99 protein-coding genes and 4 pseudogenes (1 of these 103 only partly in view) are annotated in these 111,381 nt (G+C 74.0%); 56 read left to right on the forward strand and 47 right to left on the reverse strand.

Features of this window, described 5'->3' with window-relative positions; translation table 11 throughout:
* Positions 1-100: 100 nt before the first annotated feature.
* The 5 genes and pseudogenes from ACZ63H_RS03755 to ACZ63H_RS03775 form a co-directional block, all read right to left on the reverse strand.
* Positions 101-1,399 (reverse strand): DUF6986 family protein, encoded by a 1,299-nt coding sequence (locus ACZ63H_RS03755; RefSeq protein ID WP_469861818.1) that lies wholly within the window; start codon positions 1,397-1,399, stop codon positions 101-103.
* 216 nt (positions 1,400-1,615) lie between these two features.
* Positions 1,616-2,578: an electron transfer flavoprotein subunit alpha/FixB family protein gene (locus ACZ63H_RS03760; protein ID WP_469861820.1), complete on the reverse strand. Its 963-nt coding sequence runs from the start codon at positions 2,576-2,578 to the stop codon at positions 1,616-1,618.
* Between the two features lie 52 nt (positions 2,579-2,630).
* Complete coding sequence (locus tag ACZ63H_RS03765) at positions 2,631-3,416, reverse strand: electron transfer flavoprotein subunit beta/FixA family protein (protein WP_469861822.1); 786 nt, start codon at positions 3,414-3,416, stop codon at positions 2,631-2,633.
* A 216-nt stretch (positions 3,417-3,632) separates the two neighbouring features.
* The gene (locus ACZ63H_RS03770; protein ID WP_469861824.1) at positions 3,633-4,142 is read right to left on the reverse strand and encodes a flavin reductase family protein; all 510 of its coding nucleotides are present in this window, start codon (positions 4,140-4,142) and stop codon (positions 3,633-3,635) included.
* Between the two features lie 208 nt (positions 4,143-4,350).
* Positions 4,351-4,757 (reverse strand): annotated as a pseudogene (locus ACZ63H_RS03775) (thioredoxin family protein).
* Positions 4,758-5,001: 244 nt separating this feature from the next.
* On the opposite strand from ACZ63H_RS03775, the gene ACZ63H_RS03780 reads away from it, so the two are divergent.
* The gene (locus ACZ63H_RS03780; protein ID WP_469861826.1) at positions 5,002-5,727 is read left to right on the forward strand and encodes a lysophospholipid acyltransferase family protein; all 726 of its coding nucleotides are present in this window, start codon (positions 5,002-5,004) and stop codon (positions 5,725-5,727) included.
* A gap of 52 nt (positions 5,728-5,779) precedes the next feature.
* On the opposite strand, the gene ACZ63H_RS03785 is transcribed toward ACZ63H_RS03780, so the two are convergent.
* The 4 genes from ACZ63H_RS03785 to ACZ63H_RS03800 all read right to left on the reverse strand — a co-directional run bounded on the left by ACZ63H_RS03785 (position 5,780) and on the right by ACZ63H_RS03800 (position 9,710).
* Complete coding sequence (locus ACZ63H_RS03785) at positions 5,780-6,370, reverse strand: transglutaminase-like domain-containing protein (RefSeq protein WP_469861828.1); 591 nt, start codon at positions 6,368-6,370, stop codon at positions 5,780-5,782.
* Positions 6,371-6,448: 78 nt separating this feature from the next.
* Entirely contained in the window at positions 6,449-7,519 is a 1,071-nt protein-coding gene (locus ACZ63H_RS03790) for a threonine aldolase family protein (RefSeq protein WP_469861830.1), read from the reverse strand.
* Positions 7,516-8,316 (reverse strand): SDR family NAD(P)-dependent oxidoreductase, encoded by an 801-nt coding sequence (locus ACZ63H_RS03795; protein WP_469861831.1) that lies wholly within the window; start codon positions 8,314-8,316, stop codon positions 7,516-7,518. Before ACZ63H_RS03795 ends, ACZ63H_RS03790 begins: the two co-directional genes overlap by 4 nt.
* Entirely contained in the window at positions 8,313-9,710 is a 1,398-nt protein-coding gene (locus ACZ63H_RS03800) for a DUF6421 family protein (protein WP_469861833.1), read from the reverse strand. The genes ACZ63H_RS03795 and ACZ63H_RS03800 overlap by 4 nt, the downstream gene beginning before the upstream one ends.
* A 403-nt stretch (positions 9,711-10,113) precedes the next feature.
* On the opposite strand from ACZ63H_RS03800, the gene ACZ63H_RS03805 reads away from it, so the two are divergent.
* Complete coding sequence (locus tag ACZ63H_RS03805; RefSeq protein WP_469861834.1) at positions 10,114-10,797, forward strand: glycerophosphodiester phosphodiesterase; 684 nt, start codon at positions 10,114-10,116, stop codon at positions 10,795-10,797.
* A gap of 18 nt (positions 10,798-10,815) precedes the next feature.
* Here the strand turns inward: ACZ63H_RS03805 and ACZ63H_RS03810 are convergent, their stop codons facing one another.
* A complete protein-coding gene (locus ACZ63H_RS03810) occupies positions 10,816-11,355 on the reverse strand; it encodes a GNAT family N-acetyltransferase (protein ID WP_469861836.1) in 540 nt (179 codons plus the stop codon).
* Between the two features lie 57 nt (positions 11,356-11,412).
* Between ACZ63H_RS03810 and ACZ63H_RS03815 the strand changes: the two genes are divergently transcribed.
* Together ACZ63H_RS03815 and ACZ63H_RS03820 are read left to right on the forward strand one after the other, a co-directional pair.
* Positions 11,413-11,805, forward strand: a complete 393-nt coding sequence (locus ACZ63H_RS03815; RefSeq protein WP_469861838.1) for a VOC family protein — start codon at positions 11,413-11,415, stop codon at positions 11,803-11,805.
* Positions 11,806-12,285: 480 nt separating this feature from the next.
* Positions 12,286-13,338, forward strand: coding sequence for an aldo/keto reductase (locus ACZ63H_RS03820; protein ID WP_469861840.1), 1,053 nt, complete (start codon positions 12,286-12,288; stop codon positions 13,336-13,338).
* Positions 13,339-13,389: 51 nt separating this feature from the next.
* Here ACZ63H_RS03820 and ACZ63H_RS03825 read toward each other — a convergent pair whose 3' ends face one another.
* On the reverse strand, positions 13,390-13,953 hold the full coding sequence (locus ACZ63H_RS03825; RefSeq protein ID WP_469861842.1) for a MarR family winged helix-turn-helix transcriptional regulator: 564 nt from the start codon (positions 13,951-13,953) through the stop codon (positions 13,390-13,392).
* Complete coding sequence (locus ACZ63H_RS03830) at positions 13,950-15,650, reverse strand: FUSC family protein (protein WP_469861844.1); 1,701 nt, start codon at positions 15,648-15,650, stop codon at positions 13,950-13,952. Before ACZ63H_RS03830 ends, ACZ63H_RS03825 begins: the two co-directional genes overlap by 4 nt.
* A 187-nt stretch (positions 15,651-15,837) precedes the next feature.
* On the opposite strand from ACZ63H_RS03830, the gene ACZ63H_RS03835 reads away from it, so the two are divergent.
* From ACZ63H_RS03835 to ACZ63H_RS03865, 7 genes are all read left to right on the forward strand, one after another.
* Positions 15,838-16,389 (forward strand): DUF5134 domain-containing protein, encoded by a 552-nt coding sequence (locus ACZ63H_RS03835; protein WP_469862230.1) that lies wholly within the window; start codon positions 15,838-15,840, stop codon positions 16,387-16,389.
* Positions 16,390-16,557: 168 nt separating this feature from the next.
* Positions 16,558-17,493, forward strand: coding sequence for a M56 family metallopeptidase (locus ACZ63H_RS03840; protein ID WP_469861846.1), 936 nt, complete (start codon positions 16,558-16,560; stop codon positions 17,491-17,493).
* Positions 17,494-17,584: 91 nt separating this feature from the next.
* Entirely contained in the window at positions 17,585-18,313 is a 729-nt protein-coding gene (locus tag ACZ63H_RS03845; RefSeq protein WP_469861848.1) for a phosphatase PAP2 family protein, read from the forward strand.
* Positions 18,314-18,323: 10 nt separating this feature from the next.
* Positions 18,324-19,013, forward strand: a complete 690-nt coding sequence (locus tag ACZ63H_RS03850; RefSeq protein WP_469861849.1) for an HAD family hydrolase — start codon at positions 18,324-18,326, stop codon at positions 19,011-19,013.
* Between the two features lie 146 nt (positions 19,014-19,159).
* On the forward strand, positions 19,160-19,828 hold the full coding sequence (locus ACZ63H_RS03855) for a TetR/AcrR family transcriptional regulator (protein WP_469861851.1): 669 nt from the start codon (positions 19,160-19,162) through the stop codon (positions 19,826-19,828).
* A gap of 228 nt (positions 19,829-20,056) precedes the next feature.
* Positions 20,057-21,394, forward strand: coding sequence for an FAD-dependent oxidoreductase (locus tag ACZ63H_RS03860; protein ID WP_469861852.1), 1,338 nt, complete (start codon positions 20,057-20,059; stop codon positions 21,392-21,394).
* Positions 21,395-21,585: 191 nt separating this feature from the next.
* Positions 21,586-22,995: a nucleobase:cation symporter-2 family protein gene (locus tag ACZ63H_RS03865; RefSeq protein WP_469861854.1), complete on the forward strand. Its 1,410-nt coding sequence runs from the start codon at positions 21,586-21,588 to the stop codon at positions 22,993-22,995.
* Here the strand turns inward: ACZ63H_RS03865 and ACZ63H_RS03870 are convergent.
* Positions 22,894-23,310: an ArsR/SmtB family transcription factor gene (locus tag ACZ63H_RS03870; protein ID WP_469862232.1), complete on the reverse strand. Its 417-nt coding sequence runs from the start codon at positions 23,308-23,310 to the stop codon at positions 22,894-22,896. The two genes, ACZ63H_RS03865 and ACZ63H_RS03870, sit on opposite strands and share 102 nt — an antisense overlap.
* Positions 23,311-23,418: 108 nt before the next feature.
* On the opposite strand from ACZ63H_RS03870, the gene ACZ63H_RS03875 reads away from it, so the two are divergent.
* Positions 23,419-24,498, forward strand: coding sequence for an NADH:flavin oxidoreductase/NADH oxidase (locus tag ACZ63H_RS03875; RefSeq protein ID WP_469861856.1), 1,080 nt, complete (start codon positions 23,419-23,421; stop codon positions 24,496-24,498).
* A 358-nt stretch (positions 24,499-24,856) separates the two neighbouring features.
* Here the strand turns inward: ACZ63H_RS03875 and ACZ63H_RS03880 are convergent, their stop codons facing one another.
* Together ACZ63H_RS03880 and ACZ63H_RS03885 are read right to left on the reverse strand one after the other, a co-directional pair.
* Entirely contained in the window at positions 24,857-29,164 is a 4,308-nt protein-coding gene (locus ACZ63H_RS03880) for an HAD-IC family P-type ATPase (RefSeq protein ID WP_469861858.1), read from the reverse strand.
* 6 nt (positions 29,165-29,170) lie between these two features.
* Positions 29,171-29,710: a hypothetical protein gene (locus ACZ63H_RS03885; protein ID WP_469861860.1), complete on the reverse strand. Its 540-nt coding sequence runs from the start codon at positions 29,708-29,710 to the stop codon at positions 29,171-29,173.
* Positions 29,711-30,212: 502 nt separating this feature from the next.
* Here ACZ63H_RS03885 and ACZ63H_RS03890 point away from each other — a divergent pair.
* Positions 30,213-31,001: a pectate lyase gene (locus ACZ63H_RS03890; RefSeq protein ID WP_469861862.1), complete on the forward strand. Its 789-nt coding sequence runs from the start codon at positions 30,213-30,215 to the stop codon at positions 30,999-31,001.
* 40 nt (positions 31,002-31,041) lie between these two features.
* Here the strand turns inward: ACZ63H_RS03890 and ACZ63H_RS03895 are convergent, their stop codons facing one another.
* Positions 31,042-32,331 carry a benzoate/H(+) symporter BenE family transporter gene (locus ACZ63H_RS03895; RefSeq protein WP_469861864.1) on the reverse strand — a complete coding sequence of 430 codons (1,290 nt, stop codon included), beginning with the start codon at positions 32,329-32,331 and terminating at the stop codon, positions 31,042-31,044.
* A gap of 231 nt (positions 32,332-32,562) precedes the next feature.
* On the reverse strand, positions 32,563-33,318 hold the full coding sequence (locus ACZ63H_RS03900; protein ID WP_469861865.1) for a PaaX family transcriptional regulator C-terminal domain-containing protein: 756 nt from the start codon (positions 33,316-33,318) through the stop codon (positions 32,563-32,565).
* A gap of 71 nt (positions 33,319-33,389) precedes the next feature.
* Here ACZ63H_RS03900 and ACZ63H_RS03905 point away from each other — a divergent pair, with 71 nt between their 5' ends.
* Entirely contained in the window at positions 33,390-35,057 is a 1,668-nt protein-coding gene (locus ACZ63H_RS03905; protein ID WP_469861867.1) for a DNA alkylation response protein, read from the forward strand.
* Positions 35,058-35,292: 235 nt separating this feature from the next.
* Here the strand turns inward: ACZ63H_RS03905 and ACZ63H_RS03910 are convergent, their stop codons facing one another.
* Positions 35,293-35,886 (reverse strand): Rv1733c family protein, encoded by a 594-nt coding sequence (locus ACZ63H_RS03910; protein WP_469861869.1) that lies wholly within the window; start codon positions 35,884-35,886, stop codon positions 35,293-35,295.
* Between the two features lie 238 nt (positions 35,887-36,124).
* Between ACZ63H_RS03910 and ACZ63H_RS03915 the strand changes: the two genes are divergently transcribed.
* From ACZ63H_RS03915 to ACZ63H_RS03930, 4 genes are all read left to right on the forward strand, one after another.
* The gene (locus tag ACZ63H_RS03915; protein ID WP_469861871.1) at positions 36,125-36,418 is read left to right on the forward strand and encodes a hypothetical protein; all 294 of its coding nucleotides are present in this window, start codon (positions 36,125-36,127) and stop codon (positions 36,416-36,418) included.
* 34 nt (positions 36,419-36,452) lie between these two features.
* A complete protein-coding gene (locus tag ACZ63H_RS03920; RefSeq protein WP_469861873.1) occupies positions 36,453-37,130 on the forward strand; it encodes a uracil-DNA glycosylase in 678 nt (225 codons plus the stop codon).
* A complete protein-coding gene (locus tag ACZ63H_RS03925; protein ID WP_469861875.1) occupies positions 37,127-38,101 on the forward strand; it encodes an N-acetylglucosamine kinase in 975 nt (324 codons plus the stop codon). The genes ACZ63H_RS03920 and ACZ63H_RS03925 overlap by 4 nt, the downstream gene beginning before the upstream one ends.
* A gap of 162 nt (positions 38,102-38,263) precedes the next feature.
* Positions 38,264-39,190 (forward strand): sirohydrochlorin chelatase, encoded by a 927-nt coding sequence (locus tag ACZ63H_RS03930; protein WP_469861877.1) that lies wholly within the window; start codon positions 38,264-38,266, stop codon positions 39,188-39,190.
* A 145-nt stretch (positions 39,191-39,335) separates the two neighbouring features.
* Here the strand turns inward: ACZ63H_RS03930 and ACZ63H_RS03935 are convergent, their stop codons facing one another.
* Together ACZ63H_RS03935 and ACZ63H_RS03940 are read right to left on the reverse strand one after the other, a co-directional pair.
* A complete protein-coding gene (locus tag ACZ63H_RS03935) occupies positions 39,336-40,373 on the reverse strand; it encodes a lactonase family protein (protein WP_469861879.1) in 1,038 nt (345 codons plus the stop codon).
* Positions 40,374-40,492: 119 nt separating this feature from the next.
* On the reverse strand, positions 40,493-41,986 hold the full coding sequence (locus ACZ63H_RS03940) for an FUSC family protein (protein ID WP_469861881.1): 1,494 nt from the start codon (positions 41,984-41,986) through the stop codon (positions 40,493-40,495).
* A gap of 231 nt (positions 41,987-42,217) precedes the next feature.
* Here ACZ63H_RS03940 and ACZ63H_RS03945 point away from each other — a divergent pair, with 231 nt between their 5' ends.
* Together ACZ63H_RS03945 and ACZ63H_RS03950 are read left to right on the forward strand one after the other, a co-directional pair.
* Positions 42,218-42,697 (forward strand): Lrp/AsnC family transcriptional regulator, encoded by a 480-nt coding sequence (locus tag ACZ63H_RS03945; protein ID WP_469861883.1) that lies wholly within the window; start codon positions 42,218-42,220, stop codon positions 42,695-42,697.
* Positions 42,698-43,118: 421 nt separating this feature from the next.
* Positions 43,119-44,618, forward strand: a complete 1,500-nt coding sequence (locus ACZ63H_RS03950; RefSeq protein ID WP_469861885.1) for an MFS transporter — start codon at positions 43,119-43,121, stop codon at positions 44,616-44,618.
* Between the two features lie 390 nt (positions 44,619-45,008).
* Here ACZ63H_RS03950 and ACZ63H_RS03955 read toward each other — a convergent pair whose 3' ends face one another.
* Entirely contained in the window at positions 45,009-45,809 is an 801-nt protein-coding gene (locus ACZ63H_RS03955) for a LysR family transcriptional regulator substrate-binding protein (RefSeq protein ID WP_469861887.1), read from the reverse strand.
* Positions 45,810-45,891: 82 nt separating this feature from the next.
* Between ACZ63H_RS03955 and ACZ63H_RS03960 the strand changes: the two genes are divergently transcribed.
* Positions 45,892-46,299: a DUF5997 family protein gene (locus ACZ63H_RS03960; protein WP_469861888.1), complete on the forward strand. Its 408-nt coding sequence runs from the start codon at positions 45,892-45,894 to the stop codon at positions 46,297-46,299.
* Positions 46,300-46,373: 74 nt separating this feature from the next.
* On the opposite strand, the gene ACZ63H_RS03965 is transcribed toward ACZ63H_RS03960, so the two are convergent.
* Entirely contained in the window at positions 46,374-46,796 is a 423-nt protein-coding gene (locus tag ACZ63H_RS03965; protein WP_467940020.1) for a secondary thiamine-phosphate synthase enzyme YjbQ, read from the reverse strand.
* Positions 46,797-46,918: 122 nt separating this feature from the next.
* Here ACZ63H_RS03965 and ACZ63H_RS03970 point away from each other — a divergent pair, with 122 nt between their 5' ends.
* From ACZ63H_RS03970 to ACZ63H_RS03990, 5 genes are all read left to right on the forward strand, one after another.
* A complete protein-coding gene (locus tag ACZ63H_RS03970) occupies positions 46,919-47,002 on the forward strand; it encodes a putative leader peptide (protein ID WP_318206137.1) in 84 nt (27 codons plus the stop codon).
* A gap of 132 nt (positions 47,003-47,134) precedes the next feature.
* On the forward strand, positions 47,135-48,025 hold the full coding sequence (locus ACZ63H_RS03975; RefSeq protein ID WP_469861890.1) for an ABC transporter permease: 891 nt from the start codon (positions 47,135-47,137) through the stop codon (positions 48,023-48,025).
* On the forward strand, positions 47,998-48,741 hold the full coding sequence (locus ACZ63H_RS03980) for an ABC transporter ATP-binding protein (protein WP_469861892.1): 744 nt from the start codon (positions 47,998-48,000) through the stop codon (positions 48,739-48,741). The genes ACZ63H_RS03975 and ACZ63H_RS03980 overlap by 28 nt, the downstream gene beginning before the upstream one ends.
* A 76-nt stretch (positions 48,742-48,817) precedes the next feature.
* Complete coding sequence (locus ACZ63H_RS03985; protein WP_469861894.1) at positions 48,818-49,825, forward strand: ABC transporter substrate-binding protein; 1,008 nt, start codon at positions 48,818-48,820, stop codon at positions 49,823-49,825.
* 103 nt (positions 49,826-49,928) lie between these two features.
* Positions 49,929-51,011, forward strand: a complete 1,083-nt coding sequence (locus tag ACZ63H_RS03990) for an NAD(P)-binding domain-containing protein (protein WP_469861896.1) — start codon at positions 49,929-49,931, stop codon at positions 51,009-51,011.
* An 11-nt stretch (positions 51,012-51,022) separates the two neighbouring features.
* Here ACZ63H_RS03990 and mltG read toward each other — a convergent pair whose 3' ends face one another.
* Both mltG and ACZ63H_RS04000 read right to left on the reverse strand, forming a co-directional pair.
* On the reverse strand, positions 51,023-51,922 hold the full coding sequence (mltG, locus tag ACZ63H_RS03995; protein WP_469861898.1) for an endolytic transglycosylase MltG: 900 nt from the start codon (positions 51,920-51,922) through the stop codon (positions 51,023-51,025).
* Positions 51,923-51,965: 43 nt separating this feature from the next.
* Entirely contained in the window at positions 51,966-53,768 is a 1,803-nt protein-coding gene (locus ACZ63H_RS04000; RefSeq protein ID WP_469861900.1) for an ABC transporter ATP-binding protein, read from the reverse strand.
* A 114-nt stretch (positions 53,769-53,882) separates the two neighbouring features.
* Here ACZ63H_RS04000 and ACZ63H_RS04005 point away from each other — a divergent pair, with 114 nt between their 5' ends.
* A complete protein-coding gene (locus tag ACZ63H_RS04005) occupies positions 53,883-54,332 on the forward strand; it encodes a MarR family winged helix-turn-helix transcriptional regulator (RefSeq protein ID WP_469861902.1) in 450 nt (149 codons plus the stop codon).
* Positions 54,333-54,421: 89 nt separating this feature from the next.
* Here ACZ63H_RS04005 and ACZ63H_RS04010 read toward each other — a convergent pair.
* A pseudogene (locus ACZ63H_RS04010) lies at positions 54,422-56,029 on the reverse strand (peptide-N4-asparagine amidase); the annotation flags it as partial.
* 249 nt (positions 56,030-56,278) lie between these two features.
* Here ACZ63H_RS04010 and ACZ63H_RS04015 point away from each other — a divergent pair.
* From ACZ63H_RS04015 to ACZ63H_RS04040, 6 genes are all read left to right on the forward strand, one after another.
* Positions 56,279-57,820, forward strand: a complete 1,542-nt coding sequence (locus ACZ63H_RS04015; RefSeq protein ID WP_469861904.1) for a M1 family metallopeptidase — start codon at positions 56,279-56,281, stop codon at positions 57,818-57,820.
* Between the two features lie 253 nt (positions 57,821-58,073).
* Positions 58,074-60,116, forward strand: coding sequence for an N-acetylmuramoyl-L-alanine amidase (locus tag ACZ63H_RS04020; RefSeq protein WP_469861906.1), 2,043 nt, complete (start codon positions 58,074-58,076; stop codon positions 60,114-60,116).
* Between the two features lie 190 nt (positions 60,117-60,306).
* Entirely contained in the window at positions 60,307-62,109 is a 1,803-nt protein-coding gene (locus tag ACZ63H_RS04025) for an ABC transporter transmembrane domain-containing protein (RefSeq protein ID WP_469861908.1), read from the forward strand.
* On the forward strand, positions 62,106-63,887 hold the full coding sequence (locus ACZ63H_RS04030) for an ABC transporter ATP-binding protein (RefSeq protein ID WP_469861911.1): 1,782 nt from the start codon (positions 62,106-62,108) through the stop codon (positions 63,885-63,887). Before ACZ63H_RS04025 ends, ACZ63H_RS04030 begins: the two co-directional genes overlap by 4 nt.
* 492 nt (positions 63,888-64,379) lie before the next feature.
* Positions 64,380-64,850 carry a DUF5709 domain-containing protein gene (locus ACZ63H_RS04035; RefSeq protein ID WP_469861913.1) on the forward strand — a complete coding sequence of 157 codons (471 nt, stop codon included), beginning with the start codon at positions 64,380-64,382 and terminating at the stop codon, positions 64,848-64,850.
* Between the two features lie 51 nt (positions 64,851-64,901).
* Positions 64,902-65,165, forward strand: a complete 264-nt coding sequence (locus ACZ63H_RS04040) for a type B 50S ribosomal protein L31 (RefSeq protein ID WP_469861915.1) — start codon at positions 64,902-64,904, stop codon at positions 65,163-65,165.
* Between the two features lie 71 nt (positions 65,166-65,236).
* On the opposite strand, the gene ACZ63H_RS04045 is transcribed toward ACZ63H_RS04040, so the two are convergent.
* A complete protein-coding gene (locus tag ACZ63H_RS04045; RefSeq protein WP_469861917.1) occupies positions 65,237-66,031 on the reverse strand; it encodes a metal-dependent hydrolase in 795 nt (264 codons plus the stop codon).
* A gap of 145 nt (positions 66,032-66,176) precedes the next feature.
* Here ACZ63H_RS04045 and ACZ63H_RS04050 point away from each other — a divergent pair, with 145 nt between their 5' ends.
* Complete coding sequence (locus ACZ63H_RS04050) at positions 66,177-68,690, forward strand: DEAD/DEAH box helicase (RefSeq protein ID WP_469861919.1); 2,514 nt, start codon at positions 66,177-66,179, stop codon at positions 68,688-68,690.
* 40 nt (positions 68,691-68,730) lie between these two features.
* A complete protein-coding gene (locus ACZ63H_RS04055; protein ID WP_469861921.1) occupies positions 68,731-69,597 on the forward strand; it encodes an acyl-CoA thioesterase in 867 nt (288 codons plus the stop codon).
* Between the two features lie 258 nt (positions 69,598-69,855).
* On the opposite strand, the pseudogene ACZ63H_RS04060 reads toward ACZ63H_RS04055, so the two are convergent.
* A pseudogene (locus ACZ63H_RS04060) lies at positions 69,856-70,839 on the reverse strand (DUF6397 family protein); the annotation flags it as partial.
* A 126-nt stretch (positions 70,840-70,965) separates the two neighbouring features.
* Positions 70,966-71,379: a roadblock/LC7 domain-containing protein gene (locus ACZ63H_RS04065; RefSeq protein WP_318204821.1), complete on the reverse strand. Its 414-nt coding sequence runs from the start codon at positions 71,377-71,379 to the stop codon at positions 70,966-70,968.
* Between the two features lie 91 nt (positions 71,380-71,470).
* On the opposite strand from ACZ63H_RS04065, the gene ACZ63H_RS04070 reads away from it, so the two are divergent.
* Positions 71,471-71,899 (forward strand): PPOX class F420-dependent oxidoreductase, encoded by a 429-nt coding sequence (locus ACZ63H_RS04070; RefSeq protein WP_469861923.1) that lies wholly within the window; start codon positions 71,471-71,473, stop codon positions 71,897-71,899.
* A gap of 79 nt (positions 71,900-71,978) precedes the next feature.
* Positions 71,979-72,578 (forward strand): class I SAM-dependent methyltransferase, encoded by a 600-nt coding sequence (locus ACZ63H_RS04075; protein ID WP_469861925.1) that lies wholly within the window; start codon positions 71,979-71,981, stop codon positions 72,576-72,578.
* 16 nt (positions 72,579-72,594) lie between these two features.
* Here ACZ63H_RS04075 and ACZ63H_RS04080 read toward each other — a convergent pair whose 3' ends face one another.
* Complete coding sequence (locus tag ACZ63H_RS04080; protein WP_469861927.1) at positions 72,595-73,350, reverse strand: alpha/beta fold hydrolase; 756 nt, start codon at positions 73,348-73,350, stop codon at positions 72,595-72,597.
* A 104-nt stretch (positions 73,351-73,454) separates the two neighbouring features.
* Between ACZ63H_RS04080 and ACZ63H_RS04085 the strand changes: the two genes are divergently transcribed.
* Positions 73,455-73,988: a PadR family transcriptional regulator gene (locus ACZ63H_RS04085; RefSeq protein ID WP_469861929.1), complete on the forward strand. Its 534-nt coding sequence runs from the start codon at positions 73,455-73,457 to the stop codon at positions 73,986-73,988.
* Here ACZ63H_RS04085 and ACZ63H_RS04090 read toward each other — a convergent pair.
* Positions 73,965-74,870 (reverse strand): oxygenase MpaB family protein, encoded by a 906-nt coding sequence (locus ACZ63H_RS04090; RefSeq protein WP_469861931.1) that lies wholly within the window; start codon positions 74,868-74,870, stop codon positions 73,965-73,967. The two genes, ACZ63H_RS04085 and ACZ63H_RS04090, sit on opposite strands and share 24 nt — an antisense overlap.
* Positions 74,871-74,966: 96 nt before the next feature.
* On the opposite strand from ACZ63H_RS04090, the gene ACZ63H_RS04095 reads away from it, so the two are divergent.
* Complete coding sequence (locus ACZ63H_RS04095; protein ID WP_469861933.1) at positions 74,967-75,263, forward strand: hypothetical protein; 297 nt, start codon at positions 74,967-74,969, stop codon at positions 75,261-75,263.
* 143 nt (positions 75,264-75,406) lie between these two features.
* Entirely contained in the window at positions 75,407-76,249 is an 843-nt protein-coding gene (locus ACZ63H_RS04100; protein ID WP_469861935.1) for a hypothetical protein, read from the forward strand.
* 117 nt (positions 76,250-76,366) lie between these two features.
* Here the strand turns inward: ACZ63H_RS04100 and ACZ63H_RS04105 are convergent, their stop codons facing one another.
* Entirely contained in the window at positions 76,367-76,516 is a 150-nt protein-coding gene (locus tag ACZ63H_RS04105) for a hypothetical protein (RefSeq protein ID WP_469861937.1), read from the reverse strand.
* Between the two features lie 136 nt (positions 76,517-76,652).
* On the opposite strand from ACZ63H_RS04105, the gene ACZ63H_RS04110 reads away from it, so the two are divergent.
* The gene (locus tag ACZ63H_RS04110) at positions 76,653-77,993 is read left to right on the forward strand and encodes an esterase-like activity of phytase family protein (protein ID WP_469861939.1); all 1,341 of its coding nucleotides are present in this window, start codon (positions 76,653-76,655) and stop codon (positions 77,991-77,993) included.
* Positions 77,994-78,082: 89 nt separating this feature from the next.
* Here ACZ63H_RS04110 and xylA read toward each other — a convergent pair whose 3' ends face one another.
* Complete coding sequence (gene xylA, locus ACZ63H_RS04115) at positions 78,083-79,249, reverse strand: xylose isomerase (protein ID WP_469861941.1); 1,167 nt, start codon at positions 79,247-79,249, stop codon at positions 78,083-78,085.
* A gap of 155 nt (positions 79,250-79,404) precedes the next feature.
* Between xylA and xylB the strand changes: the two genes are divergently transcribed.
* From xylB to ACZ63H_RS04150, 7 genes and pseudogenes are all read left to right on the forward strand, one after another.
* A complete protein-coding gene (xylB, locus tag ACZ63H_RS04120; RefSeq protein WP_469861943.1) occupies positions 79,405-80,850 on the forward strand; it encodes a xylulokinase in 1,446 nt (481 codons plus the stop codon).
* Positions 80,851-80,902: 52 nt separating this feature from the next.
* A complete protein-coding gene (locus tag ACZ63H_RS04125; RefSeq protein ID WP_469861945.1) occupies positions 80,903-82,111 on the forward strand; it encodes an ROK family protein in 1,209 nt (402 codons plus the stop codon).
* A gap of 922 nt (positions 82,112-83,033) precedes the next feature.
* Positions 83,034-84,048 (forward strand): annotated as a pseudogene (locus tag ACZ63H_RS04130) (acetamidase/formamidase family protein).
* A gap of 200 nt (positions 84,049-84,248) precedes the next feature.
* Entirely contained in the window at positions 84,249-84,854 is a 606-nt protein-coding gene (locus tag ACZ63H_RS04135; RefSeq protein WP_469861947.1) for an N-acetylmuramoyl-L-alanine amidase, read from the forward strand.
* A gap of 70 nt (positions 84,855-84,924) precedes the next feature.
* Complete coding sequence (locus tag ACZ63H_RS04140; protein WP_469861949.1) at positions 84,925-86,229, forward strand: GAF domain-containing protein; 1,305 nt, start codon at positions 84,925-84,927, stop codon at positions 86,227-86,229.
* 56 nt (positions 86,230-86,285) lie between these two features.
* On the forward strand, positions 86,286-87,809 hold the full coding sequence (adh, locus tag ACZ63H_RS04145) for an aldehyde dehydrogenase (RefSeq protein WP_469861951.1): 1,524 nt from the start codon (positions 86,286-86,288) through the stop codon (positions 87,807-87,809).
* Positions 87,810-87,947: 138 nt separating this feature from the next.
* On the forward strand, positions 87,948-90,176 hold the full coding sequence (locus tag ACZ63H_RS04150) for an endonuclease (protein WP_469861953.1): 2,229 nt from the start codon (positions 87,948-87,950) through the stop codon (positions 90,174-90,176).
* A gap of 106 nt (positions 90,177-90,282) precedes the next feature.
* Here ACZ63H_RS04150 and ACZ63H_RS04155 read toward each other — a convergent pair whose 3' ends face one another.
* The 4 genes from ACZ63H_RS04155 to ACZ63H_RS04170 form a co-directional block, all read right to left on the reverse strand.
* Positions 90,283-90,522 carry a hypothetical protein gene (locus ACZ63H_RS04155; RefSeq protein ID WP_469861955.1) on the reverse strand — a complete coding sequence of 80 codons (240 nt, stop codon included), beginning with the start codon at positions 90,520-90,522 and terminating at the stop codon, positions 90,283-90,285.
* Entirely contained in the window at positions 90,519-91,838 is a 1,320-nt protein-coding gene (locus ACZ63H_RS04160; protein ID WP_469861957.1) for a S8 family serine peptidase, read from the reverse strand. Before ACZ63H_RS04160 ends, ACZ63H_RS04155 begins: the two co-directional genes overlap by 4 nt.
* A 682-nt stretch (positions 91,839-92,520) precedes the next feature.
* Entirely contained in the window at positions 92,521-93,087 is a 567-nt protein-coding gene (locus tag ACZ63H_RS04165) for a GNAT family N-acetyltransferase (RefSeq protein WP_469861959.1), read from the reverse strand.
* A 61-nt stretch (positions 93,088-93,148) separates the two neighbouring features.
* Positions 93,149-93,568: a DUF2267 domain-containing protein gene (locus tag ACZ63H_RS04170; RefSeq protein ID WP_469861961.1), complete on the reverse strand. Its 420-nt coding sequence runs from the start codon at positions 93,566-93,568 to the stop codon at positions 93,149-93,151.
* A gap of 324 nt (positions 93,569-93,892) precedes the next feature.
* Between ACZ63H_RS04170 and ACZ63H_RS04175 the strand changes: the two genes are divergently transcribed.
* Complete coding sequence (locus tag ACZ63H_RS04175; protein WP_469861963.1) at positions 93,893-94,093, forward strand: cold-shock protein; 201 nt, start codon at positions 93,893-93,895, stop codon at positions 94,091-94,093.
* A gap of 124 nt (positions 94,094-94,217) precedes the next feature.
* On the opposite strand, the gene ACZ63H_RS04180 is transcribed toward ACZ63H_RS04175, so the two are convergent.
* Positions 94,218-94,415: a hypothetical protein gene (locus ACZ63H_RS04180; RefSeq protein WP_469861965.1), complete on the reverse strand. Its 198-nt coding sequence runs from the start codon at positions 94,413-94,415 to the stop codon at positions 94,218-94,220.
* Positions 94,416-94,614: 199 nt separating this feature from the next.
* Here ACZ63H_RS04180 and ACZ63H_RS04185 point away from each other — a divergent pair, with 199 nt between their 5' ends.
* Entirely contained in the window at positions 94,615-94,836 is a 222-nt protein-coding gene (locus tag ACZ63H_RS04185; RefSeq protein ID WP_469861967.1) for a hypothetical protein, read from the forward strand.
* Between the two features lie 55 nt (positions 94,837-94,891).
* On the opposite strand, the gene ACZ63H_RS04190 is transcribed toward ACZ63H_RS04185, so the two are convergent.
* Together ACZ63H_RS04190 and ACZ63H_RS04195 are read right to left on the reverse strand one after the other, a co-directional pair.
* Entirely contained in the window at positions 94,892-96,034 is a 1,143-nt protein-coding gene (locus tag ACZ63H_RS04190; protein WP_469861969.1) for a GNAT family N-acetyltransferase, read from the reverse strand.
* Positions 96,031-97,344: an aminotransferase class I/II-fold pyridoxal phosphate-dependent enzyme gene (locus ACZ63H_RS04195; RefSeq protein WP_469862234.1), complete on the reverse strand. Its 1,314-nt coding sequence runs from the start codon at positions 97,342-97,344 to the stop codon at positions 96,031-96,033. The genes ACZ63H_RS04190 and ACZ63H_RS04195 overlap by 4 nt, the downstream gene beginning before the upstream one ends.
* Positions 97,345-97,643: 299 nt before the next feature.
* Here ACZ63H_RS04195 and ACZ63H_RS04200 point away from each other — a divergent pair, with 299 nt between their 5' ends.
* Positions 97,644-98,291, forward strand: a complete 648-nt coding sequence (locus ACZ63H_RS04200; RefSeq protein WP_469861971.1) for a DedA family protein — start codon at positions 97,644-97,646, stop codon at positions 98,289-98,291.
* 83 nt (positions 98,292-98,374) lie between these two features.
* Here the strand turns inward: ACZ63H_RS04200 and ACZ63H_RS04205 are convergent, their stop codons facing one another.
* Complete coding sequence (locus ACZ63H_RS04205) at positions 98,375-100,018, reverse strand: amidohydrolase (RefSeq protein WP_469861973.1); 1,644 nt, start codon at positions 100,016-100,018, stop codon at positions 98,375-98,377.
* Positions 100,019-100,071: 53 nt separating this feature from the next.
* Positions 100,072-100,707: a TetR/AcrR family transcriptional regulator gene (locus tag ACZ63H_RS04210; RefSeq protein ID WP_469861975.1), complete on the reverse strand. Its 636-nt coding sequence runs from the start codon at positions 100,705-100,707 to the stop codon at positions 100,072-100,074.
* Between the two features lie 90 nt (positions 100,708-100,797).
* On the opposite strand from ACZ63H_RS04210, the gene ACZ63H_RS04215 reads away from it, so the two are divergent.
* The 3 genes from ACZ63H_RS04215 to ACZ63H_RS04225 all read left to right on the forward strand — a co-directional run bounded on the left by ACZ63H_RS04215 (position 100,798) and on the right by ACZ63H_RS04225 (position 104,009).
* Positions 100,798-102,243 carry a purine-cytosine permease family protein gene (locus ACZ63H_RS04215; protein ID WP_469861977.1) on the forward strand — a complete coding sequence of 482 codons (1,446 nt, stop codon included), beginning with the start codon at positions 100,798-100,800 and terminating at the stop codon, positions 102,241-102,243.
* 91 nt (positions 102,244-102,334) lie between these two features.
* Complete coding sequence (locus ACZ63H_RS04220; RefSeq protein WP_318204785.1) at positions 102,335-102,694, forward strand: DUF779 domain-containing protein; 360 nt, start codon at positions 102,335-102,337, stop codon at positions 102,692-102,694.
* A 76-nt stretch (positions 102,695-102,770) separates the two neighbouring features.
* On the forward strand, positions 102,771-104,009 hold the full coding sequence (locus tag ACZ63H_RS04225) for a phosphodiester glycosidase family protein (protein WP_469861979.1): 1,239 nt from the start codon (positions 102,771-102,773) through the stop codon (positions 104,007-104,009).
* 12 nt (positions 104,010-104,021) lie between these two features.
* On the opposite strand, the gene ACZ63H_RS04230 is transcribed toward ACZ63H_RS04225, so the two are convergent.
* The 6 genes from ACZ63H_RS04230 to ACZ63H_RS04255 all read right to left on the reverse strand — a co-directional run bounded on the left by ACZ63H_RS04230 (position 104,022) and on the right by ACZ63H_RS04255 (position 109,233).
* Positions 104,022-104,216 (reverse strand): hypothetical protein, encoded by a 195-nt coding sequence (locus tag ACZ63H_RS04230; protein ID WP_318204784.1) that lies wholly within the window; start codon positions 104,214-104,216, stop codon positions 104,022-104,024.
* Between the two features lie 102 nt (positions 104,217-104,318).
* Positions 104,319-105,185 (reverse strand): phosphatidylinositol-specific phospholipase C/glycerophosphodiester phosphodiesterase family protein, encoded by an 867-nt coding sequence (locus ACZ63H_RS04235; RefSeq protein ID WP_469861981.1) that lies wholly within the window; start codon positions 105,183-105,185, stop codon positions 104,319-104,321.
* A 149-nt stretch (positions 105,186-105,334) separates the two neighbouring features.
* The gene (locus tag ACZ63H_RS04240) at positions 105,335-106,408 is read right to left on the reverse strand and encodes an acyl-CoA dehydrogenase family protein (RefSeq protein ID WP_469861983.1); all 1,074 of its coding nucleotides are present in this window, start codon (positions 106,406-106,408) and stop codon (positions 105,335-105,337) included.
* The gene (locus ACZ63H_RS04245; RefSeq protein ID WP_469861985.1) at positions 106,405-107,586 is read right to left on the reverse strand and encodes an acyl-CoA dehydrogenase family protein; all 1,182 of its coding nucleotides are present in this window, start codon (positions 107,584-107,586) and stop codon (positions 106,405-106,407) included. The genes ACZ63H_RS04240 and ACZ63H_RS04245 overlap by 4 nt, the downstream gene beginning before the upstream one ends.
* On the reverse strand, positions 107,583-108,554 hold the full coding sequence (locus ACZ63H_RS04250) for an NADPH:quinone oxidoreductase family protein (RefSeq protein WP_469861987.1): 972 nt from the start codon (positions 108,552-108,554) through the stop codon (positions 107,583-107,585). Before ACZ63H_RS04250 ends, ACZ63H_RS04245 begins: the two co-directional genes overlap by 4 nt.
* Positions 108,555-108,660: 106 nt before the next feature.
* Positions 108,661-109,233: a helix-turn-helix domain-containing protein gene (locus ACZ63H_RS04255; RefSeq protein WP_469861989.1), complete on the reverse strand. Its 573-nt coding sequence runs from the start codon at positions 109,231-109,233 to the stop codon at positions 108,661-108,663.
* Positions 109,234-109,310: 77 nt separating this feature from the next.
* Here ACZ63H_RS04255 and ACZ63H_RS04260 point away from each other — a divergent pair, with 77 nt between their 5' ends.
* Complete coding sequence (locus ACZ63H_RS04260; protein ID WP_469861991.1) at positions 109,311-110,255, forward strand: NAD(P)/FAD-dependent oxidoreductase; 945 nt, start codon at positions 109,311-109,313, stop codon at positions 110,253-110,255.
* 29 nt (positions 110,256-110,284) lie between these two features.
* A protein-coding gene (locus ACZ63H_RS04265; RefSeq protein ID WP_469861993.1) for an ATP-dependent DNA ligase crosses the window boundary here: on the forward strand, positions 110,285-111,381 show its 5' portion. It continues 442 nt past the right edge of the window; the window shows 1,097 of its 1,539 coding nt (coding positions 1-1,097); it begins with the start codon at positions 110,285-110,287; its stop codon lies off the right edge, out of view.

Genomic DNA, 111,381 nt, shown 5'->3' on the forward strand with positions numbered 1-111,381 from the left:
CCCCCCCCCCCCCCCCCCCCCCCCCCCCCCCCCCCCCCCCCCCCCCCCCCCCCCCCCCCCCCCCCCCCCCCCCCCCCCCCCCCCCCCCCCCCCCGGTCCGCTACTGCGCGGACGCCGTCAGGTCGCCGCGGCGGGGGGACGCGAAGGATTCCAGGTCGGCCCGGGTCAGGCCGGTGAGGCGGGCCACCTCGGCGATGTCCAGGGCGCCGCAGTCGAGGCCGCGCAGCAGGTAGCCGCTGAGGGCCTTGGCGGTGGCGGGCTCGTCCATGACGTCGCCGCCGGCGCGGTTGGCGTACCGGGCGAGGCGGGCCGCGGCCTGCTCGAAGCCCTCGCGGTAGAAGGCGAAGACGGCGGCGTAGCGGGTGGGGATGTGGCCGGGGTGCATGTCCCAGCCCTGGTAGTAGGCGCGGGCCAGCGCCCGCCGGGTCAGGCCGTAGTGGAGGCGCCAGGCGTCGTGGACCTTCGCCGTCGGGCCGACGGGCAGGACGTTCGTGGAGCCGTCCGAGACGCGCACGCCGGTGCCGGCCGCCGCGACCTGCATGACCGCCTTGGCGTGGTCGGCGGCCGGGTGGTCGCTGGCCTGGTAGGCGGCGGAGACGCCGAGGCAGGCGCTGTAGTCGAAGGTGCCGTAGTGCAGGCCGGTGGCGCGGCCCCCGGCGGCCTGGATCATCCGGGCGACCGTGGCGGTGCCGTCGGTGGCCAGGATGGACTGGCTGGTCTCGATCTGGATCTCGAAGCCCAGCCGGCCGGCGTCCAGTCCGTGCGCCTTCTCGAATGCCTCCAGCAGCCGGGCGAAGGCACCGACCTGCTCGGGGTAGGTCACCTTGGGCAGGGTCAGGACCAGGCCCTCGGGCAGCCCGCCGGCCTCCATCAGCCCGGTGAGGAAGACGTCGAGGGTGCGGATGCCCCGGTCCCGTACGGCGGCCTCCATGCACTTCATGCGGATGCCCATGTACGGCGCCGCCGTGCCGTCCCGGTACGCCTCGGCGATCAGCCGGGCGGCGCGGGCGGCCGTCGCGTCCTCCTCGGCGTCGGGGCGGGGGCCGTAGCCGTCCTCGAAGTCGACGCGCAGGTCCTCGACGGGCTCGCGCTCCAGCTTGGCCCGGACGCGGGAGTAGACCGGTTCGGCCAGTTCGTCCGACAGGCCGAGGACGGCCGCGAAGGAGGCGGCGTCCGGGGCGTGTTCGTCCAGCGCCGCGAGCGCCCGGTCGCCCCAGGAGCGGATGGTGTCCGCGGCGAAGGCGTCGCCGGGCACGTACACGGTGTGGACGGGCTGCCGGGTGCCCGGGTCCCCGGGGTAGCGGCGCTCCAGCTCCGCGTCGACCGATGCGAGGGAGGCGCTGATCTCCTCGCTGACGGCACCCGCGAGGCTGGTCGCCACCTTCTCCTGCTGACCCATCCCACACCCTCCAGTTTTCCGCTCTATGGAATCAACAATCCGTATAGCGAAGCTATCTGGCAACCTTCCCGCCGGTCAACACCACACCGGCTCCCACGGCCCGGGCGGGCACCCGGTCCCGGTCACCACGGCACCACGGCAGCGGCCGTCGGACAAGGCGAGGCCCCCGTGACCGGCGGCGCGGTCACGGGGGCCTCGTGCGGCGGGTTCCGGGGATCAGCCCTTGCGGGTCTTGATCTCCTCGGTCAGCTGCGGCACGACGTCGAACAGGTCGCCGACGACGCCGTAGTCGACCAGCTCGAAGATCGGGGCCTCCGCGTCCTTGTTGACGGCCACGATCGTCTTGGAGGTCTGCATGCCGGCGCGGTGCTGGATGGCGCCGGAGATGCCGTTGGCGATGTACAGCTGCGGCGAGACCGACTTGCCGGTCTGGCCGACCTGGTTGGTGTGCGGGTACCAGCCGGCGTCGACGGCGGCACGCGAGGCGCCCACGGCCGCGCCCAGCTCGTCGGCCAGCGCCTCGATGATCGCGAAGTTCTCGGCGCCGTTCACACCGCGGCCACCGGAGACCACGATCGCGGCCTCGGTCAGCTCCGGACGGCCCGTCGACTCACGCGGCGTACGGCCGGTGACCTTGGTGCCGGTCGCCTTGTCGGAGAAGGTGACGGACAGGGCCTCGACGGCGCCCGCGGCCGGGGCGGCCTCGACGGCGGCCGAGTTCGGCTTGACCGTGATGACCGGGGTGCCCTTGACGGCCCGGGACTTGGTGGTGAAGGACGCGGCGAACACCGACTGGGTGGCCACCGGGCCCTCGTCGCCGGCCTCCAGGTCGACGGCGTCGGTGATGATGCCCGAGCCGATGCGCAGCGCCAGGCGGGCGGCGATCTCCTTGCCCTCGGCGGAGGACGGGACCAGCACGGCGGCCGGGGACACCTGCTCGTAGGCGGCCTGCAGCGCGTCCACCTTCGGCACGACCAGGTACTCGGCGTACTCGGAGGCGTCGTGGGTGAGCACCTTGACCGCGCCGTGCTCGGCGAGCGTGGCGGCGGTGTCGGCGGCGCCGTTGCCCAGCGCGACGGCGACGGGCTCGCCCAGGCGGCGGGCCAGGGTCAGCAGCTCCAGGGTGGGCTTGCGGACGGCACCGTCCACGTGGTCGACGTAGACGAGGACTTCAGCCATGGGATTGCTCTCCTGCGTAACGAAGTTGAGGGGCGGTCAGCGGGGGCGGGCCTCAGATGAACTTCTGGGCCGCGAGGAACTCAGCGAGCTGCTTGCCGCCCTCGCCCTCGTCCTTGACGATGGTGCCGGCCGTGCGCGCCGGACGCTCGGTCGCGGACTCGACCTTGGTGAAGGCGCCCTCCAGGCCGACCTCCTCGGCCTCGATGCCGAGGTCGGACAGGTCCCAGGACTCCACCGGCTTCTTCTTGGCCGCCATGATGCCCTTGAAGGAGGGGTAGCGGGCCTCACCGGACTGGTCGGTCACGGAGACGACCGCCGGCAGCTGCGCCTGGAGCTGCTCGCTGGCGGCGTCGCCGTCGCGGCGGCCCTTGACCACGCCGTCCTCGACGGAGACCTCGGAGAGCAGGGTGACCTGCGGGACGCCCAGGCGCTCGGCGACCAGCGCCGGGACGACGCCCATGGTGCCGTCGGTGGAGGCCATGCCGGAGACGACCAGGTCGTAGCCCGCCTTCTCGATGGCCTTGGCCAGCACCAGGGAGGTGCCGATGGCGTCGGTGCCGTGCAGGTCGTCGTCCTCGACGTGGATGGCCTTGTGCGCGCCCATGGACAGGGCCTTGCGCAGCGCGTCCTTGGCGTCCTCGGGGCCGATCGTCAGCACGGTGACCTCGGCGTCGTCCGCCTCCTCCGCGATCTGGAGGGCCTGCTCGACCGCGTACTCGTCCAGCTCGGAGAGCAGACCGTCCACGTCGTCGCGGTCGACGGTCAGGTCATCGGCGAAGTGCCGGTCGCCAGTGGCGTCGGGCACGTACTTCACAGTGACAACGATCCTCAAGCTCACGCCGGCTCTCCTACTGCATCGTCATTTCGGGCTGCCTCTTGCAGGCAGCATAGGCGCCTCTAGCGGCCGATCCCGGTCGGGGCGTCCGCGCGCTCCGAACGAGATATTACTCGTCAGTACACCCAGTTCCTGCCCGCTAAGCAAGCGCTTTGAACTGTGACCTTCGCAACGCAGCGTAACCGGAACCCGACGCGCGCGCCGGGGTGCCGGGCGTGATCAATCCCGCAGTCCGTTGAAGCGGCCCTGGTGGTAGAGGAGGGGGCGTCCGGTGCCCGAGGGGTCGCCGAGGAGGACCTCGGCCAGCACGATCCGGTGGTCGCCGGCCGGGACCCGTCCGACGATCCGGCACACCAGCCAGGCCAGCACGCCCTCCAGCACCGGAACCCCTTCCGGGCCCTCCCGCCAGGCGGTGGGCTCACCGAAGCGGTCGGCGCCGCTGCGCGCGAAGGTGGCGGCCAGCTCGCTCTGGTGCTCGCCGAGTATGTGCACGCCGACGTGGTCGGTCCCGGCGATCGCCGGCCAGCTGGAGGCGCCCGTGCCGATGCCGAAGGAGACGAGCGGCGGTTCGGCGGAGACGGAGGCGAGGGAGGTGGCGGTGAAGCCGACCGGGCCGGAGGCGCCGCGCGCGGTGATCACCGCCACGCCGGCGGCGTGCCGGCGGAAGGTGGAGCGCAGCAGGTCCGGGGAGGCGAGCCGGGGGGTGCCGAGTTCGGGCGTGGCCGTCATGGGGTTGTCCTTCTGCCGGGGGTGACGAGCGGGTCCGCGGGTGCTCAACGGCCCGGACACCCCGCGCTCGCGGTCCGGGCCAGGTCGATGTGGGCCCGTCCGTGGAGAAGGAGTTCTGTCGGCATGCGGTCAGGTTGGCGACAGGTGCGGCGCGGCGTCAAGCCGCTTCCGCGCCGCCGGGGGCGGCACGCGGCGTGCCGGGCCCCGCTCATACGGCGTGCCCCAGAGCCGCTATGACGTCGGCCTTCCGGGGCTGTCCGGCGGCGCGCCGCACCACCCGGCCGCCGGCGTCCAGTACCAGGACGGTGGGCGTCTCGCGGATCTCCAGTGCGCGCACGAGGCCGAGGTGGGCCTCCGCGTCGATCTCGACGTGGGTCACGCCCGGGACCATCCCGGCGACCTCGCCGAGGACCCGCCGGGTGGCCCGGCAGGGCGCGCAGAAGGCGCTGGAGAACTGCACCAGTGTGGCGCGCTCGCCCAGCGCGGTGCCCAGTTCGGCCGCCTCGATGCGCCTGCCGTCGTCGCGCCCGCCCACCCAGCCCTCCCGTTCCGCCGCCGGCGCGGCTCGTCGCGGCGGGCACGCGTGAGGGGGCGCGCCGCCGGTTCGGTCGTCATCGGCACAACCGGTCGCGGGCCCCGGGGATTCCCCGCCCGCGCCCCGGGCGGCGTAAAGGGGATTTAAAGATCCGAGGTGGGATGTAGGCCGACGTGACGAGGATCTCGCCGCCGTGCGGCACCAGAACTGGCTACCCGTTCGTTTCTCGGGCACGATCTGCGAGACGCCGTAAACCTACGGCTGCGTAACCTTCCCGCCGGGAGCCCCCTTTCCCGAGCAGAGCAGAAAGGGCCCACCCCGCCCATGGCAGAGCTGGTCTACCGTCCCGTCATCGGTATCGCCAAGACGGCGTTCAAGGTCTGGGATCTGAAGATCGACTGCCGGGGGTCGGAGAACATCCCGCGCTCGGGCGGCGCCGTGCTGGTGAGCAATCACATCAGCTACCTGGACTTCGTCTTCAACGGCCTGGCCGCCCTGCCGCAGAAGCGGCTGGTGCGCTTCATGGCGAAGGAGTCCGTCTTCCGGCACCGGATCTCCGGTCCGCTCATGCGCGGCATGAAGCACATCCCGGTGGACCGCGGGCAGGGCGAGGCGGCGTACTCGCACGCGCTGGACGCGCTGCGCTCCGGCGAGGTCATCGGGGTGTTCCCGGAGGCGACGATCTCGCAGTCCTTCACGCTGAAGAGCTTCAAGTCGGGCGCGGCCCGGCTGGCCCAGGAGGCGGGCGTCCCGCTGATCCCGATGGCGGTGTGGGGCACGCAGCGGCTGTGGACCAAGGGGCAGCCGCGCAACTTCCGGCGCAGCCACCTGCCCGTCACCGTCCGGGTGGGCGAGGCGGTGGAGGCGCCCCGCGACCAGTACGCCGGCGCCATCACCCGCCGGCTGCGCGAACGCGTCCAGGAACTGCTGGAGGCCGCCCAGCGCGCCTACCCGGGCCGCCCCAAGGGCCCGGAGGACTCCTGGTGGCTGCCCGCCCACCTGGGCGGTACGGCGCCCACGACGGAGGAGCTGCGGGCGGTCCAGGCCTGACGCCCCCCGACGCCCGGGTGCGTTGCCGGGCGGCGCGCCGGAGCACGGGACCTCAGAGACTCGAAGGAAGCGTCCTCCACAGGTGCGGGCGGTCGGGGGCCGTGCGCAGCGCGGTGAGGACCGCCGGGTGCGGGGCGGCGTACAGGCCCGGGTAGTCCGTCTCGCCGGCCGCGGGGTCGGGGATCCACGCCAGCCGCTCGCCGTCCAGGGAGAAGCGCGCGTCCACCCCCGGCTTGTTGCCCCGGGGGTCCTGCCGGTGCCAGGCGCCGTGGAAGCGTACGGCGACCAGGCCGTGGAGCAGATGCCCGCCCGCGTCGTCGGTGAGCCGCTGGTAGCACAGGGCCGTCGGGATGTCCTCGGCCCGCAACAGCGCGGCCAGCGCGTGGGACTTGGCGTGGCAGATGCCGGTGCCCAGGGCCAGCACGTCGGAGGCGCGCCAAGTGACGCGAAGGTCGCCGGAGTCCTGGGAGTGCGGAATGGCGTCTCGTACGAACTCATAGGCGGCCCGCGCATATTCATACGAGTCGGCGGCCCCGGCGGCGAGGCGGGCCGCGGTCTCCCGGACCATCGGGTGGTGGTGGTCGACGACCTCGTCGGCGGCCAGGTAGGCGGACAGGTCGGCGGTGTTCTGGATCGGCTCCATGCCCGCAGAGCATAGAAACGCGATCACCCGGGCGTCAATGAATTTTCGGATGATCGCATATCTATGCAGGAAGGCGGGTCAGCGGGCCATCTCCTCCTTCAGGGCCGCCAGGAACGCGTCCACGTCGTCCTCCGTGGTGTCGAAGGAGCACATCCAGCGCACCACCCCGGCGGCCTCGTCCCAGAAGTAGAACCGGAACCGCTTCCGCAGCCGCTCGCCCACGTCGTGCGGGAGCCGGGCGAAGACGCCGTTGGCCTGCACCGGGTGGAGGATCTCCACGCCGTCCACCGCGCGGACGCCCTCGGCGAGCCGCTGGGCCATCCCGTTGGCGTGCCGGGCGTTGCGCAGCCACAGGTCCTTGGCGAGCAGCGCCTCCAACTGGACCGAGACGAAGCGCATCTTGGACGCCAGCTGCATCGACATCTTCCGCAGGTGCTTCAGCTTCCGCACCGCGTCCTGGTTGATGACGACGACGGCCTCGCCGAACAGCGCGCCGTTCTTCGTCCCGCCCAGCGAGAGGATGTCCACACCCACCGCGTTGGTGAACGTCCGCATGGGCACGTCCAGGGAGGCGGCGGCGTTGGCGATCCGGGAGCCGTCCAGGTGCACCTTCATGCCGTGCCCGTGCGCGTGATCGCAGATCGCGCGGATCTCCTCGGGCGTGTAGAGGGTGCCCAGCTCGGTGGACTGGGTGATCGACACGACCTGCGGCATGGCGCGGTGCTCGTCCTCCCAGCCCCAGGCCTGCCGGTCGATCAGCTCCGGGGTGAGCTTGCCGTCGGGCGTGGGCACGGTGAGCAGCTTCAGCCCGCCCATGCGCTCGGGGGCGCCGCCCTCGTCGACGTTGATGTGCGCGCTCTCGGCGCATATCACCGCGCCCCAGCGGTCGGTGACCGCCTGGAGCGCGACCACGTTGGCGCCGGTGCCGTTGAAGACCGGGAAGGCCTCGGCGGTGGCCCCGAAATGGCCGCGGACGATCCGCTGGAGGTTCTCGGTGTAGTCGTCCTCGCCGTACGCCACCTGGTGTCCCCCGTTGGCGAGGGCCAGGGCGGCCAGTACCTCGGGGTGGACTCCGGCGTAGTTGTCACTGGCGAAACCGCGGACCTGCGGGTCGTGATGGCGACGCGCGTCGGTCTTGGGAGGGTTCACGGCTTCTCGGTCAGCCACAGACGGTTTCCGTTCACTTCTGCGGCGGGCTTGCTCCAGACGCCCTCGACGGCCTCGGCCAGGTCCTTGACGTCCGTGAAGCCCGCGAACTTCGCGTTGGGGCGTTCGGCGCGCATCGCGTCGTGCACCAGCGCCTTCACCACCAGGATGGCAGCCGCCGCACGCGGGCCCTGCTCGCCCCCGGCCTTGCGGAAGCCGTCGGCCATCGCGAGCGTCCAGGCCTCGGCGGCGGCCTTGGCCGCGGAGTACGCCGCGTTGCCGGCCGTGGGCCTGGAAGCGCCGGCGGCGCTGATGAGCAGGTACCGGCCGCGGTCGCCGCGCTGGAGGGCGTCGAAGAAGGCGAGCGAGGTGTGCTGGACCGTGCGGACGAGCAGCTTCTCCAGCAGGTCCCAGTCGGCGAGGTCGGTCTCGGCGAAGGTGGCGCTGCCGCGCCAGCCGCCCACCAGGTGGACCAGGCCGTCGACGCGGCCGTGGTCCTCCTCGATGCGCGCGGCCCAGGCCCGGGTGTCCGCCGGGTCGAGCAGGTCGACGGTCTCGCCGGTGACCGTGGCGCCGCCGCGGGCGTAGCGCGCCGCGTCGACGGCCTCGGCCAGGCGCTCGGGGTTGTTGTCGGCGCCGACGACGACCGCGCCCGCCTCGGCGAGCCGGACCAGCGTCGCGTGCCCGGCGGGGCCGCCCGCGCCGGCCACCGCGATCACCGCACCGCTGAGAGACCCGTTGTTCCCCACGTTCCCCACGTTCTTCCCCTCTTGAACAGTGTGCCGGCCGCGGTCGCTCACGCGGCGATCCGCTCGGTGCCGTCCGCCGTGATGCCCTTGGTGGAGGCGATGACGTTCTTCAGCTTCTTGGACAGCGCCTCATAGAACATGCTCAGCGGAAACTCGTCCGGAAGCACGTCGTCCACCAGTTTGCGCGGCGGCTGGGTCAGGTCCAGGGCGTCGGGGCCCTTGGCCCACGTGGAGCCGGGGTGCGGGGCGAGGTAGGTGCGGACCAGTTCGTAGCCGGCGAACCAGTGCACCAGCTTGGGCCGGTCGATGCCGTCCCGGTAGAGCTGCTCGATCTCGGCGCACAGCTGGTTGGTGACCTGCGGGGCGCGCTCCCAGTCGATGGAGAGCTTGTTGTCGGTCCAGCGGACGACGTCGTGCCGGTGCAGGTAGGCGAAGAGCAGCTGGCCGCCGAGACCGTCGTAGTTGCGGTTGCGGTCGCCGGTGACGGGGAAGCGGAACATGCGGTCGAAGAGCACCGCGTACTGCACGTCACGGCCCTGCGGGACGCCGTCCGCCTGGAGCTTCACGGCCTCCTTGAAGGCGGTGAGGTCACAGCGCAGCTCCTCCAGGCCGTACATCCAGAACGGCTGGCGCTGCTTGATCATGAACGGGTCGAACGGCAGGTCGCCGTGGCTGTGGGTGCGGTCGTGGACCATGTCCCACAGGACGAAGGCCTCTTCGCAGCGCTTCTGGTCGTGCACCATCGCGGCGATGTCCTCGGGCAGCTCCAGGCCCAGGACGTCCACGGCGGCTCCGGTGACGCGGCGGAACCGGGCGGCCTCGCGGTCGCAGAAGATGCCACCCCAGGAGAAACGTTCCGGCGCCTCCCGGACGGCGATGGTCTCGGGGAAGAGGACGGCCGAGTTGGTGTCGTAGCCCGAGGTGAAGTCCTCGAAGGTGATACCGCAGAAGAGCGGGTTGTCGTACCGGGTGCGCTCCAGCTCGGCCAGCCAGTCCGGCCAGACCATGCGCAGCACGACCGCCTCGAGGTTGCGGTCCGGGTTGCCGTTCTGCGTGTACATGGGGAAGACGACCAGGTGCTGGAGGCCGTCCACGCGGTGCGCGGCGGGCTGGAAGGCCAGCAGCGAGTCCAGGAAGTCCGGGACCTCGAAGCCGCCCTCGGCCCAGCGGCGCAGGTCCTTCACGAGGGCGTGGTGGTAGCCGGCGTCGTGCGGGACCAGCGGGGAGAGCCGCTCGACCGCGTCGGTGACGCGCTCGACGGCCGCCACGGCGTCGGCCCGCCGCGGGGCACCCTCGGCGTCGAAGTCGATCGAGCCGTCCTTCGACTGCCATGGCCGGATCTGCTCCACGGCATCCTTGAGCACGCTCCAGGCGGGGTGCTCGACCACCCTGGTCAGCGAAGGAACCCGCTCCTCCGCACCTGCCTGCACAAGAATTTCCGTCATGTCCCATCCTCCACGGGAGAACCTCGCGTGCTGTCACCGTATGCCCACCCTGTTTCCCCCAGCAAGAGCAAGGGCCGGAAATTCTTCTGCCCACCTCCTTGGTCACCGATGTTTTTCCTGTCATAAACCGTGACCACGCTCACTTTCGCCGACGGCGCGCGCTCCCCGGCGCGACGGCGCACCGGGCGGTCAAGGAGAGGGGGACGCGCCCACGGGCGGGTGACGGCCGGGGCGGATACCGGCCAACGGGCGTCTGCCCCGGCTCCCGAATGCCCGGCGCCGCCACGGGTCCATCGCACGCACCGGCCGTTAGGCTGCGGCCTGCCGCGTGGACGACGACGTCCGGCACGGGTCCGTCGGTCCGCGCGTCGCCGAGCCGCCGTCGACGGAAGCGAGTTGAACCTTGAACTTCCTTACCATCGGTCATCGCGGGGTCATGGGCGTCGAGCCCGAGAACACCCTCCGTTCCTTCGTCGCCGCGCAGCGGGCCGGCCTGGACCTGATCGAACTCGATCTGCACCTGAGCAAGGACGGCGCCCTGGTCGTCATGCACGACGCGGAGGTGGACCGGACCACCGACGGCTCCGGGTCGATCGCCGACAAGACCCTCGGGGAGCTGCGCGCCCTGGACGCGGGCCGCGGGGAGCGGGTGCCGGTGTTCGAAGAGGTGCTGGAGGCGGTGCGCACGCCGTTGCAGGCCGAGATCAAGGACGTGGCGGCGGCCCGGGCGCTCGCGGAGGTGATGCGGGCGCGGGACCTGACCGCGCGGGTGGAGGTGTCCTCGTTCCACGACGAGGCGATCGCCGAGATCGCCCGGCTGGTGCCGGGGGTGCGCACCGCGCTGATCGCCAGCCGGTACGGCACCGAGGTGGTGGACCGCGCGGTCGCGGCGGGTGCCGCGACCGTGTGCCTGAACATCCGCCGGCTGACCCTGGAGATCGTCGGGCACGCGCGCGCGTCCGGGCTGCGGATCATCGGCTGGGTGGTCAACACCCAGGACCACCTGCGGCTCGTCCGTGCCCTGGAACTGGACGGGGCGACGACCGACTACCCGGAGATCAAGCGCACGGGCCGGTTCACGGCGTAGGCCCCGGCAGGGGAACGATCAGGTGAGTTCCTTGACCAGCAGCTCGAACTCCAGGTCGTCGCGCTGCGGGATGCCGAAGCGCTCGTCGCCGTACGGGAACGGGGACATCCGGCCCGTACGGCGGTAGCCGCGGCGTTCGTACCAGGCGATCAGTTCTTCGCGCACGGAGATCACCGTCATGTGCATCTCGCGGACGCCCCAGGTCTCGCGGCAGCGGCGCTCCGCCTCTGCCATGACCACCTTGCCGAGGCCCGCGCCCTGCAGGTCGGGGCTCACCGCGAACATGCCGAAGTAGGCGTGGTCACCGCGGTGCTCCAGCTGGCAGCAGGCGACGATCCGGCCGTCCCGCTCCACGGTGAGCAGCCGGCTGTCCGGCGACTTGATCACCTCCAGCACGCCGTCGGGGTCGGTCCGCTGCCCCTGGAGGATGTCCGCCTCCGTGGTCCACCCGGCCCGGCTGCCGTCCCCCCGGTACGCCGACTCGACCAGTGCGACGAGGGCGTCCACGTCGGCGTCGGTGGCGTCACGGAAGGTGAGTCCGGTGGCGGCGGTGTCCATGGCGGTGATCTCCGATCTCGGGCGTGGCCGGGGCACGGAAGAGGGTAACCCTGCTGCATGGTGCATGTACTCAGCAGCCGGACCCTGCTCCGGCCCTCCGATCCCGAACGCTCCCGCGCCTTCTACGGCGGGCAGCTCGGCCTGGCCGTCCACCGCGAGTTCGGTACCGGCCCCGAGCGCGGCACGGTGTACTTCCTGGGCGGCGGCTTCCTGGAGCTGTCCGGCCGGTCCGACGCCCCGCCCTCGCCCGCGATACGGCTGTGGCTGCAGGTCGAGGACGCGACGGCGGCGTGCGAGGAGCTGCGGGCGCGGGGCGTGGAGATCGTGCGGCCCCCGGTGAAGGAGCCCTGGGGGCTGGTCGAGATGTGGATCGCCGACCCCGACGGCACGCCGATCGTCCTGGTCGAGATCCCGGCGGACCATCCCCTGCGGTACCGGCCCGGGATCTAGTCCCGGCCTCCCGGGTGGCCGTCGCCCGGCGGCGGGCGGGCGCCGGCCGCCGGACCCGTCCCCGGCCGGCCGGGCGGGGAGGCGGGCCCGTCGTTCGGCGACGGTCGGGGCGAGCCCCGGCCGGCCCGGCCGGGACCCGTGCTCGGCGGCCGGCGGCCGGCGGCGACCGCCGGACCCCGCTCCGGACAGCCCGGCGGGGCGGGCGGCCGGGTGTGATCAGGCCGGTCGGTGTCGCCGGCTCCGGTGCGTGCGGGGCGGTTCGTAAGGGCCCGTGCCGAGCGGACGCTCACGGCGGCGGTGCCGTGGGCCTGTTCCCGGGCCGGCACCGGTCCGTCGCGCCCGGCCGCGGCCACCGCCGCCACACGGGCGCCGGCCGGAAGGCCCGCGGGGCCGGGACACGCGGGGCGGGGTGCGGTTTTGCCTTCGAGGGCGCTCCAGCTCCTAGCGTCGCACCGCACCACTGCGACAAGGGAGGCACACGTGCGGTACACGCTGTTCGGACGGACCGGGTTGCGCGTCAGCGAGCTGGCGCTGGGCACCATGACCTTCGGGGAGGACTGGGGGTGGGGCGCCGACAAGGACACCAGCGCCCGGATCCTCGACGTCTACGCCGAGGCGGGCGGCAACTTCCTCGACACGGCGAACAACTACACCTCGGGCAGCGCCGAGCGGATCCTCGGCGAACTGCTCGCCGGGCGCCGCGACCGGTTCGTGCTGGCGAGCAAGTACACCTGCGGCACCGTCGACGGCGACCCGAACGCGGCGGGCAACCACCGCGGGAACCTCGTGCGGTCGGTCGAGGACAGCCTGCGCCGGCTGCGCACCGACCGGCTGGACGTGCTGTGGGTGCACGCCCGGGACAACTTCACCCCGGTTCAGGAGGTGATGCGCGCCCTGGACGACGTCGTCCGCGCCGGCAAGGTGCTGTACGTGGGTGTGTCGGACTGGCCGGCGTGGGAGATCGCGCAGGCCAACACGCTGGCCGAGCTGCGCGGCTGGACCTGCTTCGCGGGTTCGCAGCTGCGCTACAGCCTGCTGGAGCGCACCCCGGAGCGCGAACTGCTGCCGCAGGCCCGGGCGTTCGACCTCGCCGTGTTCGCCTGGTCGCCGCTGGCGGAGGGCCGGCTCACCGGGAAGTACCGGCGCGGGGAGTCCGGACGGCTGGAGGCACGGGAGGAGCCGCCCGGGGCGCGGGAGGAGGAGGTCGTCGGCGCGGTGCTGGAGGTCGCCGAGGCGGGCGGCTGGAGCCCGGCGCAGGTGGCCCTGGCCTGGCTGCTGGGCCGGCCGGGGAACGTGGTGCCGATCGTGTCGGCCACCCGGCCGGAGCAGCTCGCGGACAACCTGGGGTGCGCCGGGGTGCGGCTCGACGCGGACGCGCGGGCCCGCCTGGACGAGGTGAGCGCCGTCCCGCTGGGCTTCCCGCACGACTTCCTGCGGGAGGCCCCCATCACCCGCAACGTGTACGGCGACCGCTGGCCGGACATCGTCGACCGCCGCTCCACCTACCGCCGCACCGTGCACGACGTCCTGTGACGCCCGCCGGCCGGGGCCCCGCGCGGATCCGGCACGATCCGGACGGGGACCCTAGGCCCGCAGCGCGCCCATCCGGCCCTCCAGGCGGCCCAGCAGCTCGGTGAGGAGGCCGGCCAGTTCGCCCTGGTCGTCGGGGGGCAGGACGGACAGGACGGCCGTCTCGTAGGCGAGTTGCTCGGGCAGGATGCCGTCGACCAGGTCGCGCCCGGCGTCGGTGAGCCGGACGTGGGCCACGCGCCGGTCGCGGGTGTCGCCGCGCCGTTCGACCAGGCCGCGCTCGGTCAGCTGCTTGAGCCGCTTGGTGACGGCGGCCCCGGAGGAGAACGTCTCCCGGGCCAGCTCCCCCGGGGTCAGCTCGTGGCCGGTGCGGCGCAGCGCGCCGAGCAGGTCGAACTCCGCGCGGCTCAGGCCGGCCCGGCGCAGCGGGGCGTCCTCGGCCTGCTGGAGCAGGGCGGCGCACCGGTTGATCCGGCCGATGATCTCCATCGGCCCGGTGTCCAGCCGGGGGTGGACGGCCTGCCACTGACGGACGACGGCGGAGACGGTGTCGCCGCGCGCGGGGTCGGGGCCGGTCGCGTCGCTCACGGGCGTCGCCTGGCCGTTCGTCGCCGTCATGGCCGCATGTCCTCCGTCGCCTTGTCCGGGTCCCGGTCGCCGCCCGGCGCCCGGCCCGGGTCCTCGTTCCGGTCCGGCGGTACGAGCCCCTGGCGCCGTACCGTCGCCGCGAGCGTACGGTGTCCGGCCTGCTCGGTGAGCACGACCCGCTCCTCGGGCAGGGCGCGCTGCCACCATTCACCGGCGGCGGCGTCGGCCGTGGCGCGCAGGTCGACCAGGGCGGCGGCCAGGGTGCGGCGGGCCGATTCCAGGGCGCCGGGCCGCGGGTGCGGCTCCGCGAGCAGGCGGGCGGCGTGCTCGCGGGCGCGTTCGGCGGCGGTCAGCGCGTGTTCCAGGCGGGCGCCGGCGCGACGGTTGGTGACGGCGACGGCGGCGGCGAAGCCGACCAGCGCGCCGATCAGGGTGTCCACGACCCGGTCGGTGATCAGCTCGGCCGCGTCCTGGCTGCGGGCGAACTCGGTGATCAGCAGGGCCATCGGTGTGACGCAGACGCTGCCCAGCCAGTAGTTGCGGCCGATCAGCGCCTCGGCGCCGAAGTTGAGGGCGAGCGAGACCAGCACCAGGGCGACGGGGTGCAGATGGGTGAGCGGGGCGAGCGCGGCGAAGACGAGGACGCCGACGAGGTTGCCGACGACCCGCTGGACGCCCCGGCTCCAGGTGAGGGTGACGTTGGCCTGGTACAGGGAGGCCGCGGTGACCAGCGCCCAGTAGGGGCGGCCGACGCCCAGGGCGAGGGCGGCGTATCCGGCGAGGGCGCAGCCGAGCGCGGTGCGTACGGCGAGCGGGGCGAGGGGGGCGAGGCGGTGCCGGAGGGAACGGGGCGGCACGGCCTGTTCGACGGCGACGCCGAGGAGTTCGTCGGCCGACGCGCCCGTCGGTTCGACCCGCGGGACCCGGCCGGTGCCGCGCAGGGCACGGGCCCAGTCGCGCAGCCGTGCGGGGTCGGCGTCGGCGGGCGCGGCGAGGGCGACCTCGGCGCGGACCAGGAGTTGTTCGAGGGCGCGCCGGGTGCCGTCGGGGCGGGCGCCGGCGGCGAGCAGCGACTGCCAGGCGGCGTGGATCGCGGCGGCGCAGGCGGTGCCGGCCCGGGCGTGGCCGTCGGCGGTGCCCCGGGTGGCGGCGTACGCGGCGGCGGCGTTCAGGGCCTGGGCGGTGGCGCGGCGCTCGGGGCCGTGCGGGCGCAGCAGTCCGGGGGCCATGCCGATCAGCCAGGCCCAGGCACCGGCGGCCAGGGCCAGCCCGAGGTGTCCCGGGAGCCGGCCGAGGGTCTGGGGGGCGAAGAGCGAGGCGGAGCTGATGAAGGTGAGGACCACGTTGCCGGGCGGACCGACGCGGGTGGCGTCGCACACCGTCTTCTGGACCGCCGCGAGAACGGCGCCGACGGTGACGAGGACGACGGCGTTCGTGGTCAGCGCCGAGGCGAGCAGGGCCACGGCGAGGCCGCCGACCATGCCGAGCACCACCCAGGCCAGGGTGCGGGCGCGGGCGGCGTAGGGCCGGTTGTGGCCGTAGAGCGCGCACAGCGATCCGGCCATGGTGTACATGGCGAGATCGAGCCGGCCGAGGGCCAGCAGCAGGAGGTTGGGCGGGGCGACCGCGGCGACCACGCTGAGCGCGGGCTTGAACCAGATGTCGGAGGGACGGCCGAGGCGGAGCACTCCGGCGAGGGGAAGACGGTGGGGGGTCGCACTGCTCATATCACTAATTTAGCACGTGTTTTACTCGTAAAATAATCTGGCTACCCCGAGGTCACGGTCCGTGCTCCCCCGAATGCTCCCCGCGTACCCCCTTGCGCTCGCGTGCGCTCCGCCGGGCCAGGGCATGGCGTCCCTGGGGCGCGCGGGTCGGCTGCCGTCCCGGACCGACGTCGAGCGGGAGGTGCGCGTGCACGGACCGGTGTCGACAGCCTGGCTGCTGGTGGCGCTGAGCGCGGCGACCGGGGCCTACTGCCTGGTGCGGATGCGCAGCGGTGTGGCGGAGCAGCGCCGGGCCGCGGGCGACGACGCGCTGATGGGCTTCGGGATGGCCGCCATGGCCGTGCCCGCGGCGGCGTTCACGCCGCCCGGCTGGGCGTGGCCGGTGTACGCGGCCGTGTTCGGCGCGGCGGCGCTGCGCGCGCTGTGGGCGGCGCGCGACGGCCTGGGCCATCTGCACCACCTGGTGGGCTGCGCGGCGATGGTCTACATGGCGGTGGCGATGGCGGGCGCCCCGCCCGCCGCCCACCACGGGCACGGCGGCACGGGCGTCCCCGTGCTGACCGGCGTCCTGCTGCTGTACTTCACCGGCTATGTGCTGCTCTCCGGCGCGCGGCTGGTGCCCGCCGCCGTGCCCGTGGGCCGGACGGGGCCGGACGGCTGGGGCGACCGCCCGGAACTGGCCCGGGCGTGCCGGCTGTCGATGGGGATCGGCATGGTGGCGATGCTGCTGGCGATGTGAGGAGGGCGTGCGGGATGACGGGCCGCCCACCCCGCGCGCCCGGCCGGCCGGCGCGCGCCCCAGGCCGCCCGGACCGTCCGCCGGGCCGCCCAACCCCCGCGTTGCGTACGTCACTTCGGACCCGGCGGCCGTACCGCCGGCCGGTCCGCCACTCATAGGGTGCTGCCCATGATGGTCCCCGTCGCCCTGCTGCTGCTCGGCGCCCTGACCGCCGTCGTCGCCCCGAGGCTGCTGGCCCGGGCCGACTGGCCGGACCGTGAGCCGGTCGTCGCCCTCTGGGTGTGGCAGTGCGTCGTGGCGGCCGTCCTGCTGTGCTGCGCCCTGTCGATGACGCTCAGCGCCGCGGCGGCCTGGCAGGCGGTGCGCGGGCGGGTGTTCGCGACCGCGCCGCGGGCAGTCGTGGACGCGTACGCCCCCGGTACGGCGGACCCCTGGGCGGCGCCCACCGCCGTGCTGCTCGCCTGCGGCGGCCTGTGGAGCCTGGCCATGCTGGTCCGGGAGGTCCGCCGGGCCCGGGCGCGGCGGCGCGGACGGCGAGCCGAACTGCTCGTGCGGGCACCGCTGTTGCCGGGCGAGGAGCCGACGAGCGGGCGGCTGGTGGTGCTGGAGGGCGACCGCCCCGACGCCTGGTGGCTGCCCGGCCCGGCACCCCGGCTGGTCGTCACCACCGCCGCGCTGCGCCGGCTGAAGGGGCGTCAGCTGGACGCGCTGCTCGCGCACGAGCAGGGGCACGCGCAGGCCCGGCACGACTGGCTGCTGCACTGCTCGGCCGCGCTGGCGGGCGGGTTCCCGCAGGTGCCGGTGTTCGCCGCGTTCCGCGACGAGATGCACCGGCTGGTCGAACTGGCCGCCGACGACACCGCGTCCCGGCGCTTCGGCCGGCTGACGACCGCGCTCGCCCTGGTCGAACTCAACGAGGAGCGCGGCGTGTTCGGCCCCGCCCCGGCCCCGCAGGCCCACGTGCCGCACCGCGTGGACCGCCTCCTGACCGCCCCGGACCGCCTGCCCGCCCGGCACCGCCTGCGCCTGACGGCGACGGCCGCGCTGGTACCGGTGCTCCCGGTCCTGGTGACCCTGGTCCCGGGGCTGCGGGCGCTGGGCTGAGGCCCGTACCGCGCGCCCCGCCCGGAAGTTCCCGCTCCGCGACGGCCATGGCGGGCTTGGCCGCGGCGTCCGCATCCACAAAGATCGCGGCATGCGCGATCGCCCCACGGTTCCCCCTCCCCCTCCGCCGCCACCGCCCTCCCCCGGCCCCCCGCCACCGCACCGCACGGCAGCCCGGGCCGCCCTGGTGCTCGGCGTCTGCTCGGTGGCGCTGCTCGTCCTCGTCGCGGTGCGCTGGCAGCCGCTGCTGACGCTGGACGGTGACGTCGCCCGTGCCACCCACCGCTGGGCCGTCCGCGAGCACGCGGTGACCGGGGTGTTCCGGGTGCTGACGGACTGGGTGTGGGACCCGCTGACCATGCGCCTGGTGTGCGCGGCGGCGGCCGTGTGGCTGGTGTGGCGCCGCGCGGCCTGGTGGACGGCGCTGTGGCTGGCGGGCACCGTCGCCCTGGCCGCGCTCGTGCAGCAGTCGGTGAAGGCCGCCGTCGACCGCCCCCGCCCGGTCTGGCCGGATCCCGTCGACTCCGCCCACTACGCGGCCTTCCCGTCCGGTCACGCGCTGACCGCGACCGTGGTCTGCGGCCTGTTGCTGTGGCTGCTGCGCCGCGGCGGCGCGGGCCGTGCCGTGTGGCGCACGGCGGTGGCGGTGGCGGTCGTCTCGGTGGCCGGCGTGGGCGTCACCCGGGTCTGGCTCGGTGTCCACTGGGCCTCGGACGTGCTCGGCGGCTGGCTGTTCGGCGCGCTGCTGGTGGCGCTGGCCGTGCTGGTGCACGAGTGGCCCCGGGACCGGTCGGGGCCGTCGGCGCGCCGGCGCGGGTAGAGTCGCACGCATGACCGCCGTGTTGTTCGATTTCTCCGGGACGCTGTTCCGCGTCGAGCCCGCCGACTCCTGGCTGCGCGCGGTACTGGAGGAGACCGGACACACCGTCTCCGAAGACGAACTCGCCCGCCTCGCCGAGGCGTTGGAGGAGGCCGGCGCGCTGCCGGGCGGCGCGGCGCCGGCACGGGTCCCGGCGGAGCTGGCTGCCCTCTGGGCGGTCCGGGACGAGAGCGCCGAGCTGCACCGGGCCGCGTACACGGGCCTGTCCCGCCGGGTGCCGCTGCCCGATCCCGCGCTCCACGACGCCCTGTACGAGCGGCATCGCACACCGGCCGCCTGGGCCCCCTACCCCGACGCGTCCGAGGTGCTGCGCACCCTGCGCGAGCGCGGGATCGGCGTCGGGGTGGTCAGCAACATCGGCTGGGATCCGCGTCCGGTGTTCCGCGCGCACGGGCTGGACGGTTACGTGGACACCTACGCGCTGTCGTACGAACACGGCGTGCAGAAGCCGGATCCGCGGTTGTTCCAGGTCGCCTGCGAGGCGCTCGGCGCGGATCCGCGGCGGGTGCTGATGGTCGGGAACAGCAGGGCGGCGGACGGCGGCGCCGCCGCGCTCGGCTGCCGGACGCACTTCGTGGACCACCTGCCCGTGTCCCGGCGTCCGGACGGGCTGTTGCCGGTCTTGGCGCTGGTGGACTGAAACGTGCGCGCGCCCCGTGCCGTCCGTCTGAGACGATCCCCCGCGTCGCCCCAGACGGACGGCTGCTCCGGGCGACCGCAAGCACACGGGTGCCCCGATGCGTTGAGTATAGTTGGCTGGCAGCCAGTCAACGCAGGAGTTACAGGATGTCCCCGCGCAGCGCTTCGGTCAATGAAGAATTGCGGCGGCGTTCCAGGGAACGGCTGTTGCAGGCCGCCGTCGAACTGGTGGGCGAGCGGGGCTTCGAGGCCACGACGCTGGGCGATATCGCCGACCGGGCCGGTTCGGCACGTGGACTGGTGTCGTACTACTTCCCCGGCAAGCGCCAGTTGGTGCAGTCCGCCGTCCACCGGCTGATGCACCGCACGCTGGAGGAGGCCCTGGAGCGGGAGCCGCACACCGAGGACGGCCGGGAGCGGCTGGCCCGGGCCATCGACGCGATCCTGGGCCTGGCCCGGGACCGGCCGGTGCTGATGCGCCAGCACATGGCGGGCCTGCTGCACGCCGAGGGCTTCGTGCAGTGCCCGGAGCAGCGCCGGCTGGCGGAGCTGCTCGGCGAGACCGTCACCCGCTACGGCTCGCAGGCGGTCTCGGCCGACTACCCGATGCTGCGGGCCCTGCTGATGGGCGCGGTGTACGCGGCGCTGGTGCCGGGCGTGCCGATGCCGGTACCGGTGCTGCGGGCCGAGCTGTTCCAGCGCTACGGACTGGACTGGGAGATGGGCGTGCCCCCGGACAGCGAGCCGGACGCGGGGGCGGACAACGGGGACCTGTCCCGGTTCTTCGCCACGGAGGAGCGGCGGGAACGGTCCTGACGGACCCCTCCTCGGGTGGCGGAAGCGGCCCCGGGAGGCACCCTCGCCGAGTGGCGGGAGCACCTCCCCTTTCGGGCTCCCTCTTCGGCGGTGTCCCGTAGTCGTACGCGTACGCGCCCGGCGGGTGGCGGCGCGTCCGGATCACTCCTCCGGCCCTGCCCGCCGGGCCCCCGCGGTGCCATGCTGGAGGCGTCCGCACGCCCCTCCTTCGGGCCAAGGAGTACCGCTGTGCTGCGTGTCGCCGTCGTCGGATCCGGGCCGAGCGGGTGTTACACCGCCCAGAGCCTGGTGCAGCGTGATCCGGGAGTCCTGGTGGACGTCCTGGACCGGCTGCCGTGCCCCTACGGCCTGGTGCGCTACGGCGTCGCGCCCGACCACGAGAAGATCAAGTCCCTCCAGGGCAGCCTGCGGACGGTGCTGGAGCACGAACGGGTGCGGTTCCTCGGCGGGGTCCGGGTGGGCGGTCCCGGTGGTCTGCCGGTGGAGCGGTTGAGGGGGCTGTACCACGCGGTGGTCTACTGCGTGGGCGCCGCCGCCGACCGGCGGCTCGGGATCCCCGGCGAGGACCTCCCGGGGAGCTTCTCGGCGACCGGGTTCGTCTCCTGGTACAGCGCGCACCCGGACGCGGCCGACGCGGACTACCTGCGCGGGGTCCGGTCGGCGGTGGTCGTCGGCGTGGGCAATGTCGCGGTGGACGTCGCCCGGATGCTGGTCCGGGGCGCGGCGGAGCTGCGGGGCACGGACATCCCGCAGACCGCGCTGGACGCGCTGGCGGCGAGCGGGCTCGCCGAGGTGCACATGGTGGGCCGGCGCGGCCCCGCCCAGGCCCGCTTCACCACCAAGGAGCTGCGCGAGCTGGACGCCCTGCCCGGCACCGAGGTGACCGTGGACAAGGCCGACCTGGCGCTCGACCCGGCCGACCCCGGCGCGCTGCCGGCCGGGCAGCGGCGCAATGTGGAGGTGCTGCGCGGCTGGGCGGCGCGGCCCGCCGGGGAGGCGGCCGCCCGGCGGATCCGGCTGCGGTTCTTCCTGCGCCCGGTGGAGCTGCTCGAAGCCGGCGGCCGGGTCGGTGCCGTCCGCTTCGAGCGCACGGCACCGGACGGCCGGGGCGGCGTGCGGGGGACGGGCCGGTACGAGGACGTGCCCGCGCAGTTGGTGCTGCGCTCGGTGGGCTACCGCGGAGTGCCCCTGGAGGGGCTGCCCTTCGACGCCGCGAATGGCACGGTCCCGCACCGGGAGGGCCGCGTCCTGCGGGACGGCGCGCCCTCCCCCGGTGAGTACGTCGCCGGCTGGATCAAGCGCGGGCCGAGCGGGGTCATCGGCACCAACCGGCCCTGTGCCAAGGAGACGGTGACCTCCCTGCTCGCGGACGCGCCCGCCCTCGCCCGCGCGGACGTGCCGGCGGATCCGGTGGCCGCGCTCCGGGCGGCCGGCTCCGACCCCGTGCCCTGGGGCGGCTGGCTGGCGATCGAGCGGGCCGAGGCCGAGCTGGGGGCGCGGCTGGGGCGCGGCGTGGTCAAGCTGGCCGACTGGGACACGCTGCTCGCGGCGGCGCGGGTGCCGTAGCGGGGGGGCGGGTCGGGGCGGCAGGGCGGGGGCGGGGCCGGTGTTCCCGGCGGACGGGACACATGGCGGCAACAGGCCTGAAATCAACAAACTGTTCAACGCCCTTACGGTCTCGTCCTGTCCGGATGTCCCGGTGTCCCGGTGTCCCGGTGTCCGGATCCCGCTCCCCGTCCGCCGCAGATGGAGACCCCATGGCCACGCCCGCCGCCACGCATCCCGTCGACGAGATCCCCCCGTTCCGGCAACTGGCCGCCTTCGGGCTCCAGCACGTGCTCGCGATGTACGCGGGCGCCGTCGCCGTGCCGCTGATCGTGGGCGGCGCGATGAGACTGCCGCCCGCCGACCTGGCGTACCTGATCACGGCCGACCTGCTGGTGTGCGGGATCGCCACGCTGATCCAGTGCGTGGGGTTCCGGCGGTTCGGGGTGCGGCTGCCGGTCATGCAGGGATGCACCTTCGCGGCCGTGACGCCGATGGTCCTCATCGGGACGACGGACGGCGGACTGCCCGCGATCTACGGCTCCGTGATCGTCGCGGGGCTCGCGATCACGCTGCTCGCGCCGGTCTTCGGCAGGCTGCTGCGCTTCTTCCCGCCGCTGGTGACCGGCACGGTGATCCTGGTCATCGGCGTCTCCCTGCTGCCGGTCGCGGGCAACTGGGCGGCGGGCGGTGCCGGCGCGAAGGACTTCGGGGCGCCGCGGAACCTGGCGCTGGCGGGCTTCGTGCTGGCCGTGGTGCTCGGTGTGCAGCGGTTCGCGCCCGCCTTCCTCTCCCGGATCGCCGTGCTCGCCGGCATCGCCGCCGGCCTGGCGGTCGCGGTGCCGCTGGGCATGGCCGACTTCGGCGGGGTCGCGGACGCCGGCTGGGTCGGCGTCAGCACGCCGTTCCACTTCGGGGCGCCCGAGTTCCGGGTGTCCGCGATCGCCTCCATGCTCGTGGTGGCCCTGGTGACGATGACCGAGACCGCCGGCGACCTGATCGCGGTCGGCGAGCTGACCGGGCGGAAGGTGGAGCCCCGCACGCTGGCCGACGGGCTGCGCGCGGACGGTCTGTCGACGGTGCTGGGCGGGGTGTTCAACACCTTCCCGTACACGGCGTTCGCGCAGAACGTGGGGCTGGTGGGCATGACCCGGGTGCGCAGCCGCTGGGTGGTCGCCGCGGCCGGCGGCATCCTGGTGCTGCTCGGCCTGCTGCCCAAGCTGGGCGCGGTGGTCGCGGCAATTCCGGCGCCGGTGCTCGGCGGGGCCGGGCTGGTGATGTTCGGGACGGTCGCGGCGAGCGGACTGCGGACCCTGGCCCGGGTCGACTTCCGGGGCAACGGCAACCTGACCGTGGTGGCCGTCTCGGTGGCGATCGGCACGCTGCCGGTGGGCGTGCCCACGGTGTACGCCAGGTTCCCCGACTGGTTCCAGACCGTGATGGACAGCGGGATCAGCGCGGGCTGCCTGTCCGCCATCACGCTGAACCTGCTCTTCAACCACCTTCCGGGGAAGGCTGGTTCAGCCGGCGGCCGGGTCCCGGCCGGCCTCACCGAGCCGGCCGGCCTGCCGGTCGGCCGCGGCGAGGAGACTGTCGAGCAGCCCCGGGAAGAGGCTCTCTAGATCGTCCCGGCGCAGGCCGTTCATCTTGGCCGTCCCCCGGTAGACCTGCCGGACGACCCCCGCCTCCCGCAGCACCCGGAAGTGGTGCGTGGTGGTGGACTTGGTCACCGGCAGCTCGAAGTGCGAACAGGTCAACTCCGCTTCCTGCGCGGACAGTTCGCGCACGATCCGCAACCGCATCGGGTCGGAGAGCGCGTGCAGCACGGACTCCAGCCGGATGTGCTCGCGGTCCGGATGCGGCAGCGCGCGCCCGGTGGTGGCTGTCTCGGTCACGGCGACCGCCCTTCGTCGCGGGACTCCTCCGACGACGACCATCGTACGAGAACTCTCGTAGTTTGACATCTCTCGTACTTTCACGCTTCTCGTAGTACGATGAGCGCCGTACGAAGCTGTCAGGTCACCCGTGACGAAATGGAGTCCGTCATGTCCGCGCTCTTCGAGCCCATCACCCTGCGCGAAGTGACCATCCCGAACCGGGTGTGGATGGCCCCGATGTGCCAGTACTCGGCCGAGCCGGAGGGCCCGCTCGCCGGAGCCCCGCACGACTGGCACTTCGCTCACTACGCGGCGCGGGCCGCCGGCGGCACCGGCCTGATCGTGGTCGAGGCCACCGCGGTCGCGCCCGAGGGCCGGATCTCCCCGTACGACCTCGGTCTGTGGAACGACACCCAGGTGGAGGCCTTCCGGCGGATCACCCGGTTCCTCACCGCGCAGGGCACCGTACCGGCCGTCCAGCTCGGGCACGGGGGCCGCAAGGCGTCCACCGAACGGCCGTGGAAGGGCGGCGCGCCCGTCGGACCGGAGGCGCACGGCTGGCAGCCGCTCGCCCCCAGCGCGGTCCCGTTCGACGAACGCCACCCGGTGCCGACCGAGCTGGACGCCGACGGGATCAAGGAGATCGTCGGGCAGTTCGCGGCCGCCGCGCGCCGGGCACTGGACGCGGGCTTCGAGGCCGTCGAGATCCACGGCGCCCACGGCTACCTGATCAACGAGTTCCTCTCGCCCCACTCCAACCACCGCACGGACGCCTACGGCGGCTCGTACGAGAACCGGACCCGGTTCGCCCTGGAGGTCGTGGACGCCGTGCGCGAGGTGTGGCCCGCCGGGAAGCCGGTGTTCTTCCGCACCTCCGCCACCGACTGGCTGGACGAGGCCGGCTGGACCGCGGACGACACGGTCCGCTTCGCCCGCGATCTGCACGCCCACGGTGTGGACCTGCTCGACGTCTCCACCGGTGGCAACGCGAGCAGCGTCAGCATTCCGACCGGGCCGGGCTACCAGGTGCCGTTCGCCGCCCGGGTGAAGGCCGAGACCCCGCTGCCGGTCGGCGCCGTGGGGCTGATCACCGAGGCGGAGCAGGCGGAGAAGATCCTGGCCAACGGCGAGGCCGACGTGGTCCTGCTCGGCCGGGAGCTGCTGCGCAACCCGTCCTGGGCCCGGCAGGCGGCCCGTGAACTGGGCGCGGAGATCCGGGTGCCGGACCAGTACCACCGGTCGGTCTGACCCCGGCGACGGCTCCGGCCGCGGGCGGCCGGGGGCGGCCGGGGACTGTCCGCGGCCCGGGTGCCAGTCGTGCGGTGCCGGCGGGTGCGCACGTCCGCCCGCCGGGCCGAGTCCGACCCGGCGCCACGTCGGCCTTCGGCCCCCCGCGGACCGGGTGCCACGGCGGTCGTGCGGTGCCCGCCGGTGCGCAGCCCGTCCGGGACGCCGTGGTCCGGCCTCGGCGTCGCGTCGGCCGGGGCCCGCGCGGAACCCGGGTCCCACGGCGGTGGTGCACGGCCCGTCGGCACGCGCGGGCGCCCGTGGACCCGGCGTTCACGGTCCGGCGCGCCGGCCGCCGCGTCGGCCTCGTGCGCCCCCGTCACCTGCCGGGCAGCAGCCGCCCCACGGTTTCCTCCAGGCGGGGCAGGGACCGCTGACCCGCCAGGGCCAGGGCGATCGCGGCGACGACGCCCGCCCATGCCACCGGGCCGAGCGGGGTGCAGCCGAACGCGCGGCTGAGGACCGGCGTCTGCACCACGGCGACGAGCGCCAGCGCGGAGCCCAGCGAGGTCACCTGCACCAGCCGGCTGTCCCGCCGGTCGAGCAGGGTCTGCACCAGCTGGGTGCCGACCACCCCGCACAGGGCCATGGTGCTGGAGCGGCGGGCGGTGCCCGGTGTGAAGCGGCCGATCAGCCAGGCCGTGACCGCGCCGAGGCAGGTGGTCAGCGCCCGGTGCCGGATCTGCCGCAGCAGCGGGGCGCCCAGCACCGCGGCGGCGTCCTCCGGCGACCCGCTCCGCGCGCGGACGGCGCCCCGCGGGTCCTCCTTCTCCGTCACCGCCACGGCCATCGACGGGAACAGGTCCGTGAACAGGTTCACCATCAGCATCTGCCGGGTGGACAGCGGCGCCCGCCCGGACAGCAGGGTGCCGATGATGCCGAAGCCGACCTCGCCCGCGTTGCCGCCGATCAGGATGGCGATGGCGTCGGCCACGCTGTGCCACAGGGCGCGGCCCTCGCCGACCGCGTCGACCAGTACCGTCAGGTCGTCGTCGGTCAGCACGATGTCCGCCGCGTTGCGGGCGGCGGCCGAGCCCCGGGCGCTGATGCCGACGCCGATGTCGGCGGCGCGGATGGCCGCGGCGTCGTTGGCGCCGTCGCCGACCATGCCGACCACCCGGCCCGCGTCCCGCAGCGCCTCCACGACCTGGAGTTTCTGCTCGGGCGCCACCCGGGCCACCACGCCCGCGTCGCGCAGCATCCGGGCCCGGGACGCGCGGTCTGCGGCGGCCAGCTCGTCTCCGGTGACCACCACGGTGTCCGCCGGCCAGCCCAGGTCGGCGGCGATGGCGCGCGCGGTCTGCGGATGGTCGCCGGTGAGCATCACCGGCCGTACGCCCGCCCCGTTGAGCGCGTTGACCAGGGCCGTGGAGGTCTCGCGGGGTACGTCGGACAGCGCCAGCAGCCCGGTGAACTCCAGGTTCTCCAGCGGCCGTTCCAGGGCACCGTCCTCCTGCTCCCCCTCGCCGAGCCGCCGCTCGGCCACCGCGAGCACCCGCAGTCCGTCCCCGGCCAGCGCGTGGGCGGTGTCGAAGGCGTGCCGCGGCAGCCCGGGGCAGGCGGGCAGCACGGTCTCCGGGGCGCCCTTGACCACCAGCACCCGCGGACCGTCCCCGCTACGGCCCACGCCGGCGGCGTATCCGCGCGCGGCCTCGAACGGCAGGTCGGCGAGCCGGGTCCAGTCCGGGTCGGGCGGCGCGGCGGCGAGCACGGCCTCGTCGGTGGCGTGCACCGGCCGGTCGGAGCCGTCGTCCAGCTGCGGACAGGCCCGCGCGGCGGCCCGTACGGTCTCCTCGGCGCCGGCGTCGGCCACGGCGTGGACCGTGCCCCCGGAGTCGGCGGTGCGCACCAGGCGCAGCCGGTTCTCGGTGAGCGTGCCGGTCTTGTCGAAGCAGACGGTGTCCATCCGGCCCAGCGCCTCCAGCGAACGCGGCGTGCGCACCAGGACACCGCCCCGGCTCAGCCGCCGGGCGGCCGCCAGCTGGGCGACCGTCGCCACCAGCGGCAGCCCCTCCGGTACGGCGGCCACGGCCACCGCCACCCCGCCGCTGACCGCCTCGCGGATCGGGGTGCCGCGCAGCAGTGCCAGCCCCGTCACCGCGGCGCCGCCCCCCAGGGTCAGCGGCAGCGCCTTGCGGCTCAGCTCCTGGAGCCTGGCCTGCACCCCGCCGGCCGGGGGCGTGCGCGCGGCGAGGTGGACGGCGCGGGCCGCCTCGGTGCGGTCGCCGATGTCGACCACGACGGCGCGGGCCTCCCCCGCCACCACCGTCGTCCCCTCGAAGACCATGCAGCGCCGGTCGGCGACGGCGGCGTGCGGGGTGGGGTCGGTCTGCTTCTCCACCGGCAGCGACTCGCCGGTCAGCGCGGACTCGTCCACCTCCAGGCCCTCCTGCCACAGCAGCCGGGCGTCGGCGGGCACCACGTCGTCCGCCTTGAGCTGGATCACGTGTCCCGGCCGCAGCCGGCCGGCCTCCACGGTGCGGGTGCCGCCGGCCGGGGCCTCGGCCGGCGGCGGCACCAGGCGGGCCTTCTGTTCCTGCTCCGCGACCAGCCCGGACAGCGCCCGCTCGGCCCGCAGCCGCTGGACTCCGCCGACCAGGGCGTTCAGATCGAGGGCGCCGACGACGAGCAGCGCGTCCACGACCGAGCCGAGGATCGCGGACGCCGCCGAGCCGACGGCCAGGACCGGGGTGAGCGGGTCCTGGAGTTCACTCCGGACGGCCCGGCCGAGCCGGTAGGACCAGCGGACGGGCGCGGCGGCCGGATGCGCGACGACGCCCTTCGCCGCCTTGCGCACCCGGGCGGCCGGCGTGTCGGCCCCGGTGTCGGCGGCCGGTTCCCGGGCCAGCCGGTCCCGGGCCTCCTCCACGCCGAGTTCGTGCCAGTGCACCCGGGGACGCGGGTGCGGGGCGCGGGCCGCCGCCACGCCGAGCGCGGCGCACACCCCGGACAGCAGCGCGGAGGCGGCACCGGCGTCGACCGGCGCGTGCCGCAGCCCCGGCAGGACGGCCCGGCGGCCCCGCCGGCCACCGGACTCGCCGACGGCGACGAGCAGTCCGGACAGCGCGGCGCCGGAGCGGGCCAGCGTCTGGGCGCGGCGGCCGACCCGGCGGGCGGCCGGGATCGCGGCGAGGACCCGCCAGACGTCGGGCAGTCCGTGCAGGGCGAGGAGGTCCGCGCCCCAGACGACCGCGCCGTCCCGGTCGGTCAGGGCGAGGGCGATGTCGGCGGCGCGCAGGGCGGCCAGGACATCGCGGTCGCCGGCCGAGCGCACCCGCGCGACCACCAGGACGGCGCTCTGCTCGGCGCGCGCCTCGTACACGACGTCGTCCAGCGGCCGGCGGGGGTCGACGACCTGGTCGGCGAGGCCGGTGAAGTCCTCCAGGGCCGGATCGTCCACGAGCACGACCCGCAGCCCGGCCCTGCGGGCGGCGTCCAGCACCGGTTCGGCCCACGGATCGGCCTCGCCGTCGTCGGTGCGCAGCGCGCCGGGGTGCAGCACGACGGTGCCGGCCATCTCCAGCTGGCGCAGCCGCTCCGGGGCCCGGACCAGGACGCCGGTGCGGGCCAGGGCTCCGGACAGGACGGCGTGGAAGGCGGCCGGGCCGTAGCGAGCGGCCTTCGGGGAGCCGGCCAGCACGGCCTCCGCGGCCTCGGCGGCGTCGTGCTTGACCAGCAGGGTGGCCGCCGCGCCCAGCACGCTGCCCGCGGAGGCGTGGGCGGCGTACTCCTGGGCCGGTGAGACGTGCAGCGGCGGGCGGGGCGGGCCGTCCGGGGCGAGGCTGATCCGCCACGGGGCGCACAACCGGTCGTGCACCGCGTCGAAGGCGGCCGAGCGGGCCACCGTCTCGGCCACCTGGCAGGCGCGCAGCGCACCGTCCAGGATCAGCGAGGCGGGGGACTGCCCGGCGCCGTGCACGGCCGCGTTGGCGCAGGCCAGCGCGAGGTCCATCCGGGAGTCGCCGACCCGGGCGCGCAGCCACGCGCGAAAGCGCGGGTTCTCCCGCAGCAGGGTCACGACGGCGGTCACCATCCGGGGGGAGGGCGGCAGCCGCAGGCCGTAGGCGGTCAGGGCCACGGCTATGCCGACGGCGTCGGCGGCGAGCGTGGCCGCGGCGGCGCGCACCCCGGCCGGGTCGGCGGGGTGCGTGGTCTCGGCGACGTCGCCGTCTGCCAGCGCCAGGCCGTGCCGTTCGGCCAGGTCCGCCGCGTGCGCGAGGACCCGGTCGGCGGCCTGCTCACCGGTCGCGGTCACCACCAGCCGGGCCAGTCCCTGGTCCCAGTAGGCGACCAGGACGTCGGGATGCTCCTGGAGCGCCTCGGCCACCCGGCGGGCCAGTCGCGCGGTGTCGCCCGCGTGCCGGGCCAGGTCGTGTTCCAGGGGGCGTACGGCCAGGTGGGCGCGGGCGCCGGAGCGCCAGTGGGTGCCGGCGCCGGGCAGCGCGTTGCGGGCCACCCGGGCGGCCCGGGCGGCGGCGTCCGCGCCGCGCACACCGGCGCGCGCGGTACCGGCGGCGGCACCGGCCGCCACGCCGACCGCCGGTGCCGCCGCCCGGGCGAGCAGGCGTGGTGCCGCGGGCAGCAGTCGTACGGCGGCCGACGGCGCCGTCAGCAGACCGGCCACCATGACCTCCTACAGCGTGGTGCGGTCGGGCCGGGCGGTCGGCCCGAGCGGACCGGAGGACGCCTTGGTCGTTCCGGCGCCGTGGCCGGGTTCGGCCGGCCCCGGCGCCTGCGGGTGGGTCCCCTTGGCGCGCCCTCGGGTCCGGGCGGTCGCGGCGGCCCCGCTGCCGCCGGGCGCGCCCTCGACGGCCTGGCCGTGGGCGCCGCCGGTGCCGGACCTGAGGGCCGCGGTACCGAGGTCGTGCGCGGGCTCGGGACTCCGCACGGCGGCGTCCCCGCCCTCTGCCGGCCGGCCGGGCCGGGGCTGGGTGAGCCAGGCCACCGCCGCGCCGGTGAGCGCGACGGGCCATTCCACGACGCCCGCCGCGCCGAGCATCCCGGCGCCCGCGTACACCGCCATGCGCCGTCCGCGGGGCGAGACGGCGCCGATCTTGTCGAGTGTCCCCTCGGCGGCCCTGCTCACCGTTCCGGCGCCGGGCACCCGGCTCAGGACCGAGGCGGCGCCGCGCAGGGGCGCCGTGAGGGCCGACGACGACTTCTGCTCAGCCATGACTCTCCTCGGGGGTGAGATCGCCTTGTGCGCCCCCCGAGTGCCCCCGACCGCGCTGGTCATCACACATTTCCCAGTGAACCCCCACGGCCCCCGGGAATCCTCCGGGAACGGGACGAAACCCTCACCACGGGGCCATGGACGCCGGCCGAAGCCGGTCACCGCGCCGGGGCGGACAGGGGCGCGCACCGGGACGCGCGGAGTGCTGCCGCCGGACGGCATGCCGGTGACGCCGTAGGGCCGGACGCCACCGCGCGCGCTTCCCCCGAACCGGAACGCCGCTGCGCGACCCGTTGACTAGAAAGCGCTTGCCCCCTACGGTCCGTTCATCAGCGTGACCGGTCGGTCCGCAAGCCGGCCGTTCGACCACGTGCCGGCCTATCACACGTTCCACATGGCGTACGAAATTCAGATACACAACCTCCCACCTCCACAGAGCCGCACTCCCAGCGGAAGGGAACGCACCGCTCTGACCACCCCACGAAGGAAGGCATCGCGGGACATGACCTCATCAGCGACCTCGCGCGGTCTGCTCGGCGGACTCGCCACCCTCGGACTCACGCTTGGCATGATCATGACCTCAGGGGCGCCGGCGGGCGCGGCCACCTGGCCGACCCCGAACGGCAGCCAGGCGGTCTCCTCGACCATCTCGGTGTCCGGCACCAAGGACTACGGGATGAAGCGGCTGTACGGCAGCGGCGACCTCGGCACCGGCGGCCAGGACGAGGACCAGGGCCCCCTGCTGGAGCTGGCTCCCGGCGCGGTCCTCAAGAACGTCGTCATCGGCTCCCCCGCCGCCGACGGCATCCACTGCCTGGGCAGCTGCACGCTGCAGAACGTGTGGTGGGAGGACGTCGGCGAGGACGCGGCCACCTTCCTCGGCTCCTCGTCGTCCAACGTCTACACCGTCAGCGGCGGCGGGGCGAAGGAGGCGAGCGACAAGGTGTTCCAGTTCAACGGCGCCGGCACGCTGAACGTCTCCGGCTTCGCGGTGAAGAACTTCGGGACGTTCGCCCGCTCCTGCGGCAACTGCAAGACGCAGTACAAGCGGACGATCAACCTCAACGGCATCGAGGCGACCTACAAGGGCAGCAAGCTCGTCGGCATCAACACCAACTACGGCGACAGCGCGACCCTGCGGAACATCACCATCGTCGGGGACACCGGCAAGAAGATCATTCCCTGCCAGAAGTACATCGGCAACAACACGGGTGCCGAACCGGGCACGAACGGCTCGGGCCCGGACGGCACCTACTGCAAGTACTCCGGCTCGGACATCACCTACCGGTGAGCCCCGCGGGCCGGGTCGCCGCCGGCGGCCCGGCCGTGCCTCACGCGCCGGCCGACCGCCCGCGCCACCGCGCGGACAGCACGAGGTGGGCGGCGACGCCGAGGACCAGACCCCAGAAGGCCGAGCCGATGCCGAACAGGGTGACCCCGGAGGCGGTGGCCAGGAACGTGACCAGCGCCGCCTCGCGGTCCTTCTCCTCCCTGACGGCGCCGGTGAGGCCCCCGGCGAGCGCCCCGAACAGGGCGACCCCGGCGACGGCGGCGACCAGTTCCTCCGGCAGCCCGGCGAAGAACGCCACCAGCGTGGAGCCGAAGGCGCCGACCAGCAGGTAGCAGACGCCGCAGGAGACACCCGCCACGTACCGCCGCCGCGGATCGGGGTGGGCCTCCGGGCCGGTGCAGATCGCGGCGGTGATCGCGGCCAGGTTGACCGCGTGCGACCCGAAGGGGGCGAGCACCGTGGACGCCACGCCGGTGGTGCCGACCAGCAGCCGGTCCCCGGGCCGGTAGCCGGAGGCGGCGAGCACCGCCATGCCCGGGGCGTTCTGCGAGGCGAGGGTGGCCACGATCAGCGGCACGGCGATGCCGACGAGCGAGGCGAGGGAGAAGTGCGGGGCGGTGAGCACCGGCCGGGCGAGCTCGATGTGGTCGACGTGGACGTGCAGCCGCGAGGTGGCCGCGCTGCCCACGACCCCCGCGGCGAGCGCGATCAGCACCGCGTACCGGGGCAGCAGGCGCTTGGCCGCCAGGTAGGCCAGCAGCACCGGGCCCGCGATGGCCGGCGCCGTCTTCAGCGAGGTGAAGACATGGGTGCCGAAGCCGAAGAGGATGCCCGCCAGCATCGCCGACACGACCGCCGCCGGCACCTGGCGCATCAGCCGTCCGAACACCCCGGTCAGCCCGACCACGGTCAGGACCGCACCGGTGATCAGGAACGCGCCGACGGCCTCGGCGTACGAGTAGGCGCCGAGGCTCGTCACGAGCAGCGCCGCGCCCGGCGTCGACCAGGCGGTGATGACCGGCATCCGGGTGCGCAGGCTCAGCCCGACGCAGGTCAGGCCGCTGCCTATGGAGATCGCCCACACCCAGGAGCCGGTCCGCGCGGCGTCGAGGTGCCCGGCGGAGGCGGCCGAGAGCACGATGACCAGCGTCCCCGAGTAGGAGACCAGGACGGCCACGAGGCCCGCCAGTACGGCGGACGGCGACGCGTCCCGCAGCAGACGGGGCCGGCTCACCGGTGCCCCCGGCCCGCCGGCCGGCTCCCCCGTGGGGCGGCCGGTGGTGTGCGCCGTGTCCGGCGGGGTGTCCGTCTCGGGGGACTCGGGGGTCAACGGTCTTCCTCCGTGGCCTCTTTCGGGCCTGTTCCAGGTCGGCGACGAGATCGGCCGCGCGGTGCGGGGCGCATGATCATGTCCTTCGGGCGGTGCCGCGCGGCCCCCCGAAGGTACAGCGGCATGCCGCCCGGGGCGCGCGCCGTCCACCGACGCGGTGCGAGTGGGTGCCGGGCGAACCCGGGGCGGGCGCTCCCGCGCACGGACACACCCCCGCTGTCGCGACTCCCCCTACGCCTCCTCGCGCGCGCCGGACCCCGCGCCGAGTTCCTGCCGGTAACCGGCGTACGCCGTCCGCAGCTCCTCCCCCGGCCAGTCGGCGGGAAGCAGTGCGGACGGCAGCACGGGGTCGGTGAGCAGGTGGCGGACGGCGGCGGCGTAGGCGGTGAACCGGTCGGCCGGGAGGTCGGCCCGGGCCGCGTGGGCGAGCAGGGCGCGCGCGGTGGCGGCCCAGTCGGTCAGCGGCCACAGCCGGGCGGCCAGTTCGCGCGGGGGCTCGTCCGGGCGGACCGTGTACGTCAGTGCCACCCGGCGCACCTCGGGAGGCAGCGGCCGGCTGAGGTTGGCCGGGCGCAGCCACACCCCCTCGCGCAGCTCGGCCAGGCGCAGGCCCGCCAACCGGGCGCGCAGGTCGGCGCGTTCGGCGGGGCCGCGTCCGGTCGCCGTGATCACGACCATCTCCCAGTCGCCGTCCCACGCGCGCGTGCGCGGCCGCACGGCGTCGTCCTGGCGGCGCTGCCGTTCCAGCAGCCGGTCGCTGAGCCGGTAGACGGCGTCCGCGCGCCGCAGGTCCCCGGCGGTCACCATCCGGCTCAGCGCGGCCCGCAGCGTGGAGCCGCCGATCCCGAACGGCTCCACCAGCCGCACCAGGTCCCGCACCGGCAGCTCCGGCGGGTGCGCGCCGAGCAGCAGGCTCAGCACCACCGACCGGGCGGACAGCGGTCGCAGAGCCACCTGATCCGGCTCCGCCGGGACGTTCACGCGCATGGACCCGTACTGTACGTGCGCCTGCTTGTTGCAGTATTGCTACGGCCGCAGGGAGTGTGCAACATGCTCGTATGGTCTCGATTCCCGCGCAGTCACCGGCCCTGCCGCAGTCCGGCACGCACGACGTCACCAACCAGCCCCCGCCGCTCGCCCCGTACGACGCCTCCGACGACCCGGCGCTGCTGGAGGGGCTGCGCCGGGAGGGGGCAGGCTGGGCCGAGGAGGACATCCGGCGGCTGGGGGCGCGCGCCGGGAGCGAGGAGGCGCAGGAGTGGGGGGAGCTGGCGAACCGGTACGAGCCGGTGCTGCGCACCCACGACCGCTACGGCCACCGCGTCGACGAGGTCGACTTCCACCCCGGCTGGCACCACCTGATGCGGACGGCGGTCGCCGAGGGCCTGGCCGGTGCCCCCTGGGCCGACGACCGGCCGGGGGCGCACGTGGCCCGGACGGCGGGCGGCCTGGTGTGGGGGCACACGGAGGCGGGGCACGGCTGCCCCACGTCGATGACGTACGCCGCCGTACCCGCCCTGCGCGCCCAGCCGGAGCTGGCCAAGGTGTACGAACCGCTGCTGACCAGCCGGGAGTACGACCCGGAGCTGCGCGTGCCCACGGACAAGCCCGGGCTGCTCGCCGGGATGGGCATGACGGAGAAGCAGGGCGGCTCCGACGTCCGTACGAACACCACCGTCGCCACGCCCACCGGTGAGCCGGGCGTGTACACGCTGCGCGGGCACAAGTGGTTCACGTCGGCGCCGATGTGCGACGTCTTCCTGGTGCTCGCGCAGGCCCCGGGCGGGCTGTCGTGCTTCCTGGTGCCGCGCGTCCTGCCGGACGGCAGCCGCAACACCTTCCGCATCCAGCGGCTGAAGGACAAGCTGGGCAACCGGTCCAACGCCTCCTCCGAGCCGGAGTTCGACCGGACCGTGGCCTGGCTGGTGGGGCCGGAGGGGCGCGGTGTGAAGACCATCATCGAGATGGTCAACTGCACCCGGCTGGACTGTGTGATGGCCTCGGCGACCCTGATGCGCAAGACGCTGGTCGAGGCGGGGCACCACGCCCGGCACCGCAGCGCGTTCGGCGCCCGGCTGGCCGACCAGCCGCTGATGCGCAACGTCCTGGCCGATCTCGCGCTGGAGTCGGAGGCCGCGACGACGCTCGCGCTGCGGCTGGCGGGCGCGGCGGACCGCGCGGTACGGGGGGACGCCGGGGAACGGGCCTTCCGGCGGATCGCCACCGCCGTCGGCAAGTACTGGGTCACCAAGCGGGGCCCGGCCTTCACCGCCGAGGCCCTGGAGTGCCTGGGCGGCAACGGGTACGTCGAGGACTCCGGCATGCCCCGGCACTACCGGGAGGCACCGCTGCTGTCGATCTGGGAGGGTTCCGGGAACGTCAACGCGCTCGACGTGCTGCGTGCCCTGGGCCGGGAACCGGACACCGTCGAGGCGCTGTTCGCCGAACTCGCCCTGGCACGCGGGGCGGACGCCCGCCTCGACGCGACCGTGGCCGCGCTCAAGGCCCGGCTGGCCGAGACCGATCAGGTGGGTGCCCGCCGGCTTGTCGAGCGGATGGCGCTCGCACTCCAGGCCTCCCTGCTCGTACGGCACGCCCCGCACCCGGTCGCGGACGCCTTCTGCGCGTCCCGGCTGGGCGGCGACTGGGGGCAGGCGTTCGGCACCCTGCCCGCCGGGACCGGATTCGACGCCATCCTGGAGCGCGCCCTGCCCGGCCGGAACTGACCGCCCCGCGCGCGTGCGCGCGGCTCCCGCACTCGTGGGCGCCCTCCCCCCGCGCGCGTGCGCAGGCCCGCCGTCCCGCGGCCGGTGGCCGGTCCGCAACCGGCGGACGGCGCGCGGCCGATCGGAACGCCGGCGGAGCCGGGCGCCGCCGCGCGCCCCGCCGACCGCCGGACCCGCCCGTTCCCGCGACCGCATCGCCCGCTGCGGCACGGAGGCGCCCGGCAGCCGCGGGGGTTCAGACCGTGCGGCCCCACTGCGGGCCGAGGCGGGCCCATTCCGTGTCCCATGCCCGCATGCGCCGGCGCTCCAGGCGGGCCCGCGCGGCCAGGCCCGCGACGCAGGGCACGGCGGCGGCGCTCACGCCGACCAGGAGACCGACCAGGGTGGCCCGGAAGGCGGCCTCGGAGGCGGTGACGGGGCGGTTGACGAGCCGGCCCCGCGGGTCGGTCCAGACGGTGACCGGGGTACCCGGCCCGCTGCCGGCCCGCACCCGGATCCGCCCGGTGTGCGAGGAGCCGTCGACCGCCCTCCAGCGGGCCTTCGCCCAGACCCGCTCCCCCGCCGATGCCCGGTCCTCCCGCGCGGCCGGCTCCGCCGGGACCCGTGCGATCACCTTGGCCACGGTGGGCCGCCGCTCGGTCCGCTCGCGGGCGAGCCCGTGCTCCACCGAACCGGCCGCCACGAGGCCGGCCGACACCCCGGCCAGGACGGTCAGCAGAAAGGCGCCGAGCACCACCCAGGCCTCCACCACGTCGGCCCGGCGCCTGAGCGGGTTGCGCCGCCAGCGCCACAGCCACACCTTCGGACCACGGAACGCCTTCAAGGGCATCCTCCTCACGAGCGCACCGACCGGCCGGACCGTCCTCCCGTACGGGAGGGATCGCTCCGTTGCTCACGACGAGCCGTCACCCCGACGGTCGCACGAGACACCCCTTTCGCGCAGGCGCATGCCGCAACGGAGCGATCGATCTTGGCCACGGGCCGGCGGCGGGGCCGTGGCCCGGCCGGTCGCGGTGGGCACCCGCGAGAACCCGTTCCCGGGGCGGCGACGGAGCGGCGTCTTCCGGGTGTTCGGCGCACGTCCGCGTCTCGCCGCGCAGGCCGTCCACCCGGTCGCGGCCCGGCCCGCCGCGCAGTTCCCCGAGGACACCGGCGCCTTCCTGGAGCGCGTCCGCCGGCCGCACCCCTCCGCGGCGGGGCCGGACGTGGTGTGCGCGGGCCCGCGACCGGCCGCGCCGTACCACCCGGCGGACCGCGGCGAGAACTTCGTCCTGATCCGGCCGCGGCGCGACCGGCCGCACCCACCGCCGCGCACCGGTTCCCGCCCCGGCGGACCCGGTCGTGCTTCGGCCATCGGTTGATCGGCGGCGGGTGCACGGCAGTAGGGTGACGCCCGTGGCACCACGACCGTTGCATGAAATCGTCGAACCGGGCTGGGCGAAAGCCCTGGAACCCGTCGCCGGAACGATCGCCGCGATGGGCGACTTCCTGCGCGCGGAGATCGCCGCCGGACGCACCTACCTCCCGGCCGGCCCGAACGTCCTGCGGGCCTTCCAGCAGCCCTTCGACGAGGTACGCGTCCTGATCGTCGGCCAGGACCCGTACCCCACCCCCGGACACGCGGTGGGGCTGTCGTTCTCCGTAGCGCCCGAGGTGCGTCCGCTGCCGCCCAGCCTGATCAACATCTTCCGCGAGCTGCACGGCGACCTCGGGCTGCCGCAGCCGTCCACCGGGGACCTCACCCCGTGGACACAGCAGGGCGTCCTGCTGCTCAACAGGGCGCTGACGACCGCGCCGCGCAGCCCGGGGGCGCACCGCGGCAAGGGCTGGGAGGAGGTCACCGAGCAGGCGATCCGGGCCCTGGCGGCGCGCGGGAAGCCGCTGGTGTCCATCCTGTGGGGCCGCGACGCGCGCAATCTGCGTCCGCTGCTGGGCAGTCTGCCGGCGGTGGAGTCCGCGCACCCCTCGCCCATGTCGGCCGACCGCGGCTTCTTCGGCTCGCGCCCGTTCAGCCGGGCCAACGACCTGCTGATGCAGCAGGGCGGGCAGCCGGTGGACTGGCGCCTGCCGTGACCGCCCCGGGGTACCTCGCCGTGGACTCCGGCGGTTCCGGCCTCCGGGTCGCCGTCGGTGTGCCCGGGCGGGGGCCCGCGGCGGGCGGGGCTACCCGGGAGCCGGTCCGCACCGGTGAGCGGGGCATCGACCCCGCCCACCTCATGGACCAGCTCGTCCCGATGGCGCGTTCCTTGACCGCCGAGGCGGGCCTCGACGCCCTGGACACGGCCGCCGTCGGGGCGGCCGGGTTCGCCGGCCTGGGCGACGCCCTGCGCGCCGAACTGCCCGGCGCGCTCGCCCGGGAGCTGGGCGTGCGTGCCGTGGCGCTGGCCGCGGACGCCGTCACCGCGTACGCGGGCGCGCTCGGGCCGCGTCCCGGCGCCGTGCTGGCCGCGGGCACCGGACTGATCGCCCTCGGCACGGATCTGACGGGCTGGCGGCGGGCCGACGGCTGGGGACACCTGCTGGGCGACTGCGGCGGCGGCGCCTGGATCGGGCGGGCCGGTCTGGAGGCCGCGCTGCGCGCCCACGACGGCCGGGCGGGCGGCTCCGCAGCCCTGCTGGCCCGCGCCGAGGAGCGGTTCGGCCCGGTGCGCGGCCTGCCCGGCCTGCTCTACCCCCGGGCCGACCGGGCCGCCGTACTGGCCTCGTTCGCCCCCCAGGTGGCGGCGTGCGCCGCGCACGACCCGGTCGCCGCGGACGTCCTGCGCGCGGCGGCCCGGCACATGGCCGACTCCGTGGCGGCCGTGTGCCCGCCGGACGGCGCGCCCGAAGTGGCGCTCACCGGTGGCCTGTTGAAACTGGGGGAACCGCTTCTCGGGCCGCTGCGCGCGGAGCTGACGCGCCGGCTCCCGCACGCCCGGCGCGTACCGGCCGAGGGGGACCCGCTGCACGGCGCGGTGCGGATCGCGACGGACCTCGCCGCGGACCGGCTCGCCCTGCCGGCCGAACCGGGCCTGTTGTGCGTGATCCGGGACGAAAACAACTGAAGTCCCCTTCGCGCGTTCCGTCCCGGTGGGAGGTCATGCGTCCGGCATGTACCCGGACGGGGTGGTATCCACGCGTAACCCATCAGACAAAACCGGACGGATACCGCTCACCTGCACCCTCCCCGAACGGAGGAGCCCACGAAGCCAGTAACATGCGGCGCCATGAGCTCCCCCACTGGACCCGCGTCCGGCCTGCCCGTACGAATGCCGCGACCCCGCCAGCCCGGACGGCACCGCCGCCCGGAACCGCTGGTGGCTCCCGAGGGCGCGCCCGCGCTCGTCCTCGCGGTGCCCGGCGCGCCCAGCGCCGGCACGCGCGGCCTCGCCGAGGAGGTCGTGAGCATCGCCCGCTCCGAACTGCCCGGCCTGGACGCCCGGATCGGGTACCTGGACGGGGACGACGCCGAGTTCCCGGCGCTGCGCTCCGTGCTGGCGCGCACCGCCGAGGACCGCGCCGCGCGCTACGAGCAGGCGGTCGCCGCCGGCGTCGAGGGGGCCAGGGAGCCCGAAGGGCCGGCCGCCGTCGTCGTTCCGCTGCTGGCCGGTCCGGACGGCGCGCTGCTGCGGCGGGTCCGGCAGTCCGTGATGGACAGCCGGGTGGCGACCGAGCTGACCGATGTCCTCGGGCCGCACCCGCTGCTCGCCGAGGCGCTGCACGTGCGGCTGTCCGAGGCGGGTCTGGCCCGTGCCGACCGGGCCCGGCTGTTCACCGTGGCCACCGCGGCCGACGGCATCATCCTGGCGACCGTGGGCGGCGAGGAGGCCGTGCAGGCGGCCGGGATCACCGGCATGCTGCTCGCCGCGCGGCTGGCCGTGCCGGTGATGGCGGCGGCCCTGGACCAGGAGGGCTCCATCGCCTCCGTGGCCGCGCAGCTGCGTTCCGCGGGTTCGCAGCAGCTGGCCCTGGCCCCGTACCTGATCGGCCCGGAGCTGGAGCCGGGGCTGCTCGCCGCGGCGGCCGAGGAGGCGGGCTGCGCGACGGCCGAGGCACTGGGCGCGTACCCGACGATCGGCAAGCTGGCGCTCGCCAAGTACACGACGGCACTGGGCATCGCCCCGCAGCAGCCGCAGGGCGTCCCGGTCCGCTGACCCGCCCGTCCGACGGCGCCGCCACGGCTCGGGGCTCGGTACGACACCGGGCCCGCTCCCTCCCGGAGCGGGCCCGTCGTCGTACCCGGGCGGCCCCCGCCGCGCTGCGGTCCGCTGCCCGCCTGCCCGTCGGCGTATCGGCTCCTCAGCCGAAGACGACGCAGGAGGCCGCCGCGACCCGCACGCAGCCGTCGTAGCGGGGGACGCCCGTCGCCGGGTCCACGGCGAACCAGGAGACGTCGCCGGAGCGCTCGTTGGCCGCGTAGAGGAAGCCGTCGTGCTCGGCCAGGGCGCGCGGCCAGTGCCCGCCGCAGGGCACCGTGCCGGTCAGCCGCAGTCCGTCCGGCTCGACGGCGAGGACCGAGAGGACGTCCTCACCGCGGGTCGCGGTCCACACGAAGCGGCCGTCGGGCGAGACCACGATCCCCGAGGGGTAGGCGTCGCCGGCCGGCGCGTCGCGCAGCACGGGCACCTCGGCCAGGGGTTTCAGCGTGCCGCGCTCGGCGTCCCAGCGGCACACCGTGACCGTGGGGGTCAGTTCGTTGACCACGTAGGCGTGGCCGCCGTCCGGATGGAAGGCCAGGTGGCGCGGGCCGGATCCGGGCCGCAGGGCGAACTCGCGGTGCACGGCGGGACTGCCGTCCACCAGGGTGCACACCCGGACCGAGTCCGTCCCGAGGTCGACGCTGACGGCCCACCGGCCGCTGGGGTCGGACTGCACCTGGTGGGCGTGCGGGCCGCGCTGCCGCCGGTCGTGCGGCCCGGAGCCGGTGTGCTGGAGACGTCCGGAGGGCGCGCCGGCGAGCGAGCCGTCCGGGCGCAGCGGTACGGCGGTGACGCTGCCGCAGCCGTAGTTGGCGGTCAGCACGTGTCCGGCGTACAGGCCGAGGTGGGTGGGGCCGCTGCCGCCCACCGGCACCGGGGGCCCGGCGGGTTCCGGCCGGCCGCCGGTGACGCGGTAGGCGGCGACGGCTCCCTCGGCCGTCTCGCTGACCGCGTAGAGCGTGTGGCCGTCCGGCGCGAGGGCGAGGTAGGAGGGGTCGGGGACGTCCTGGACGGCGGACAGGAGGGTGAGGGCGCCGCCGCCCGGCGCGACCTCGGCGGCCACCAGTCCGGGGCCGCCGGCCGCCGTGAACGATCCGATGAACGCCCGGCGCCTGCCCGCCCTGCCGTCCCGTGCCACCGCTGTCCCCTCTCGGTCGAGCCCGTCGAGCCAGTCCGGGGCCGACGGTAGCAGTCCCCGCGGCGCGGTCTAGACCAAGGGGGCCGAGTGACAGGGCGGTTCGCGGTGCGCCGGGGCGCTCAGGCGCCGACCAGCCGGGAGCCGGACGTGGTGCGCAGCGGTTCCGCGAGGTCGGCGAGGGCGCGCTCCAGGCCGTGCAGATGGGCCAGGGCGGGTTCGGCGGGCTGTTCGGCGGGGTGCCGCGGGGGTTCGGCGCGGCCGGCGGTGAGGGCCTCGACGGCACTCTCCACGCGCCAGCACGCGGCGGCGAGCCGGGCGTCGTGGGAGGCCTCGGGGTCGGCGGCGACCGCGACCAGGCCCCGGATCTCGCGGGCGCAGTCGTCCAGCAGCGCCAGGACCCGGCGGGCCCGGGCCTTGCGCGCCGGCATCGGGTTCAGCGGGTGCACGAGCGGCGCCACCGACAGCCGCACCCGGCCGATCAGCTGCTCCAGTTCGGCCACGCGCGGGGCGGGGTCGGCCGTCGCGGAGCCGGCGAGCCGGGCCGCGGCCTCGGCGGTGCAGGCGTGCACGCAGCGCAGGGCCCGCTGGATCCAGGCGTCGGTGGTGGCGTGCGTGGTGACCGGCAGCACGAACAGCACGGCGAGCGCGGCGCCGAGCGCGCCGACACCGGTCTCGGCGAGCCGCAGCGCGAGCAGCCCCGGGCCGAGGACGCCGAGCAGGCCGTAGAGGGACGTGGCGAGCAGGGTCACCCAGAGCATCATCCAGGTGTAGGAGACGGCGGCGGTGTAGAAGATGCCGAAGACGCCGGCGGCGACGAGGACGGCCGTCGGGACGGGCGCGCCGTGCACGGGGACGGCGACGAGGAGGCCGAGGCCGATGCCGAGGACCGTGCCGAGGACCCGGCGGAAGCCGCGGACCAGGGTCTCGCCGCGCGAGGCGGTGTTGACGAAGATCCACCAGGTGGCGCCGACGGCCCAGTACCAGCGCTGTCCGGACACCAGCTGCCCCACGACGAGCGCGAAGCCGGCCCCCGCGGTCGCCTGCACGGCCTGCCGCGTGGTCACCCGGGCGAGGCCCGTGCCGCCGAGGGGGGCGGGCGCGGGGGCGGCGGGGCCCAGCCGGCGCTCGTAGCACCACAGGCCGAACCGGACGCCGGCCGCCGTGAGCACGGACAGCAGGACGGCGGCGTACAGCTCGGGCAGCCGGCCCGGGGTGGCGTGCAGGAACTGGGCCACGAAGAAGGTCATGAAGGCGAACACGCCGAGGCTGTGCCCGCGCGGGCCCCACCGGCGGGCGTAGACGCCGGCGCCGACGACGGCCAGGAAGGTCAGGTCCCGGGCCACCGGGTGGTCGTGCAGTCCGGCCGCGGCGGCGAGCACCGGGAGGCCCACGACGGGCAGCAGCGCGGTGGTGACCGCCTGGCCGCGCACCGTCGGGTCGGCCACGGTGAACAGGGCCAGCAGGGCGGCGAGTCCCCCGGTGACCACGCCGGGGAGGGAGTGTCCGGCGAGTCCGCAGACCACGACCGCCGATCCGATGCCGAGGACGGCCCGCGCGGCGAAGCGCAAACGCGCCCGGCCCGGGTCCGGTGCCACGAACATCCTCTTCAGCACTGCTGCCCTCCCCTGGGGAACACCGATACGGAAAAGGCGCCGCGGGGATCCGCAGCGCCATTGACACGTCCATGAGAGCATCACCCGGGTCACTGGCTCAAGTGAGCCGTGGATCGCCATGCCATTGGCCCAGCACCGGCCGCACACGCGTGCTCACCGAAAGGCCAACGGACCAGGTCGGAGGGCATACGCGGCCCCCTGGCGGCTGGGCCATTGGTACAGTCGTCCATCATGGCCGTGGACGAGCTCGACACCCGCATCCTGCGACTGCTGCTGGAGCAGCCGCGCACCAGCGTGCGCGAGTACGCCCGCATCCTCGGCGTGGCCCGGGGCACGCTCCAGGCCCGGCTGGACCGGATGGAACGGGACGGCGTGATCACCGGCACGGGCCCCTCCCTCTCCGCCGCCGCGCTGGGCCATCCGGTGCTGGCGTTCGTGCACATCGAGGTCACCCAGGGACATCTGGACGACGTGGGGGACGCGCTGGCCGCCGTACCGGAGATCGTGGAGGCGTTCTCGATCACCGGTGGCGGGGACCTGCTGGCCAGGGTGGTGGGCCGGGACAACGCGCATCTGGAGGACGTGATCCAGAAGCTGATCAGCCTGCCGGGCGTGGTGCGCACCCGCACCGAGGTGGCGCTGCGCGAGCGGGTCCCGCACCGGCTGCTGCCCCTGGTGGAGTCGGTCGGCCGGGCGACGGCCCGCGGCTGACGGTGCGATGCCGGCCGCCATGAGCGGTCTCGGCACGCTCCCGGCCGTCTTCGCCCCCGACGGCGCGCTGGTGGACAGCGGGCCGAACCACCGCGAGGCGAGCCGGCGGACCCAGGCAACCCGGCGTCCCCGGCTTCGTCTGCGGGCACCCGCGGGTGCGGGCCAGGGTCCGGACAGCGGCGGCGGGACTCGCGCGGCGGCCCACGCGGCCGGCACGCGCCGCCTCGCGCCCTGCCCCGCTTCCCCGCCCGGGCGGAGGCCCCCGGGCCCACCACCGCACCCCTGCCGCCGGGCGGCGGCCGGGCGGAGTTCCGGGCACGGCCGGCGTACGCGCGGCTGCGTGACGGGGCCCGCCGACCGGTCCCGCTACGGACGGCCCTCTGCGCATGCGCGGCGGGCCGTGACTGCATAGCGTGACCCCATGAGCACAGTCCAGGCACGGCCCGCCCCCGACGAGCGGCGGTGGAAGGCGCTCGGGGTCTGTCTGGCCGCGGGATTCATCTCGCTCCTCGACACCTCGATCGTGAATGTGGCACTTCCCTCCCTGGAACACGGGCTGGGCGCCTCGGAGGCGGTCCAGTCGTGGGTGGTCTCCGGATACGCCCTCACCTTCGGGCTCGCGCTGGTCCCGGCCGGGCGGCTGGGCGACATGCGCGGCCGGCGGCAGGCCTTCCTGTGGGGCCTCGCCCTGTTCACGGTGGCCTCGCTGGCGTGCGGGCTCGCCTCCGGCCCCGGCTGGCTGGTGGTGTTCCGGCTGATCCAGGGCACGGCGGCGGGCATGGTCGCGCCGCAGACCTCGGGACTGATCCAGCAGATGTTCCAGGGCGCCGAGCGCGCCAAGGCGTTCGGTGTGCTCGGCACGGTCATCGGGGTGTCCACGGCGGCGGGCCCGCTGGTGGGCGGGCTGCTGATCGACGCCGCCGGCACCGCCGACGGCTGGCGCTGGGTGTTCTTCGTCAATCTGCCGATCGGGGTGGCCGCCTTCGTCGTGGGACTGCGGCTGCTGCCCCGCTACCCGGCGGCGGGCAAGCGCGAGGTGTTCGACCTGTTCGGGGTGCTGCTCCTCGGCGCGGGCGTGCTCGCGCTGATGCTGCCCCTGGTGCAGGAGCAGCAGTGGACCGGCCGGGAGAAGTGGGCGCTGCTGCCGGTCGCGCTGCTGCTGCTGGGCGCGTTCTGGGCCTGGGAACGCCGGCAGGCGCTGCTCGGGCGCGCCCCGCTGGTGGACCTCGGCCTGTTCTCCCTGCGCTCGTTCACCCTCGGCGCGCTGATCAGCCTCACCTACTTCGCGGGCTTCACCACCGTCTTCTTCCTCTACGCCCTGTACCTGCAGAACGGCGTGGGCTACAGCGCGCTGGCGTCGGGGCTGACGGTCCTGCCCTTCGCGGCGGCCTCCGCGGTCGGAGCCGCCGCCGGGGGCCGGCTGGTGGTGCGGTTCGGCCGCAAGCTGGTCGTCATCGGGCTGGGCGGCGTGGCCCTCGGGCTGCTCGGCGTGATGGTGGCGGTGGCGCTCGCCCCGGGGCCCAACGTGGGCTGGGCGTCGGCGCTGCCGCTGCTCGTCGGAGGCATCGGGTCCGGTCTGACGGTCTCCCCGAACACCACCCTCACGCTCACCCGGGTCCCCGTGCAGCGGGCGGGCGCGGCCGGCGGCGTCCTCCAGACGGGCCAGCGCGTCGGCTCGGCGGCCGGGATCGCGGTGGTGGGCTCGGTGTACTTCGCCCACCTCGCCAACCACGGCCGCACCGACACGGCGATGCAGCTCGGGCTGCTCTCCGCCGTGGGCATCATCCTGGTCGCCCTGCTGCTGGCGGTCGCCGACCTGCGGGAACGCCATGTGCGGCCCGAGCCGGAGAAGACCCCGGAGCCGGCCGCTCGGGGCCGGGGAGAGGACGGCGTCGAGGAGGGGGTGCGGCCCGGCAGGTGAGGGGGTGGGAGACGGGCGGGCCGCACCGGGCGACCGGCCGCGCTCAGCCCCTCGTACGGCGGGACGTCCGCGCCCCCTCCGGCGCCGCGTCCGTCAGGCGGCACCCCTGTCCCGGCGGGCCCGTGCCGGCCCTGCCCCCCCTCGCACTCCCGCGTCGGACGGAACGGCCCTGGAGCCTTTGAGTGAGGCGGTTCCCCGCTCGCGCCCGGCCTCGCGTGAGCCTCCGCTGCGAGCGAGGGGGTTCCCCGCTCGCGCCCGGCCTCGCGCCAGACCCGTACCGCCCCCGCGGGCCCACGCCGCGTCAGGCCGTACGCCCCCCGCGGTCTTCGTTCGTCCGCGGCCGAGGCGGTCCGTGTCCGGGCCGGCGGGTCTCTCGGCCGGCGGCCCGCCTCACGACCTCCGGCGCGGCTTGCCCCGCTTGGCCGGCCGGGCGCCGCCGGTGCGGGCGCCCGCCGTGCGGCCCGCCGCTTTCCCGGACGACTTCGCCGACGCCTTCGATGACGACTTGCCGGCGGACTTCGCCGCCGGCTTCTGCTGGTCGGTGCGGGTGCGCCGGGAATCGGTCCCGGAGGGCGCCGTCGTACGGCCCCGGGTGCTGTTGACCGTGCGGCCGCGGACGATGCCGATGAAGTCCTCCACCAGGTCGGTGGTGGCCTCCTCCGGCCAGGACAGCGCGATGCTCGACTGCGGCGCGTCGACGACCGGGCGGTAGGTGAGGTCACGGCGGTGGTGGAGGCGGGCCAGCGACTGCGGCACGACCAGGAGGCCGACGTTCGCCGCCACCAGCTCGATGGCGTCCGGGGTCGTGGCGGGACGCTCGAAGGCCGGCTCGCCCGGCGGGGCGTCCCAGTCGAAGACGTCGTCCAGCGGGTGGAAGAGCACCTCGTCGGCGAGGTCGGCCAGGGTCACCTCCTCCGCGGCCGTGATCAGGTGGTCCTTGGGGACGACGACCACCGTGGTCTCGGTGTACAGCGGGATCGCGCTGAAGTACGTACGGTCGACCGGCAGCCGGACGAGGCCCGCGTCCGCCTCCCCCGCGCGCAGCACCCCGGGCGCCTCGGCGGCCGGGACCTGGACGAGGGTGAGCGGGATGCCGGGCAGGCGCTCGTTCCAGACCTTCACCCACTTGGCGGGCGTCACCCCGGGAACGTACGCGAGCCGGAACGACGGTGATTCCTCCGAGCCTGTCACCAGGCCAGACTACCGGCCGCCGGCGTACTGCCGGTCCCGGCCGTGGTCGGCGTCCGCGCAGGCGGCCGATACCCTTGACCTCATGAAGTCGCAGCAGAGCACCCAGACGATGAAGCCCGCGACCGCGGCGAAGAAGCTGGGTGTGTACCTCCCCGCCACCCCCGCCTCCTTCCAGGAGGGTGTGGTCACCCGCGCCGAGCTGAACGAGCTCCAGGCCGACCCGCCGGAGTGGCTGCGCGAGCTGCGGCTCAACGGTCCCCACCCGCGCCCGGTGGTGGCCGCCAAACTGGGCGTGTCCATCGCGGGCCTGGCCCGCGGCGGCGTGACCGAGGCGCTGACCACCGAGCAGATCGAGGCGCTCAAGCAGGAGCGGCCCGAGTGGCTGGAGAAGGAGCGCGCCACCCAGGCCGAGGTCCGCAAGGAAGCCACGCGGCTGAAGAACCTGAAGAAGGAGAAGGCGGACCAGGAGAACGCCCCCGAGCGTCACTGACCCGTCCGGCCCAGCCGGGCGAGCGGCTCGGCCGGGAAGCGCCTCGGCCGGGCAGGCGGCTCGGCCGGGAGAGCTCAGCCGAGGAAACTCAGCCGCACCCGGCGGTCGGGATTGTCCCTGTTGGTGTCCACCAGGCACACCGACTGCCACGTGCCCAGTTCCAGCCGGCCGTCGATCACCGGGAGGGTGGCGTGCGGCGGGACGATCGCGGGCAGGACGTGATCGCGGCCGTGGCCGGGGCTGCCGTGCCGGTGCTGCCAGCGGTCGTCGGCGGGCAGCAGCGTGTGCAGGGCCGCGAGGAGGTCGTCGTCGCTGCCGGAGCCCGTCTCGATGACGGCGATCCCGGCGGTGGCGTGCGGGACGAAGATGTTGAGCAGACCGTCCCGGCCGGCCGCCGCCTCCCGCAGGAACTCCTCGCAGTCGGCGGTCAGGTCGACGACACGTTCCCGGGAACCGGTGGAGACGTGCAGCATGCGCGTGGTGAAGGCATCGGACATGCCCCCATCCTGACCCATACGCCGGTTTTCACACGTCCCGGAACCCCCCGTTTCTGATACGGCCGGTCCGTAACGCGAGACACCGTTGACCTGTGCACGCCCCTCTGGCTACGTTCGGCCGCATGTCGCGTTCAGCCCTGCTCACCACGCGCGGTCACATCGACCTGCTGCGGGTGGCCTCCGCCGCGTGTCCCCTCGGCCGCTGACGCCCCTCCCCCCTCCTTTCCCCTCCGCCCGGACTCCGGGCCGCCCCCGCCTGCCCGTACGCACGCCTTGACCACTCATTGACCTGAGCATGGCGAGGCGGCGCGGAGCCGTTGCCTTCCCCTGGAGCGTCCATGAGCATCAGCCACGCCCCACCCAACCCCCCATCGGCCGACATTTCCGGTATCTCCGCACCGGAACACCCTGACGGGGGCGCGTCCCCCGAACTCCAGCGCATCGTCCCCGCCTCCGTCCGCCGCGCCCGGATCCCCCGCTGGCTGCGCCGCGCCAGCGGCCCGCTCCTGCTCCTGGTCCTGTGGCAACTCCTCAGCACCACCGGGCTGTTGACCCCGGACGTGCTCGCCTCGCCCGGCCGGATCGCCCGGGTCGGCTGGGACCTGGTCGACGACGGCTCGCTGCCGTCGGCCATGGCGACCTCACTCCGGCGGGTGGCGCTGGGCCTGCTGTTCGGCACGGTGACCGGTACCGGACTCGCCCTGGTCGCGGGGCTGTTCCGGATCGGCGAGGACCTGGTGGACGCGCCGGTGCAGATGCTGCGGACGGTGCCGTTCGTCGGTCTCATCCCGCTGTTCATCATCTGGTTCGGCATCGGCGAGGCCCCGAAGACCGCGATCATCACGCTCGGCGTCACCTTCCCGCTCTACCTCAACGTCTACGCGGGCATCCGCGGTGTCGACGCCCAGCTCATCGAGGCCGGTGAGTCGCTGGGGCTGTCCCGGTGGGGGCTGGTACGGCACGTGGTCCTGCCGGGCGCGCTGCCCGGGGCGCTGACCGGGCTGCGCTACTCGCTCGGCATCGCCTGGCTCGCGCTCGTCTTCGCCGAGCAGGTCAACGCCGACGCCGGCATCGGCTTCCTGATGGTCCAGGCGCGGGACTTCCTGCGGACCGACGTGATCGTGGTCTGCCTGATCGTCTACGCCTTCCTCGGCCTGCTCGCCGACTTCGTCGTCCGCTCCCTCGAAAGGCTGCTGCTGCAATGGCGACCGACGTTCACCGGACGGTGACCGCGCCCGCGGTCCGTGTAGAGGGGCTGACCCGCTCCTTCGACGGCCGCGCGGTCATCGACGATCTGCGACTCGACATCGCGCCCGGCGAGTTCGTGGCCCTGCTCGGCCGCAGCGGATGCGGCAAGTCGACCCTGCTGCGCATCCTCGCGGGCCTGGACCGGGACATCGAGGGCACGGCACTGGTCCCGCGCCGCCGGGCCGTCGCCTTCCAGGCACCCCGGCTCATGCCCTGGAAGAAGGTGTGGCGCAACGTCCTGCTCGGACTGCCCGGCAGGCCCGGCCGGGCCGTCGCCGAACGGGTGTTGGAGGAGGTCGGCCTCGATCACCGCGTCGACGCCTGGCCGAAGACGCTGTCCGGCGGCGAGGCCCAGCGCGCCTCCCTCGCCCGCGCCCTGGTGCGCGAACCCGATCTGCTGCTGCTCGACGAGCCGTTCGGCGCCCTCGACGCGCTCACCCGGATCAAGGCCCAGCGCCTGGTCGGGGAGGTGTGGCAGCGCCGGGGCTGCGCGGTGCTGCTGGTCACGCACGATGTCGAGGAGGCCGTGCTGCTCGCCGACCGCGTCCTGGTGATGGACCACGGCCGGATCGCCCACGAACAGCACATCGGCCTCGACCGGCCGCGCGAGATCACCGATCCCCGGTTCGCCGCGCTCCGCGCCCGGCTGCTCGGACTCCTCGGCGTCGACACCGCCACCGAGACCGGAACCCCCTGACCTGCGCCCCCGCGCTCCGTCCTTTCGCTTCCTCGCTTCCTCGCCTCCTCGCTTCCTCGCACCGGAACGGAACCTCATGCGACGACGACTCCTCCCCGCCGCGCTCCTCCTGCCCTTCGCCCTGCTGCTCACCGCCTGCGGCGGGAGCTCGTCCGCGAGCACCGACACCGACGGAACGGGCTCGGTCACGCTGGACGTCGGCGACCAGAAGGGCGGTTCGGAGGCCATCCTGCGGGCCGCCGGAGAACTGGAGAACCTGCACTACAAGATCAAGTGGTCGACGTTCACCTCCGGCCCGCCGCTGCTGGAGGCCGTCAACGCCAAGGCCGTCGACATCGGCGGCGTCGGCAACACCCCGCCCGTCTTCGCGGCCGGCGCCGGCTCGAAGATCACCGTCGTGGCGGCCTGGCACGGCACCTCCAGGGGCGACACCATCCTCGTGCCGAACGGCTCGGAACTGACCGCACCCCGGCAGCTCAAGGGCAGGTCCGTCGCCGTCGCCCAGGGCTCGTCCGCCCACTTCCAGCTGGTCGCCTCGCTCGGGAAGGCAGGGCTGCGCCTGTCCGACGTGAAGGTCAAGTACCTCCAGCCGGCCGACGCGCTCGCCGCGTTCACCTCCGGCAAGGTCGACGCCTGGGCGGTCTGGGACCCGTACACCTCGCAGATCCTCCAGGCGAAACAGGGCCGGGTGCTGACCACCGGGGACGGTGTCACCAACGGCTTCTCCTTCCAGGTCGCCTCGCCCGCCGCGCTGAAGGACCGCGAGAAGGCCGCCGCCATCAAGGACTACCTGGCGCGGCTGCGGCGGGCCACGGACTGGGTGAACGGCCACCAGGAGGAGTGGGCCAAGGTGTGGGCCGAAGACACCGGTCTGCCGTACGAGGTGGCACTGGCCTCCGTGCGGCGCACGAACTCCACCCGCGTCGCGGTCGCCGTCGACGGACCGCTGGTCGCCTCGGAGCAGCGGATCGCCGACGCCTTCGCCGGGCTGGGGCTCATCCCGCACAAGGTCGACTTCGGCGACTTCGTGGACCGGCGGTACAACGGCGGGCTCCCGCCGTCGACGACCCCGGCCAAGGAGTGACGCGTAGGAGCGCCGCGGGGCTCGGATGTCCGCCGGGCTACCGGGCCACCGGGTCACCGGGTCACCGGGAAGATCCGTGTGCCGGTTCCTGTTGGGGACAGGCATGAACGCAGCACGCGGGGACGAGGTCGAGGTCGTCGTGGTCGGCGCGGGCCAGGCAGGTCTGTCCGCCGCCTACCACCTGCGGCGGTCCGGGTACGGCCCGGACCGCGACTTCGTGGTCCTCGACCACTCCCCCGGCCCCGGCGGTGCCTGGCAGTTCCGGTGGCCCTCGCTGACGTTCGGCAAGGTGCACGGGATGCACGCGCTGCCCGGCATGGAGCTGACGGACGCCGACCCGGCACGGCCCTCGGCCGAGGTGGTCCGGGAGTACTTCGACCGGTACGAGCACGCCTTCGACCTGCGGGTCCGGCGGCCCGTGGACGTCCGCGCGGTGCGTGAGGGAACCGGAGGGCGGCTGCTCGTGGAGACGTCGGACGGCACCTGGGCCACCCGGGCGCTGATCAACGCGACCGGCACATGGGACCGGCCGTTCTGGCCGCGCTACCCGGGCCAGGAGACCTTCCGGGGCCGGCAGCTGCACACCGCGCGGTACACGGGTCCCGAGGAGTTCACCGGTCTGCGGGTCGTGGTGGTGGGCGGTGGGGCGTCGGGCACCCAGCATCTGCTGGAACTCGCCCCCTACGCCGCCGCGACCACCTGGGTCACCCGGCGGCCCCCGGTCTTCCGCGAGGGACCGTTCGACCAGGAGGCGGGCCGCGCGGCCGTCGCGCTGGTGGAGGAGCGGGTGCGCCAGGGGCTGCCGCCGCGCAGTGTGGTCTCGGTCACCGGGCTGCCGCTGAACGACGCGATCCGGCGTGGTCTCGCGGACGGGGTCCTCGACCGGCGGCCGATGTTCGACCGGATCACCCCGGACGGGGTGGAGTGGCGGGAGGGGCGGAAGGTGGCGGCCGACGTGATCCTGTGGGCGACCGGTTTCCGGGCCGCGCTCGACCATCTCTCCCCGCTCGGGCTGCGGGAACCGGGTGGCGGCATCCGCCTGGCGGGCACCCGCGCGGTCGCCGATCCGCGGGTCCACCTCCTCGGCTACGGTCCCTCGGCCAGCACCATCGGGGCCAACCGGGCCGGGCGCGCGGCCGTCCGGGACATCCGTCGGCTGCTCGACGGGGAGGCCCTCGCCGCGTGACGTGCCGCCGCTCAGCCGGCCGAGGGCTGCGCGGGGACCGGGGAGGGCGAGGACCAGGGCACGCCGCCGTCCGGCGATGCGGGCGCCGCGCTCTGGTGGACGGCGTGGAACTCGGCCACGTTGCGCAGGTGCTCGTCGTAGTCGGCGGTGAAGCGGGTGTCGCCGGGCCGGATCGTGACGAAGTAGAGCCAGTCGCCCGGGGTGGGGTTGAGGGCGGCGCGCATCGCGTCCGCGCCGGGGTTGTCGATCGGGGTCGGGGGCAGGCCCATGCGCTGGTAGGAGTTGTACGGGCTCTGCACCTGGCCGCCGCTCTGGCCGCCCTGGACGGGGTCCTGGTCGAGCGCGTAGCTGACGGTCGAGTCCATCTGCAGCGGCATTCCGCGGGCCAGCCGGTTGAGGATGACCCGGGCGATCTTGCCCATGTCCGCCTTGGTGCCCGCCTCGGCCTGGACGATGCTGGCGACGGTGACGGCCTGGTGGAGGTTCATGGCGTTGCGCTGGGCCCCCGCCGTGACCGGTGCGAGGCCGTACTTGTCGTGGGCGGTGTCGACCATGGTGCGCAGCAGTGACTCCGGGGTCGCTCCCTGAGGGATCGGGTACGTCGCCGGGAAGAGATAGCCCTCCGGGTTGCCCTCGGCCTCGCCGGGCAGTCTGAGCGCCGCCTTGCCGAGCGACTTGCGGGTGCTGCCCGGGGGCAGCCGGAGCGCCTTGTCGACCGCGTCGTACACCTGGCTCGCGCGCCAGCCCTCCGGGATGACCAGTGTGGCGGGTCTGGTCTGTTCGCGGTCGCCCGCGAGCAGCAGCAGCGGCACCGCCACGACGGTGCCGGCCGCGACGGCGCCGGCCACGAGGGTGACGAGTCTGCCCCGGCGTGTCAGTCGGATGCTCCGTGGCGGAGTGTTCGTCTGCATGCGGGCACGTTAATACGCACATCGTCATAAACCTGGCATATGTTCAGTCTGTCGGTCGCAGTTGCGCATCGCGGCGCACCAGGGCCGCGTACCGGCCGTCGCGCTCCAGGAGTTCCTCGTGCGTGCCGCGTTCGGCGACGCGGCCGGAGTCCAGCACCACGATCTGGTCGGCGCCGCGGACGGTGGACAGCCGGTGGGCGATGGTGATCGTGGTGCGGTCGGCCGACAGCGCGTCGATGGCCTGCTGGACGGCCGCCTCGGTGCGGGTGTCGAGCGCGCTGGTCGCCTCGTCCAGGATGAGGACCGGCGGGTCGCGCAGGATGGTGCGGGCTATGGCCAGGCGCTGCTTCTCGCCGCCGGAGAAGCGGTGGCCGCGTTCGCCCACGATCGTGTCGTAGCCGTCGGGCAGTGCGGTGATGTGGTCGTGGATCTGCGCGGCCCGGGCCGCCGCGTGCAGTTCCTCGTCGGTGGCGTCCGGCTTGGCGAACCGCAGGTTGTCGGCGACCGAGGCGTGGAAGAGGTAGGTCTCCTGGGAGACGACGCCGACCGCGCGGGCGAGGGTGTCGAAGTCGAGGTCGCGGACGTCCACCCCGTCCAGCGTGACCCGGCCGCCGGTGACGTCGTACAGGCGCGGTACGAGGTAGCCGAGCGTGGACTTGCCGGCGCCGGTCGGGCCGACGACGGCGAGGCTGCCGCCGGCCGGCACGGTGATGTCGACGCCGTCGAGGACGGGGCCGCCCTTGTCGTCGTAGCGGAACCCGACGTCCTCGAAGCGGACTTCGCCCTTGACCGTGTCGAGGCGGACCGGCCGTTCGCGCTCGGTGATGTCGACCGGCAGGTCCAGGTACTCGAAGATGCGCTGGAAGAGCGCCAGCGAGGTCTGGATCTGGACGCCGGTGGCGAGCAGGCTCACGGCCGGGCGGAACAGGCCCTGCTGGAGCGAGACGAAGGCGACGATGGTGCCGAGGGAGACCTCGGGGCCGCCGAACCGGAGGGCGAGGCCGGCGGTCCAGTAGATGACGGCGGGCATGGCGGCCATCACGATCGTGATCACGGCCATGCGCCAGCGCCCGGCCATGTTCGCCCTGACCTCGAGGTCGACCAGGCGTTCGGACTCCGTGGCGAAGGACGCGGTCAGGGAGTCGGAGCGGCCCATGGTGCGGCCGAGCAGGATGCCGCTGACCGAGAGCGACTCGGTGACGGTGGCCGCCATCGCGGCCATCTGCTTCTGCCGCTGGGTGGTGATCTTCTTGCGTTCGTTGCCGACGCGGCGGCTGATCCAGACGAACGCCGGCAGCAGGACGAGCGAGACGATCGTCAGCCGCCAGTCCAGCGCGACCATCGCGACGACCGTGGCGACCACGCTGGTGACGTTGGAGACCAGGGAGGTGGCGGTGGAGGTGACGGTGGCCTGCATGCCGCCGATGTCGTTGGCGATGCGGGACTGCACCTCGCCGGTGCGGGTGCGGGTGAAGAAGGCGAGCGACATGCGCTGGAGCCGGCCGTAGACCGCCGTGCGCAGGTCGTGCATGACCCGTTGGCCGACGGTGGTCGAGATCAGCGTCTGGAGCACGCCGAAGACGCCGGCCAGGACGGCGCTGAGGATCATGCCGAGCGCGAGCAGGCTCAGCAGACCCGTGCGGCCCTCGGGAATGGCGACGTCGAGCGTCTCCCGCAGCAGGAACGGCGTGGCCACCGAGACCAGGGAGGAGGCGCCGACGAGCAGCCCGACGACGGCGAGCCGCCCGCGGTAGGGACGGAAGAGCCGCAGGATGCGGCGCACCTGCCGGGGCTGCTCGCCGGCGTCGGCAGGTGGGGTCCAGGAGGGTTCACGGTCGGGATGCATGGGCTCCTACGGAGGGGAACGGGCGCCGGACCCGGGACGGCCGGCGAAGCCTGACTGATCGTAGCTCATTGTTACCTATACTCACAATGAACGGCATCCTGATATTGTTCCCGCATGACCACCCCCGATGCGGACAGCGCGCTCGCCGAGCAGTTGCTGCGGCTCACCCGCCGGGTGCACCGCATCCAGAAACGCCATCTGGAACAGCGTGAGCTGGGCGTCACCCCGGCGCAGTCCCGGCTGCTGCGCACCCTCGCGCACTATCCCTCGCCGCCGCGCATGGCCGATCTGGCGGAGCGGCTGGAGGTGGTGCCGCGTGCGGTGACGACGCTGGTCGACGGCCTGGAGGCGAGCGGCAAGGTCCGGCGCGCGCCGGACCCGGCGAACCGGCGCGTGACCCGGATCGAGCTGACGGACGAGGGCCGCGCGACCCTGCGCGAACTGCGCGGCGCCCGCCGCTCGGCGGCCGAGGAGATACTGGCGCCGCTGACGGAGAAGGAGCGTCAGGTGCTCGGCGTACTGCTGGACACGCTGATCGACGGGGACGCCGCGCCGCGCTGCTGACCCCTCCGGAAGAGGTCCCCGTCCCGAGGCGCCCGCACCCCGGGACGGCCCGCCCGGGGAGCGGGGGCCCCTGCCGCGGGCCGGGCTCGGCAGCGGTCGCGGTCCTCCGTGAGCACGCCCTGGACCGTGGTCAGCGAGCGGTCGTGGCAGCCGGACGGGCCGAGGAGGCGGTAGCGCTCGGTCGAGGTGCCGACCGCGTGCCGCTGGTCACGCGGGACGTCGAGGGTGTAGGAGGCGTCGCCGGCGTAGGTGTCGTCCAGCCGTGACCACGCGACGCGCCGGCCGCCCTCGTGCGTCACCGCCGATGCCCGGTCGCCGAGGGTGAGCCGGGTGCGCAGCCGGTCGTCCGGGCCGAGGGTGACGGTGCCGTTCATGACGTAGGTCCGGTGCGTGCGCGTCGTCCGCGCCGGGCCGTGACCGGCGGTCCTGACCGACTCGTCGTCGCTCCAGGAGGCGTCGAGCCCGTCCGTGTCCTCGCCGTCGGTCCAGCGGTGGACGGAGGTGTGGGCGAGCGTCCGGGTGACGGTGGTGGTCACCCGTCCGTGAGAGGTGTCCAGGTACCCGGAGACGGTGAGCCGGTGCCCCGCCCCGGTGTCCACCCGGTGCTCCCGGCCGGGGGTGTACACCGAGGAGTTCGCGGGATCGGTGGCCGCGTCCGCGGTGAGCGCGCCGGGGACACGGGCCCGGTGCGGGTCCTGCCAGACCAGGACGTTCACCGGTGTGCTCCAGCCCGGCTGCCCCGTCGGCACCCCGGCCACGGACACCTCGACGCGGTGCGGCCGGCCGTCGTTGAGCAGACCGGCGAAGGGCGTGAGGTCGTACTCGACGGGCCGGACGTCGAAGGCGCGCGGGGCCGGGACGACGTACCAGAGGAAGGGGTTGGACCAGCCGCCCGTCCACACGTGCGGGAACGGCGCCGCGATGCCGGCGAGCCGGCCGTCGACACTGATCCGCACCTCGCGGTACGGGCCGTGGTCGGCCTTGCAGGAGTACGGCGCCGGGTCGGCGACGGTCAGGTACCAGAACTCCTCGCAGCCGCCGCCCGAACCCGTCGCGTACACCTCGGCGACGATCCGTTCGCTGTTGCGCGATGTGGTGAGCGTCGTACCGGCGGACGTCTCGTCGAGGGTGAGGACGCGGTCGGGGACGGGGGCCGCGGGGCGCCCGCCGTAGAAGGTCAGGGTGACGTGTACGTCGATGACACCGGTGTAGGTGTCGTCCACCGCGTTGCCGATCAGCATCTCGACGTCCCGGGCGGTGCGGAAGGTCTCGCCGTAGCGGGTGACGTCCTTCTCGACGTGCCACTCGATGCCGTCGGGCGAGGGCTCCGGGGTGGAGGTGCGCAGGACCTCGACGCCGCCGACGCGCAGATAGCCGAGGCGGTCGTACTGACGGCCCTTCACCTTGCCGTCGAGGCGCAGGACGACCTTGCTCCAGCGGTCGCCGCAGCCCTCGGGCGGCGCGTAGGCGCCGCGGTAGGGCGTGAAGTCACGGAACCGCGCGTCGGCGAGGGTGACCCGGCACGAGCGGGTGTGCGGCCGGTCGACGGGCGGGGCCGCGGTCACCGGGTCGTGCCAGTCGGTGCCGAACTCGGCGGGCACGTCCGCCGCCCGGGCGGCGGGCGCGGCCGTGCCGAGGAGCGCGCTCGCCAGGAGGGCCGCTCCGGCGAGCATGGACATGGCTAACTTTCTTCTCATGGCCCGTGTTCTACGGGCAGACGGCCCGGCCCGCAATGACGCCTCGGACGGAGCGGCGGGACGGCGGCAGCCGTCCCGGGACACCACACGAGCACCCAGAGAAGTGACATTTAGTTATATAAGCGCACCTTACTGGCATAGTGCGGGCATGGAGATCACGACCGCCGGTCCCGTCGCCGGGTGCCCTGCTCCTCTCCCCGCCCACGGACACCCGCGGTGAAGGCGTCGGCCACGGGGCAGGGCCCGGCCGTGGGGAAGGGGCCGGTCACCCGCGCATCGGCACGGCGCCGTCGGACCGTCCGCGCGCTCATCGCGGCCGCCGCGCTCGCGGGGGCGGTCGCCATCACCGGTACCGCCCTGTTCGCCGGCGCGGGCCCACACCCCGGGCGTGGCACCCCCGCCCCCGGCGCCACCGCCGGTCCGGCCGCGTCGCCCGGCGCGCCCGGCATCGGCGACCCGCTCATGCCGCTCGCCGGCAACGGCGGCTACACCGTCCGCCGTTACACGCTCGACTTCGACTGGCTCGCGCCGCGCACGCCGTTCCGGGCCGGCGCCACCATCCACGCCACCGCCACCCAGGCCCTGTCCCGCTTCGACCTGGACTTCGCGGGCAACACACTGCACCGCGTCACCGTGGACGGGGCGCCGGCCGCCGCCGAACGCCAGGGTGACGAACTCGTCGTCACCCCCGCCAAGCCGATCCTCCGCGGGGGCGCGTTCACCGTCCGCGTCGCGTACACCGCCGATCCGACGCGGCAACGCCACCGCGACGACGCGATCCAGGACTACGGCTGGGTGCCCACGGCCGACGGGACCGTGGTCTGCGCGCAGCCCGACGGCGCTCGGATGATCTTCCCGGCCAACGACCATCCCAGCCTGCGGGCGCCCGTCACCTTCCGCGTCACGACCCCTCCCGGGCTGAGCGCGGTGGCCAACGGCCGGCTCGTCGGCACCGTCCGGCAACCCGACGGCCGTACCCGCTGGACGTACGACTCCGAACAGCCGATCGCGGCGCAGCTCGTGCAGCTGGCGATCGGGAGGTTCAGGTTCGTCGACGGCGAGGGGCCGCGCGGGCTGCCCGTCCGGGACGTGGTGCCGGACGGGCTGGTCGCGGACACCGAGGAGTACCGCTCGCTCACCCCGGACCACCTGGCCTGGCTGGAACAGCGGCTCGGCCCGTACCCGTTCCGCCGCTACGGCGTCCTGGTCGGGGACACCGACCTGCCGGTGGCGCTGGAGACCCAGTCGCTCTCCGTCCTGCCCCGGGACGACCTGCTGGGCGACCGGGTCGACGCGGAGCGCAACCTCGTGCACGAGCTGACCCACCACTGGACGGGGGACAGCGTCGCCATCCGGCGCTGGTCCGACCTGTGGCTGAGCGAGGGTCACGCCCGTTTCTACGAACGCCTGTACTCCGACGAGCACGGCGGGGCCGGCCTGGAGTCCGTGATGCGGGCGGCGTACGAACAGCACGACCAGTGGCGCCACGACGAGGGAGCGCCCGCCGAACCCACCGACGCCACGCTGTTCAAGGTGATGCGGTACGACGGTTCGGCGCTGGTGCTGTTCGCGTTGCGGGAAAAGGTCGGCGAGGAGACCTTCGGCCGGATCGAGCGGGCCTGGGTGACCGTCTACCGGGGCCGGGCGGCCGGCACCCGGGACTTCATCGCCCTCGCCTCCCAGGTCGCGGGCGAGGACCTCGGCCCGTTCCTCACCTCGTGGCTGTACGGGCCGCACACCCCTTCGATGCCGGGGCATCCCGACTGGCAGCCGGACCCGGTCGAGGACTGATCGGCCGAGCGACCGGGTGACCGGTCCGGGCGGCGACGGGTGGTGGCGGACGGCGTTCGTTCGCGGTCGCGTTTGGTTGCCCCGGGCAGCGGAGTCACTGCCGCCGACCGGGTGGCCTCTGGGGGAGCGCTGGTCCACCCCGGTGACGCTCGCCACGACACGGCGCGCGGGGCACGGAAACGTACAAGGGGTGGCGCGACGGGCAACTCCACTGCCCTGGTTGCGAACGAGCGTGGTTGGGAGAACCTCTGCAATGAGAAGAACTGTCGCTGCTCGTGTCCCCGGTGCCGTCCGGAGATGCCGCCGTACGGCCTGCGTGATCGCGGGGGCGGTGCTGCTGCCACCGCTGCTGATCCTCCCGATGTCCGGCTGCGCCGACCCGTCCGACCGTCAACTGCAGGACGCCTTCACGGAAGCCGCGCGCGAGTTCCACGTGCCGCGCAGTGTCCTCATGAGCGTGTCCTACGTGCAGTCGCGCTGGGACTCCCACCCCGGCGCGCCCAGCGTCGCGGGCGGCTTCGGGCCGATGCACCTGCTGGACCCCGAACTCGTCACCACCCCGGCCCCGTCCGCCGACCCGCAGGCGGCGGACGGCGTCCACACCCGCCCGGGGGCCGCGGCCCCCGGGCCAGCCGCCACGGAGAGCGCCGACGCCTCGCCCCGCCACGCCGTGCAGCCCGCCGACCTGCCCGGCGCGGCACGGCTGATCCACGTCCCGGCCGAACGCCTGCGCAAGGACGCCGTCGCCAACGTACGCGGCGGCGCGGCTCTCCTCGCGGCCACCCAACGGCAGCTCGGCAAGCCGCTCAGCGCCGACCCGGGAGACTGGTGGGAGACCGTGGCCCGCTTCCCGGGCACCCGTGACGTCACGTCGGCCGCCGCCTACGCCGACGACGTCTTCGCCCTGATCCGCCGCGGCGCGCACCGCACCACCGCCGAGGGCCAGGAGGTCACGCTCCCCGCGAACCCCCGTGTCCAGCCGCGCCACCGCCCCGCCACCGCGCGGGGCCCGCAGCGGCAGAAGGACGTCGAGTGCCCCGCCGAGCTGGCCTGCGACTGGCTCGGCGCGCCCTACGAGGAGATCGACGACAGCGCGTACGGCAACCACGACCTGGCCGACCGCCCCCGGGACCAGCCGATCGAGTACATCGTGATCCACGACACCGAGGCGGAGCTGCCGAGCATGCTCCAGACGGTGCAGGACCCCACGGAGTCGTCCTGGCACTACTCGATCCGCTCCAGCGACGGCCATGTCACCCAGCACGTCAAGACCAAGGACGAGGCCTGGCACTCGGGCAGCCAGTTCGTGAACGCCCGCTCCATCGGCATCGAGCACGAGGGGTTCCTCACCCAGCCGGGAACCTGGTACACGGAGCGGATGTACCAGGCCTCGGCACGCCTGGTGAAGTACCTGGCGAAGAAGTACGCCATCCCGCTGGACCGGCAGCACATCTTCGGCCACGACAACGTGCCGGCCCCGACCGCCGACAGCATCCCCGACATGCACGACGATCCCGGCCCCTTCTGGGACTGGCGCCACTACTTCGACCTCCTGGGCGCGCCGCTGCGGGCCACGGCGGGACCGGACAGTGACATGGTGACCATCCTGCCCGACTACGCCACGCACCAGCCGGAGTTCACGGGCTGCGGCGGCAGCGGTTCACCGTGTCGGCCGCACGGCTCCAGCGCCGTCCGCCTGTACACCGAGCCGAGCGAGCGCGCCCCGCTGATCCAGGACCCGGGCCGCAAGCCGGACGGCGAGGACTCCACCAGGGACGTCAACGACCTGGGCTCGCGCGTCTCCGCCGGTCAGACCTTCGCCGTCGCCGACCGCAGCGGCGACTGGACGGCGATCTGGTTCCAGGGCCACAAGGCCTGGTTCAAGAATCCCCGGAGCCGTCCGACCGCCGTCGGCGCGGCCGGACGCATGGTCACGCCGAAGGAGGGCCTGGACGAGGTCCAGGTGTACGGGCGTGCCCTCCCGGAGGAGGAGGCGTACCCGGACGACGTGGACGAGCCGGACGAGTCCCCGCTGCCGTACAGCATCCAGGCGGGCCAGCGCTATGTGACGCAGTCCGGGGTGGGCAGCTCCTACACCCCCAAGTCCTTCACCGACGCGCCGAACCCGGTGGTGTGGGGCCGGGAGAAGTACTACGAGATCCAGCTGGGCCACCGCCTCGCGTACGTCCGGGCCGACGACGTGGACGTCGTGTCCTCGTCCTCGTCGCCGGCGTCGGCAGCGGCACCGCCTTCCCAGGAGCACCCGGCCGGGGCGGCCGGTACCGCCGGACGTTGACGGCGCGGCGGCCGGGAGGCGGGGCTCCCGGCCGCCGGACGGCGCTGCCCTGGCCGGAAGGCGGTGGATTTCCCGGGCCGTCGGGAAAAACTGTTTGAAATTCACCACTGCATGACGTCAACCTTTCACGGCTTGTTGCCGCTCGTCGCGGCGTTCCGCTCCCTGCCCCGACACGAGCCACTGGGACGTCATGCAGATCCAAGACCTTCCGTATCCCGATCCGGGCGTGCCCGACACACGCTCGGGTCCCCGATTCCTGTGGTGGCTGTGGCGCAACCAGCTGGGCGGGCAGCTGAAGTCGCTCGCCTGGGGCCTGCTCCATTTCGTCTCCGTCTCCGCCCTGCCCTTCTGCGTCGGGCTCGCCGTGCAGGCGGCCGTCGACCGCTCCGGCACCCGGCTCGCCCTGACGGGGGGTCTGCTGGTGCTGTGCGGAGCGGGACTCGCCGTCGGCGACACCTTCCTGCACCGCGCCGCCGTCACCAACTGGATCACCGCCGCCGCCCGCGTCCAGCAACTGCTGGCCCGCAAGGCCGCGCACCTGGGGTCCGCCCTGACCCGGCGGGTCGCCGCCGGCGAAGTGGTGTCCGTGTCCACGGGTGACGTGGAGAAGATCGGATGGTTCGTCGAGGCCCTCTCCCGCTTCACCGCCGCCGCGGTGACGGTGGTGATCGTCGGTGTCGCCCTGGTCGTGTACGAGCCCGCGCTCGGTGTGGTCGTCGCCGTGGGCCTGCCCGTCGTGGCGCTCGCGGTGCTGCCGCTGCTGCCCCGGGCGACCCGCCGCGCCGACGTGCAGCGCGAGAAGGCGGGCCGGGCCACCGAGCTGGCCTCGGACACCGTCGCGGGCCTGCGGGTGCTGCGCGGCATCGGCGGCGAGGAACTGTTCCTCGACCGCTACCGCCGGGCCTCCCAGGAGGTACGGCACGCCGCCGTGCGCAGCGCCCGGATGTGGTCGCTGATCTCCGCCGTGCAGGTGCTGCTGCCCGGGCTGCTGCTGATCGCGGTCGTCTGGCGCGGCATCGACCTGGCCCGTGAGGGCCGGATCGGCGTCGGCGAACTCGTCACCGTCTACAGCGCGGTCATGATCCTCAACTACCCGCTGCGGCACTTCGAGGAGATCGCCATGGCGTACTCCTTCTCCCGCCCGTCGGCCAAGCGCGCCGCGCGGGTGCTGGCCCTGGAGCGGTCCACGGCCACCGACGGCACCCGCGCCGCCGAGGTGCCGGGCGGCGACCTGCACGATCCCGTGACCGGTCTGCTCGTTCCCGCCGGCCGGTTCACCGCCGTGGTGTGCGGCGACCCGGACGCGGCGGGCAGGCTGGCCGAGCGGCTCGGCGGCCACCCGGCGGAGCCGGACCGGTCGGTGCTGCTCGGCGGGGTGCCCCTGGACGAACTGCCCCTCGACAGCGCCCGCACCGCCGTCCTCGTCCAGGACAAGGATCCGGTGCTGCTGTCCGGCACGCTGCGCGAGCTGCTGGACGTGCCCGCCTCGGGTGCCGTGCGGGCCGCGGACGCGCTCGCCGCGGCGCGGTGCGAGGACGTCCTGGACGCGCTGGCACAGGGTTCGCTGGACACCGCCGATCCGATGGACGCCCGGATCACCGAGCGCGGCCGGTCCCTGTCCGGCGGCCAGCGCCAGCGGCTGGCCCTCGCCAGGTCGCTGATCGCGGACCCGGAGGTATTGGTGCTGGACGAGCCGACCTCCGCGGTCGACTCCCACACCGAGGCCCGGATCGCGGACGGGCTGCGCCGCCTGCGGTCGGGACGGACGACCGTGGTGTTCACCTCCTCGCCGCTGCTGCTGGACCACGCGGACCAGGTCGTCCTGGTCCACGAGGGCCGGGTCGCGGCGGTCGGCCCGCACCGCGAGCTGATCGACGCCGAGCCCCGGTACCGGGCCGTGGTGACCCGGGAGACCGACGAGGAACTGGCCGCCGGTGACGGCATGCTGCTGGACGCGCTCCAGGAGCTGGAAGAGATCGAGGAGAGCGCATGATCGGCGTCGCACCGCCGGCCTACGACCCGGCGGCCCCGACGACCGCCCCCACCCTGCCCGTCGGCGCCGCCGCGACCGAGCGCGCCTACGTCTCCGAGCTGTTCCGCCGCCACCGCCGGGCCTTCCTGCTGCTCATCACCGTCAACACGGTGGCCGTGGTCGCTTCCATGGCGGGTCCGTACCTGCTCGGCGGCCTGGTCGAGCGGGTGTCGGACGGGGCCCGGGAACTGCACCTGGGACTGACGGCCGGGCTGTTCCTGCTCGCGCTCGCCGTGCAGGCCCTGTTCGTCCGGCAGGTACGGCTGCGGGGCGCGATGCTCGGCGAGCGGATGCTGGCCGACCTGCGCGAGGACTTCCTCGTCCGGTCCGTGGGGCTGCCGCCGGGCGTGCTGGAACGGGCGGGCACCGGCGACCTGCTCTCCCGTATCACCACCGACATCGACCGGCTGGCCAACGCCATGCGCGAGGCCGTGCCGCAACTGGCCATCGGTGTCGTGTGGGCCCTGCTGCTGCTCGGCGGGCTGGTCGTGACGGCCCCGCCGCTGGCCGCCGCCGTGCTGCTCGCCGTGCCGGTCCTGGTGATCGGGTGCCGCTGGTACTTCAGGCGGGCGCCGTCCGGCTACCGCTCGGAGGCCGCCGGCTACGCCGCCGTCGCCGCCGCGCTCGCCGAGACCGTGGACGCGGGCCACACCATCGAGGCGCACCGCCTCGGCGCCCGCCGCGTGGCCCTGTCGGAGGAGCGGATCGGGCAATGGGTCGCGTGGGAGAGGTACACCCTCTGGCTCCGCTCCGTGCTCTTCCCCGTCATCAACACCGTCCACCTCCTCGTGCTCGGCTCGGTCCTGATGGTCGGCGGGGTGTTCGTGCTGCGGGGCTGGATAGGAGTGGGCCAGCTGACCACCGGCGCCCTCATCGCACAGATGCTGGTCGACCCGGTCAACCTGATCCTGCGCTGGTACGACGAGGTGCAGGTCGCCCAGGTGTCGCTGGGCCGCCTGGTCGGTGTGCGGGACATCGAGCCGGACGCCGGGGACGCGGCGCTGGCCCCCGAGGGACGGGTCGTGGACGCCGACCGGGTGCGCTTCGGCTACCGCGAGGGCGTCGACGTGCTGCGCGAGGTCTCCCTGCGGGTCGCGCCGGGCACCCGGCTGGCCCTGGTCGGCCCGTCCGGTGCGGGCAAGTCCACCCTGGGCCGGCTGCTCGCCGGGATCTACGCGCCCCGCAACGGCCGGATCACCCTGGGCGGCGCGGAGCTGTCCCGGATGCCCGCCGAACGCGTCCGCGCGCATGTCGCCTTGGTCAACCAGGAGCACCACGTCTTCGTGGGGTCCCTGCGCGACAACCTCCTGCTGGCCCGCACCGACGCCACGGACGCCGAGCTGTGGGCGGCCCTCGGCGCGGTCGACGCGGACGGCTGGGCGCGGGCCCTGGACGACGGACTGGACACGGAGGTCGGCTCCGGCGGACTCGCCCTGACCCCCGCGCAGGCCCAGCAGATCGCGCTGGCCCGGCTGGTGCTGGCCGACCCGCACACGCTGGTCCTGGACGAGGCGACCTCGCTGCTCGACCCGCGCGCGGCCCGCCATCTGGAACGCTCCCTGGCACGAGTCCTCGACGGCCGCACCGTGGTGGCCATCGCCCACCGGCTGCACACCGCCCACGACGCCGACGTGATCGCCGTCGTGGAGAACGGCCGGATCAGCGAGCTGGGCAGCCACGAGGAGCTGGTCGCGGCGGAGGGCGCCTACGCGGCGCTCTGGCGCTCCTGGCACGGGTGAGCGCCGGCCGGGACTACGGGTGCGCGGGCCCGCGGGGCCGGTGCGCCGGGGGACGGGGGCACGGGTGGAGCCCGCGAGGGACGATCCGCCGGCGCGGGTCCGGGCGGACCCCGCCCCCGCGAGGCCGGGGGCGGGGCCGCCGACGGTGCCGGCGGCAACCGACCGCTTGAGGACGGGGGCGGGTGCGGGAGCGCAGTCGGTGACGGCAGGGGCAGGGCCCGCCCCGGTGGAAGCCGGGCCGCGCGGCCTTCCCCCTGGCGCGCTCCGGCGCCCGGACTGCCGCGTCCGGTTCCGCCACGCGGGTGCGCGCTCGTGCCCGGACCCGTGCCGTTGCGCGGTGCCGATTCGGGGTGGAAGGCTGGAAAGCGGCAGCGGCTCGGGGCGCACCCGGGGACCAGCCGGTTCGCGGTGTGCGACGCCCGTGCCGCGCGTGCCGACGGCCCACCGCCCGCTGGGGCGGCATCCGGCCGTCCTCACCCACTGGAGGTAGTCGTGGACAGCGCCGACGGCTGGGGGGACGACGTCTACCAGCCCGATCCCTCGGAGATCCGGGAGGACTCGGGGGTGCTCGACGTCGAGGACACACTGGACTTCGACGGTGTCGACGACCCCCTCGACCGCGGCTGGTCCCCTCCCGAGCGGCCGTGGGCGGTCGAACACATCGGCGTGACCGCTGCCGAACGCCAGGCGGGCGAGACCCTCGACCAGCGCCTCGCCGAGGAGCTGCCCGATCTGTCCGCGCCCGACAGCGACGGCATCGGGGACTGCGCGGGCACCGACGGGGAACCCCTCGACAATGAGGTCGGCAACTTCCGGTCCGGCCGGCTGGTGGCGCCCGACGAGGGCGTGCACGAGGACGAGGAGGCCGCGCTCGTCGCCACCGACGTCGGCATCGACGGGGCCGCCGCCTCCGCCGAGGAGGCCGCGGTGCACATCGTCGACGAGGACTCCCTCCCCGGCTGAACCGGACCGTCCGGACGCCTCCGTCCCGTCCTCCCGTACCGAGGAGCCGCAATGCAGCAGGACAAGCACCCCGACTACCACCCCGTGGTCTTCCGCGACCGCGCCGCCGGATACGCCTTCCTGACCGGGTCCACCGCACAGAGCGAGCAGACCATCGAGTGGGACGACGGCCGGACCTACCCGGTGATCGACGTGGAGATCTCCTCGGAGAGCCACCCCTTCTACACGGGCAAGGCCCGTACGGTCGACACCGAGGGCCGCATCGCCCGCTTCGAGCGCCGCTACGGCACGGCGGACGCGGGCGAGCCGACCTGACCCGGACCGCCCCGCCGGATCACCATCCGCTACCGGCCCCGTCCGGCCGCCGACCGGTGCCGCCGGCTCGGTCAGATCACGTTGAGGGCCGCCGCACAGCCCACTCCCCCGAGCAGCATGAACACCGGCATGAGCACCTTCAGCTCGACCCAGCTGCCCGCCCGGAACCGCATCGCCTTCGGCGGTCCCAGCGGGTACCAGCGCTTGCGGCCCACCGGAATGGGCCACAGGATCGGGCAGCCGGACACGGTCAGGGCGTCCCCGATGTCGTGCACCAGCGCGCCCAGCACGATCGGCAGCCCCAGCCACACGTACTCCTGCCCCGGCGCGGTGAACAGCCAGTCGGCACCATGGCCCGGCTTGTCCAGCACTCCCGCCAGGATCCACGCGCTGGTCGCCGCCAGCAGCCAGACCAGGACATCGCTGCTGGAGCCGCGCGCCGCCCGCCACAGCAGCCCTTCGATCGCGAGCACCATGTGCACGAAGAGGATCGCCAGCACTCCCCAGCGGTCCCCGACGACCGCCACGGCGGAGCATCCGGCGCCGATCAGGACCGCCCACACCCAGGTGTGCGTCAGCGTGCGGTGCCCCCCGGAGCGACGCGGGTCGCCCTGCTTCCTGGTCGCCTTGTAGACGGCGTACGACAGTTTGTCCACGATCTCGCAGATCGCACGGGAGATCGGCCCGAAGGACCGCGAGATGGTGGCCGCCTTGTGGTCGAGGTCCGGGGCGAGCGCGGCGCCGGCGCAGATCAGGGCGCCGCAGAGGAGGACCGGCCACGGCATCGGATGCCCGGCCGCCGCCGTGGCGGCTCCCACGCCCAGCCAGGCCGCGGCCCCCGACAGTGAGTGTGCTGGTCCCATCATGGCCGCTTCCCGCCCCATTCCTCGTGTGCCGCTGTCCAGTTGACCCGGTGCGCCGACGCCTCGCCGGTGACACAGCGTAGCTTCCGTGATCTTGGTTCTCGCAGCCGATTCCCCGCTCGGGCGGTGGGCCAGGCAAGATGGGGGCGTGACCCTCATCGATCGCCTGCCGCCGACCGCCGACCCCGACGCCCTGTACGAAGCCTTCGAGTCCTGGGCTCAGGAGCGCGGTCTCACCCTCTATCCCCACCAGGAGGAGGCGCTGATCGAGGTGGTCTCCGGGGCGAACGTGATCGTGTCGACGCCCACCGGCTCCGGCAAGAGCATGATCGCCGCGGGCGCCCACTTCGCCGCGCTGGCCCGGGACGAGGTCACCTTCTACACGGCGCCGATCAAGGCCCTGGTGTCGGAGAAGTTCTTCGAGCTGTGCAAGCTCTTCGGCACCGAGAACGTGGGCATGCTCACCGGTGACGCCTCCGTGAACGCCGACGCGCCCGTCATCTGCTGCACCGCCGAGGTGCTGGCGTCGATCGCGCTGCGCGACGGCAGGAACGCGGATGTCGGCCAGGTCGTCATGGACGAGTTCCACTTCTACGCCGAGGGCGACCGAGGGTGGGCCTGGCAGATCCCGCTGCTGGAACTCCCCCAGGCGCAGTTCATCCTGATGTCCGCCACTCTGGGCGATGTGTCCTTCTTCGAGAAGGATCTCGCCCGCCGTACCGGCCGCCCCACTTCGGTGGTCCGCTCGGCGACCCGCCCGGTGCCCTTGTCCTACGAGTACAAGCTGACCCCGCTCACCGAGACGCTCACCGACCTGCTGGAGAGCAAGCAGGCTCCGGTGTACATCGTCCACTTCACGCAGGCGCAGGCCGTGGAGCGGGCGCAGGCCCTGATGAGCATCAACATGTGCTCGCGCGAGGAGAAGGACCAGATCGCCGAGCTGATCGGCAACTTCCGCTTCACCACCAAGTTCGGCCGCAACCTCTCCCGTTACGTGCGGCACGGCATCGGCGTCCATCACGCCGGCATGCTGCCCAAGTACCGCCGTCTGGTGGAGAAACTCGCCCAGGCCGGACTGCTGAAGGTCATCTGCGGCACCGACACGCTCGGTGTGGGCGTCAACGTGCCCATCCGCACGGTGCTGTTCACGGCGCTGACCAAGTACGACGGCAGCCGGGTGCGCACCCTGCGGGCCCGGGAGTTCCACCAGATCGCGGGCCGGGCCGGGCGGGCCGGTTTCGACACCGCGGGGCTGGTGGTCGCGCAGGCGCCGGAGCACGTCATCGAGAACGAGAAGGCGCTGGCGAAGGCGGGCGACGACCCGAAGAAGCGGCGCAAGGTGGTGCGCAAGAAGGCGCCCGAGGGCTTTGTCGGCTGGACGGAGAACACCTTCCAGAAGCTGATCGAGTCGGAACCGGAGCCGCTGTCCTCGCGCTTCCGGGTGACGCACACGATGCTGCTGTCGGTGATCGCCCGGCCGGGCAACGCGTTCGAGGCGATGCGCCACCTCCTGGAGGACAACCACGAGCCGCGCAAGCAGCAGCTGCGGCACATCCGCCGGGCCATCGCGATCTACCGCTCGCTGCTCGACGGCGGGATCGTGGAGAAGCTGGACAAGCCCGACGCCGAGGGCCGCATCGTCCGGCTCACGGTCGACCTCCAGCAGGACTTCGCGCTGAACCAGCCGCTGTCCACGTTCGCGCTGGCCGCGTTCGAACTCCTCGACCCCGAGTCGCCGTCCTACGCCCTGGACATGGTCTCCGTGGTCGAGTCGACCCTGGACGATCCGCGGCAGATCCTCGTCGCCCAGCAGAACAAGGCGCGCGGCGAGGCGGTGGCCGCGATGAAGGCGGACGGCGTCGAGTACGAGGAGCGCATGGAGCGCCTCCAGGACATCACGTACCCGAAGCCGCTGGAGGAACTGCTCTTCCACGCCTACAACACCTACCGCAAGAGCCACCCCTGGGTCGGCGACCACCCGCTGTCGCCGAAGTCGGTGGTCCGCGACATGTACGAGCGGGCCCTGTCCTTCACGGAACTGGTGTCCTTCTACGAACTGGCCCGCACCGAGGGCATCGTGCTGCGCTACCTGGCGAGCGCCTACAAGACGCTGGACCACACCATCCCGGACGACCTGAAGTCCGAGGACCTGCAGGACCTGATCGAGTGGCTGGGCGAGATGGTGCGCCAGGTGGACTCCAGCCTGCTGGACGAGTGGGAGCAGCTCGCCAACCCGGAGGAGATGACCGCCGAGGAGGCCCAGGAGAAGGCCGACGAGGTCAAGCCGGTCACGACCAACGCCCGCGCCTTCCGCGTCCTCGTCCGCAACGCCATGTTCCGCCGTGTGGAGCTGGCCGCCCTGGACCAGGTCGAGGAGCTGGGCGAGCTGGACGCCGAGTCCGGCTGGGACGCCGACGCCTGGGGCGCGGCGATGGACAAGTACTGGGACGAGTACGACGACCTCGGCACCGGGCCCGACGCCCGCGGCCCCAAGCTCCTCGTCATCAAGGAGGAACCGGAGAACGGCCTCTGGCGCGTCCGCCAGATCTTCGACGACCCGGGCGGCGACCACGACTGGGGCATCAGCGCGGAGGTCGACCTCGCGGCCTCCGACGCCGAGGGCCGTGCGATCGTCCGTGTCACCGACGTCGGCCAGCTGTGAGCCGTTCACGGCCAGGGGCAAGCCAAGGAGAAACCCATCGATGACGAATCCGGCCGAGAGTCTGGTCGACCTGCTCGACCTGGAGCAGATAGAGGTCAACATCTTCCGTGGTCGCAGCCCGCAGGAGTCCCTCCAGCGGGTCTTCGGCGGCCAGGTGGCCGGCCAGGCGCTGGTCGCCGCCGGCCGCACCACGGAAGGCGACCGCCCGGTGCACTCGCTGCACGCGTACTTCCTGCGCCCGGGACGGCCGGGCGTGCCGATCGTGTACCAGGTGGAGCGGGTCCGCGACGGGCGTTCCTTCACGACGCGCCGGGTCACGGCCGTACAGCAGGGCCGCACGATCTTCAATCTCACCGCCTCCTTTCACAAGCCTGAGGAAGGGCCTTTCGAGCACCAGCTGCCGCCGGCCCGCGAGGTGCCGCACCCGGAGACGCTGCCGACGGTCTCGGAGGAGATCCGCAAGCATCTGGGCACGCTGCCGGAGCAGTTGGAGCGGATGGCACGCCGCCAGCCCTTCGACATCCGCTATGTCGACCGGCTGCGCTGGCACGCGGAGGAGATCCAGGGGGCCGAGCCGCGGAGCGCCGTGTGGATGCGCGCGGTGGGACCGCTGGGCGACGACCCCTTGGTGCACACCTGCGCGCTGACCTACGCCAGTGACATGACCCTTCTGGACGCGGTCCGCATCCCGGTGGAGCCGCTGTGGGGGCCGCGCAACTTCGACCTGGCCTCGCTTGACCACGCCATGTGGTTCCACCGGCCCTTCCGCGCGGACGAGTGGTTCCTTTACGACCAGGAGTCCCCGATCGCCATAGGCGGACGCGGGCTGGCCCGCGGGCGCATCTACGACCTGGAGGGACGGCTGCTCGTCTCGGTCGTCCAGGAGGGTCTCTTCCGGTCGCTGTAGGCCGGCTACCGGGCCCGCCTCCGGGTGTCAGACCCGCGCGGGCCCGCTGCGTCGCGGGCTTCTCCGCTGGAGCCAGGCTCGCAGGCCGCGGGGCGCCCGCTGCGCAGCGGGCCGTGCCGGAACCGTCGGTCCCCGGCCTCCGCGGGCCATCGGCGCCGGCGGCCGCAGCAGCGGCCCGGCGCCCGGCCCGCGCGACCCGGTGCGCCGCACCGGCAGTCCGGCCCGCGGCCCGGCAGACTCCGGAAGCCTGGACGACTGCCCGGAATGCCGTGCGGCCTGCTCCGCGAGCCGCGACGGCAGGTCCGGGGCGGTCGCTTCGGGTTCCGAGGCCGGCGTCGTCGGCTCCGCGGGTTTCGTCGTCGCTCGTTCGGGGCCGGTCACGGTGCGGGCCATCGGCGGGATGGGCCGTGGTGCCGTACGGATCGCGGGCGGGATACGGCGGGCGGCCGGCCCCGGAGCGGGTTCGGCGCCGCGGGCCTCCTCGACCGCGCGTGTCAGCTCGCTGCGCAGCCAGTCGATCTCGTCCGCGTCCTGGGCCGTCATGATCTGCTCGGCGGTGTGCGCGGAGGGCGTTCCCGGCAGACCGTGCCCGGGCGGCAGGGGCCGGGACGCGTTCAGGTGCGCCCGCTCGTACGGGTCCCTGACGATGTCGGCGACCTCGACCGGCGCGAGGAACGCGGCCACCGCCCCGGCCCGGGCCCAGGGGCCGTCGGCCTGCCGGAGCAGGAAACCCAGCTGGCGTCCGCGCCAGTTGCGCGCCCGCAGATCCACTCCCGTCGCCAGCTGGCCGCGCAGTGTCTCGGGCGTACGCCCCGTCAGCAGGCGCCGGTTCTCCGGGCCGGTCGCGAACTGCTGGAGCTCCTCCGCCAGGTAGAGCCAGACCACGGCTCGGTAGCGGTTGAGGTAGAACGCGACGGGCACGAGCAGGCCCAGACGGGCGAGCCGGGTGAACCTGCCGGCCGGGATGTCCATGAGTGCGGCCCCCTCCGCCGTCCCGACCACCCGCACCCGGTTCACGAGGGACTCCGGGAATCCGTCCTGGGCGCGGAGACGCTCGATCTCCGCGCGTTCCACCCGCCGGCCGCCTCCCCCGCCCTCGTCGGGCACGGTCAGGATGCAGCCGAGCTGCACGGCGCGGTCGAACTCACCGCGCTTGAGGCCCAGTTCACGGGCGGCATGGCCCGGTGTGCGGGTGCTGGTGCGGGTGCGGGTGCGGGTGGGGTCAGAAAGGCTGGCCGACATGGTCGTACTCCCCCGTGGAGTCCGTGGCTCACGCCCGGTGCGTTCGCCGTGCACACACCGTAGCCGGTTCACCGCGCACCGTGGCGAGCCTGTGGATAACTCCACGGGGGCGAGAAAACCCGCAGGTCAAGCGCCCGCCTTGCGAGTCCGCTCGGGTTGCCTGGCATCGATGCCGAGGTGTTCGCCGACCCGGTTCACGAGCAGGGTCATCTCGTAGGCGATCTGACCGATGTCCGCCTCCGCTCCGCTGAGCAGACACAGACAGCTGCCGGTGCCGGCCGCGGTCACGAACAGCACGGCATCGTCGTACTCGATCATCGTCTGGCGCACCCTGCCCGCGCCGAAGTGACGTCCCGAGCCCTTGGCCAGACTGTGCAGTCCGGACGCCACGGCGGCCAGATGCTCGGCGTCCTCGCGGCGTAGGCCCGTGCTCGCCGCGGTGACCAGCCCGTCGTTCGACAGGACCAGCGCGTGGCGGACGTGGTCCACCCGCTCGGTCAGATCGTCCAGGAGCCAGCCGAGGCCCTGGTTCTGCGCCATGTCCCTCTCCCCGTGTGATGTCTCCCCCTGGCTGGAGGAACTCCCCGCCAGCCTTCCCCAGGACCGGCGTGCGGGCAAGCAGGATGGACGCATGGCAGAGAAGATGACCGATGAGGAATGGCGGGCGTTCGTCTCCGACGGCACCCGCACCGGCAAGCTGTCCACCGTTCGCGCCGATGGGAGCCCGCATGTGACCCCGGTCTGGTTCGTCCTGGACGGGGACGAGCTGGTGCTCACCACCGGCAAGGACACCGTGAAGGGGCGCAATCTGGCCCGTGACGGCCGGGTCGCCCTGTGCGTGGACGACGACCGTCCGCCGTTCCATTTCGTGGTGCTGAACGGCCGGGCCGAACTGTCGGACGATCTGGCCGAACTCCGTCAGTGGGCCACCCGGATCGCCGCCCGCTACATGGGCGAGGACCAGGCCGAGGAGTACGGCGCCCGCAACGGCGTACCGGGCGAACTCCTCGTACGCGTCACCGTCGACAACGTGGTGGCGGTACGGGACCTCGCGGCCTGATCCGCGGGAGCGTGCGGTTGCCGTCACGGCCGTGACGGCGCCGACGGCGGCCGGGTGGCGGTGCGGAATCATGCGGAGCATGAGCAACGACCACACCCATGTCCAGGAGTTCTTCACCGCCCGGGCCGCCGACTGGGACGACCGGTTCCCGGATGACGGCCCTGCCTACGCCGCAGCTGTCGCCGACCTCGGATTGCGCGAGGGGGACCGCGTCCTGGACGCGGGCTGCGGCACGGGGCGGGCCCTGCCGCCCCTGCGGGCCGCCGTCGGCCCCTCGGGCGTGGTACTTGGGGCCGATCTGACCCCGGCGATGCTCCAGGCCGCCGTGCGGGCCGGCCGGCACCGCGACGGGCGGCTGCTGCTCGCGGACATCGCCGCGCTGCCGCTGCGGTCGGGCTGTCTGGACGCCGTGTTCGCGGCCGGCCTGATCGCCCACCTACCGCATCCGGTGGACAACCTGCGGGAACTGGCCCGTGGCGTACGGCGGGGCGGTACGCTCGCGCTCTTCCATCCGATCGGCCGTGCGGCCCTGGCGGCGCGGCAGGGCCGCCGGATCACACCCGACGACCTGCGGGCCGAGGCCAACCTCCGCCCACTGCTGGCAGGTGCGGGCTGGCGCATGACGTCCTACGTGGACGAGGACGCCCGTTTCCTCGCGCTCGCCGTGCGCGAGGACTGACCGCTCCTCGCCGGGATCAGGACGTTCCGGCGATGGCCGCCGTGAAGGCGCCGGGGTTGTCGAACATGACGTTGTGCCCGGCGCCGGGGACCGTCACCACGCGCACCCCGGCGGCTTCCAGAGTCCGCCGCCCCGTGATGTCACCACTGTGCTCGCCCTGGAGGAAGACGCGGTCGACGGTCAGCCCCTCAAGGAGCGTACGCATCACGGGGCTGGAGCCCCGGCACAGGCCGACGGCGCTGCGGTGCAGGGCGCGCGGGTCGGTCAGCCGCATGGTGGCCGCCCACAGCGGGCCGACGGCGTCGAGCACGCGCGCGTACCCCTTCTCGACGAACTCCTCCTCTTCGTAGGCGGCGATCGTGCCGCTGGCGGCGCTCGACGGCGGAAGGGCGTCCAGATTGGCCTCGGTCAGCACCAGCCGGGAGACGAGGTCGGGCCGCCGGTGGGCGAGGACGACGGCCACGGAGCCGCCCATGCTGTGCGCGATCAGTTCGGCGCCCGTGACCCCGGCCGCGTCCAGTGCGACCGCGACAGCGTGGGCATGACCGTCCAGGGTGTATCCGAAGTCCTGGGGCCGGTCGCTCGTGCCGTGGCCCGGAAGGTCGACGAACAGGCCGCGCCTGCCCGCGAGTTCGGGGCGGGCCGCGACGTGGGCGTGGTAGACGGCGGACATCGATCCGAGCCCGTGCAGATACACCCGGGCGGGCTCGGCTCCGGGCACCTCGGTCCACCGGACGTGGCTCCCCCTGCTGTCGAACGCGGCCTGCCGCATGTACCCCTCCTCTGTTTCGACGACACCGCACGATACCTCGATATCGAGGTATAGTGTCAAGGCGGTATTGGTGTGGCGATGTACCCCTGGGAGAGAATGCGGTCATGCTCGAACTCGCCATCCTGGGATTCCTGTACGACGCGCCGCTGCACGGGTACGTGCTGCGCCGTCAGATCGCCGCGCTCACCGGGCACGTGCGCCCGGTCGCCGAGAGCACCTTGTACCCCGCCATCAAGCGGCTGGAAAAAGCGGGCCTGCTGGCACGGTCCACCGAGCCCGGTGCCGTCGCCGCGCCGCGCCATGTGCTGAGGCTGACCGAGGAAGGCGGGCACGAGCTGAAGCGCCGGCTCGCCGAGCCCGCACAGCGGGAGATCACCGACGAGAACCATTGGTTCACACTGCTCGCGTTCCTGCGGCACCTGGCGGACCCCGCAGCGCAGGCGGCCGTGCTGCGACGCCGGCTGGCCTTCCTGGAGGAGCCGGCGAGCTTCTTCTACGACGGCGACCGGCCGCTGAGCGCCGAAGAACTGGACGACCCCTTCCGCCGGGGTGTCCTCACCATCGCGCGGGCCACGAGCCGGGCCGAGTTGGCCTGGCTGCGCGACACCCTGGCATCACTCGACGGGGTCGGCCGCTGAGGTGTCCCGGTGCCGCACCGGGCAGCCGCGCAGCCCGGGGACCGGGCGGGTGCCCAGGTCGGCCACGCGGTAGCCGTCGGGGTAGCCCTTGATCTCCCGGTTCTGACGCGCGAAGTGCGGCTCGCGGCGCGGCGGCAGCAGCCGGACCAGCCGGCCGCGCGTCCGTACGGCCCGGCGCACCAGCGCGGTGGCCGTCGGGCCGGGCCGGGGATAGCGGAAGGCGCGCAGCAGCGGCTCGTCGAGCAGGGCGAGGGTCGCCGTGCGCAGCAGCGGGGCCATCGGACGGGGGTACCAGGAGGCCATCAGGCCGAGCGTGGCGTCGGAGACGCGCCGGGCCTCCTCGTCCCAGCCGAAGTGGGCCTCTTCATAGGAGTCGAGGAGGGCTTCGAACTCCTCGTAGGTCCGGGGGATGTCCGGGATGCCCATGTGCCGGCCGAGGGTGCGGTAGTACTCGGTGCCGGCGATGATCTCGTGCCGGGACAGCCGCCGCCAGCCGTAGGTGTCGATCCACCGCCTGGGTACCACCACGAACGTGCTCAGCACGTACCGCATGTCGTCGTCGCTGATGTCGTAGCTGCGGTGCATCTGGTTGATGCGGCGGATCGCCGTACGCCCCTGCTCCGCGGCGAAACCGTGCTCCATGACGGTGTCGAGGAGGAGCGCCGTGTCGTCGTAGCGCTTCTGTGTGCGCTCGGTCAGCTCCGCCGTCCGTGCGAGCAGGCGGCCGATGCTCGGTACCGCGTAGGTGCGGTACAGCGCCAGTTCCAGGGCCCGCGTGTAGTCCCAGGGGAACTCCAGGGTGACACTGATCCGGTGGATCTCCAGGGCGTCCGCCACCGGGTCCAGCCGGCGGATCCGCCCCAGTTGTTCGAACCGCTTCACCGCGTCGCCCCCTTCTGCCGCCGGAACTCCAACTCTACGTTGTGAAGCACCAGATGGGCGATCAGGCCTGACTCGTTCGGGGAGAGGGTGGTCCACGTGTTCGACGCGATCCGCAGGTACACCGGCAGGTTCCGCGCGCCCGCGCGACCGCGGCCGGCGGGCGTCCCTCAGAAGCGCGCGCACAATCTGTTCGAGGCGGCGGCCGTCTATGTGGCCGCCCGGGTGGAGGACGACGAGGACCGGGCCGAGGAGGCGGCGGCCTGGGTGTCGCCGGAGGCACTGTCCTTCGGGGTGAGCGAACTGGCCTGCCGGGCGGTGGTCGCGCTGGCCCGGGAGCGTGACGAGTCGCCTGGCGCGGTGGCCCGGGATCTCCTCGGTCTGCCCGCGAACTGACCGGAACCTCCTTGTGCGCACGTGGTCGTTTCGCCCCTGTCCAGGCGGAAACCTGCAGCTCCGTGCGGTGTCCGGAGCCGTGACAACCGGCTTCCGCTCGCACTAGGGTGCGCGCCGACGGACGAACCACTGGGGAGGCTGGGATGGCCGGGACGGACGAGATGGCCGTCGCCGCCGCGGACGACGCGTTGTACGTGCTGACCGCGGTACTGCTGACGCCGGCGCAGTTCCCGAGCGTGCTCGGCGACGACTACCCGCAGGCGTGTGCGGCGCTGGGTCTGCCTCCGCTCGCCGACGGGTACGGCCTGGTGCTGGGACAGGACGGGCACGGCGCTCGCTGGACGGTCGTCATCGACGACGTGTCACTGGTCGCCGTGGCGATCGCGTCCTGGGACTGCGGCATGGAATACGAGCTGTCCCCGGACGAGCGCGCGGTCGTGACCGCCCTGCCGGGATGGCCGCTGGCCGTCGCCGTCGCCGCGCCCGGGGTGCCCGCCCCGCACGACCCCCCGGCCGGGGCGGCGGACCGGCCGGCGCTGAGCCCGCCGGACACCGGCGCCTGGGGGCCGGCCCAGCGCCGTCTGGGCGCCGACGAGATCGCGCTGCAGTGGGCCGTCTGGCGGGGGCAGATCGACGACGCCGACCTGCCCGCGCCCGGCGAGCGGACGAAGCCCGCACAGTCCGCGCGGCAGGACGGGGGGAGCCCCGGGAGCGGTGGCCACCCGGGTGTCCGCCGGGCGCTCGCGGAGGCGCGGGCCTACGTCGACTCCCCGCCGCCGCTGGGCAGGGTGCGCTCGTCCTTCGCCCCGGGCGACGCCCGTACGCTGCGCGCCGACGGCCCCGGCTGGTCGCTCGTGGCCCGCACCGACGACATGGCGTTCCTCCTGCTCGACGACGAGCCCGGCGAGGTCCTGCCGGTGGGCCGGGGCCCCGAGTTGCCGGGCCTGCTGGAGGCGCTCGACAAGATCGCCGTACGTCCGCTGTAGAGCTCGGACGGGTACGGCCCCTCCTGGCTCCCTCGGGCCGCACCCCCGCATGGCGGGAGCGCGTTCCCTGGCCGGCCCAAGCTCCTTCGCCCGGCCTCCGCCTGGTGCCCGGGGGACTCAGCGGCCGAGTTCCCTGCGGGCGATCCGGCGGAGTCCGCGCCGGTGCGAGGGGTCCAGGGCGAGGTACGCGACCACCGGCACGCCGATCACGATCAGGAACGCCGCCCACCAGGGCAGCCACAGCAGCGGGAGCAGCCCGACCGCCACGCCTCAGAGCGTGCAGGGAGCACGCCGACTCGTCCCGACGAGCTGCGGACGCCGGTCGTTCACCTCCCGGTCGCACGGGGTTCCTCCGAGAGCCCAATCGTGGCCGCGGTCAGCAATCTTGTTCCCAGGAGGTCCCATGTCCCCGACTGCCGCAGGCCGGCGCCGCGTCCGCCGTTCCGTCGCCAGGGGCCTGCCGCTGGTCCTGACCGCCGTCCTCGTGGCCGCGGGGACGGCTGCGGCGGCGCCGGCCAAGGAGGCCCGCGTCGTCCGCACGGCGACGCTCGGCGAGATCCCGCTCGGCGCGTTCAGCAACGCGCTGCTGCCCGGAAGCGTGGCCGACGACCACGGGGTGAAGCTCGGCGGCATCGGCAGCGACATCTATCCGGCGGACCGCAAGGGCGAGTACTGGACCGTGACCGACCGCGGGCCCAACGGCCAGATCAAGGTGGACGGCAAGAAGCGCCGCACCTTCCCCGTACCGGGTTTCGACCCGGCGATCGTGCGGATCCGGGTCTCCGGGGACACCGTCAGGGTCGTCGACGCGCTACCGATCACCACCTCTTCGGGGAAGGCCGTCACCGGGCTGCCCGACCAGCGGGGCCGGGACGAGGCGCCGTACACCTACGACGCGAGGACGCCGCTCCCCTACGACCCGAACGGCCTGGACACCGAGGGCGTCGTCCGGGCCGGGGACGGCAGTTTCTGGCTCGTGGACGAGTACGGGCCGTCCCTCGTGCACGTCTCCGCGCGCGGGAAGGTGCTCACCCGCTACGTACCCGAGGGCCTCGCGCTGACCGGGACGGACTACCCGGTGGTGGAGGCACTTCCGTCGGTCCTGCTGCACCGCAAGTCGAACCGCGGGTTCGAGGGGCTGGCGCAGCTTCCCGGCGGTGACCTGGTGCTGGCCCTGCAGAGCCCGCTCTCGCTGCCGGACGCGGACGCCGGCGACGCCTCGCGCACCACCCGTCTGCTGCGCTTCTCGCCGAGCCGGAAGGCCGTCACGGCCGAGTACGCCTACCGCTTCGACCCGGTCGGCGTGGTCGACCCGGGCGAGGACGACACCTCGGAGCTGAAGATCTCGTCGGTGGTGGCGGTCGGCCGCGACCGGCTGCTCGTCGAAGAGCGCACGGACAAGGCGGCCCGCCTGTACCTGGTCGGGCTCGGACGCGGGGCCGGCATCCTGGGCGGCCCGTGGGACGACGACACCACGTCCCCGTCGCTGGAGCAGCTCGGCGATCCGGCGTCCGCGGGCGTGCCGGTGCTGTCCAAGCGGCTCGTGGTGGACCTGGGGACGGTCGCGGGGGTCCCCGGGAAGATCGAGGGCATCGCGCGCGTGGACCACGACACGCTCGCGCTCGTCAACGACAACGACTTCGGGATGACCGACGGCGAGGGCGCGTTCGACGCCCGGGGCCGCCTGGTCGACAGCGGTGTCGAGACGACGGTGGTGTACGTGCGCCTGCCCGGGAAGCTGTGACGGGCGCGGGCCGTTAGCGGTGTCGCGGACGGCCCGCCGGACGGCGACCGCCCCTTTGGCCGGGGCGGTCGCCGGTAGGCGCGCGGGCGTCAGCCCCGCGCCCCCAGCAGGTGGTCCATCGCCAGCTGGTCGAGCCGCTCGAAGGCCATGCCGCGCGCGGCGACCGCGTCCACGTCGAACTCTTCGAAGGCCGTACGGTCGGCGAGCAGCTCCTGGACGCCGTCGGCCGCGGTCGGCTGGGCCAGCTCGTCCAGCCGCGACGCGCGCAGCGCCTCCTGCACCTCCGGGTCGGCGCGGAAGGCGGCCGCGCGCTCCTTCAGGATGAGGTAGTTGCGCATGCAGCCCGCGGCCGACGCCCACACGCCGTCGATGTCCTCGGTCCGCGGCGGCTTGAAGTCGAAGTGGCGGGGTCCTTCGTAACCGGCGCTCTCCAGGAGGTCGACCAGCCAGAAGGCGGCCCGCAGGTCACCGGCGCCGAACCGCAGGTCCTGGTCGTACTTGATGCCGGACTGGCCGTTGAGGTCGATGTGGAAGAGCTTGCCCGCCCACAGGGCCTGCGCGATGCCGTGCGGGAAGTTCAGGCCGGCCATCTGCTCGTGGCCGACCTCCGGGTTGACGCCGTACAGCTCGGGCCGCTCCAGGCGCTCGATGAAGGCCAGCGCGTGGCCGACGGTGGGCAGCAGGATGTCGCCGCGGGGCTCGTTCGGCTTGGGCTCGATCGCGAAGCGGAGGTCGTAGCCCTGCGCGGTGACGTACTCGCCGAGCAGGTCGAAGGCTTCCTTCATGCGGTCCAGGGCGACACGCACGTCCTTGGCGGCCCCGGACTCGGCGCCCTCGCGGCCACCCCAGGCGACGTACGTCTTCGCGCCCAGCTCGGCCGCCAGGTCGATGTTGCGGATGGTCTTGCGGAGCGCGTAACGCCGCACGTCGCGGTCGTTGGCGGTGAACGCGCCGTCCTTGAAGACGGGGTGCGTGAAGAGGTTCGTGGTGGCCATCGGGACGGTCATGCCGGTGGCGTCCAGAGCCTGCCGGAACCGCTTGATGTGCGACTCCCGCTCGGTGTCCGAAGAACCGAAGGGGATCAGGTCGTCGTCGTGGAAGGTCACTCCGTGGGCACCGAGTTCCGCCAGACGCTGCACCGTCTCGACCGGGTCGAGGGCGGGGCGGGTGGCGTCACCGAACGGGTCCCTTCCCTGCCAGCCGACGGTCCACAGGCCGAAGGTGAACCTGTCCTCGGGGGTGGGCTGGTAGCTCATGGCGCGGCTCCTTGCTGCGTACGAGTATTTCGTCATGGCCGTTTACAAATTAGTATGCGCACACACCGCTGGGAAGAGACAACATGTCTTTCCCCAGCCAGATGTCTTCGTCAGCCACCGCACAACCCGCGGAGCCGCGGAAGAGGGAGAGCCCGATGTCAGCAGCCGAGGGTCCGCTCGTCGTCGGAGTGGACACGTCCACCCAGTCCACGAAGGCACTGGTCGTCGATGTGGCGACCGGGCGGATCGTGGCCGCCGGCCAGGCGCCGCACACGGTGACCGGCGGGGCCGGCCGGGAGAGCGACCCGCGCCAGTGGTGGGACGCGCTGTGCGCGGCGCTCGCCCAATGCGGTGAGGCGGCGCACGAGGCGGCGGCGATCTCGGTCGGCGGCCAGCAGCACGGCCTGGTCACCCTGGACGAGCACGGCGAGCCGGTGCGTCCGGCGCTACTGTGGAACGACGTCCGCTCCGCTCCGCAGGCCCGCCGCCTCGTCGAGGAGCTGGGCGGCCCGAAGGCATGGGCCGAACGCACCGGCAGCGTGCCCGGCGCCTCCTTCACGGCCGCCAAATGGGCGTGGCTCGCCGAGCACGAGCCGGAGGCGGTCCGCGCGACCAGGGCCGTCCGGCTCCCCCACGACTACCTCACCGAGCGCCTGACCGGGCAGGGCACGACCGACCGCGGCGACGCCTCCGGCACCGGCTGGTGGGCGTCCGGGACCGAGGCGTACGACGAGGAGACCCTGGCGCACATCGGCCTGGACCCCGCGCTGCTGCCCCGGGTGGCCCGCCCCGGTGAAACGGTGGGCACCGTGCGCGACAGCCACGACCTGCCCTTCTCCAAGGGCACCCTGGTGGCCCCCGGCACCGGTGACAACGCCGCAGCGGCCCTGGGCCTCGGCCTGCGGCCCGGCACGCCGGTGCTGAGCCTCGGCACCTCCGGCACCGTCTACACCGTCTCCGAGCGCCGCCCCGCCGACCCGACCGGCACCGTGGCGGGCTTCGCCGACGCGCGCGGGGACTGGCTGCCCCTGGCCTGCACCCTGAACTGCACCCTCGCGGTGGACCGCGTCGCGGCCCTGCTGGGTCTGGACCGCGAGGCGGTCGAACCCGGCGGTTCGGCGACCCTGCTGCCGTACCTGGACGGCGAACGCACCCCCAACCTGCCGCACGCCTCCGGGCTGCTGCACGGACTGCGCCACGACACCACCGCGGGCCAATTGCTGCAAGCGGCCTACGACGGCGCGGTGCACGCGCTGCTCGGAGCCCTCGACCTGGTGCTCGACGCGGACGCCGACCGCGACACCCCGCTGCTCCTGATCGGCGGCGGGGCCCGGGGCACGGCCTGGCAGCAGACCGTGCGCCGGCTCTCCGGACGGCCCGTCCGGATCCCGCGGGCGAGGGAACTGGTCGCCCTGGGCGCGGCGGCGCAGGCGGCCGGACTGCTGACCGGCGAGGATCCCGCGGCGGTGGCCCGCCGCTGGAACACGGCCGACGGACCGGTGCTCGAGGCCGTGGAACGGGACCGGTCGACGCTGGACAGGATCACCGGGGTACTCTCCGACGCGGCCCCGCTGCTGGAGCGGCGGCCCGAGACCGACTGACCAGGCCGCCCCGCCCACAGCCAGGCGGCAGACACCGAGGATTGACGCAGGCATGACCGCACCGCTGCACGAGGCGCGCCCGCCGGGCACGGGGCGCGCTCTGCCGGACACCCAGCAGGGCATGCGCCGGCGCAACCTCGCCCGGGTGATGCACGCCGTCAGCGCGGAAGGGTCGTTGTCGCGGGCGGCGGTCGCCTCGCGGATCCGTCTGACCCGGGCGGCGGTGTCGACACTGGTGGACGAGCTGATCCGGTGGGGCCTCCTGGAGGAACTGGGCCCCGAGCGGCCCGGCCGGGTGGGCCGGCCCGGGTCGGCGCTCGCGGTGAGCGGCCGGGGCCCGGCCGGGATCGGGGCCGAGATCGGTGTCGACCACCTCGCGGTGTGCGCGGTCGATCTGCGCGGCGAGGTCCGGGCGCGGGCGGTCCGGCGCGGCGGCAACCGGGGGCGGGCACCGGAGCCGGTGATCGAGGAACTGACGGCGCTGGTCCACCGGGTCGTCGCGGAAGCCCAGCAGGCGGAACTCTGGCCCGCCGGGCTCGCGGTCGCCGTGCCCGGACTGGTGGCCAGGGACGGGCGGACGGTCGTACGCGCCCCGAACCTCGACTGGCACGACACCGACCTCGGTGCCCTGCTGCCCGGCGACTGGCCGCTGTCCGTGGACAACGAGGCCAATTTCGGCGCGCTGGCCGAGCTGTGGCTCGGTGCCGGGACGCCCGGTGACTTCCTGCACGTGTCGGCCGAGATCGGTATCGGTGCCGCGGTCGTCGTGGACGGCCGGCTGCTGCGCGGGAAGCGGGGGTTCGCGGGCGAGCTGGGCCATGTGCCCGTACGGCCCGACGGGCCCGCCTGCCCGTGCGGCAGCCGGGGGTGCCTGGAGCAGTACGCGGGTGAGGAAGCGGTGCGGCGCGCGGCCGGGCTGGAGCCCCGGGAGGACCTGGTGGGGCTGCTGGCGGAGCGCGCCGGGGCCGGCGACGAGAGTGTCCGGGCCGCCTTGCGGGACGCCGGTACGGCCCTCGGCATCGCCCTGACCGGAGCGGTGAACCTGCTCGATCCCGAGACCGTGGTCCTGGGCGGGGCCCTGGCGGATCTCTCGCCCTGGCTGCTGCCGGCGCTGGAAACGGAGCTGACGGGCCGTACGGCGGGCCCGGCCTGCCCGGTGACGGTGTCGCCGCTGGGGCCGCAGGGCCCGCTGCTGGGCGCCGCGCACTCGGTCGTCCGTGCGGTGCTGGACGACCCGGCGGTGGTGGCGGAACGGTCCTGACGCCCGGCGCGAGCCGGCTCCGGCCGCGGTTGCCGGGCGCCGCGCGGCCCGGAGGGCACGGCGTCCGACAGGCACCTGTTCGTGACGTGCGGCCTGACGCTGCGGCAGTCACGGCTCATGCCACCGCACGGGCCGCTGCCCGGGCTCCGCAAGGGGCACGTGGCCGTGCCCCGGTGTATCCGCAGGAGGGGGCGCGACCTCTTCCTCTCGGTGTCCGCGGGAGGGCACGCCGCCGTGCCGCCATGCCGCTGTGACGAGCCGCCAATTCGGCTCCGGCTTCCGGGCGGCTGACACCCGATCGGGTGGCCGAGTTATCCACAGGCGGCGGGTTGTCCACCGAACCGTGGCGGACCCTTCTTCCCAACCACCCCGCGCCGTACCGTGATTCACGCGAGCGCAGCCGACGGGTCGTCATCTCCGTGCGGCGGCCCGGCGGAAGCGGAGACATGCTCGGACGACCAACGGCAACCGGCAGACGCATCGGGGGCACACATGCACGGGGAGACGGCCGGTGCGCTGCGGCGTGACGCCAACGGCTCACGCGACGTCCTGTTCCAGAGCGTCACGGCGGTGGCGCCGGCCGCTGCCGTGGCCGCGTCGATTCCGTGCGGTGCCCCCTTCGAGGGCGGCAGCGTGCCGCTGTCGGTGCCGACCGCCCGGGTGACGGCTCCGGTGTCCTGCGCCGGTCCGGTCGTCGGCGGGTGGCTCGCGGTGGGTGTGCCGGTGCTGCTCGTGCCGATACGACGGCATCCCGACGGGACAGCCGAGACCGCCCGGGTGCACCTCGGCGCCTACGACGCCCCTGCCGACCGGCGGGACGGGACCGGGGTCCGCCGATGCCCGTCACTCCGGCGGGCGGCGTGCCCGGCCGGTCCGATCCCCCCGACACCCGTGATCGTCCCCAGAAGGGAGCCATGCCACGATGACCGACCCCCGGATCCTCACCGTGCGCCCGGAACCGGACCAGTACGCCTGGACGTTCGGCGGAGCGCCGCCCTTGGCACGGATCGCCCCCGGCACGGTTCTCGACCTGTACACCGAGGACTGTTTCGCCGGCCGGGTCCGCTCCGAGAAGGACCTCGTGTCCGAGGTGTGCGAGTTCCCCTACCTCGATCCGCAGACCGGACCCTTCCACATCGAGGGCGCCGAACCCGGTGACACGGTGGCGGTGCACTTCGTCTCGATCGAACCGGCCCGCGCCTGGGCGGCGTCCACGACGGTCCCGCTCTTCGGCGCGCTCACCTCCACGTCCACCACGGCCACGCTGCAACCGCCGCTGCCGGAACGGGTCTGGATCCGGGAGCTGGACCGGGTCCACAGGACCGCCCTGTTCCGGGCACGGGACAGCGACTTCCGGATGGAGCTGCCCCTGGACCCGATGCACGGCACGGTGGGCGTGGCGCCCGCCAACCTGGAGATCCGCTCGGCCCTGGTGCCCGACGCCCACCGCGGCAACTTGGACACACCCGAGATGCGGGCCGGTGTCACCTGCTACCTGGGCGTCGACATCGAGGGCGCCCTGCTCAGCCTGGGCGACGGGCACGCCCGGCAGGGCGAGGGCGAGACCTGCGGCGTGGCCGTGGAGTGCGCGAATGAACACGGTGGTGATCGTGGACCTCCTCAAGGGCGTCACCACGCCGTGGCCCCGGCTGGAGTCGGACACCCACATCATCTCGACCGGTTCGGCCCGTCCGCTGGAGGACGCGTTCCGGATATCGCAGCTCGATCTGGTGCGGTGGCTGGTGGCCGACTACGGCTTCAGCGAGCTGGACGCGTACCAGTTCGCGACCCAGACGGTGGAATCCCCGCTGGCCAACGTGTCCGACACGAACTACACGTGCGTGGCCGGGCTCCGCAAGGAGTGGCTGCCCACACGACAGACGTACCGCGGCGTGCACGCACGGCTGCGGAAGACCGCCCGGGCCCTGCGCCGCTGACGTCGGAGCCCGTCACGCATGACCGAACCCCCGTTCCCCGAACGGCCACCTACCGCAGTGCCGCGTCGCGAGGGACCATCTCCCGAGCGGGCTCCTTTCGAAGGGCCGCCTCCTGACCGGGCTCCTTCCCAAGGGTTTCCGTCCCGAGCGGACTCCTCCCCCACGGCATACCGAAAGGCCTCTCCGAAAGGCACACCGCCATGGACCTGGACCGAGCCGAACCCCGCCTCAGCCGACGACGGCTGCTGAAGGGCGCGGCACTCGCCGCCGTCCCCTACGCCCTGCTCCCCGACGCGCGTGCCGGTGCGCAGACCCTGTCCGTCGACTACCCGCCCGCCGAATGGCGGCCGGCGAGCACCGCCAACTACACGGTGTCCGACCGCCCCAGTGCGTACGCCGTCGACCGTGTGATCATCCACGTCACACAGGAGACGTACACCGACACGCTCGCGATCTTCGCCGATCCGCAGAAGAAGGTGTCCGCCCACTATGTGGTCCGCTCGTCGGACGGGCACGTCGCCCAGTGCGTCCACGAGGCCGACATCGCCTGGCACGCGGGCAACTGGGGCTACAACACCCGCTCGATCGGCATCGAGCACGAGGGCTGGGTGGACCGGCCCGAGTACTTCACCCACGCGCTCTACGCCCAGTCGGCGAAGCTGACGGCGGCGATCTGCGCCAAGTACGGCATCCCCCGGGACAGGGAGCACATCATCGGCCACTATCAGGTGCCCGGCACCGACCACACCGACCCGGGACCGGCCTGGGACTGGGTGCGCTACATCAGAATGGTCAACTTCTCCTGACCCGACCGGACCACGGCAGCCTTGCCGTACCACCCGCATCGTCGCCGTACCACTGCCCGGGGAGGCCGAGTTGACCGATCCGTGGGTTGCCCTGGAGCCGGGGGCCGACCCCGCCGAACGCGTCCGGGAACTGCGCCGGGCGCACGAGACGTTCACCTCGGTGGGCACGGTGCCGCGCCCGGTGCGGTCGGTGGTGGCGGAGTCGTGGCGGCGCAGCGCGCGGGCCGGTGTGGGCCCGGACGGCACCGCCAGCGTGGAGCTGACCGGTGGTGATCTGGGCGCCTACCGCGCGGAGCACCCGCTGGCCCGGGTGATGCCCCTGTTCCGGGAGCTGATGGGCACGTTCGCCGCCGATGGCGAGCATCTGCTGGCGGTGTGCGACGCGCAGGGCAGGCTGCTGTGGGTGGAGGGACACGCGGCGACCCGGCGCCGCGCGGACCTGATGAACTTCGTGCCCGGGGCCCGCTGGTCGGAGGGAGCGGTGGGCACCAACGCGCCGGGCACCGCGGTCGCCGTGAACCGCCCCGTGCAGGTCTTCGCCACGGAGCACTTCATACGGCGGGTGCAGCCGTGGACCTGTGCCGCCGCCCCCGTGCACGATCCGCGCACCGGGCGGATCCTGGGGGCCGTGGACATCACGGGCGGGGACGGGCTCGCCCACCCGCACAGCCTCGGCTTCGTACGGGCCGTGGCGCGCGCCGCCGAGGCCCAGCTCGCCCTGCTCGCCCCGCCCGGGCCCGCGGAGGTGCCGCTGCTCGACGCCCTCGGCCGGGACGAGGCCGGACTCACCCTGGGCGGACGGCGGATCAGGCTCAGCCGCCGGCACAGCGAGATCCTGGTGCTGCTGTCCCGGCACCCCGAGGGACTGAGCGGGGACGAACTGCTGTGCGCGCTGTACGCGGACGAGTCGGTGACACCGGTGACGCTGCGGGCCGAACTGGCCCGGCTGCGCAGGCTGCTGGGCCCGGGGCTGCTCGCCTCACGGCCGTACCGGCTGACGGCCGTGGTCGAGTCGGACGCCACCGTCGTGGAGCGGCGGCTGGAGACGGGCGCGCTCACCTCGGCGGTGGCGGGGTACGCCGGCCCCCTGCTGCCGGCCTCACAGGCCCCGGCTATCGTGCGGCTGAGGGAGCGGCTCGCCGGGGGACTGCGTACGGCCCTGATCGCGCACCGCGATCCGGACCTGCTCGCGGACTGGGCGCACGCGCCGTGGGGTGAGGACGATCTGGAGGTGTGGCGGGCCCTCGCCGCGGTGCGCCCCACGGCGTCCGTGCGGGCCCGGCTCGCGGCGCTGGAAGCGGAGCTGGCGGCGCCGGCCGGCCGGGCACCGGCCCGGACCGGCAGCGCAACGTACTTGCAACGTCCGCTTGCCTAGCCTCGGGCCGAGAGCTGCCCGACGGCGGGCAGCGCTGCACCGGGAGGCAGACCAGGATGACTCGATACGCGGCGCCGGGCACCGAGGGCGCGATCGTCTCCTACCAGGCGCGGTACGACCACTTCATCGGTGGCGCCTATGTACCGCCGGCCCGGGGGCAGTACTTCGAGAATCCGTCACCGGTCAACGGACAGCCCTTCACGGAGATCGCGCGCGGTACCGCGGAGGACGTCGAGCGGGCGCTGGACGCCGCCCACGCGGCGGCGCCGGGATGGGCCCGTACATCGGTGGCGGAGCGCTCCGGGATCCTGCTGAAGATCGCTGAACGGATGGAGGCGCACCTGGAGCCGCTGGCGGTGGCCGAGAGCTGGGAGAACGGCAAGCCGGTGCGGGAGACGCTGGCGGCCGACATCCCTCTGGCCATCGATCACTTCCGTTACTTCGCGGGGGCGATCCGGGCGCAGGAGGGTTCGCTGGGCGAGATCGACGACGACACGGTGGCGTACCACTTCCACGAACCGCTGGGTGTCGTCGCGCAGATCATCCCGTGGAACTTCCCCATCCTGATGGCGACATGGAAGCTCGCGCCGGCGCTGGCCGCGGGCAACGCGGTCGTCCTCAAGCCGGCCGAGCAGACCCCGGCCTCCATCCACTACTGGCTGAGCCTGGTCGCGGACCTGCTGCCGCCGGGTGTGCTGAACATCGTCAACGGCTTCGGCGTGGAGGCGGGCAAACCACTCGCGTCGAGCCCTCGGGTCGCGAAGATCGCCTTCACCGGGGAGACCACGACCGGGCGGCTGATCATGCAGTACGCCTCGGAGAACATCAAGCCGGTCACCCTGGAGCTGGGCGGGAAGTCGCCGAACATCTTCTTCGACGACGTGTGGGCGCACGACGACGACTTCCGCGACAAGGCGCTGGAAGGCTTCACGATGTTCGCGCTCAACCAGGGCGAGGTCTGCACATGCCCGTCCCGCGCGCTGATCCAGCGCGGCCACTACACGGAGTTCCTGGAGGCGGCCGTCGAACGCACCCGGCGGATCACGCCGGGCCACCCCCTGGACACCGACACGATGATCGGTGCCCAGGCCTCCAACGACCAGCTGGAAAAGATCCTCTCCTACCTGGACATCGGCCGCCAGGAGGGCGCGAAGATCCTCACGGGTGGGGAACGGGTCGAGCACGAGGGCGAGTTGAAGGGCGGGTACTACGTCCAGCCGACCATCTTCGAGGGCGACAACCGCATGCGGATCTTCCAGGAGGAGATCTTCGGCCCGGTCGTCTCGGTGACCTCCTTCGCCGACCTCGACGACGCCATGAAGATCGCCAACGACACGCTGTACGGCCTGGGCGCGGGCGTGTGGACCCGGGACATGAACACCGCCTACCGCGCGGGCCGCACCATCCAGGCGGGCCGCGTGTGGACCAACTGCTACCACGCCTACCCCGCCCACGCGGCGTTCGGCGGCTACAAGCAGTCCGGCATCGGCCGCGAGACGCACAAGATGATGCTGGAGCACTACCAGCAGACCAAGAACCTCCTCGTGTCGTACTCGCCGAAGAAGCTGGGCTTCTTCTAGGCACGGGAAGGGGACCGGGCGCCGGAACACAGCTGGTTGACCAGGTGACTTTTGAATCGGTGAGCATCCGCACGACAAGAAATCACCGATGACCGGTGGACACAATGGAGTAGGGGAGCGGAGCGAGGGAGACGTTCGATGATCACCGTAGAACACGTTCCTCAAGCGGAAACGGATTACCTGGGGCAGTTGGAAAAGGCCGCGAAACGCTTCGGCAGCCGGACCTCGCAGCGAGACGAAACGCTCCGGACCATCGAGAGCCGGGGCGTGCTGTACGCCGATGATCCCGCTCGGGTCAAGAAGCGGCTGGCACGCCTGAACGCCGACTGGTCGCTCGCCAAGGCGATCGAACAGATACCGACGGAACCCGTCACGACGGCCGGCAGTACGCTGCCGCTGTCACCGGAGGTGTTCGGCGCGGATGTCCTCGGCCTGGAACGCCTCATGGGACGCAACAACCTTACCGGGGTGGCGTTCCTGGAGGGCGGGTACCTGGCCGCGCGGTCGATCGGGCGGGTCTCCGTCCGCACTCCGGAGGGCGGACACCACGGCACCGGCTTCATGGTGTCCCCTTCCCTCCTCCTCACCAACAACCACGTATTGCGGAGCCTGGAGGAAGCAGGTCAAGCAGTTGTCGCGTTCAATTACCAGGCGGGAAGGGACGGGCGTCCGCTGATCCCGGTGACGTTCAGCCTTGAGCCCCACGCTTTCTTCGCCACCGACCGCGATCTCGATTTCACCGTCGTCGCGGTGGCCGAGCGCAACCAGGAGGGCGCGCACCTCGCCGACTTCGGCTGGCTGCCCCTGGACGGGGCGCAGGGAAAGGCCATCATCGGGGAATTCGTCAACATCATCCAGCACCCCAACGGCGAGCCCAAGCAACTCGCCCTGCGCGAGAACCAGATCGTCGATCTGCTGGATCTGTTCGTCCACTACGTGACCGACACCGCGCCGGGTTCCTCCGGGTCCCCCGTCTTCAACGATCAGTGGGAGGTCGTCGCCCTGCACCACTCGGCCGTGCCGGAGACGGGACCCGACGGCCGCCCCCTGGCCACCGACGGAACGCGCTGGCGGCCGGGGATGGGCGAGCACCGGCTGGCGTGGAAGGCCAACGAGGGGGTGCGCGTCAGCCGCGTGCTGCAAGCACTGAGCCGGCTCACGCTGACTGGGAACGCGGCCCGGCTGCGCGACGAACTGTTCCGGCCGCCGGGCCCGCCGCCGCACGGCGAGGGGGCACCGCCGACAACGGCGAGGCCGGGACCGGACGGATTCGGGCCGGACGGGTTCGGGCCGGACGGGTTCGGGCTGGACGTGACCGTGCCGGACGGTTCCGCAGCGCTCGCCTCCAAAACCGCCGTCGGCCTCACCGTGCCGCTCCGGATCACCGTCGGCGTCGGCGCGCGGACGCCCGACCAACCCGGCCCCGACCGGCGCGGCCCCGACCGGCGCGGCCCCGACCGGCTCTCCGGTCCGCCTCCGGCTCCGGTGGCCGCTGCCGGCGCCGCCGCGCGGGACCTGGACGCGGCCCTGCTCAACCTCCGGCTCGGGGAGACCCGCGCCTACTACCTCCGCGACGACGACCGCGCCGCACGAGACACCTACTACGCGCGCATCGACGCCGACTCGGACGGCGAGGCACTGCGGCAGGCGCTGACCGCACTGCTGGAGGAGACCCACGCGCCCCGCCCCTCCTACAAACCCGCGCGAATGCTCTACCCATGGGTCGACCTCCACCCCGACCGCCTGCTGCGCAGCGTGTACTCGGGCAAGACCTTCACCGCGGAGGAACTCATCCGCGCCGACGCCGCCGCCGAGGCGGCCCGGCTCCAGGGCATGCAGGAGTTCCTGCTGCGTGAGAGCACGGCGAGCGCGGACGAACTCGTCGCCGAGCTGGACGCCCTGGAGGCGTCGCTGCCCTACAACTGCGAGCACGTCGTCCCGCAGTCCTGGTTCGCCAAACGGGAGCCCATGCGGGGTGATCTGCACCATCTGTTCGCGTGCGAACCTGCGTGCAACAGCTTCCGCGGCAACTACCCCTACATGGACTTCCCCGGCTTCGAGGAGGCCGTACGGGCGGACTGCGGCATGCGCGAGAAGTCGGGGTTCGAGCCGGAGCACAGCAAGGGAGCCGTCGCCAGAGCCACCCTGTACTTCCTGGTGCGCTACCCCGGCCGAGTCGGGGACAGGCCGGCGGAGTTCCCCGAGGCACGGCTGCCCATCCTGCTGGAGTGGCACGAGAACGAGCCCGTGTCCGAGTACGAGTTGCACCGCAACGCCGCCATCGCCGCGATACAGGGGAACCGCAACCCCCTCATAGACCACCCGGAGTGGGCTCGGAGCATCGACTTCTCCGGTGTCTGGCCCTGACCGGACCTGTGTCTGGCCCTGACCGTCGGTGACGGCGATCGCCCCCGCCCTCAGGCGACCCCACCCTCAGGCGAAGGCGATCACCCCCGTCCTCACGGGGCCGGCCTCACCGGTCCGGTGACCCGGGCGGTGGCAGACGGATCGTGCGGGCCCGTTCGACGGCCTCCACGCCCTCCACCGCCCGCAGCAGCGGGATCCGGTCCTCGGCGATGGTGCCGGCAGCCGTGCCGATGAGCGGCTGCTCACTTGTCACGGTGAGTCCGGCGGCGCGCGCCGCACGCATCGTCTCGGCGAACCCCGCGGGCTCGACGGACAGGATGACGTCCACCCGCGGGGATGCGGTCACGGAGTCTGCCCCAGTCCGGCGCCGACGCTCGTGGGGAGCTGCGCCAGCCGGTACGCGCCGGCGAGCAGGCGCTTCCTCAGCTCGGACGCCGGGGCGTCCGGCGCCCCCTCGGCCAGCAGCGCGACGATACCCGCGACGTGCGGGGTGGCCATGCTGGTGCCGCTGATCGTCTTGTAGACCTGCGGCATCGGCCAGGCGGAGCGCACCTCCACCCCGGGCGCGGCGATGTTGATCTCGGCACCGATGAGACTCTGGCCCCGGCAGGAGAACGGCGCCACGTCGAGTGCCTTGCCCAGGGCGGCGACAGCCAGGATCGAGGGGCAGTTGGCCGGATGGTTGACCGGCCCACCGTCGTTGCCCGCCGCCGCGACGATCAGCGTGCCCGCGTCGACGACGCGCTTGGCGAGTTTCTCGAAGACCGGCGAGAACAACTGCCCGGGACTGACCGGAGCGCCGAGCGACATGGAGATCACCTTCGCGCCCTGGGACAGCGCCCAGGCGATCCCCGCGAGGATCTGCCCGTCGCTCCCGCTGCCCTGGTTGCTGAGCACCTTGCCCGCCAGGATGTGCGCCTCGGGGGCGACGCCGTAGCGCGGCCGCATGTGGGGCTCCGCCGGACCCGCGGCCGTGCCGATGCAGTGGGTGCCGTGACCGTTGCCGTCCTGCACGGACTGCCCTGGTACGAAGGACGCCGTTCCGGCGATGCGCGGGGAGAGATCCGGGTGGCCGGTGTCCACCCCGGTGTCGAGCACCGCGACCTGGACACCCTGCCCGGTCAGATGGGAATGGTTGGCCCGCACGGCCTGCAGGCCCCAGGTGTGATCGGTCTCGTCCCAGGCCGGGCCCAGCGAGACGGCCATCGCCGCCGTGGTGTGCCGCTCCAGGACGTCCTCGTCGCTGCGGTACGTGGGGTAGTACCCCTTCACTTCCCGCGAGCGGTCCGTGATCGTCGAGATGTAGACCAGGCGCTCGGGCTCCGCGGCGATGATCGACGCTTCCTCCTGGGCGGTCGTCATCAGGGCCTCGCGCTGGTCGGGGGCCACGTCGACGACGGCGACGCCCAGCTCCGGGAAGAGCGCGGACACGTCCGGCTCTTCGAGGACGCGCACGGCGTTCTCCGCCTCGGCACCGCGCACCTGTTCCGCGGCCGCGATGCCGGCCTGGGAACGCAGCGCCTCCATGCCGCGCTCCTCTTCCTGGCAATCGAGAAGTACGAGGTACTTTCCCGTGTAGGCGTTCTCGCGCTTGAGGACGCTCTGGTCGTACAGATCGAACTGGTCGCCGCCCTCACGGCGGTCGAATGATTCGTTCGTCATGGTGTCTCCGCTCCGACTGCCCCCGTGGGTCCGGTGACCGCCCCGGCCGCACGCCCGAGACACCTTCGGCGGGCGGATACCGCACGTCCGGCCGTACGGTGAGTCGGCGCGTCCGAGCCTGCCTTGTCGCCCTCCTTCCACCCTCCTGCCGCCCACGACCGTACGCAACTCGTCCGGAACGCCCCCCCGTGCGCGCGGACACGGTCCGCTCCGGTCGCGGGGGTGTCCCGGGCAGGCACCGGGGAACCGGCCGGGGAACGGCCGTACCGGGACGGGGCGATGGGAGGGGTCCGCCCGCACGCGCCCGACGCCGGTCCGGTGAGCGTCGGCGCCGACGAGCCGCCCGCCCACGCCTCGTGGCCGCCAACGTCGCACAGCCCGCTCTCCCGTTGACCGGCCGGACGGGGCACGGCGGTCCCCGGCCGCCGGGGCACCGTGTTCGGCGGCCCCGCCCGCCCCCTTAACTGCGCCGCGGCTTCGCGCGGGCGCACCGTCACCGGGACGCCGGCCTCGCCGAGGCCCGCTCCGTGTGGCCAACTCGGCCTCGCGGGCGATCAGTCGGGGCCGGCAAGCAGGGGCTGCGCCGCTCCCGGGGACTCGGGTCGTGCGGTGGCCGGGACCCCTCCTGCGCGAACGGGCCACAGCCACCGCATCCCGCGCGCACCGACGCGGGGCCGCCCGCTCACGGGCAGGGCATGCTCATGTAGAGCGCCTGCTCGCCTTCCGAGGGGGTGCCGTCGTACAGGGTGGTGTCGAGCCCGCAGAACGCGAAGCCCATCCGCCGGTAGGCGTGGATCGCCGGCGCGTTGATGTTGCTGACCTCCAGCCAGAGGTGCCCGGCCCCCCGCTCGCGGGCGAACTCCACCGCGAGGCCGATCAGCGCGCGGCCGACCCCCTTGCCCCGGTGCTCCGGGCCGACCTCGATGTCCTCGATGGTCAGCCGGCGGTTCCAGCCGGAGTACGACACGGCCACGAACCCGGCCGGCGCGCCGGAGGCCGCCTCTGCGACGAAGGTGCGGTGGTCCGCGCTCCCCTCGCCGTCCGCCTCGGCACCGGCCGGCTCGTCCTCGGGGAACACCTTGGTCAGCGGCGGCTCCACCGGGACCTCCCGCACCCCGAAGCCCTCCTCCGTCACGGTCACCCGGAAGACGGAGCCGGTGGTGAAGGAGCTGTCCAGGGCTCCGAGGGCGGGAGCGTCTTCGGGAACGGCGGTGCGGTAGCGGTACGTCGTGTCGTCAGCTGCGGTCATGGCATGACGCTACGACGGCGCCGGGAGACGGCAGTACCCCTCTGGCCTACGGCCCGGTGATCTACGAGGCCCCGCGCCCGGGCGCCTGATCCGGTTCCTCCGGTTCCTCGAACAGCGTGCCGAACTCGTCCGGCAGGGCGCGTCGCAGGTCCGACGCCAGGTCCGTGTCCTCGGCCGCGATCCGGCAGACGACCGCCTGCGCCAGGAAGAGTGCCTGCTCGGGGGTGGCGCCGGCGGGCCGGGCCACGTCCGCCAGCAGATCGTCGAGCGATACGGCGCGGTCGTCCGCCACGTCGGCCCCGTACCGCAGCGCGGGGCGTTCGTGGGCCGGTACGGCCTTGCGCAGATGCTCCCTGCGCGGTGGGTCGAGGCGGCTGCTCAGGGCCGCGAGGACGAGGTGCACGGCGGCGTCGGCGGCCTCCGTGTCGTCCAGGTGGGTCCGCGACGCCACGTCTGCCACCAGATGCTCATGGCTGATCATGCTGCCTCCACCGGTGCGTGCTGTGGTTGAGGACGCTGGCCTGCCGGGTGCCCTCGCCATCGACGCTTACGCACATAACGGGGTGAAGCGGGCGCGGAACGCCGGGAAGCGGTGACGAGAATCTTCCGGTGGCGGGAATGAACCCGGCGGGCGGCTCGTTGTACGGGGCGGTCGTAGTTTTTGTGTCTGTGTTTCACCGCACGCTCGCGAAGAACGATGTCGCGGGCGCCGCCTTCCTTCAGGGAACTGGAGAAGTCGCGTCCAGGCCGGCCCGGGAGTCCGCACGGTGCGGCTTCCGTACCCCGCCCCTGCAAGGAGCAGCAAATGACTCAGGGAACCGTGAAGTGGTTCAACGCCGAGAAGGGCTTCGGCTTCATCGCCCAGTCCGGCGGCCCGGACCTGTTCGTCCACTACTCGGAGATCGAGGGCCACGGCTTCCGTAGCCTCGAGGAGAACCAGCAGGTCGAGTTCGAGGTCGTCCAGGGCCCCAAGGGCCCGCAGGCCGCGAACGTCCGCGCCATCTGAGGCCTGCGCCGAACAAGAGGGCCGGTGCCGCGCGAGGCACCGCCGAACAAGAGGGCCGGTGCCGCGAGGCACCGGCCCTCTTCATGTCACCGTGGGCCTGTCAGGGCGGGACGGGTCCGCCCGGCTACTCCTCGAAGTCGTCCGGTGTGATCCCCGCCTCTTCCATCGCCTCGCGCATCGAGCGGCCGGACGCGCCGGGCTGCTGCTGCTCGTCGCCGGTGTCGGTCGCCTCGATGACCTCGTTCGTCGTGGTCGTCTTCGGGCGGTTCTCCTCGGGCACGGTCACGGTGACCGCCTCCTCGTTCGATCGGGTCGTTCGCACGACGGGTACCCAGGCCGACCTGCGGAATGCCTGTCCACCACCCCCTGGGCCGCGGTTGCGGCAGCCCCGTCGCGGGGCGCTGGGACCGCGGCCGGGCCGACGGCCCTGCGGACGCTCGGCCGGCTCGCGGTCACCGTCGGGCGGCGGTTGCCGATCGCCGGTTCCGCGGGACGCGGATCGACGCCCTTCGGTCTCCCGCGTGGAACATGTCGCCTTCGCCCGCTCGGTGCCGGACTCGTCATCCCGGACCCGCGCGCCCTCCGGGGCGGTGGCTGGCGACAGCCGGTACCCGTCGATCGCCACCCAGACCGGCCCGGTTCCCGGCCTGTGCTCATGTGGTGCGTGCACCGTCCACCAGCTATGCGAGGACGGCGCCGGCCTGTACGAGCCGGCCGGACCCCTCGACCGCCACTTCTCGTGACCGAGGCGGCCTGACGGGAGAGATCACCGTGATCTTCCGAGCCGGTTCCGGAGCCTCACGACCCGGCTGTGGCGCGCTCGTAGAGGCGGTGCGTCTGGGTGTGGACGCCGCCGAGGGCCTCGCCGTGGCGGCGGGAGGCGTGGTTGTCCTCCAGGACCCAGGAGTAGGAGATCTCGGTGTACCCGAGACGGAACGCGGCCCGCTGCGCCTGGGTGACCAGGGCCGCCGCCAGACCACGGGAGCGGTGTTCCTTCGCCACGCCCATGGCGGCGAAGCGCACGCGGTCGATACGGCGGACGGCCCGCGCGGCCCGGATCAGCCCGATGGGCAGGCCGAAGGTGGTGAACCGGCCGCGGACCGCGCGCAGCGCCTGGTGGGCGTCGGGCAGGCAGAGCAGGAAGGCGACGGGTGTGCCGTGCAGCTCCGCGATCTGGAGGAGGCCGGGACGCAGCAGGGGCTTCAGCTTGCGCATCGTGTAGCCGAACTGCGCCTCGTCGATGGGGACCGAGCCATAGCTGCGGGTGAACGTTTCATTGTAGAGATTCCGGACGGTCTCCATATCGGCTTCCGTCCGCTTCGGATCCATCGGCCGGACGGTGAGCCCCGGGGTCGCGAGAACGCGGTCCGCGGCTTCACGGTATTCCGCGGGCGGTTCCCCGTCGCCGGGAATCGGAATGGCGTACGAGACCAGATCCTTGGCCTTCTCGAATCCACATGCGGAGAAGAGTTGCGGATAATACGGCCGGGTGCGGGGAATCATGAGGACGTGCGGCTGATCGAAACCCGATATCTGGATGCCGCACTCGTCGTTGGTGGTGAATCCGAGGGGGCCGAAGGTGCGCGTCATCCCCTGCGCGGCGAGCCAGTCGTCCGCCGCGTCGAAGAGGGCCGCGGCGGCCTCGGTGTCGTCGGCGCACTCGAACAACCCGATCAGTCCCCGGTCCGCTCCGTGCCGCTCGTTGTAGCGAGGGTCGACGATGGCCGCGATCCTGCCGACGACGGTGCCGTGCCGCCGCGCGAGGAAGAGTCTGACCTCGGCCACCCGGTGGTACGGATTGCGGGCCGGGTCCAGGAAGGAACGGCGCTCGCGCTCCAGCGGGGCCACCCACCGCGGGTCGTCGCGGTACAGGTGGTACGGGAGCCGGATGAAGGCGGTGAGATCGGTGCGCGTCTGCACGGGGGTGACCGCGACGCTCATGACACCCAGTCCAGAAGCGTTTCCCTCAGGGTCGGCTGCACCGGGACGGGCGGGGGCCCGGCGGGGATGAGGCCGAGGCGGCGGCCGGCGTGGGCGAACGCCTGGAGGATGCGGTCGATGTCCTCGTCGGTGTGCGTGGCCTGGAGGGACAGCCGGACCAGCGAGCGTTCCTCGGGTACGGCCGGTGCGGAGACGGCGCTGGTGAAGACGCCCTCGGTGAGCACCTCCCGCCACAGGGCCGTGGCCAGCTCCTTGCGTCCCGTGATCACGGGCACGATCGGGGTGACCGAGTCGCCCGTGTCGAAGCCGAGGCCGCGCAGGCCGTCCCGCACCTGCCGGGCCACCTCGAAGGCGCGCGCCCGGCGTTCGGGCTCCGACTCGATGATGGTCAGGGCCGCCAGCGCCGCCGCGGCCGATGCGGGAGGGATCGAGGTGGTGAAGATGACGGACCGCGAGGTGTGGCGGAGGTAGTGGATCACCTCGGCCGGCCCGGCGAGGAAGCCCCCGATGGAGCCGAAGCCCTTGGACAGGGTGCCCGTGTGGAGGTCGACGGCGTCGGGCAGCCCGAAGTGGTCGGTCACCCCGCGTCCGCCGGGCCCGAGCAGCCCGATGTCGTGGGCGCCGTCGACCACCAGGCGGGCGCCGTGGCGCCGGGCGAGGGCGACCAGCTCCGGGAGCCGGCACAGGTCGCCCTCCATGGAGAACAGGCCGTCCGTGAGGATCGCCTTGGCGGCGTCCGGGTCGGCCGCCGCGAGCTTCCGTTCCAGGTCCGCCATGTCCGAGTGCCGGTACCAGCGTCTGTCGGCGAAGCCCAGCCGCACCGCCTCGATCAGCGAGGCGTGGTTGGCCTTGTCGCTGAAGACGATGTCACCGCGGCCGAGCAGGGGAGCCAGCGCCAGGTTGGCCTCGAAGCCGGTGGTGGTCACGATCACCGCCTCGGCGTCGAGGAACGCGGCCAGCCTGGCCTCCAGTTCCTCGTGCAGGGTGAGCGTCCCGCCGATCAGCCGGCTCGCCGAGGCGGAGGCACCCCAGCGACGGGCCGCGTCGGCCGCCGCCGCCACGACACGGGGATGACCGGAAAGGCCAAGATAATCGTTTCGGGCGGCCATGACCAGGCGTTTTCCACCCAGGAACACCTCCCCTCCGCGTGCCTCGAGTGCGTTGTAGACGGCCCTCGGCCGCATGCGCGTCGCGTGCTGCATGACGGCCGTCAACTGCTTGTCGAAAATATCTGCCACTGCGCTCTCACATTCGACTCGCCACCCTTTTGAGATTTTCATACAAAAATGTGGAGAGGGTGGCCTCGGCATCCTCTCAGCCAGAGGAATGAAATGAAAAGCCAAGGCCTGGTTTCGTTAAGCCATTCGAGTGAATCGGGTCCGATGGGCGATGCGGCCGGAGGCGCGAATGCGGTACGCCCCCGGCTCACGCCCCCGCCGGCCTGCGACTCGGCGGCGTCGATGGCGACCGCGTACACCGGCCGGAGCGCGCCGCCGGGGAACCGGCCGGCCCGGGGCCGGGACGGGGAGAACCGGGGCGCGCGGGGGTGCCCGCGCGGGTGATGCTGGGGAGTGGAGGCGTCCGCGAGCGGGCCGGGAGGTGCGGGCAGGTGACCGCCGTCAACCCGATGGACAGCGCGTCGGTGCTGGCCGCCTTCGGCGCGCTGGGCGTGCTGGCGGTGGTCTTCGCGGAGTCGGGCCTGCTGGTCGTCGGCTTCTTCCTGCCCGGTGACACCCTGCTGTTCCCGGCCGGGGTGCTGTGCGCGGGCGGCGCCCAGCAGCCGCCCCGGCTCACGCTGTGGCAGGTGCTGGTGTGCGCGGCCGTGGGGGCCGTGGCCGGCGGCCAGGTGGGGTATCTGCTCGGGCGGCACGGCGGGCGGGCGCTGCTGGCGCGTACGTCCAGCCGCCGGGTGACGGCCGCGGCGGCGCGGGCGGAGCGGTTGCTGGCCCGCTACGGCCACGGCAAGGCGTTGGTGATCGGCCGGTTCGTGCCGCTGCTGCGGACGGTGCTGCACCCGGTGGCCGGGGTGCTGGGCGTGCCCGCCGGGACGTTCACGCTGTGGCAGGCGGTGGGAGGGGTGCTGTGGTCGCAGGCGCTGGTCCTCGCCGGGTACACCCTGGGGGCGTCCGTGCCGCACATCGACGACTATCTGCTGCTCGTGGTGGCCCTGGTCGTCGTCGTGTCGCTGCTCCCGCTGCTGCCGGAGGCCCGCCGCGCCCTCCGGGAACGCCGCGAACGCCGGAATTGCGCCCGCTGAACACGGGCCCCACCGCGAGCGGCGCGCCCCCTCGCCCGCCGGGCCCCCGAGACCGACGCCCCGCCCCTCCCCCGGCCCGCGCGCTACACCTCCGCCGCCCGGTGCGTGACCCGTCCCGCCACCGCCGTCAGCAGTACGGGCAGTGCGGCCAGGTCGCCGTCGGGTACCCGCAGCGGATCGTCGGCGAGCACCGTGAGGTCGGCGCGGTGGCCGACCGCGAGCCGGCCGGCGCGGTCCTCCTCGCCCGCCGCCCAGGCCGCGCACACGGTCATGCCCTGGAGCGCCTGGAGCGGGGTGAGGGCCTGCTCGGGGCCGTGCGGGGGCAGCGAGAGGTCGGCGGGCCGCCGGTGCCGGGCGCCGGCCATGACCGCCAGCGGCGGGTACGGCGCGATGGGCCAGTCGGAGCCGAGGACGACCCGGGCCCCGGCCTCCCACAGGTCGCGGCAGCGGAACGCGCGGCCGGCCCGCTCCTCGCCGAGCCGGCGCGACCAGTTGTCGGTGTGGTCCGCCCGGGTGAACTCGCAGCAGTGGGTGGGCTGCATCGAGGCGGCGACGCCGAGCGGCGCGAACCGCCGGACGGTGTCGTCGGGGACGGTCTCGATGTGCTCGACCCGGTGCCGTACGACGCCGGTGCCGGCGGGACCGCCCGTCCGCGCGGTCGCGGTCTGGGCCCGTTCGACGGCGTCGAGCACATGGCGGACCGCCGCGTCGCCGATGGCGTGGGTGGCCGTGGGCACACCGGCGCGGTGCAGGTCGGCGATCACCCGGGTGTAGCGCCGGGGGTCGGGCCAGTGGGCGTGGTCCGACTGGCCGTGGCAGTCGGGGGCCTCCAGCCAGGCGGTGCCGTTGTCGATGGTGCCGTCCATGAACAGCTTCACGCCCGCCACCCGCCACAGCGCGCCCCCGGTGCCCTGGAGCCGGACCAGTTCGGCGATGTCGGCGTCGTCCGCCTCCGGCCGGCACCAGGGGGCGATCCTCAGCCGCAGGGGCAGGGCGCCCTCGGCCTCCAGGGCGGCGTAGACGGCGAGGCTGTCGCCGTTCGCGTCCATGGCGTGCCCGCCGGTGAGCCCGGAGGCCGCCATGGCGGCCAGTACCTCGGCGGCGCGGGCACGCACCTCGGCCTCGGTGGGCCGGGGGGCGACCGCCTCGACGACCTCGCAGGCGGCGTCCTCCAGCAGCAGCCCGGTGGGCCGGCCGTCGGCGTCGCAGACGATCTCCGAGCCCTGGGCGAAGGCGCGCGGCCCGTCGACACCGGCCAGTTCCAGCGCCCGCTCGCTGGCCAGGGCCGAGTGCGCGTCGAACAGGTCGACGAGCGCGGGCACCGAGTCGAGGACGGGGCCGAGGGCGGCGGTGGCCACGGGCGCGGCGCCGAAGGCGTTGGGGTCCAGGCCCCACCCGCGCAGCCAGGCACCCGGGCGCAGGTCGCGTACCGCAGCGGCGAGCGCGGCGCGTACGGCGTCCAGGTCGCGGCAGCCGGACAGGTCGACGCCCATGGTGCGTTCGGCGCCGGACACCGGGTGCAGGTGGCCGTCGGTGAGCCCGGCGGTGACCACCGCACCGCGCAGGTCGACCACGGTGGTGCCGGGCCCGGCCAGGGCGCGGGCCTCCCGGTCGTCGCCGAGGAAGCCGATCCGCCCCCGCTCCGCGGCGAGGGCGGTGTGCGGCAGGAGGTCGCCCGTGCCGGGGTCGAGCAGCCGGGCGGAGAGCAGGACGAGGTCGGCGGGCACGGAGGGCTCCTTCACTCACGGGAGGGGGTGGGGACAGCGGGGGGCCGGGGGGATCAGCCGGCGGCTTCGTCGAGCGTGCCGGGCCGCAGCCCGAGTTCCCGCTCGGCCGTGGTGCGAGGCATGCGCAGGACCGCGGCCGGGCGCTCGGGTGTCGCGGTGTTGGCGTGGACGCCCAGGCCGTCGAGGACGACGAGGATCTGCACGGCGACCGCCGACGGATCCGCGGCGACGAACTCGCCGGCTTCCACTCCGTCCCGGACCAGCGTTTCCAGCCGGCCGCGCCAGGCGGCCTCCTGTTCGGCGACCCGGTCGCGCAGGACGGGCCGGTAGCGGCTGAGGTGGCGGGCGTTGATCCACAGCCGGCTGATCGCGTCGTACGCCTCCCCCGAGGTGCGGGCGAGGAAGCGGGCCAGATGCCCGGTGGGCGTGTGCCCGGCGCGCCCGGCCGGGAGGAGACGGTCGAGTTCGCCGGTCGCCGCGCTGCCGAACGCCTCGGCGACCAGGTCCTCGGCCGAGGGGAAGTAGTGGCTGATCAGCCCGGGGCGGACGGCGAGTTCCTCGGCGATCCGGCGGAGGGTGACGCATTCCAGGCCCTCGGCCAAGGCGACGGCCGCGGCGGCGGCGACGATCTCCGCCCGCCGGGCGGCGGGGTCCTTGCGGATCCGCTTGCGCTGAACGCTTGACGACATGACGGCGATGCTATTGAGTGTGCGACCAATAAGCAACTGGTCACCTGCTCAATAAGCGGCCAGGCCCATCCCACCGCCTCCGGAGGCCCCATGGCGTCCACGCTTCCCGACCCGCGCCCCGGCGCCCGGCCCGCGTCCGGCGACGCGGGCGGCGCCACCTCCTCCCGGTCCCCCGGGGGCACCGGAGTCGAGGCGCACGGCATCGACCCCGTACCGGACTCCGAACGCCGGGGCCGGCCGCGCGAGCTGTTCTCCGTGTGGGCCGCCGCGAACGTCAACTACCTGAGCCTGGTGGTGGGCGGCGCGCTGGTGCTGATGGGGCTGAGCCTGTGGCAGGCGCTCGCGGTGATCGTCGTGGGCAATCTGTGCTGGCTGCTCACCGGCCTGCTGGCGGTGCCGGGCCCGGTGGCGGGCGCGCCGAGCGAGGTGGTGACCCGGGCGCTGTACGGGGTGCGCGGGAACCGGGTGAACAACGCGGTGACCGGCTGGCTGATCTCCGTGTGCTACTTCGCGCTGAACCTCGCGGCGGCGGCGACCGCGGCCTTCTCCCTCGTGGAGCGGGCGGGCCTGCCGCTGAACGCCGGGGTGAAGGCGGCCGTCGTGGTGCTGATCGCCGCCGTCACCCTCACCATCGGCGTCTACGGCCACGCCGCGATCGTCCGGCTCTACCTGCCGATCACCCTGGCGCTGTCGGCGGTGTTCGCCGTGGTGGGCGTCGCGGTACTGCGGCACACCGACTTCGGCTACGCCCCCGGGCGACCGCTGACCGGCACGGACCTGTGGGCGGCCGTGTCCGCCGGGACCGCCCTCATCGCCTCGGGCCCGCTGTCGTACACCACCAGCGCGGACTTCTCGCGCTATCTGCCCCGCGCCACGCCCGCGAAGGCGGTGGCCGGCTGGACGGCGCTCGGCGGTTTCGTGCCCAGTGTCCTGGTGTGCGGCATCGGCGCCTGCGCCGCGACCGCCGTCGACATGAACGACCCGGAGTCCTCGCTCCAGCGGCTGCTGCCCGGCTGGTTCCGCCCGGTGTTCCTGCTCGCGCTGGTCCTCGGCACCATCGCGCTGAACGCGCTGACGTCCTACAGCGCCGGACTCGCCCTGCAGGCCGTCGGGCTGCGCATCCGGCGCACGCTCAGCGTCCTGGTGGACGGCGCGGTGGCCGTGGCACTCACCCTGTACGCGCTGCTGGTCTCCGACTTCCTCGACACCGTCGGCGACGTGCTCCAGCTGACCGTGCTGCTGCTCGGCCCCGCCACGGCCGTCTACGCCACGGACATCCTGCTGCGCCGGGGCCGTTACGACGGTGCCGCCCTCGCCGACGAGTCGCCCGGCGGGCCGTTCTGGTACACCGGCGGCGTCCACGGGCCCGGGGCGCTGGCCCTGACGGCGGGGGTGGCGGCCGCCGCGCTGTGCGTCGACAGCGTCTGCACCGGACCCGTGGCCGCCGCCCTGGGCGTGGACCTGGCGCTGCCGGCCGGACTGGTGGTGGCCTCGGGAACGTACGCCCTGCTGGCGCGGCGCGCCGGCCGGCGGTAGTCCGGGGCCGGCCAACCCCGCGCTCTGGACGCCATGCTGAGGCACCGTGAGACTGGTACGCGGTAATCCCGCGACTGTCAGGGACGGTGCCATGGCACAGGAGACCCCGCGCGTCGAACTCACCCCGCGCGCCGCGGAGCTGGTGCGCCGGCTGCGGGCCGAGCACGGGCCGCTGATGTTCCACCAGTCCGGCGGCTGCTGCGACGGCAGCGCCCCCATGTGCTATCCCGACGGCGAGTTCCGCACCGGCGGTTCGGACGTGCTGCTGGCGGAGCTGGCCGTGGCGGGTGTGCCGGAGCCCGTGACGTTCTGGATGGCGCGCGGCCAGTACCAGGCGTGGAGCCACACGCGGTTGATCGTGGACGTCGTCCCGGGACGCGGCAGCGGCTTCTCGCTGGAGGCACCCGAGGGGGTACGTTTTCTCACCCGTTCCCGCGTCGTCGACGCGTAGGCGTACCGCCGGTCGCCCGAGTCTGCTGCACTGCCCCTGCACACGGGGGCGGTTGACGAGGCATCAGGAGGCACGGGTGACCAGACGCGGCGGGCGCTCGGCGGCGGGCGGAGCGGTTCTCACGACGGTCACGGCGCTCGGTGTGCTGGCCGGCACGGTACTGGCGGGTGCGGCACCGGCCGGTGCCGCACCGGCGGGCCGGCGGATCGCACCGGGCGTCGCCTACCGGCAGTTCGACGTCGACGCGGCGAAGGGCACGGCCCGCGTCCACCTGCTCACGGTGGACCTGGGCAACCCGCACGTCCGCGTCGACCTGCTGTACCCGGGCACGGTGGCGGCCCGGGCGACGGTCTCCCGGCTGGCGGACTCGGCCGGGGCGGTCGCCGGGGTGAACGGCGACTTCTTCCACATCACCGAGACCCAGCACCCGGGCGTGGACGCCACCGGCGCGCCCGTCGGACCGGCCGTCGCGAACGGGCAGGTGCTCAAGGCGGCGGTGCCCAAGGGCCAGCGGTTCGGGCCCGCGCTGCCCCCGGGCACCGACACCCGGGAGGTGCTCGGCGTGGGCACCGACCGGCGGGCCCGCCTGGACCGGCTCTCCCTCACCGGTTCGGCCGCCACACCGGGGGGCGAGCTGCCGCTGAAGGGCCTCAACCAGTACGCGCTGCCGGTGAATTCCGTCGGCGCGTTCACCGCGCGCTGGGGCGGTGCCTCCCGCGAGCGCGCCGTGTGCGGCACCGACACCCAGCGCTCGGCGCCGTGCAGCGAGGACGCCTACGAGGTGAAGGTGCGCGACGGCCGGGTGGCCGCCGTCTCCGGCACCCCGGGCGGCGGCGCGATCCCCGCGGACACCACGGTCCTGGTGGGCCGCGAGGAGGGCGCGCGCGAGCTGCGCGCGCTGTCGGTCGGCGACCCGGTGCGGATCACGCACGGACTGACGGCGGCCTCGTCCGGAGTGCCGTACGCGTTCGCCGTCGGCGGGTTCCCGATCGTCCGCGGCGGCGCCCCGCTGCCCGGGCTGGACGACGAGACGTCGGCGGTGCGCACGGCCGTGGGCGTCAAGGACGGCGGCCGGCAACTGCTGCTCCTGGCGCTGGACGGGGGCGCGGACTACCGCTCGGGACTGACCGTCCACGAGGAGGCGGACGTCCTGCGGTCGCTGGGCGCCTCCGACGCGTTCAACCTGGACGGCGGCGGCTCGACGGAGATGGTGACCCGCGAGGCGGGCGACTCCGCCGTGACCGTGCGCAACCACCCCAGCGGCGGCACCGAGCGTCCCGTGCCCAACGGCGTCGGCGTCTTCTCGGCGGACTGAGGCGCGTCCCGCTCAGGGCCGCAGGCTGCTCACCAGGTCGGCGGTCGCGGAAAGCCCGCTGTGGATGGTGGGCGCCATGCTCGTGCAGGCCATGTAGAAGCCGAACAGCATGCAGACCAGGCCGTGGGAGACCTTCAGCGCGCCACTGCGCATGAAGATCACGACCAGGACCAGGAGCAGCAGCACCACAGAGATGGAAATCGCCATCGGAACCTCCTCCGCCACGCCCCGTGTGCGGCGTTTCGGGCGCAAGTGTGACGTAGCGGAGGGTTCGTCCGGGCGGCTGACACGTCCGCCGTTCGTGTGGTCTTACCCGGGGGCGTGGGCGTCGAGGAAGGCCTCCAGCCCGGCCAGGTCGTCGGTGTTGAGGTGGTCCACCCCGGCGGCCACCAGCTCGGCCCACAGCGCGTCCCGGGCCGGGCCGGCGGTGTCGGGCGTGGCCCAGAACCGGACCCGCTGCCCGCGCGCGTGGGCGGTGGCGGTGATGGTCCGCAGCCTGTGCCGTTCGGCGTCCGGGAAGGCCCCGGTGCCGGTCCAAGTGAAGTTCTGCGTCCAGTTGTCGCTGACGAGCGGGATCAGGGAGACCGGGGCGGAGCCGGCGGCCAGGTCGGCGAGCCGGCCGTCGTAGAAGGCGCGCCGCTCGGTCTGCGCGGCCATCGGGGTGCGGGCCGCCCGGTCGCCGGAGACGACGGCGGTGACCGGTCCGGGGTGGACGCGGCCGTGCGCGTACCGGGTGAACAGGTGCGGGTAGCGGCGCAGTCGGCGGTCGAGCGCGAGGTAGGTCGAGGCGCCCTCGGTCTTGAGGTCGACGAGGAGTTGCAGCGGGCGGCGCGAACCGCGGTGGACGCAGCCGTGCTGGGCGGCGACCCGGGCGGCCAGCGGTTCGAGGTAGAGGGATTCGAGGGTGCGGGTCGGGTCGAGGTCGGATGCCTCGTGGCCGACGAGGAGCTGGTCGCCGACGAGGAAGACGTCGGCTTCGACGCTGCCGAAACGGTGGTCGAGGGCGTCGTACAGGGGCCGCGGGTGGGCGTAGTCGTTGTGGGCGTGGGCCTGCCACAGCGGGCGGGGCCACCGCCGGCGTGCACCGGCCAGCGCGTCGCCCGCGGGCAGGGCGAGGGTGCCCGCGAGGGCGGCGCCGAGGGTGGTGAGGGCTCCGCGACGGGTGGTGAGGGCCATGCGCTGCCTCCCTGGGGATGGTGGGGACCGGGGAGAGTATGCGTGCGGGTGTGCCTCGACGGAGCCCCCGCGACGGGGAGTTGGCGCGCTGTTCACTTCGGGCGCGCGGAAAGCCCGCCCCGGGTGGGGCGGGCTTCACCGGCGAGGCGTCAGGGGGCCTGGAGGTCGACCAGCCCGGCCAGCGCCTCGTGGTGGGCGCCCGCCGTGCCGTAGGCGATCGAGTCCGCCTTGGCCCGCTTCAGATACAGGTGGACGGGGTGCTCCCAGGTCATGCCGATCCCGCCGTGCAGTTGCAGCGCCTCCTCGGCGGCGCGTACGGCGACGGGCGCGGCATACGCCTGGGCGACGGCCACCGTGATGTCGGCGTCCCGGCCACGGGCGAGGGCGTCGGCGGCGGCGCGGGCGGCGGCCCTCAGGTGGACCACCTCCAGCCAGAGCCGGGCCAGCCGGTGCTTGAGCGCCTGGAACCCGCCGACCGGCCGGTTGAACTGCTTGCGCTCCTTCAGGTGGCGGACCGTCTCCGTCAGCGCCCAGTCGGCGACCCCGAGCTGTTCGGCGGCGAGCAGTCCGGCGGCGGCGCGCAGGGCCCGGCGCACGGCGGGCCCCGCGTCCCCGACGCGGCGGCCGGCGGCGCCCTCGAACCGTACGGTGGCCAGCGGGCGGGTGAGGTCGAGGGAGGTCTGCGGCAGGACCGTCACCGCGTCGGCGGCGACGGCGTACAGGCCGCCGTCGTCGGCCGGGACGAGCAGCACGTCGGCCACGGCCGCGTCGGCGATCCCGGTCAGCTCGCCGTGCAGGGCGCCGTTCTCCAACCGGACGGCCTTGACGCCGGCGGCCGGGCCGGTGTGCAGGCCGACCGCCAGGGCACCGATGGTCCGTCCGGAGGCGAGGCGTGCCAGCAGTTCGCGGTCGCCGCAGGCGAGCAGCGCCTCGGTGGCCACGACCGCGCTGGTGAGGTACGGCACGGGGGCGACGGCCCGGCCCAGCTCCTCCAGGACGACGGCCGCCTCGCGGTGGGAGGCGCCCTGGCCGCCCTGCTCCTCGGGCACCAGGAGACCGGCCAGGCCCATGTCCTCGGTGAGGGATTTCCACAGCGCGCGGTCGTGGGGCGCGTCCGACTCGGTGCGGGCGAGCACGCCGGCCGGTGCGCAGTGGTCCGTGAGCAGGTCGCGGACGGCCGCGCGCAGCGCCTCTTCCTCCTCGGAGTACAGCAGATCCGTCATCGGGCGAGGTCCTTCCAGGCGACGTCCTTGTCGGTGCGCGGTTCGGCGGGCAGGCCCAGGACGCGCTCGGCGATGATGTTCAGCAGCACCTCGCTGGTGCCGCCCTCGATGCTGTTGCCCTTGGAGCGCAGATAGCGGTAACCGGCGTCGCGGCCGGTGAAGTCGACGTGCTCGGGGCGGCGCATGGTCCAGTCGTCGTACAACAGGCCCTCCTCGCCCCGCAGTTCCACCTCCAGGCCGCTGATCTCCTGGTTGAGGCGGGCGAAGGCGAGCTTCATGCCGGCGCCCTCGGGTCCGGGCTGGCCGGCGACGAGCTGCTGGCGCAGCCGCTCGCCGGTGAACCGGGCCACCTCGGCCTCCACCCACAGCGTCAGCAGCCGCTGGTGCAGTGCGTGGGTGCGCAGTTCCGGGCGTTCCCGCCAGGTCTTCGCGACGGGGCCGATCATGCCGCCCTCGCGGGGCAGGGCCATGCCGCCGATGGCGACGCGCTCGTTGTTCAGCGTGGTCTGGGCGACCCGCCAGCCGTCGCCGACCGCGCCGAGGCGGTGGTTGTCGGGGATGCGGACGTCGGTGAGGAAGACCTCGTTGAACTCGGCCTCGCCGGTGATCTGGCGCAGCGGCCGGACCTCCACGCCGGGGTCGGTCATGTCGCAGACGAAGTAGGTGATGCCCTGGTGCTTGGGCACGTCCGGGTCGGTGCGGGCGATCAGGATGGCCCAGCGGGCGAGATGGGCGCTGGAGGTCCACACCTTCTGCCCGTTGACCACCCACGTGTCGCCTTCGCGGACCGCCCGGGTGCCGAGCGCGGCCAGGTCGGAGCCGGCGCCGGGCTCGCTGAACAGCTGGCACCAGACCTCCTCCCCGGTCCACAGGGGCCGCAGGAAGCGCCGCTTCTGCTCCTCGGTGCCGTAGGCGAGGACGGTCGGCGCGGCCATGCCGAGGCCGATGCCGATGCGCCGGGGGTCGTTGTCGGGGGCGCCGGCGGCCTGGAGTTCGGCGTCCACGACGCCCTGGAGGGAGCGCGGGGCGCCGAGGCCGCCGAGGCCCTCGGGGTAGTGCACCCAGGCGAGACCGGCGTCGAACCGGGCCCGCAGGAAGTCCAGGCGGTCGGTGCCGGCGGGCGGGTGCTGCGCGAGGAACTCCCGTGTGCGGCTGCGCAGTTCTCCGGCGTCGGTCATGCGGCGGCTCCGTTCTCCGGTACGACGGCGATCCGGCCGGTGGTCACCCCGTCGGCGACCCGCTGCACGGCGGCGGCCGCGCCGGCCAGCGGCACCCGCTCGCTGACCAGCGGCTTGACGGCGCCCCGCGCGGCCAGCTCGGTGAGCTGTCCGTGGCAGTGCCGGACCAGCTCCGGGTTCTTGGTGTTGTACAGGCCCCAGTGCAGGCCGAGGATCGAGTAGTTCTTCACCAGGGCGTGGTTGAGGGCGGGGGTGGGGATGGTGCCGCCGGCGAAGCCGACGACGACGATCCGGCCCTCGAAGGCGACGACCTTGGCGGACTGGGTGTACGCCTCGCCGCCGACCGGGTCGTAGACCACGTCGGCGCCCCGGCCGCCGGTGGCCTCCTTCACGGCGGCGACGACGTCCTCGGCGCGCCGGTCGACCACCACGTCACAGCCCAGTTCCCGGGCGACGGCGGCCTTGCGCGCACCGCCCACGACACCGATGACGGTGGCGCCGGCCGCCTTGCCGAGCTGGACGGCGGCGCTGCCCACGCCCCCGGCGGCGGCGTGCACGAGCAGGGTCTCCCCCGCCTCCAGCCGGGCGCGCCGGTGCAGGCCGAACCAGCCGGTCTGGTAGCCGATGTGCAGGGCGGCGGCCTCGGCGTCGTCCAGCGCGTCCGGCGCGGGGAGCAGGGCGCGGGCGTCGGCGACGGCGTACTCGGCGAAACCTCCGTACGGCAGCACCGGATTGGCGATCACCCGGCGGCCGTCCTGGGTCTCGCCGCAGATCTCCACCCCGGGCGTGAAGGGCAGCGGCGGGCGCACCTGGTACTGGCCCCGGCACAGCAGCGCGTCGGGGAAGTTGACGTTGGCGGCGCGCACCCGCAGCAGCACCTGGCCGTCCCCGGGCGTGGGCCGCTGCGTGTCCGCCAGGCGCATCACCTCGCTCGGCTCGCCGTTCTCGTGCACTTGCCATGCCTGCATGCGGGGCCTCCACGGGACTGCTTCGTCTGACCGGGTCCGACCGCATACTAAGCGGTCGCTTGCCGATCAGGGAACAGGCGACGGGACTCCGGGCACCCGGCGCGCGTCACGAGCGGGCCGGCCGCGCCCGTACGTGCATCCGCTCGCCCTGCGGCCCGAACAGGCTCAGGAACTCCACCGGCCCGTCCCCCGCGGGCCCGAACCAGTGCGGCACGCGGGTGTCGAACTCGGCCGCCTCCCCCGGCGAGAGCACCACGTCGTGCTGTCCGAGCACCAGGCGCAGCCGCCCCGACAGCACGTACAGCCATTCGTAGCCCTCGTGGGTGCGGGGATCGGGCTCGGCGCCGCGCTGGGGCTCGACCACCTTGTAGGCCTGGAGCCCGCCCGGCTGCCGGGTCAGCGGATACAGGGTGCGCCCGTGCCGCGTGATCGGCCGGGCCCGCACCCGGGGGTCGCCGACCGGGGGCGCGCCGACCAGTTCGTCCAGCGGGACCTGGTGGGCCTGGGCGATGGGCAGCAGCAGCTCCAGGCTGGGCCGGCGCAGGCCGGACTCCAGCCGGGAGAGGGTGCTGACGGAGATGCCGGTGGCCTCGGACAGCGCCGCCAGGGTCACCTCCCGGTCCTTGCGGAGCCGCCGCAGCCGGGGGCCGACCTCGGCGAGAACGTCGTCGGTACTCATGCCCTTATTGCAGATTCGGCAAAGCCGTTTGTCAATGCGGCACCGTCGGGGCGACGGTCGGGGCGGAGGTGGTCACCATGACCGAGAAGTACGAAGTGGTCGTCGTCGGCGGCGGGGCGGCCGGGCTGTCCGCCGCGCTGGTGCTGGGCCGGTCCCGGCGCCGCACCCTGGTGGTCGACGCGGGCGAGCCCCGCAACGCGCCGTCCGCGCACCTGCAGGGCTACCTCTCCCGGGACGGCATGTCCCCGGCCGAGTTCCTGGCGGTGGGGCGCGCGGAGATCGCCCGCTACGGGGTGGAGCTGGTCCGGGACCGGGTGGTCGACGCGACGGGGGACGGGGACTTCACCCTCGCCCTCGCCGGGGGCCGGGCCGTACGGGCCCGGCAGCTGGTGATCGCCACCGGCCTGACGGACGAGCTGCCGCCGCTGCCGGGCCTGGCCGAGCGGTTCGGCCGGGACGTGCTGCACTGCCCGTACTGCCACGGCTGGGAGGTGCGCGACCGGCCGACCGGGGTCCTCGCCACCTCACCGCTGAGCGTGCACCAGGCGCTGCTGGTCACCCGGTGGTCGAAGGACGTGCGGCTCTTCCTGCACCGGGTGGACGAGGCCGAGCTGACCGACCGGGACCTGCGCCGGCTGGCCGCCGCCGGGGTCGCGGTGGTGCCCGGCGAGGTGGCGGGGCTGGTGGTCGCCGACGACCGGCTCACCGGGGTCCGGCTGGCCGGGGGCGCCTGTGGGGGAGGCACCGTGCACGACCGCGCGGTGCTGTACGTCGCCCCGCGCGCCGTCCCGAACAACGACCTGCTGGTCAGGCTGGGCGCGGACATGCGCGAGACCCCGTTCGGCAGCTACCCGGTGATCGACGAACGGGGTCTGACGAGCGTGCCCGGGCTGTGGGCGGCGGGCAACGCGAGCGGCTTCGCCGAGCAGGTGGTCAACGCGGCCGGCCTCGGTTACCGGGCGGGCGCGGCGATCAACGCGGAACTGCTGATGGCCGACCTCGACGCGGCCGCGGGGGTGTAGACGGGGCGCCTCCGGTGCACTCTGGGGACATGCTGCTGACCCGGCTGGCCGAGGTGTCCCGGGAGGTCGCCGCGACGGCGGCGCGGTCCCGCAAGACCGCGCTGCTCGCGGAGTTGTTCCGGGAGGCCGGGGCGGAGGACGCGCCGATCGTCATCCCCTATCTGGCCGGACGGCTGCCACAGGGCCGGCTCGGGGTCGGCTGGAAGGTGCTGGGCCGCCCGGTGCCGCCGGCCGCCGAGCCGACGCTCACCGTGCGCGAGGTCGACGCCCGGCTCGGCGAGCTGGGCGCGGTGGCCGGGCCCGGCGCCCAGGCGGAGCGGGCCCGGATCGTCGGCGAGCTGATGGGCGCGGCCACCGAGGCGGAGCAGCGCTTCCTGCTCGGCCTGCTCACCGGCGAGGTCCGCCAGGGCGCCCTGGACGCGGTGGCCGTCGAGGGGCTGGCCCGGGCGACCGGAGCGGACCCGGCGGACGTACGGCGGGCCGTGATGCTCGCGGGCTCGCTCCAGACGGTGGCCGGGGCGCTGCTCGGCGAGGGGCCAGCGGCGCTGGAGCGGTTCCGGCTCACCGTGGGGCGCCCGGTGCTGCCGATGCTGGCGCACAGCGCGTCGTCGGTCGCGGAGGCGGTGGAGAAGCTGGGCGCCTGCGCGGTGGAGGAGAAGCTGGACGGCATCCGGGTCCAGGTGCACCGGGACGGCGGCCGGGTGCGGATCCACACCCGCACCCTGGACGACATCACCGGCCGGCTGCCCGAGGTCACCGCCGCCGCGCTGGCGTTGCCGGGCGAGCGGTTCATCCTGGACGGGGAGGTGATCTCCTTCGACGCGGCCGGGCGGCCCCGGTCCTTCCAGGAGACCGCGGGCCGGGTCGGCTCGCGCACGGACGTGGCGCGGGCGGCCGGGGAGGTCCCGGTCTCCCCCGTCTTCTTCGACGCCCTCGCGGTGGACGGCCGCGATCTGCTGGACCTGCCGTTCGCCGAGCGGCACGCCGAGCTGGCCGGGCTGGTGCCCGAGCCGATGCGGGTGCGCCGCACGCTCGTCTCCGGGCCCGGGGACATCCCGGAGGCGGAACGGTTCCTCGCCGACACCCTGGCCCGGGGCCACGAGGGCGTGGTGGTCAAGGGGCTCGA

This window comes from Streptomyces sp. NPDC104831, from assembly GCF_055583025.1.

What these genes read in the sequence shown, in the direction of transcription:
- ACZ63H_RS04250 (WP_469861987.1), bottom strand. Translation starts at nt 108,554, where the DNA reads ATGCAGGCATGGCAAGTGCACGAGAACGGCGAGCCGAGCGAGGTGATG.
- ACZ63H_RS03965 (WP_467940020.1), bottom strand. Translation starts at nt 46,796, where the DNA reads ATGTCCGATGCCTTCACCACGCGCATGCTGCACGTCTCCACCGGTTCC.
- ACZ63H_RS03910 (WP_469861869.1), bottom strand. Translation starts at nt 35,886, where the DNA reads ATGCCCTTGAAGGCGTTCCGTGGTCCGAAGGTGTGGCTGTGGCGCTGG.
- ACZ63H_RS03905 (WP_469861867.1), top strand. Translation starts at nt 33,390, where the DNA reads ATGGTCTCGATTCCCGCGCAGTCACCGGCCCTGCCGCAGTCCGGCACG.
- ACZ63H_RS04255 (WP_469861989.1), bottom strand. Translation starts at nt 109,233, where the DNA reads ATGAGTACCGACGACGTTCTCGCCGAGGTCGGCCCCCGGCTGCGGCGG.
- ACZ63H_RS04070 (WP_469861923.1), top strand. Translation starts at nt 71,471, where the DNA reads ATGGCAGAGAAGATGACCGATGAGGAATGGCGGGCGTTCGTCTCCGAC.
- ACZ63H_RS04260 (WP_469861991.1), top strand. Translation starts at nt 109,311, where the DNA reads ATGACCGAGAAGTACGAAGTGGTCGTCGTCGGCGGCGGGGCGGCCGGG.
- mltG (WP_469861898.1), bottom strand. Translation starts at nt 51,922, where the DNA reads ATGCAGACGAACACTCCGCCACGGAGCATCCGACTGACACGCCGGGGC.
- ACZ63H_RS04175 (WP_469861963.1), top strand. Translation starts at nt 93,893, where the DNA reads ATGACTCAGGGAACCGTGAAGTGGTTCAACGCCGAGAAGGGCTTCGGC.
- ACZ63H_RS03950 (WP_469861885.1), top strand. Translation starts at nt 43,119, where the DNA reads ATGAGCACAGTCCAGGCACGGCCCGCCCCCGACGAGCGGCGGTGGAAG.
- ACZ63H_RS04125 (WP_469861945.1), top strand. Translation starts at nt 80,903, where the DNA reads ATGACCGCACCGCTGCACGAGGCGCGCCCGCCGGGCACGGGGCGCGCT.
- ACZ63H_RS03780 (WP_469861826.1), top strand. Translation starts at nt 5,002, where the DNA reads ATGGCAGAGCTGGTCTACCGTCCCGTCATCGGTATCGCCAAGACGGCG.
- ACZ63H_RS03770 (WP_469861824.1), bottom strand. Translation starts at nt 4,142, where the DNA reads ATGACGGCCACGCCCGAACTCGGCACCCCCCGGCTCGCCTCCCCGGAC.
- ACZ63H_RS03900 (WP_469861865.1), bottom strand. Translation starts at nt 33,318, where the DNA reads ATGCGCGTGAACGTCCCGGCGGAGCCGGATCAGGTGGCTCTGCGACCG.
- ACZ63H_RS03975 (WP_469861890.1), top strand. Translation starts at nt 47,135, where the DNA reads ATGAGCATCAGCCACGCCCCACCCAACCCCCCATCGGCCGACATTTCC.
- ACZ63H_RS04230 (WP_318204784.1), bottom strand. Translation starts at nt 104,216, where the DNA reads ATGGCGATTTCCATCTCTGTGGTGCTGCTGCTCCTGGTCCTGGTCGTG.
- ACZ63H_RS04215 (WP_469861977.1), top strand. Translation starts at nt 100,798, where the DNA reads ATGGCGTCCACGCTTCCCGACCCGCGCCCCGGCGCCCGGCCCGCGTCC.
- ACZ63H_RS03880 (WP_469861858.1), bottom strand. Translation starts at nt 29,164, where the DNA reads ATGGTGGCCGGTCTGCTGACGGCGCCGTCGGCCGCCGTACGACTGCTG.
- ACZ63H_RS03760 (WP_469861820.1), bottom strand. Translation starts at nt 2,578, where the DNA reads ATGGCTGAAGTCCTCGTCTACGTCGACCACGTGGACGGTGCCGTCCGC.
- ACZ63H_RS03985 (WP_469861894.1), top strand. Translation starts at nt 48,818, where the DNA reads ATGCGACGACGACTCCTCCCCGCCGCGCTCCTCCTGCCCTTCGCCCTG.
- ACZ63H_RS04065 (WP_318204821.1), bottom strand. Translation starts at nt 71,379, where the DNA reads ATGGCGCAGAACCAGGGCCTCGGCTGGCTCCTGGACGATCTGACCGAG.
- ACZ63H_RS04110 (WP_469861939.1), top strand. Translation starts at nt 76,653, where the DNA reads ATGTCCCCGACTGCCGCAGGCCGGCGCCGCGTCCGCCGTTCCGTCGCC.
- ACZ63H_RS03875 (WP_469861856.1), top strand. Translation starts at nt 23,419, where the DNA reads ATGTCCGCGCTCTTCGAGCCCATCACCCTGCGCGAAGTGACCATCCCG.
- ACZ63H_RS04190 (WP_469861969.1), bottom strand. Translation starts at nt 96,034, where the DNA reads ATGAGCGTCGCGGTCACCCCCGTGCAGACGCGCACCGATCTCACCGCC.
- ACZ63H_RS03845 (WP_469861848.1), top strand. Translation starts at nt 17,585, where the DNA reads ATGCGCGATCGCCCCACGGTTCCCCCTCCCCCTCCGCCGCCACCGCCC.
- ACZ63H_RS03990 (WP_469861896.1), top strand. Translation starts at nt 49,929, where the DNA reads ATGAACGCAGCACGCGGGGACGAGGTCGAGGTCGTCGTGGTCGGCGCG.
- ACZ63H_RS04100 (WP_469861935.1), top strand. Translation starts at nt 75,407, where the DNA reads ATGGCCGGGACGGACGAGATGGCCGTCGCCGCCGCGGACGACGCGTTG.
- ACZ63H_RS04040 (WP_469861915.1), top strand. Translation starts at nt 64,902, where the DNA reads ATGCAGCAGGACAAGCACCCCGACTACCACCCCGTGGTCTTCCGCGAC.
- ACZ63H_RS03840 (WP_469861846.1), top strand. Translation starts at nt 16,558, where the DNA reads ATGATGGTCCCCGTCGCCCTGCTGCTGCTCGGCGCCCTGACCGCCGTC.
- ACZ63H_RS03870 (WP_469862232.1), bottom strand. Translation starts at nt 23,310, where the DNA reads ATGGTCGTCGTCGGAGGAGTCCCGCGACGAAGGGCGGTCGCCGTGACC.
- ACZ63H_RS04075 (WP_469861925.1), top strand. Translation starts at nt 71,979, where the DNA reads ATGAGCAACGACCACACCCATGTCCAGGAGTTCTTCACCGCCCGGGCC.
- ACZ63H_RS04220 (WP_318204785.1), top strand. Translation starts at nt 102,335, where the DNA reads ATGGCACAGGAGACCCCGCGCGTCGAACTCACCCCGCGCGCCGCGGAG.
- ACZ63H_RS04195 (WP_469862234.1), bottom strand. Translation starts at nt 97,344, where the DNA reads ATGCCGAGGCCACCCTCTCCACATTTTTGTATGAAAATCTCAAAAGGG.
- ACZ63H_RS03960 (WP_469861888.1), top strand. Translation starts at nt 45,892, where the DNA reads ATGAAGTCGCAGCAGAGCACCCAGACGATGAAGCCCGCGACCGCGGCG.
- ACZ63H_RS04170 (WP_469861961.1), bottom strand. Translation starts at nt 93,568, where the DNA reads ATGATCAGCCATGAGCATCTGGTGGCAGACGTGGCGTCGCGGACCCAC.
- ACZ63H_RS03755 (WP_469861818.1), bottom strand. Translation starts at nt 1,399, where the DNA reads ATGGGTCAGCAGGAGAAGGTGGCGACCAGCCTCGCGGGTGCCGTCAGC.
- xylA (WP_469861941.1), bottom strand. Translation starts at nt 79,249, where the DNA reads ATGAGCTACCAGCCCACCCCCGAGGACAGGTTCACCTTCGGCCTGTGG.
- ACZ63H_RS04150 (WP_469861953.1), top strand. Translation starts at nt 87,948, where the DNA reads ATGATCACCGTAGAACACGTTCCTCAAGCGGAAACGGATTACCTGGGG.
- ACZ63H_RS04080 (WP_469861927.1), bottom strand. Translation starts at nt 73,350, where the DNA reads ATGCGGCAGGCCGCGTTCGACAGCAGGGGGAGCCACGTCCGGTGGACC.
- ACZ63H_RS04235 (WP_469861981.1), bottom strand. Translation starts at nt 105,185, where the DNA reads ATGGCCCTCACCACCCGTCGCGGAGCCCTCACCACCCTCGGCGCCGCC.
- adh (WP_469861951.1), top strand. Translation starts at nt 86,286, where the DNA reads ATGACTCGATACGCGGCGCCGGGCACCGAGGGCGCGATCGTCTCCTAC.
- ACZ63H_RS03815 (WP_469861838.1), top strand. Translation starts at nt 11,413, where the DNA reads ATGGTGCATGTACTCAGCAGCCGGACCCTGCTCCGGCCCTCCGATCCC.
- ACZ63H_RS03800 (WP_469861833.1), bottom strand. Translation starts at nt 9,710, where the DNA reads ATGACGGAAATTCTTGTGCAGGCAGGTGCGGAGGAGCGGGTTCCTTCG.
- ACZ63H_RS04160 (WP_469861957.1), bottom strand. Translation starts at nt 91,838, where the DNA reads ATGACGAACGAATCATTCGACCGCCGTGAGGGCGGCGACCAGTTCGAT.
- ACZ63H_RS04165 (WP_469861959.1), bottom strand. Translation starts at nt 93,087, where the DNA reads ATGACCGCAGCTGACGACACGACGTACCGCTACCGCACCGCCGTTCCC.
- ACZ63H_RS04085 (WP_469861929.1), top strand. Translation starts at nt 73,455, where the DNA reads ATGCTCGAACTCGCCATCCTGGGATTCCTGTACGACGCGCCGCTGCAC.
- ACZ63H_RS04045 (WP_469861917.1), bottom strand. Translation starts at nt 66,031, where the DNA reads ATGATGGGACCAGCACACTCACTGTCGGGGGCCGCGGCCTGGCTGGGC.
- xylB (WP_469861943.1), top strand. Translation starts at nt 79,405, where the DNA reads ATGTCAGCAGCCGAGGGTCCGCTCGTCGTCGGAGTGGACACGTCCACC.
- ACZ63H_RS04030 (WP_469861911.1), top strand. Translation starts at nt 62,106, where the DNA reads ATGATCGGCGTCGCACCGCCGGCCTACGACCCGGCGGCCCCGACGACC.
- ACZ63H_RS03890 (WP_469861862.1), top strand. Translation starts at nt 30,213, where the DNA reads ATGACCTCATCAGCGACCTCGCGCGGTCTGCTCGGCGGACTCGCCACC.
- ACZ63H_RS04000 (WP_469861900.1), bottom strand. Translation starts at nt 53,768, where the DNA reads ATGCATCCCGACCGTGAACCCTCCTGGACCCCACCTGCCGACGCCGGC.
- ACZ63H_RS03945 (WP_469861883.1), top strand. Translation starts at nt 42,218, where the DNA reads ATGGCCGTGGACGAGCTCGACACCCGCATCCTGCGACTGCTGCTGGAG.
- ACZ63H_RS04025 (WP_469861908.1), top strand. Translation starts at nt 60,307, where the DNA reads ATGCAGATCCAAGACCTTCCGTATCCCGATCCGGGCGTGCCCGACACA.
- ACZ63H_RS04020 (WP_469861906.1), top strand. Translation starts at nt 58,074, where the DNA reads ATGAGAAGAACTGTCGCTGCTCGTGTCCCCGGTGCCGTCCGGAGATGC.
- ACZ63H_RS04210 (WP_469861975.1), bottom strand. Translation starts at nt 100,707, where the DNA reads ATGTCGTCAAGCGTTCAGCGCAAGCGGATCCGCAAGGACCCCGCCGCC.
- ACZ63H_RS03980 (WP_469861892.1), top strand. Translation starts at nt 47,998, where the DNA reads ATGGCGACCGACGTTCACCGGACGGTGACCGCGCCCGCGGTCCGTGTA.
- ACZ63H_RS04135 (WP_469861947.1), top strand. Translation starts at nt 84,249, where the DNA reads ATGGACCTGGACCGAGCCGAACCCCGCCTCAGCCGACGACGGCTGCTG.
- ACZ63H_RS03830 (WP_469861844.1), bottom strand. Translation starts at nt 15,650, where the DNA reads ATGAGCAGTGCGACCCCCCACCGTCTTCCCCTCGCCGGAGTGCTCCGC.
- ACZ63H_RS03855 (WP_469861851.1), top strand. Translation starts at nt 19,160, where the DNA reads ATGTCCCCGCGCAGCGCTTCGGTCAATGAAGAATTGCGGCGGCGTTCC.
- ACZ63H_RS03865 (WP_469861854.1), top strand. Translation starts at nt 21,586, where the DNA reads ATGGCCACGCCCGCCGCCACGCATCCCGTCGACGAGATCCCCCCGTTC.
- ACZ63H_RS03850 (WP_469861849.1), top strand. Translation starts at nt 18,324, where the DNA reads ATGACCGCCGTGTTGTTCGATTTCTCCGGGACGCTGTTCCGCGTCGAG.
- ACZ63H_RS03930 (WP_469861877.1), top strand. Translation starts at nt 38,264, where the DNA reads ATGAGCTCCCCCACTGGACCCGCGTCCGGCCTGCCCGTACGAATGCCG.
- ACZ63H_RS03785 (WP_469861828.1), bottom strand. Translation starts at nt 6,370, where the DNA reads ATGGAGCCGATCCAGAACACCGCCGACCTGTCCGCCTACCTGGCCGCC.
- ACZ63H_RS03885 (WP_469861860.1), bottom strand. Translation starts at nt 29,710, where the DNA reads ATGGCTGAGCAGAAGTCGTCGTCGGCCCTCACGGCGCCCCTGCGCGGC.
- ACZ63H_RS03970 (WP_318206137.1), top strand. Translation starts at nt 46,919, where the DNA reads ATGTCGCGTTCAGCCCTGCTCACCACGCGCGGTCACATCGACCTGCTG.
- ACZ63H_RS04245 (WP_469861985.1), bottom strand. Translation starts at nt 107,586, where the DNA reads ATGACCGACGCCGGAGAACTGCGCAGCCGCACACGGGAGTTCCTCGCG.
- ACZ63H_RS03810 (WP_469861836.1), bottom strand. Translation starts at nt 11,355, where the DNA reads ATGGACACCGCCGCCACCGGACTCACCTTCCGTGACGCCACCGACGCC.
- ACZ63H_RS03825 (WP_469861842.1), bottom strand. Translation starts at nt 13,953, where the DNA reads ATGACGGCGACGAACGGCCAGGCGACGCCCGTGAGCGACGCGACCGGC.
- ACZ63H_RS04005 (WP_469861902.1), top strand. Translation starts at nt 53,883, where the DNA reads ATGACCACCCCCGATGCGGACAGCGCGCTCGCCGAGCAGTTGCTGCGG.
- ACZ63H_RS04055 (WP_469861921.1), top strand. Translation starts at nt 68,731, where the DNA reads ATGACGAATCCGGCCGAGAGTCTGGTCGACCTGCTCGACCTGGAGCAG.
- ACZ63H_RS04240 (WP_469861983.1), bottom strand. Translation starts at nt 106,408, where the DNA reads ATGACGGATCTGCTGTACTCCGAGGAGGAAGAGGCGCTGCGCGCGGCC.